Source organism: Microbacterium sp. SYP-A9085, assembly GCF_009649635.1.
Taxonomy (GTDB): domain Bacteria; phylum Actinomycetota; class Actinomycetes; order Actinomycetales; family Microbacteriaceae; genus Microbacterium.
On record NZ_WJII01000001.1, the window covers coordinates 847,435 to 959,356 of the forward strand.

A 111,922-nucleotide genomic window follows, 5' to 3' on the forward strand; every position below is an offset into this window, starting at 1 on the left:
CGTCATCACCGTGGCGGCGTTCGCGGTACGGGGCTGGACGGCGACGCTGGTGCTCGGGATGCTCGCGCTCGCCTCGCTCATCCCGATGGGCACGCAGGGCCACTCCGGGGAGCTCGCCTCGCACGACGTCGCGGTCACCGCGATGATCCTGCACATGATCGGCGCCGCCGTATGGCTGGGCGGGCTCGTGCTGATAGTGCTGATCCGTCCCGCGATGGACCGCGCCGGCATCGCCGACGTGCTCTCGCGGTATTCCTCGATCGCCCTCGTCGCGTTCGTCGTCGTCGGCGTCTCGGGCATCGCCCGCGCGATGGTGGGCCTGGGCGGGTGGGATGCCCTCGCCTCCGGCTACGGCACGCTGGTGGTCGTCAAGGCCGCCGCACTGATAGTGCTCGGCATGTTCGGCGCGCTGTACCGCACGCGCCTCATCGCCGGGATGACGAAGGATGGTGGGGCGCGGCGCTTCTGGTCGTTCGTCGTCGCCGAACTGGTGATCATGGGCGTCGCCAGCGGCGCCGCGGTCGCCCTGGCCCGCACGCCCCCGCCGACCGGCTCCCAAGTGCCGCTGTCGCAGACGCCGGCCGAGATCCTCACCCAGTCGCCGCTGCCGCCCGAGCTGACGATAGTGCGGTGGTTCACCGAGTGGGATATCGACCTGCTGTGGCTGGTGGTCTGCGCGTTCGGCCTCTTCTTCTACCTCGCCGGCGTGCGGCGGCTGCGTCGCCGCGGCGACCGGTGGCCGATCCTGCGCACCGTGTCCTGGACCGCCGGGATGCTGCTGCTGTTCTGGGTCACCTGCGGGCCCATCAACGCCTACCAGGACTACATGTTCAGCGTGCACATGGTCGGCCACATGCTGCTGAACATGGCGATCCCGGTGCTGCTCGTGCCCGGGGCTCCGGTCACGCTCGCGCTGCGGGCGATAGCGAAGCGGCACGACGACACCCGCGGGGCGCGGGAGTGGATCATGTGGGCCGTGCACACACCGTACGCGCGGGTGATCACCAACCCGGTCGTGGCGGCCGTGATCTTCGGCGTCTCGCTGTGGGTGTTCTACTTCACCGACCTGTTCCGCTGGGCGATGACCGACCACCTCGGCCACGAGTGGATGATCGTCCACTTCCTCATCGCCGGATACCTGTTCGTGCAGTCCCTGGTCGGCATCGACCCGGTGCCGTACCGGCTGCCGCACTCAATGCGCCTGGTGATCCTCATCCTCGTGATGGCCACGCACGCATTCTTCGGCATCACGATCATGATGCAGTCCGGTCTCATGCTCGCCGACTGGTTCGGCGCCATGGGCCGCACCTGGGGCGCGACGCCGATGATGGACCAGTACGTCGGCGGCGGCGCGGCCTGGTCGATCGGCGAGCTGCCGACCCTGATCCTGTCGATCGTCGTGGGCGTGCAGTGGAGCCAGAGCGACGCGCGCGCCGAGCGGCGCCGGGATCGCCACGCCGACCGCACCGGCGACGCGGAGCTCGTCGCGTACAACGCGAAGCTCGCCGCCCTTGCCGACCGCGACGCGCGCGACGCGGACCGCGGCGCCCGGATCTGACCCGCGATGCGCCTGGCCTCCGTGCGCCGGACGCGCGACGCGATCAGTCGGTGTCGGGTGCGCTGACCCGGATCGACGCGGTGCCGCTCGGAGAGATCTCGATGGTGCCGACCATAGCGAACGGGACATCCTCGTCGACGTGGCGGAGGGATCCGTCGTAGATCGAGCGGATGCCGACGACGATGTGTGCGAGCCCGTCCGTTGGCGGGATCGCCCACCCCTCGCCGGCCGGCTTCACCGCGATCTTCGGCATCGCACGGATCGACCACTTCGGCAGCCCGTCGATGCGGTTCTGCACGACGAAGCCGAACGGGCATCCGGTCGGCTGCAGCACCTGCTGGGTGGCGCAGCTGTTGAGGAAGTCCTCCACCCGGTCCTGCACGACCTGCACGAACGTGCTCGTGGCCTGCGTCCGCACCTCGACCGGAACGCTCTTCAGCGGCGCGTCGGAGAGCACCGCGATGCCGGGGGAGAACGAGATCGGGGTGTCCACCTTCACGGAGTACAGCCCGGGCGAGAACACCAGGAGCGGCACAGCAGCGGCCGGGTCGACCTCCGCGCCGCCGACCTGCCGCTTGTCGATGCGGAAGCCGTTCACGTCGAACGTCATCGATCCGTGCACGGTGAGATCCACCACGGCGAGCGGGCTGCGGGCGAACCGCCAGGTCGGGACGAATCCGATGGTGCCGGCCTGCTCCACGGCGAACGTCGTCGACCCCGGGTAGCCGCCCGCGCGGTACGAGGCGGTCACCGAGACCACCCCGTCGAGGGTGCGCTCGGAGTCGATCCGGATGTCGGTCAGCTGGGCCAGCGCCGCCTGGCGCAGCAGCGCCTCGGACGCGCCCTTCGGCAGCCCCGCGGCCTGAAGCTCCGTGCGGTCCACGGCCACCCCGGGCACGTGCAGCGCGTCCGCGGCGTGCCCGGCGGCCAGCAGCGACAGGTACTGCTGCACGAACGCGGACGGACTGTACAGCGCCCGGTAAACGAACACGCCTCCGACGGCCAGGCCCGCCAGCAGGATCGCGACCGTCACCACGATCACGGTGAGGTCGCGGCCGAGGCGCGAGCGCCGGGCCGGGATGCCGTCGTTCGGCGGTTGCGCCGCCGTCGCGGGAGCGGTCCCCGGCGTGGGCAGCGGTCGGGCCGGCGCGGCCGCGACGTCCGTCATGCCGGCGGCATGCGGCGCCTGCGGCGCGTGCGCCGTCGCATCCGTCGCTGCGTGCTCCACCTGATCAGTCTAGGAAACGACGTCCGAGAGGGGCCTGTGGACGACATCCCGCGTCGCACGGCCGCCGCCTACCATGGACGGGTGAGCATCCCGACCCTGTCCGCCGAACAGGACGAGCTGTTCCGGCTCATCGAGGACTCCCGGGACCACGTGTTCGTGACCGGCCGGGCCGGCACCGGCAAGTCCACGCTGCTGAACCACCTCGCCTGGAACACCGACAAGCAGATCGCGGTGTGCGCGCCCACGGGCGTGGCGGCGCTGAACGTCGAGGGGCAGACCATCCACTCGCTGTTCAAGCTGCCGATCGGGCTGATCGGCGCGAAGGACGAGCCGCAGTCGGATGCCACGCGCAAACTGCTGAACGCGATCGACACGCTCGTGATCGACGAGATCTCGATGGTGAACGCCGACCTGATGGATGCGGTCGACCGGGCCCTGCGGATGGCCCGCGGGCGCCGCGCGGAGCCGTTCGGCGGCGTGCAGGTGGTCATGTTCGGCGACCCGTACCAGCTGGCGCCGGTGCCGCCGCGCGGCGACGAGCGCCGCTATATCGACGACCACTACCGGTCGTTCTGGTTCTTCGACGCGCACGTGTGGGCGGGCTCCGGCGCCGATGCGGACGGGCTGCTGGATGTCGGCACGTATGGCGCGGGGCTGCACATCCGGGAGCTGCGCGACATCCACCGCCAGTCCGACCCCGTGTTCAAGGCCATGCTGAACGCGGTGCGGCACGGGCGCGTCACCGCCGACATCGCCCAGGTGCTCAACGACACCGGTGCCCGCCGTCCGCCCGAGCCCGTCGACGGGGAGCCGCCGATCATCACGCTGGCCACCCGCAACGACCGCGTGTCGGCGATCAACCAGCGGCACCTGAACGCGCTGCCGGGCCGCGCGCAGAGCGCCGTCGCCGAGATCAACGGCGACTTCGGCCGCGGCGACGCGTACCCCGCCGACGTCGACCTGCAACTCAAGGTGGGCGCCCAGGTGATGTTCCTGCGCAACGACACGCAGTCGTTCGGCGAGCCCCCGCGCTGGGTCAACGGCACTATCGGCACCGTCACCCGGATCGCCGGCGGCACGGTGCGCGTCGACGTGGACGGGGCCGAGCACGACGTCGAGCCGGCGGTGTGGGAGAAGTTCCGCTACGCGTACGACCCGGCCACGAAGGCGCTCAGCCGCGACATCGTGGCGGAGTTCACGCAGTTCCCGCTGCGGCTGGCGTGGGCCGTCACGATCCACAAGTCGCAGGGCAAGACGTACGACCGTGCCGTCATCGACCTGGGATCGGGGGCATTCGCGCCGGGCCAGACCTACGTGGCGCTGTCGCGGCTCACGTCGCTGGAGGGCCTGTACCTGTCGCGCCCGCTGCGCCCCCGCGACATCCAGGTGGACCCCGACGTGCAGCGGTTCATGGCGGGGGTGCGCGCCGCGGCATCCTGACCGGTCGGTGAGCGCATCCTCATCCGGGCGGCCGCAGTCGGCGCCGGAACCGCGCAGGCTGGTGTGTTTGAATGTCTTGCGCACGATCATCGGGGGTGAGGATGCCGGTCCGGAGCGGATTGCGACGCGCCGCCGCCGCGGCGGCCGCTGTGTTCGCGCTGACCCTCGTCGCGGCGGGGTGCTCGGCGGACCCGGTTCCCGGCAGCAGCGCGTCGTCCACGCAGCAGGATCTGCCCAAGGCCACGCGCGACCAACTGCACAGCGCCGTCATCGATGCGATGACCGCGTCGGGCGCCTCCGGCGCCATCGTCGGCGTGTGGGCGCCGTGGAGCGGGGCATGGGTGGCGGGCCTCGGCACCTCGGTGGACGCCGACATGACGTTCCGCGCCGGGGCCATCACCCGGCCGATGATGTGCGACATCCTCTACCAGCTGGACGCCAAGGGGACCGTCGACCTCGGCGACAGCGTCACCAGGTACGTGGGCGGGATGCCGAAGTACAGCGAGGTCACGCTCGGCGACCTCTGCGACAGCACGAGCGGGATCGGCTCGTATCGCGCGCTGCTGGACGCGCAGCTGCTCGGCAATCCCACCCGGCAGTGGGATCCGCGCGAGCTCGTCGCGTATGGCGTGGGCCAGGTCGGTGGGGAGGTGCGCCCCGGGGTGGCGTATCGGGATTCCGATGCCGGCTACCTGCTGCTGGGGCTCGCTCTCGAGCGCGCCACCGGGAAGAGCCCGTCGGAGCTGCTGCGCGAGTACGTGGTCGCGCCGCTCGGACTCGGGCACACCGCGCTGCCCGGGCCCGCCGCCGCGGCGCCCGGGGTCGCCGGATCCGAGCCGCTGCGCGGCTACTACCTCGGCGAGCGCACCAAGAGCGGCGCCTACGCGTGCGACAAGCCCACCGAGATCACCGAGCAGTCCGCCAGCTACGGCGCCACCGATTCGGGGGTCGTGTCCGACATCCACGACCTTGGGACGTACGTGCGCGCCCTCGCCACCGGGCAGCTCGTCAAGGACAAGAAGCGCTTCGCCGACGCGCTGCCGGTCACGGATGGCGCGCCCGCCTGGTTCACCACCGCCGGCGGCGCCGTCACGATGGGACCGCTGATCGGCCAGTACGGGGCGACGGCGGGATATCTGACGGCCGCATTCTCCGACCCGAAGAGCGGGCTGACGGTGGCCGTCGTGCTAAACAACTCGTCGATGGGGCGCGGCGCCATCGTGGACCTCAGCCGCGAGCTGGCCGCTATTGCGTCGAAGGCCCCGGCCGCCGAGGGTGCCGACGCGCCCGCGGTCGGCCTGCCGTGGACGGCGGAGCAGTTCCACGACTCGATCGCCAAGAACGCTATCTGCGCCGCTGCGAAGAAGAAGTGACGCGGTCGGCGCGCTCCGGCGCGATCTGGGCGACGAGCCTCGTCATCGCCGGCGAGATCTGCATGGACATCGGCGCCGCCATCGCGGTGCTCGTGTTCCCGCAGGTCGGGCCGCTCGGCATGGTGATGCTGCGCCTGGTTTTCTCCGCGCTCGTGCTGCTGGTCCTCACGCGGCCGCGAGTCCGCGGGCACGGGCGCTCGGACTGGCTGTCCGTGCTCGGCTACGGCACGGTCCTGGCGACCATGAACGGGCTGTTCTACCTCGCGCTGGACCGACTGCCGCTCGGCGTCACGGTCACGATCGAGGTGCTGGGGCCGCTCGTGCTGTCGATCGTCGCGAGCCGCCGCGCGTCGGCCTGGCTGTGGGCGCTGATAGCGCTCGCCGGCGTGGTGTGCCTGGGCGGAGGCGGATGGGATCGCCTGGACCCGGTGGGTGTGCTGTTCGCCCTCGGCGCCGCCGCGAGCTGGGCGTTCTACATCCTGTCGGCCGCGCGGGTGGGCAGGCGGTTCCCGAAGCTCGACGGCCTCGCGCTCGCGATGACGGTGGGCGCCGTGCTGTCACTGCCGTTCGGGATCGCCGCCGCCGGCGCGAGCCTGCTGCGGCCCGAGGTGCTGGGGCTCGGTGCGGCGGTCGCCCTGCTGTCCAGCACCATCCCGTACGCGCTGGAGCTGATCGCACTGCGCCGGATCCCGGCATCCGCGTTCGCGATCCTGATGAGCATGTCGCCGGCCACCGCGGCCCTGGCCGGTCTGGTGCTGCTGGGCCAGGAGCTGACGCTGCTCGAGCTGGCCGGCATAGCGCTCGTGATCGCCGCCGGGATCGGAGCGGTCCGGACCGGGGTCGCCGAGGCCGAGACATCCGGCCGCGGCTCCGGCCCGCCGACGACCGCGACCGGTGCGCTCACGGTGCCGGGAGTGATCCTGGCCGATCCCACCGGGCCGCTCGCGATCCTGAACCCGCCGCTGACCGGACCGATCCAGACGCAGCCCCCCTCCGGCGGGCCCGAGGAGCCCTTCGCCGAGCCCCTCGCCTGACCTCGTCCCCGAGCCACCCCGCCCCTGCTGCTGACCGCGAGAGTGCATCTGACGGACGAGAGTGTGGTTGTTTCCCGCTCCCTCGTCCGTCAGATGCACTCTCGCCGGAGGGGGACGGTCACTCGGAGAGGCGCTGGTCGGTGTTCGTGTAGGCGATGGCGTCGGCGCTCGTGCCGACAAGGCCGAGGGTCACGCGCAGGATGCCGGGGGCGATGCCGTCCTTCGGCGGCGGCGTCTCCGCCCCGAGCGTGTACGCGGTCCCGTCGGCGGTGGTTCCCGTGAGCGAGTTGACGTAGACGCGCACGTGGCCGCGCAGCGTCATCGTGTCGGCGGTTGTCGCGAGGGTCGGACCGGTCCCGCGGCGCACCGTGAGCGCGAACCCCTGGATCGTGATGCTCTCGGCGCTCAGCCGCAGCACCGTGACGCGTGTGCCGTTCGCGAGCCGCACCCGGACCGGCGCGACGCCCTGCAGGCCGGTGAACGACAGCGACCGCGCGCCGAGCTGCGCCGGCGGCTGGGTGAACACCATGCTGTCATCGTCCGTGACGACCCCCGGCGGCGATGTCGATCCGCTCGGCGAGGGCGATGGCAGCGGACTCCCGCCGCCGGGCAGCCCCGGCAGACTCGGCCCGCCCGGTAGCGCCGGAAACCCCGGCACTCCGGGCAGGCTCGGCGATGGGGACGGCGTGGGGATGGCCGGCGTGAGCGGGCAGGGCAGCAGAATCGGCAGGCAGAACTGAGCGGATGCGGGAGCCGCCGTCGCCACCGTCGCACCCGCCACGAGCGCGGCCACCGCAATCGCCGCGGTCGCGAGCAGGCCCACTCGTCGTCGCCGGTCGGTCCGCGTGGGACCCCTCATGCGGCGCCGTCCGCGGCGTCGGCGTCCGCAAGACCGGCCTCCGCGAGACCGGCGTCCGCGAGACCGGCGTCCGCGAGACCGGCGTCCGCGAGACCGGCGTCCGCGAGACCGGCGTCCGCAACATCGGCGCGGGCAAGGTCGGCGCGGTCAGGGTCGGCGTCGTCGCGCGCGTCCGGCGCGGTCCGCAGCATCCACGCGACGACGAGGACGCCGCCGACGCAGCCGAGGATCATCCCGAGCAGGAACCCGCCGAGGTTCACCCCGATCAGCGAGTACACCGCGACGGCGAGTGCAAGCACGCCGTAGAACACGTGGTGCGCGGGCATCGCGACGGCGAGCGCCCCCAGCAGCACCAGCGCGATCGGGATCACCGTCGCCTGGAAGCCCTCGATGCCGAGTTGCACATGGAGATGTCCGAGGTCGAGCTGGCCGGAGAAGAAGATCTCCACGCCCGCCAGCGCCACCAGCAGCCCGCCGACGAACGGCCGCCGGCGCCGCCAGGCCGCGAACCGGGTCCACGCGGCCGTCAACCCGGTGGGCGCAGCAGTGGACCGCGCCGCGGGTGTGGTGCGGCGCCGCTGCGGCATCCGGGTCAGAAGCATCCCTTCGATCCGTCCGTGAGCTTCAGCGTCATGCCGGTGAGCGTGAACACCGACGCCTGCGTGCTCCACGCCGTCTGCTGCAGATTCGTGATCTTCACGGAATCGGCGTCCTGCGCGAAGTCGCCCGCCGAGCCCTTCGCTCCCGTGTGCACGGTCGACGCGTCGACGCCGATGCGGATGTTCGTGAACGACGAGTCGCCCTTCAGGCCCGTCATCCCGATCTGGAGGTCGGATGCCGTGGCCGGCGCATCACCGCCCCCGGCCGTGATGAGGACTCCGACCTTGCCGAGCGGGGTCTCGGCCACGACGGACTGGCACAGGTCGTGGAGGGTGGCCGAGGCGATGTTCGCTATCGCGACGGCGTGCTCGACGCCGGCGGTGTCCTTCGCGACGCCCGCGTACTGCGAGAATCCGGTGCCGTCCAGCTGTGACGCGCTGATCTGGAACTGGCTTCCGGAGACCGCGAACGACACGGGGACCGCACCCTGTGCGACGCCCGCGGTGAGCAGCGTCACGGCGGCGGCGACCGGGATCGCGGTCAGGGTGAGGCGCCCCGCGTGCGAGCGGGTGAAGCGGCGGAACGTCATCGGGCCTCCCTTTTCGAGGGCGCGGCGGCGTCGTCGCGTCCGGGACTGAGCCTACGTCTTATTGACTCTCCGTCAATAAGAAGGACGATTAGGCTTCTTTCATGTCTGACGACCGCCGCCGGCGGCTGACCCCGGACGAACGGCGCGCCCAGCTCGTCGCGCTCGGCGTGAACTTCCTCACCGACCACACCCTCGACGAGCTCACTATCGACGAGGTCTCGGCACGAGCCGGTGTCTCGCGGGCGCTCGTGTTCCACTATTTCGGGACGCGGCAGGGCCTGCACCGGGCCGTCGTGCTGACCGCCCGCGACAGCCTGCTGCGCGCGAGCGAGCCGCGTCCGGAGCTGCCGCCTCAGGAGCGGTTCCGCGACACGCTCACCCGGATCGTGACGTTCGTGCGCGAGCACCGCGGCACGTTCTACTCGCTCGTGCGCGGAGTGGCCAGCGGGGATGCCGCGGTCCGGACCGTGATCGACGAGTCGCGCGACGAGAATGCCCGACGCCTCCTGGATGTCTTCCTCGAGCTGGGCGCGCCCGACGGCGACCTGCTGCGCGTGGCCCTGCGCTCATGGGTGGGCTTCGCGGAGGAGGTGCTCGTCGAGCTCGCCGTGGACGCCGACCGCCCCGTCGACGAGATCGTCTCGTTCCTCGAACGCACCGCGCGCGGCGTCGTGGCCGCCGTCGGCCCCGCCCGCACCTGACATCCCGGGCCGCCGTCTCGACGGGCGAACCGCGAGGGTACAGCTGGTGGACGAAGGTAGGGGTGGTTCCCGCACCCTCGGCGACCAGTTGTACCCTCGCGGGCAGGATCGTTGGGACAATGGCGGAAGGAGAGGACGACATGGACGCGAACGACGCCCCGCGCGGAGTCATCCTCGTCGGCGTTCAGGCGGGTCTCCCGGACGCCGTGCTGCGCGAGGCCGCACGTCTCGCTCGCGAGCTGCGCCTCGACCTCGTCTGCGCGCACGTCGACCTGGAGCGGTACACCGTCGGCGAGCACCTCGACGGCTCGGTGCTCTCGCGCTCGATCGACCCGGATCTGCCCGACGAACGGGTCGGCGCGTTCGACGCCGCGCTGGCCGCGCACATCGACGAGGTGCTCGCGGGCTCCGGCCTCACCTGGACCGGGCGCGAGCTTGCCGGCGACCCCGGTCGCGCGCTGGCGCGCCTCGCCGAGGCCGTCGACGCCCGGTACATCGTCGTCGGCACCCGTGACGCCAGCGTCCGCGAGACGCTGCGCGAGTTCTTCCAGGGCTCCGTGGCCAGCCACCTCGCGCACCGGCAGCACCGTCCGCTGCTCGTGGTGCCGCTGCGCCCGATCACCGCGGACGAGCCGCTGCCGTGGGAGTGACGGCGTGATGTCGCCGCCTGTGCGGCCGGTGCATCTGCGCTGGTCGGCGATCGGCCTCGTCACGGCGGGCGGCGCGATCGGCACGCTCGCGCGCTACCTGGTGTCGCTGCTCGTCCCGGAATGGGGCGGGATGCCGGTGCCGATCCTGATCATCAACGTGGTCGGGGCGTTCCTGCTGGGCTGGCTGCTGACATCCCTCGCCCGCGGTGGCGCGGACACCGGACGGCGGCGGATGCTGCGGCTGTTCGCCGGCACCGGGATCCTCGGCGGGTTCACCACGTACTCGACGTTCGCGGTCGGCGCCGACGGATTGCTCGCCGCCGACCGGCCCTGGGTCGGCATCGTCTACGCCGTCGCGACCGTAGTGGTCGGGGCCGCGGCATCCGTCGCGGGCATCGCCCTGGGCGCCCGGCGCGGGGTCCGCGCATGATGCCGGTGCTGCTCGCGGTCGCCGTCGCGCTCGCCGGCGGGATCGGCGCCGCCTGCCGGATGATGCTGGACGGCGCGGTCCGGTCGTGGACGCGCCTGCCGTATCCCGTCGGCACCACCGTGATCAACGTGACCGGGTCGTTCCTGCTCGGCGTCGTCACCGGGATCGCGGCGGCCCTCGGCCCGTGGGCGCTCGTCCTGGGCACGGGGCTGCTCGGGGGCTACACGACGTTCTCCACCGCGAGTTTCGAGACCGTCCGGCTCGCGCGGGCCGGCCGGTGGCGCGCGGCGCTGATGAACGGATTCGGGATGCTGCTGCTCGCCCTTCTCGCCGCCTGGCTCGGGCTGTGGGCAGGGTCGGTCATCGGCGCCTGAGCCGACCTCGTGACGGACGGCGAGATCCGGGCCCCTCAGCCGGTCGGTTCGCCGAGCGAGAGCATCAGCCGGTTCGCCCAGTTGAAGAACGCCGCGCTCTGGATGACGTCGACGATCGCCTGGTCGTCCAGGCCGACGGCGCGCAGCGCGTCGACGTGCGCGCGGCCGAAGTGCGCCGGGGTCGCCGTCAGCGCGGCAGCCGCCTCGATGATCGCCGTCCACCGGTCATCCTGCTCGCCGTCGATCCCGTCATCGAGCAGTCGCTGCACATCGCCGTGTCGAGCCGGCGCCTGGATCGATGCGAACCGGGAATGCACGGACGCGCAGTACAGGCACCCGTTCGTCCGTGAGGTCGCGGCGGCCGACAGCTCCCGCTCGGCCCGGGCCAGGCCCGCATCGGTGTTGTAGAAGATGTCGTTGTCGGCGCGGGTGCGGGCGCCGAGCACCACGGGGTCCCGGACGAGCAGCCGGAAGTAGGGGCTGGCCGCGCGGCTGCGCTCCACGAGCGCCGCGTAGTCCTCGTCGGTGAGCTCGTCCAGCGGCTTCGGATCGAGCCAGGGCACCCAGCCGAGCTCGTCCTGCGTGAAGGCGTTCGGGGGCACGAGATCCGGGTACCGGATCACCATGGCGGACATGTCAGATCGCCTCCTTGAGGACCGTCAGCCCCGCGATCACGCGGTGCTGGAAGTGGGTGAACGCGACCAGCTGCGAGACGGTGACCACGCCGTCGGGCGTCCAGCCGGCGTCCAGCAGCGCCTGCAGCGCGTCCGGGCTCGCGTCCCGCGGCCGATACGTGAGCAGGTGCGCATGCTCGAGCGCCGCGGCCAGCCGCTCTCCGACAGCGGCGCGGAGCGCAAGGGAGGCGGTGAACTGCAGACCGTCCTCGTCCTCGACGCTGAGCGGACCGGCAGGGTACGCCCCGTGCGGGCCCGTCGTGGTCGCCGTCGGCAGCGCTGCATCGAGGGCCGTCACGATGGCCGGATCGAGGCCGGCCAGCACGTCACGATAGTGGGCGGTCAGCGCGGTCGCATAGCTGAGGGCGGCGACCCAGTACCCGATCGCGGCGCGCTCGACCGCGCTGGCCCTGTCCAGGTCGGTGGGCGCGGTGATCAGCGCGTCGTACGTGGCCTGCGCGTCGCTGCGGGCCACGGGCCGCCGCGCGCGCAGCGCGTCGAGCGGACTGCCGGCCGGGATGTCCACGAGGGCGTCGATCAGGTCAGACACGACTGGCCTCCAGGACGTCGGCCCGGCTCCAGCCGAGGGCGGGTGCGACCTCTGCGGCGATCAGCTCCAGCGAGCGCAGCAGAAGTTCGTGCGGGGGATCGACCGGATGGGTCTGGAACACGACGTCGGTCGCCGCGCGCAGGACGTGGTCCTCGGCGAGCTCGGCGACCACCTGCTCGGGGGTGCCGACATGCAGGTCGAGCAGGGCGCTCAGCTCGCGCGGGCCGGCACCGGCCGGGATCTCGATCCCCAGGGCCCGCGCGGCCGGCAGGGACCGCTGGATGCCGCGAGCGCGCAGCCGCTCGGCGGTGGCCTCGTCGTCGACGACGACGAGGTTACGCGACGCGAACACGCGGGCGGGCACGCCCGCCGGCAGGTTCTCGCGGTAGGCGTCGACGACCGTGCGCTGCGTGTCCGCGAGCGCCGAGAAGCCGGTGCCGGCCGTGTGCGGCTGCGTCTTGGACAGCATCAGCCCGAATCCGGCCGCGCCGATGCGCGCCGCTCCCCCGGCCGAGAACGTCGCCTGCCAGATCGTGTCGAGCAGTCCCCCCGCGGCCGGGTAGAGCGCCCCGCCGTCGTCGGTGAGGATGTCGCCGCGCAGCGCCGTGACGAGCTGATCGAGATGCCCGGCGAAGATCTCCGGGCGGTGCTTGGGGTCGTGCCCGAACGGTGGGAAGGAACTGGGTGTGCCGCCGCTGCCGACACCGAGCTCGAAGCGGCCGCCGGAGAGCGCGGACAGGACCGCGGCATCCTCCGCCACCCGCAGCGGGGCCTCCAACGGAAGCGTGACGATGCTCGTGCCGAGCACTATGCGCGAGGTCTGCGCCGCGGCGTACGCCAGCAGCACGAACGGCGATGGCAGGCCGCCTTCGTCCTCGTGGAAATGGTGCTGAGCGACCCAGGCGGTGTCGAACCCGGCCGCTTCGGCCGCCGTGATCTGCTCGAGCGCGAGCCGGTAGCGCTCACCGGCAGGGGCCTCGTCGAGGACCCTGGTGAAGAATCCCAATCGTCGTTGTGTCGTCATCGTTCAGCCGCTCTTTCCCAGGTACGCCTCTTGGATCCTCGGGTCGTCGAGGAGCTCTGGCGCAGAGCCTTCGACGACGATCTCACCGGTCGCGAGGACGTACCCTCGGCTCGCGATCGACAGGGCGAGCTCGGCCTGCTGCTCGACCAGGAGCACCGCGACCCCCAGTTCGGCGCCTATCCGGGCGATCTCGTCGAGCACCTTGTCGACGAGCTTCGGCGACAGGCCCATCGTGGGCTCGTCCATGCAGATGAGGCGCGGCCGGCTCATCAGCGCGCGGGCGAACGCGAGCATCTGCTGCTCGCCGCCCGACAGCGTCCCGGCCTCCTGCCGGCGCCGTTCGGCAAGCCGTGGGAAGTGGTCGCGCATGCGCTCGACGTCCTCGGCGATTCCGGCGCGGTCCCGGCGCGTGTGCGCGCCGGCGTAGAGGTTCTCGTCGACGGTCATCTGCGGGAACACCCGGCGGGCCTCGGGCACGCTGGCGATCCCGGCGCGGATGCGCGCGGCCGTCGGACGGTGGGTGAGGTCCGAGCCGGCGAACGTGATGGTGCCCGCCTTCACCCGGTTCAGCCCGAGGATCGTCTTCATCGTCGTCGACTTGCCCGACGCGTTGCCGCCCAGCAGCGAGACGATCTCGCCCTCGCCGACCTGGATCGTCACCCCGCGCAGTGCGTGGAACGGACCGTAGTACACGTCGACGGCATCCACAGACAGCAGTGCGCTCATCGTGCCTTCTCCTGGTCGAGACTGCGTCGCCGTCCCAGATACGCCTCGATCACCGCCGGGTCGTGGCGGACGGTCTGCGGGGTGCCTTCGGCGATGATGCGGCCGCCGTCCATCACGATGACCCGGTCCGACACCGTCATCACGAGGTCGAGCTTGTGCTCGACCAGCAGCATCGCCTGCCCCTGTGCCTTCAGCTCGAGCAGCTGCGCGAGTACCTCTGCCGTCTCCGACTGGTTCATCCCGGCCGTCGGCTCGTCGAGCACGAGCAGCTTCGGTGCGGGGGCGAGGGCGCGGGCGATCTCGGTGCGGCGCCGGTTGGCGTAACTGAGTGAGTAGGCGGGGTCATCGCGCCGGGACCCGAGGCGTGATGCGAAGCGGTCGATCTCGGTCTCGACGACGGCGTCGATCTCGGCGCGCTCACGCCGGGCGGCGGGAGTGCCGACGATGGCGACGAACAGCTCGGCCAGCAGCGGGATCCAGCGCAACAGGAAAAGGCGCGAGAGCCGACGGAACGGCCGGTGCGCGCGCAGCGTCGAGTGGATGCCGACCTCGATGTTGTCGGCGACCGACAGCGTCGCGAACACGCGGCCGTTCTGGAACGTGCGCGCGATGCCGTGCTCGGCGATCTCGACGCTGTGCGCACGGTCGATGCGTGCGCCGTCGAGGGTGATGGTGCCGCCGTCGGGGCGCAGCGTGCCGGTGACGAGGTTCAGCGTCGTGGTCTTGCCCGACCCGTTCGGGCCGATGATGGACACCACTTCACCGGCGGACACGTGGAACGAGATCTCGTCGACGGCTCGAAGCCCCGCGAAGCGGCGTTCGAGGCCGGCCACCTGCAGCAGTGCGTCGCTCATGAGTTCCTCACCAGGATCCCGCCCGGACGGAACCGCACGACGAGAATCAGCACCAGCCCGTACACGATGATCCGCCACTCGGGCGCGAACCGCAGCAGCTCCATCGCCCCGATCAGGATGACCGAGCCGACCACCGCGCCGTACGGCAGGCCGACCCCGCCCAGGATCACGATCGTTACCACGAGCAGCGAGGTCAGCATCGTGAAGATCGTCGTGTCGATGTACGTGTATTGGTGCGCCAGCAGCGACCCGCCGATGCCGGCGAAGAACGCCGAGACCGCGAACGAGAGCGCCTTGTAGTCGCGCACGCGCACGCCCGAGGCGAGGGCGGCGACCTCGTCCGACCCGACCGAGGAAATGACCCGCCCGAGGTGCGATCGCCGCAGGCGCCCCATCACCAGGAGCGTGAGCAGCAGCACGACGAAGTCGATGAGGTAGTACGCGAGGGGCGTGTTCAGCGGGATGCCGGCGATCTGCGGGACCGGGATGTCGTAGACGGCATTCGGGATGAGCAGCTGGATCACCGCGACGATCGCGATGCCCAGGCCCAGGGTGGCGATGGAGATGTAGTGCCCCTTCACGCCCCAGATCGGGGAGGCGAGCACGGAGGCGATGACCGCGGCGACCACGCCGGCCAGGGGCAGCGCGACCCAGAACGGGACGTGCGCGTGCACGCTCAGCAGCGCGGATGCGTACGCGCCGATCGCGATGGGGCCCGCCTGGCCGAGGGCGAGCACGCCCGCCTGCCCCGCGGTGACGGTGAACCCGGCCGCGATGATCGCGTAGATGAGCACTTGCGTGCCGGTCGTGAGGATGTAATTGTCGGCCAGCAGCGGGATGACCGCGCCGCCCACGACGAGCCCGGCGATCCACATCCAGCGCGGGATCCGCAGCGGCCGGCCCTTCCCGAGGAACGTCCCGGTCAGCGGCTCGGTCGAGATCAGCGGCACCTTGCCGAGCAGGCCGCCCGGCCGCACGATCAGGACGACGATGAGGATCACGAACACGATGATCAGGCGGGCCGCGTCGCCGAACGCGTAGATGCCGAACGCCTCGAAGATGCCGAGCACGAATCCGCCGATGACGGCGCCGACCAGCGACCCGAGCCCGCCCAGGGTGGCGGCCACGAACGAGGTCAGGCCGATGTTCAGGCCGGATATCGGGTTGACCACCCCGACGTAGAGCGAGAAGAAGATGCCCGCGAGGCCCCCGAGGGCCGACGCGATCACGAACGACAGGTTCTGCACCGGCCCCACCGGGATGCCCATCTGCAGTGCCGCTTCCTGGTCCTGTGCGGTGGCGCGGATAGCGCGCCCGGTTCTGCCGTATTTCAGGAACAGGGACATCGCGATCATGACGGCGGCTGTCACTGCCAGCATCACGATGTCCGAGGTGCCCACGCGCATGTTCCCGATCTGCAGGTTCGACGTGGGCAGCACTTCGGGGAAGGGGCGGAACTGGGCCGTGAACGCGAGCTGCGAGAAGTTGTCGAGGATCTGCGAGACGGCGTACGTGGAGAGCATCGCCGCCAGCGGCAGGTACTTCGCCAGGGGCCGCACCACCGACACGTTGATGACGAGCCCCAGACCGGCGCACAGGATCAGCACGAGCGGCAACGCCGCCCAGAACGGCAGGGCGAGCTTCGCGACGAAGAACCACGACAGCATGGCGCCCAGGCCGAAGAACGAGAACTGGGCGAAGTTGACGACGTTCATGACGCCGAACACGAGGGAGATGCCGACCGCTCCGAGGGCGTAGACGTTGCCTCGGAGCAGGCCAGCGATCAGGGTGTCGAACATGATGCACAGGTCGGCGACGACGGCTCAGCCGTTGTACGCCACCCACTTCCCGTCCTTCAGGATCGTCGGGGTGAACTGCGGGTTGAGGATGCGCCGGGTCGTGGGGTCGAACGTGACCGAGCCGTAGACGACGCTCGGGACGTCCTTGATCTCGCCGAAGCCCTTGAGGATGCCTTCTCGCGTCGTGCCGCCTGCCTTCGCCGCGGCGACCGCGATCTTCAGGGCGTCGTAGGCGCCGGCCTCGAAGTTCGTGACATCCGCGTCGTCCGGGTACTTCTGGGTGAACGCCTTCACGAACGCCTGCACGGCCGGGTCGGGGTTCGTCTGGACGAACTGCGCGCCGATGATCGAGCCTGCGGCGTCCGGGGTGCCGTCGAACGACTGCTCGTCCTGGCCGCCGTAGAAGGTGCCGTCGAAGCCGATAGCGCGCAGCTGCGTGACGAGCTTGGCCGCGTCGGGCCCGTAGCCGATGTGCACGAACGCTTCGGGGTGGCCCGCGACGGCCTTGGTCAGCGACGGCCGGTAGTCATCGGAGGTGGGGTCGACCGCCTCGGCGGCGGTGATCTTCAGGTCGACCTTGGCGGCTTCGGCCTTGAACGCCTGGTAGGCGGGAATGCCCCAGTCCGAGGTGTTCAGGTAGCTGACGCCGACGGAGTCGACCCCCTGCTTCTTGATGTAGTCGGCGGTCCACGTGTAGGTGTCGCTCGTGGTGGTCGAGCTCGACCACTGGTACTGGGTGCCCTTGTCGGTGAAGTCGGGATTCGAGTTGTTGAAGCCGTACTGCAGGAGCTTGCCGGCGGTGTAGATGGGGGAGGCGGGAATGGACGCGGCCGACGAGTAGTCGCCGAACACGAGGATGACCTCGGGGTCGTTCACGAACTTCTGCGCGACGGTCACCGACTGCTTGGGGTCGGACTGCGAGTCCTCGTACTTCAGGGCCACCGGGTGGCCGTCGATGCCGCCGGCGGCGTTGACCTGCTCGACGGCGAGGTCGAACGCCTGCTTGAACTGCTCGCCGTACTGCGCATACTGGCCGGTCTGGGCGGCGGACACGCCGAAGTACACCGTGCCGTCCGCCGGGTTCCCGCCGCCGGTCGCGTTCGCGTCGGCCAGACTGCACCCGGCCAGCGCCATGGCGGCGGCCGCCGCGACGGTGCTCGCGAGCAGTGTGCGTCGGATGATGCGGGACATGAGTGGCTCCTTCACAGCGCCGGGTGGGGGTGCGCCGCGGCGCAGATCAGCGCCGGGCACTTGACACAGTGGCATCACCGGGCCGACGGCGCGTGTCATATGACGCCGTGCGACGTCACATGACCGAATGCGACGATGCGAACGCCGCCGCCGCTGCTGACGGCGAGAGTGCATCTGACGGACGAGAGGGTGGGAAATACCCACGCCCTCGTCCGTCAGATGCACTCTCGCGGTCCCGGCTCGGCCAAGGGGCGACGGGCGGGATGCCGCGTCCCGGCGTCAGAGCGGGGTGTACAGCACGACCTGCAGATCGGGGCGGTCGGCGAAGCGCAGCTGCTGGTGCTCCAGGGTCACGCTCGACCCGTCGGGCAGGTGGAACACGCGCTCGCGGGACACGAACCCGCCGACGTCGAACGACTCCCACCCGGCGCGGAACTCCGGACTCGCCTCGCTCAGTGCCTGCACCAGCTGCGCCGTGGACGGGTCCGCGAGGCGCCCCGCCTCGGCGCGGAACTCCGCGAGGAACCGGCGGGACGTGACATCCCAGTCGTCCAGCAGGTCCCGCACCGACGGGTCGGTGAACACGAGCCACAGCAGGTTGCGCTCCGCGGGGGCCGCCGCGGCGATGTGCGGGTACATCCGCTCGTACGCGGCGTTCCATCCCGCCATCCCCCAGTCCGGCGCGAGGGCGTACGCCGGATGGGGCAGCGCGTCCAGCAGCCGCTGCACATGCGCGGGTGCCGGCTCCACGTGCGCGGGCCCCGGCGGGGCGTAGCCGGCGAGCGAGAGGACGTACCGGCGCTCCGCGTCGGTCAGCCGCAGCGCGTCGGCAACAGCGGACAGCACCTGCCGGGAGGGGTGGATGTCGCGGCCCTGCTCGAGCCACGTGTACCACGTGATGCTCACCCCCGACGAGACGGCGACCTCCTCGCGGCGCAGCCCCTCGCCGCGGGCGCGCGGCGGCAGCCCGGCGGCGGCGCGGTCCACGCGCTCGCGGCGCGAGCGGAGGAAGCTGCCGAGCTCGTGGCGGTGGGGATCGAACACTCTCCCAGGGTAGTGCTGTCAGTACTAGCACCAGCGCCGTCTGTCGCGGCATCCCACTACCACCCAGAATCGGACCATGCCCTCCCTGCGATCCCGCACCGTCACCCATGGCCGCAATATGGCCGGCGCCCGCGCGCTGATGCGCGCGTCCGGCGTCGACGCCGCCGACTTCGGCAAGCCGATCATCGCCGTCGCGAACAGCTTCACCGAGTTCGTGCCCGGCCACACCCACCTGCAGCCGGTCGGCCGCATCGTGTGCGAGGCGATCCACCGCGCCGGCGGCATTGCCCGCGAGTTCAACACGATCGCCGTCGACGACGGCATCGCGATGGGCCACTCCGGGATGCTGTACTCGCTGCCCAGCCGCGACCTGATCGCCGACTCCGTCGAGTACATGACGAACGCGCACCAGGCGGACGCGCTCGTGTGCATCTCGAACTGCGACAAGATCACGCCGGGGATGCTGCTGGCCGCGCTCCGGCTGAACATTCCCACCGTGTTCGTCTCCGGCGGGCCGATGGAGTCGGGCCGGGCGGTGCTGCAGGACGGCACGGTGCGCACCCTGGATCTCGTGGACGCCATCAGCGAGGCGGTGAACGAGGGGGTGTCGGATGCCGACATGCTCCGCATCGAGGAGTCGGCGTGCCCGACGTGCGGGTCATGTTCGGGCATGTTCACCGCGAACTCGATGAACTGCCTCACCGAGGCGATCGGCCTGGCGCTGCCGGGCAATGGCTCGGTGCTGGCCACGCACACGGCCCGCCGCGCGCTGTACGAGCGCGCCGGCGAGGTCGTCGTCGACATCGCGCACCGCTACTACGACGATGACGACGCGTCGGTGCTGCCGCTGAGTATCGCCACGCCCGCCGCGTTCGGCAACGCCATGGCGCTGGACATCGCGATGGGCGGCTCGACGAACACGATCCTGCACCTGCTCGCCGCCGCACACGAGGCCGGCGTGGAGTTCGGCCTCGACGACATCGACGCGGTGTCGCGTCGCGTCCCGTGCCTGGCGAAGGTCGCCCCCAACATCGCCGAGAACCGCACGTACTACATGGAGGACGTGCACCGGGCCGGCGGGGTCCCCGCGATCCTCGGTGAGCTGCGCCGCGGCGGCCTGCTCGACGAGGACGTGCACAGCATCCACGCGCCGTCATTGGGCGCGTGGCTGGACGCGTGGGACATCCGCGGCGGGTCGGTCTCGGACCAGGCCCGGGATGTCTGGTTCGCCGCCCCCGGCGGGGTGCGGTCGTCGACGGCGTTCTCGCAGTCGGAGCGCTGGCTCGCGCTGGATGAGGATGCCGCGGGCGGATGCATCCGCGACGTCGCGCATGCCTACTCGGTCGACGGGGGACTGGCGGTGCTGCGCGGCAACATCGCGCCGGACGGGGCCGTCGTGAAGACCGCCGGCGTCGACCCGTCGATTTGGACCTTCTCGGGCCCCGCGGTCGTGTGCGAATCGCAGGATGAGGCCGTCGAGAAGATCCTGAACAAGCAGATCGCCGAAGGCGACGTGGTCGTCATCCGCTACGAGGGCCCGAAGGGCGGACCGGGGATGCAGGAGATGCTGTACCCGACGTCGTTCCTGAAGGGCCGCGGGCTCGGAAAGAAGTGCGCGCTGATCACCGACGGCCGCTTCTCCGGAGGCACGTCGGGACTGTCGATCGGGCATATCTCACCGGAGGCGGCCTCCGGCGGCGTGATAGCCCTCGTCGAGGACGGCGACACCATCTCGATCGACATCCCGACCCGGTCGCTGACCCTCGACGTTCCCGCGGATGTGCTCGACGCGCGCCGCCGGGCGCTCCTGGCCGGCGGCGGCTATCGTCCCCGCACGCGCGTGCGTCACGTGTCGGCGGCGCTGCGGGCGTACGCCGTGATGGCGCAGTCCGCTGACAAGGGCGCGGTGCGGGACGTGGATGCCGTGGAGCGCGCGGTCGCGCGGGTCGCGGCCGACGATGCCCTCGCCGCCCAGGATGTCGCCGTCATGGGGCGCTGAGGGGCGGCTGAGCAGCCGGGAACGGAAGAAACCTCAAGATCTGCTGAAGAATGGCTCATGTCCCCCATTTGGGGGACACCCCCCGCTACAGTGATCATCGTTGAGGCGCTGGGGACGCAACGACAAAGGCACCACCCACACCGGTGAGGCGACTGGGGAGTTTCGCCGGTGGGTGCCTGACCTCCACCTTTCGCACAGCGCCGATGGAACGTGGGTGGGTGCCGCGAGTGCTCGAATTTGGGAACGACGCCTCACGACACCCACCGGAAGCTGCGCAGAGTGTGGCGCGACGCCATCTGGGGAATGGGGTGCTCTTCGAGCTGGGGACTCGATGCGCCTCGATGCGACAGCTTCGCTTAAGGATAGCGGTTCACCGCTGGAAGCGCGCTGTGATCTCGATGTATCCAATCAGCGTGCAAGCCGCGACAGCTGTGTCGACAGCGAGCTGGCCGACTGGCGGAGGATGAGCCCCAGTTCACGGGCGCGCTGGTGGTCGATACGGTTCGCCGGTGCGGCAACGGTGAGGGCTGCCATGTGATTGCCGGGGTCGTATCGGAAGGCGACGGCCACCTCGTGCACGTCCGCATAGGCGAGACCGAAGCTGACCGCGTAGCCGGCCTTCCGCGCGAGCGCGATCTGATCTGAGAGCCAGCCCTCGTCGAAGCTGCGCACGCGCCGTGACAGGAAGACGACGCGGTCGATGCGTTCCGGGGTCATCTGAGCAAGCATGGCAAGGCCCGCGGCACTGGCGATCACCGGCAGGCGGGCTCCGCTTTTCAATCCCACCCGGACCGTTCGGGCGCCCTCGATACCGTCGAGGAAGTACACATCCGCCCCCAGACGCGTGACAAGATGCACCGTCTCTTCTGTGGCGCGGCGCAGGGCCGCCAGGGCCGGTCTCGCGGCGGCGATGAGGTCGTCGTGTGCCACGACCGCCGAGGTGAGCCCCGCAAACGTCGGCCCCAGCGTGTACAGCCGGCTGCCCAGTGGCTGGATGACGAAGCCGGCTTCCCGCATGGTGACCATCAGACGGTGCGCGGTGGACCGCGCGACACCGAGTTCGTCTGCGATGTCGGTGAGACGCATCGCGCCCCTCTCGCCCATCAGCGTCAGTGCCGTAAGTGCGTTGCGGACCGATTCCACCGCGTGCTGACTCCCTCGTCGTGGATGTCTCAGTATACGGAATAAGAGCCACGGACTATGTCGCAACCAGTGGAACTTTGTTGACCGATTGTCCCGCCCGGCGCCAGCATTGCGCTCATGCATGCGGCGGCCGCACCCGCAGTCGCTCCACTTCCCGCATGCATACGAACCCCGGCGAAGCCCCTGTCACGACGAAGGTGTCCGGCGGTGACATCCCGGGCGTGGATCACCGCACAGTGCAAGGGGTTCGTGGAAACAGCAGAGAAAGGACTCGCAATGAATCGACGCCGACTGCTCGGCTTCGCCGGTCTGACGGCCGCGGCAATGGTGCTCGCGGCCTGTACCGGAACGACCGCTCCCACGAGTGACGGTGACAGTCTGCCGACAGGGAATGGGATCAGCGAAGAGCTCATCGCCGCGGCCAAGGCCGAAGGCACTCTCACGCTGTACCACGGCACCACGGAGGAACCCACTCGTGAGTGGGTCAAGGGGTTCACCGAGGAATACGGAATCAACGTCGTCCAGCTGCGCGATTCCAGCAACCCGCTCTACTCGCGGTGGACTCAGGAGGAGAACGCCGGGCAGCACATCGCGGATCTCGTGATCCTCAGCGACCTGCCGAACATGCTCGAGGCCAGCGAGAACAAGCTGTGGATGGACTACACCCCCGCCGAGTTCGCCAAGTACCCGGACGTCTCCAAGCGCGAGGGGGCGTTCATGCCGCTCTACTCGCTGTATCAGACGCTCACCTACAACACCGACCAGATGACGAAGGAAGAGGTCGCGTTCATCCAGTCGGCGGGCGTGAAGGGGCTCTCCGATCCGCGGTTCAAGAACCGGATCTCGATCGGCAATCCGCACAACGCGCTGCAGATCCTCGCCTTCTTCGACGTGCTCGCCGAGCAGTACGGGTGGGACTGGCTGGAGGCCGTGGCGGCCAACAAGCCGCGCGTCGTGGACAGCTCCAACCCTCAGGTGCAGAGTCTGGTCCAGGGTGAGGAGGCGCTCGCCCTGGCGATCCCCTCCTCCGTCGCTGCCGGCCAGTGGGCGCAGGGCGCACCCCTCGAGTTCCAGTATCCCGATCGCACGACCGGCGTGACCTGGATGATGGGGATCTCGGCAGGCGCACCGCACCCGGCCGCCGCACGCCTGTTCATGGAATGGGCGACCTCAGCGAAGGCCAACAGTGCGTTCGCTCTGCTCGGCCAGGGAGAGCCCACCTATCAGGGTGCGGAGGACGCGCGCACGTTCCTCAAGGAGTCCTGGTACGAGGCGCCCCGGAAGGTCTGGGATGACTGGGGGGTCGACAAGGAGTTCCTCGACGGCGGCAAGGACTTCCTCGCTCAATGGGACAAGGTGTTCGGCTACTCGGGGTGATCCCGCGACCGCTCATCTGTCCGAAGATTAGGAGGCTGCTCACGTGACCGACGTCACAACACTGGTGGACGCGGAGCACACGCCGGCATCCGGAACGCCCGAAAGGGCGTCCCGGATGCCGGGGGCGCGACGCGCACGGACGTACCCATACCTCGTCTGGCCCGTTCTCGCGGTGCTGATGATCCTCATCGCCGTCCCCGTTGTAGCGATGTTCTACGGGGCTGTCCAGGACGGCAACCTGGGAAGCCCGAAGGGGACCTCGTTCTCGCTGCGGGCGCTCGTCGAGGTCTACCTCGGCTGGCCGTACATCTCGACGCTGCTGGGCACGGTCGGTCTGGCGCTGGCCGTCGCGCTCCTGTCGACGGCGATCGGCTCACTGTTTGCGTGGATCATGTCCCGCACCGACGTGCGGCTGCGCAAGTTCTTCGAGCTCACCGTCATCGCGCCGCTGTTCCTGTCGCCGTTCATCGGTGCGATCGCCTGGATGACCCTCGGCGCTCCGAAATCCGGCATGCTCAATGTGAATCTGCGGCACCTGTTCGGTGCGGACTTCACGCTGATCGACGTCATGAACGTCCCCGGGATGATCTTCGTGATGACCATGTACTACGTCCCGTACGGGTACCTGCTCGTGGGCGCGGCGCTGCGGAACATGGATCCGTCCCTGGAAGACGCCTCGTACATCAACGGGAACGGTCATCTCCGCACAGCCTTCCGGGTCACGCTGCCACTGGTGCGGCCGGCCATGGCGGCGGCGTTCTTCTTCATCGCGGTGCTCTCCACCGGCGTGTTCTCGGTTCCGGGGGTGCTCGGCGGTCGGGACGGGTTCGTTCCGCTCGCGGTGCGGATCTACCGCGCGACCGAGGTGTTCCCGTCGGATTACGCCGTCGCCGCGTCGATCGGCACGATGCTGTTCCTCGTCACGATCATCGGCGTGTTCTTCTACCGCCGGGCGGTCGCCAACGCGGCGCGGTTCGTCACCGTCAGCGGACGCGGATTCCGCCCGCGGATCATCAAGCTCGGTCGCTGGCGGTGGGTGGTGACGGCCGTCCTCGTGATCAACTTCATCGTGGCGATCGTGCTGCCCTACATCGCCTTGACGATCGTGTCGCTGACGCCGTACGCGCAGACGGATTTCACGAAACTGGATCTGTCGCTGGACAACTTCACGGCCGTTCTCACCGCACCCAAGGTGGTGGAGGCGTCCTGGAACACGCTCCTGCTCGGCGTCGGGTCGCCGACGGCGTGTGTGGTGCTGGGGGTCCTGGTCGCGTTCATCACCGTGCGCTCGGGCAGCCCGATCCGGGGAGTCATCGACTATCTCGCGACCATCCCGCTTGCGATCCCCGGTCTCGTGCTGGCAACCGGCATGATCTGGCTCTACATCCGGACGCCGATCTACGGCACGCTGTGGATTCTGCTGGTCGCGCACGTCGCGGCGTACTTGACGCATGCGTCACGGCTCGCCGCGAACGGTCTCATCCAGATCGACAAGTCGCTCGAGGAAGCCTCGATCGTGAACGGCGCCTCGCTGCCCCGCACGCTGTGGAGGATCACGACTCCGCTGATCCGACCGTCGCTGCTGTCGGCGTGGATCCTGATCTTCATCTTCTCCGTGCGTGAGATCAACGAGGCGATCATGCTGTATTCGGCGCGTTCGAACGTCTTGTCCGTCGTGACGTGGGACTACATGCAGAACGGGCAGATCCGCCAAGCCGCCGTCGTCGGCATCCTCCAGACGGTCGGCCTCATCCTCGGCGTCCTGGTCGCCCGGTACGCCTTCCGGGTCAAGCTCACCAGCGCCTCTCTTTAGAACAACCCAGGGAATACCATGACATCGACATTCTCGGCAGCAGCCTCGGCGGAGGCCGGCGCACGCCCCGTCCCCGCATTGGAAGTGAAGGACCTCCGCATCAGCTATGGCGCCGTCGAGGCGGTGAAGGGCATCAGCTTCACCGTCGAGCAGGGCGAATTCGTGACGCTCCTCGGCCCGTCCGGCTGCGGCAAGACCACGACGCTGCGCTGCATCGCCGGCCTGGAGTCGCCATCGGGCGGGGTGATCAAGATCAACGGCGCGGAGGTCGCCAGCGTCGCCCGTCAGCTGTCGCCGGACCGCCGGGGCATCAATATGGTGTTCCAGTCGTACGCGGTCTGGCCCCACTTGACGGTCGAGCAGAACGTCGCCTACGGGCTGCACGGCAAGAAGCTGGAACGCTCCGAGATCCGCCGGCGTGCCCTCGCGGCGCTGGAGCTGGTGGGCCTGGAGAAATTCGCCGACCGATACGGAACGGAACTCAGCGGTGGTCAGCAGCAGCGGGTCGCCGTCGCGCGGGCAACGGTCACCGACCCCGCCATCATCCTCTTCGACGAGCCGCTGTCGAACCTCGATGCGGGTCTGCGGGAGCGGATGCGGGCGGAGCTGCTCACGCTGCAGCGCCAGATCGGACGCACGGCGATCTACGTCACGCACGACCAGAGCGAGGCGATGGCCATGTCGGACAAGATCATCCTGATGAACAACGGCTTGATCGACCAGCAGGCGACGCCGCGCGAGCTGTACAACCGTCCCCGCACGCGGTTCGCGGCCGATTTCGTCGGGACCACGAATGTCCTCGAAGGCACGCTAGAGACGACCGGCAGCCGCCGCGTCTTCCGGGAGGGCGCACAGGGGATCGAGCTGGCCGTGAGCGATCGCGAGGTGCCCGACGGTTCCGTCGTCGCGGTGACCCGTCCGGAGCACATCCGCCTGACGACGGACACGAGCAGCCTGAACGCCCTTCCCGGAACCGTGCTGTCGGTCGAGTTCCTCGGCAACAGGTGCGACGTGTCGGTCGAGGTGCGCGGGATCCGCTTCCGGATCGAGGCGCCGGCCAGCTTCGACGCCGGAGTGGGCAGCCCGATCACGGTCGTGTTCGATCCCGACGCGATCCTGATCCTTCCGGCGACGGCGCAGGCCTGAGCGCGATGCCCGTGGGGGAGGATCACGACGTCGTCCGGTACCGCGTCGAGAACGGGATCGCCCGTCTTCGGATCGACCGGCCCGAACGCGCCAACGCCATCTCGTACGACGTGATGCTCGGGATCATCCGGGGGATCGAGCTCGCAGCGGAGGACCCCGCCGTCGCCCTGGTGCAGCTCACCGGCGCCGGTGCGGTGTTCTCGTCCGGCCGTGACATGAAGGAGGGCAGCGCAGGCGCCCGTGCACCGGAGTTCAGCCGGACCCTGATGAAGGGGATGTACCGCAATCTGTTCGAAGTCCTCCTCGAGTCTCCGAAGCCGACGATGGCGATCGTCAACGGGCCGGCCGTGGCGGCGGGGACGGAGCTCGTCCTCGCGTGCGACATCCGGATCCTCGTCGACGACGCCTATCTGCAGCTGCCCGAGGCCCGCCGCGGCGTCGCCGCCAACTTCGGCACGATCGTGCTGAGTCAGATCGCTCCCCGCGCACTGGCGGCCGAGTGGACCTTCACCGGACGCAGGATCCCGGCGGAGGAGGCGTTGCGCTGGGGACTGGTCAACCGCGTGGTGACACGGGACCAGCTCGAGGTGGTGGCCGCCGAGCTGGCGGAGTCGATCGCGGCGAACGCCCCTCTCTCGCTGCGGCGGATGAAGGAATCGATGACGAAATCGTGGGGCATCCCCCTCTCGGTGGCGTTGCGGATCGGCACCCTCGGGCCGAACCCGTATCTCTCCGAGGATCGCGAGGAAGGCGCCCGAGCCTTCTTCGAACGACGAGAACCGAACTGGAGTGGCCGATGAGATTCGTGACCTTCGAGCAGTCGGGAGCCGTGGCGCCGGGAGTGGTGCAGGGCGACCGGGTGACACCGCTGCGCGCACTGGCCGAGGCCCTACCGTCGCACCTGCGCGATGCGGTCGCATCCGCACGCGATGTCGCCGACGTCGCCGGGCTCGACGGCGTCGTCGCCGCGCTGCACGCGGCGCTGAAGGACGCTCCGGGCTCACCGGCCGTACCGCTTCGGTCGGTGCGGCTGCTCTCGCCCGTCGTCTCGCCCGGTCGCGTCATCGGCGTGGGACTGAATTATCGCTCCCATGCCGAGGAGCAGGGCGCACGGATCCCCCGCCAGCCGATCCTGTTCGCGAAGTGGAGCGACTCGGTGGTCGGGCCCGGCGCCACCGTGGCGATCCCCTATGCCGAGGCCGAGGTCGACTACGAGTGCGAGGTGGCCGTCGTGATCGGTCGCGCAGGCCGTGACATTCCGATCGAATCGGCGCTGGAACATGTGTTCGGGATCACGGCGCTGAACGATCTCAGCGACCGGAAGGCACAACTGGCCGAACGGCAGTGGACGCGGGCGAAGTCTTTCGACGGGTTCTGCCCGATGGGTCCCGCCGTCGTCACGCTGGACGAGATCCCCGCGGTGGGAGACCTCGCCGTGAGCACGACACTCAATGGCGTCATGGTCCAGCAGGGGTCCACGTCGGACCTGATCTTCGACATTCCGACGCTCGTCGCCTTCGCCTCGCAGGGGACCACTCTGCGGCCGGGGGACGTCATTGCGACCGGAACGCCGAGCGGTGTCGGATTCGTCAAGGATCCCCCCGTCTACCTCCGACCCGGTGACGTCGTGACGGTGGCCGTCGAACATGTCGGTGAGCTGCCCACCGTGATCGGGGCCATCGCCGAACGGACCTCGTCATGAGTGCGGCGCGGCTCGCCGACGCCGTGCTGAACCCGGCCTCGGTCGCCCTGGTCGGCGTCAGCCGCGATGCCACCCGCCTGTCCGGGCTCGCATTGCCCTATCTGCGTCGTGCGGGATTCGAGGGTGACGTCTATCTCGTCAATCCGTCCGCCGACACCGCCATACCCGGTGTCCACGTCGTACCGGACGTGGACGCCCTGCCCGAAGCCGTGGACCTTGCGTTCGCGTCGGTCTCGGCCCAGCGCACCCCCGAGGTCGTCCGTGGTCTCGCGCGGCGGGACGTCGGCGCGGTCGTCGTCGGCGCCAGCGGGTTCTCGGAGCTGGATGCGGCGGGCGCACAGCTCGAGGCCGAGCTGCTCACCGCGATCTCCGGGGGCGGTACGCGCTTGATCGGCCCGAATTGCAACGGCCTGTACTCCGTGCAGTCCGGGGTCGCGCTGGGATTCAACCGGGCCCACGGTCGACGTTACCGCCCCGGCGGAGTCGCGATCATCTCCCAGAGCGGCGCGCTCATCGGCGCCGTCGCCGACCTGTGCACGAGCAGCGGAGCCGGTCTGCGCGGCTTCTTCTCGACCGGAAACGAGCTCGACGTCCGCCTCGTCGATCTGCTCGAGATCCTCGCCGTGGACCCGGAGACCACCGTCATCGCCCTCGTCCTGGACCGCATCGGCGACGCCGCGCGGTTCCGCGCCGCCTGCGCACTCGCCGTACGCAACGGGAAGCGGGTCCTCGCCCTCAAATTCGGGAACACCGCCGCCGGCCGGAAGGCATCGCAGTCGCATTCGGCCCGGATGGCAGGAGACAGCGCCACATACGACGCCCTCTTCAGCGCCGTCGGTGTGACACGGTGCTCCTCGCTCAGCGAGCTCGCGATCACGGCGGCCCTGCTCGAATCGCGTCCCGCCCCGCTGCGTGCCGGCGCGCTGGTGATCAGCACCTCCGGCGCCGGCGCCGCGATTGCGGCCGATGCCCTCGAACAGCGCGGGGTCGGTCTGGTCGCCCTCGACGAGGGCACCAAGCGGGCGCTGGCACCCACGCTCCGGTTCGTCCAGCCCACCAACCCGGTGGACGTGGGTGCGGGGGGATCCGCGAATGCGCTGGAGAATTTCGCGGCTCTCCACTCCACCGCTGACGGGACCTGCACGGTGTTCGCGTACCTGCCGCCGCCGACGCCGGAGTTCGCGGAACTGTACTCGCGAGGCTTCATCGACCTCGTCGGCGGACACCGGCGCACGCGCACGGTGGGTATCGCGGTGATGATCGACAGGACGGATCCCGACCTTGTCGGCGCCTGGCTCGCCGCGGGCATCCCCGTGGTTGCCTCCGTCGACGAGGCTGCGGCGATCGTCGCCCACCTTCAGCCCGCCCCGGCAGAGGTCGCCGACACGTCGGAGTCGGCAGACGTCGACCCCGACGTGAGGAGCGAGGTCGAATCCGCCCGGATCGCCGGTGCAGCGGGCATACCGTTCCCCGCATCGGCCATCGCGTCCAACAGCGCCGAGGCGGTCGCCGCCGCCGAGCGCATCGGCTACCCGGTGGTCGTCAAGGGCGTTCCGGACGGAGTCGCCCACAAGAGCGCCCTGGGACTGGTGGAGCTCGGGCTCGACGATTCGGCCGCGGTCGAGTCTGCGGCTGACGCGCTCCTCGTCAGGATGGCCGATCTGGGGATCGCGGCCGATGCTGCGAGGCTCCTGATCGCCGAGCAGCTGCCCGAGGTGGGCACCGACCTGTTGATCTCCGTGAAGCGGGATCCGGAGTTCGGATCCGTCGGCCTTGTGGGCCTCGGCGGGACGAACGCCGAAGCGCTCGGCGCCTACAGCGTGCTCCTGCCCCCGTTCGCCCCCGACGAGATCGGCGACGCGCTCGCCGGCCTCGGCGTGGCCGCGGGCGGTCCGTCCGCCGAGCGCGGGCGGCTCCCCGGTGTCCTCACCGATGCGCTGCACGCGCTCGACGCGGCACTGCAGACGGAGCGGCTGGCGAGCATCGAGATCAACCCGTTGCGGGTCGCCCCCGGTACGGGGGCGGTCGTGGCGCTGGATGCGCTCGCGATCGCGGCACCAGAGCGATGATGGGTGCGCCGGGGCAGATCGCGGAGCTGTTCTCGCCGCGTGCCACGATCCAACGCTGGCTGCGCTTCGAGATCGCGCTGGCACGCGTCGAGGCCGACCACGGCATCATCCCGCGCGCCGCAGCCGATGCCATCGCTGCCGTCAGCATCGAGGATCTCGACCTCGCCGAGATCGCGCAGGGGGCCCAGCGGACGCGGCACGCGGTCGTGCCGTTCGTGCGCGCGCTGTCACGGGCGGCCGGGCCCCACGGTGAGTTCGTGCATTGGGGGTCCACGTCGCAGGACGTCATGGATGTGGGGAAGACGCTCGCCATCCGCGACGCGGACGCACTCGTGGATGCCGCGCTGGTGCGTCTCCTCACCGCCCTGGCGGAGCTTGCGGATCGGCACCGCCGGACGCTCATGCCCGGTCGCACCGCCGGGCAATTCGCCACCCCGATCACGTTCGGCGGGAAGGTCGCTGGCTGGGCGGATGAGGTGCTCCGCGAGATGCGGGCGTTCGACGGTGTGCGCAGCGTCGTGCTCACCGGCCAGCTGGGTGGCACGACGGGCCAGCACGCGGTGTTCGGCGCCCAGGGCGCGGTCGTCCGGGACGAGGTCTGCGCCGCGCTGGGGCTGACGGCCCCCCTGGTCACCTGGCACACCTCGCGCGACCGCTTCGTGCGCTGGGCGTTCCATTGCGCCATGATCGCCGGGGCGTTGGGACGGATCGCCGCGGAGATCATGAATCTGCAGCGCAGCGAGATCGCCGAGCTCGCCGAGCCGTTCGACAGCCTGCAGGTGGGCTCCAGCGCGATGCCCCACAAGCGCAATCCGACGATCACGGCGACCCTGATGGCGTCCGTGACGATGGTCGAAGCGGAATTCACAGCCGCGCTGAGCACGTGGCGCGGTCTTCACGAGCGCGACAAATCGCAATTCGGCGTCGAGGACGAGTACCTTCCCAGTATCACCACCAGGACCCTCGACCAGATCCCGCAGCTGACCCATGTCGTGGAGCACCTCGGTGTGGACGTCGACGCGATGAGCCGAGACCTCGACCGGGACGGGCGGACCGTCTGGTCGGAGATGCTGCTGTACCACGTCGCGCAGACGCACGGCCGTGCGACCGCACATGAGTTGATCCGCAACGCATCGGACGCGTGGCGTCCCGGGCGGGACCTTCCGCAGATCCTCGCGGCGGACCCGGCGATCGCGCCCGCCGTCATCCCGGAGACCCTTCCCGACAAGGAGACCGTGGACCTGATCCTCGCGGCCGGCGGCACGATCGTCGATCGCGTCGTAGCCGAGATCCGAGACTATGTGAAAGGCAAGCAATGAAGGTAGCGGGCATCAGCGTCGAGGCGGTCGTCGTGCCGTTCGAGAAGCCGTTCCGCGGCAGCAGCTATGCGGTCGTCTCCCGTCGGGTGCTCATCGCGCGCGTCACCCTCGACGACGGCACCGTTGCGGTCTGCCACTCGGGAAACGGCCATGAGGACGCGCCCCTCGTCGCGAGGCTCGCGACCGAGATCGGGCAGCTGATGGTCGGGAAGTCGCTGCACAGCGTGGAGCAGAACTGGGCGCAGCTTTTCGACATCGCGGGCCCCGTGCAATCACCCTGGCGACAGCGGAACCTCACCCATGCGATCGCGACGGTCGACACCGCCCTCTGGCACGCGCTCGGCGTCACCACGGAACAGCCGTTGTGCCGACTGCTCGGAAGCGACCCCAACCCGATCCCCGCGATGTACATCGGCGGGTACTACGGCGAGGGCACTGCCCAGGAAGACGTCGAAGACGCGATCGCATTCGTCAAGACCTCCGGGGTCGCCGCCGTCAAGCTCAAGGTCGGAAACCCCGACGTCGACCTGGACATCGAGAAGCTCCGACTCACGCGCGAACTCGGAGGCGACGACCTGCAGATCGTCTGCGACGCGAACGGCGGCTGGGACCTGCGCACCGCGCGTCGCTTCGCCGATGCTGCGGCCGATTACCGCATCGAATGGCTCGAGGAGCCCGTGCACTGGCACTCAGACGTCGACGGGATGCGCCTCATGCGGGCCAACGGCAAAGTGGAGATCGGCGCCGGGCAGAGCGAGACCTCCCCGCAGCGCGCGGCCAAGCTCATCATGGACGGTGCCGTCGACGTCGTGAATTTCGACGCCTCCTGGGGTGGGGGCGTCACCGGATGGCGGAAGGTCGCCGGCATCGCCGAGCTCAGCGGGGTCCGCGTCGCCCACCACTCCGAACCCCAACTCGGAATGCACCTGCTCGCCGGCATCCGGCACCGCGGTTACGTCGAGATCTATGAACCGGAACGGGATCCGGTGTGGTACCAGATGGTCGACGCGCCCCCGGTCGTCGGCGGCGCGATCACCGCGCCGTACGGACCCGGCGTGGGGCTGACCATCGACGAGTCGTTCGTCAAGCGCTACCGCGTCGACGCGTAACGGTCGTCATGCCGCCCAACCCCGCCCAGCGCCTCGCCAACGGCGCCAGCCACGCCGTGGGCTTCTTCGTGCTGCTGGGATTCGGCCTCGCCTCCCCGGTGCTGCCGCTGCTGGCCGGTGACCTCGGGCTGACCGTCGCCAGCATCGGCGCCGCCGTGGCGGCCTTCGCCGTCGGGCGACTGATCTTCGGGCTCGGATCCCTGTTCGGACTGACCCAGATGCGGCACATGCTGCACCTCGGCTGGCTGGTCGGGGGATGCCTGCTGACCGCGGCTGCGGCGGCGTGGTGTGCACTGGCTCCCGACGCCATCCAGCTGATCGCCGCGCGTGCGCTGCAGGGAATCGGCTCGGCGATGGCGATGCTCGCCGCATCCATCCGACCCTTCGTCCTCGACGACGATGCCGCTCTCGGACGCCGAGTCGGCAACCAGCAGTCGGTATTCATGCTCGGGACGGCCATCGGCCCCATCATCGGCGGGGTCCTCGGCCAGTTCGCCGGCCTGCACGCGCCGTTCTGGGTCACCGCCGCGCTCGCACTGTTCGGCATCCCGTGCGGGCTCGTCGCGCACCGACTCGGTGCGGGCGCCGGAGCCGTCGCGGCGGAACCCGTCACCGGCCCCCGCGTCGGGACGTCCCGTCGGCTCCGCGTGGGGATGCCGGCGGCCGCGGCCGCTCTGGTCATCGTCGCGGTCGCCAACGCAGACCGCAGCGGCTTCCGGACGACGTTCTTCCCGCTCTGGAGCAACGATGTCCTCGGGATGTCTGAGACGATGATCGGCGTCGCGCTGAGCGTCGGAGCACTCGGCTTCCTGTCCTTCGCCGTCGTCGGCCGACTCGTCGACGTGCTGGGGGCCGCACGCGTCCTCGCCGCCGGCGGAGTCCTCCTCGCGGTGGCCAGCGGGCTCGTGCTGGTGTTCCCCACGGTGTGGGCGGGTTTCGTGGCGATGGTCCTCTCGACGATGGGGGCGAGCAGCACCATTGTGGCCGCCAGCACGATCATCCTCGCGGCCGGGAGCGGTTCGCGGCGCTTGATCGCCATCCGCAACCAACGTGTCGCCACGGACGTCGGGATGTTCCTCGGCCCCCTCCTCGTGGGCGTCGCCATCGGGGCGTGGGGGTATTCCGGAGCCCTCGTGGCTCTGACCGTCGTCGGGTTCGCGGTCGTGTTCGCCGCTCTCGCGGTGCGGCCCGACACGCACTCCGCCGTGCACCCGCCTACCGTCCAGGAGGACCCGACATGAAGATCGCGAAGATCGCCGCGACCTGGTATCAGGCGCCATTCGCGCGCCCCATCGCGAACAGCACGTTCACCTACGGCGCCAGCAACAAGGTCGTCGTGCGCATCCACACCGACGGGGGTCTCGTCGGCACCGGATGGACCAACGGCACGGGACTGGCCATGGCGATCGCCCGGGACATGGGACAGCGCATCGTCGGCCGAGACGCCCTCGACCGCACCGCCGCCCTGGCGGTGCTTGCCGATGACAAGGTGTACGGCCGTGGCGGGCTGTCGGCGAAGTCCCGCAGTGCGATCGACATCGCGCTGTGGGACCTCGCCGGCCAGGTGAGCGGGCTGTCGATCCATCGGATGCTCGGCGCGCACCGCGACCGCGTGCCCGCCTACGTCGCCGGCGGCTACTACGCCGAAGGCAAGGACCTGTCTTCCCTCGCCGAGGAAGCGCTCGGTGCGTTGTCTCTCGGCGCGAGAGCCTTCAAGATGAAGATCGGTCTCGCGGACCCGAAGCGGGACCTCGAACGGGTGGCCGCCGTGCGCTCGGCGGTCGGGCCGGACGTGGCCCTCCTCGTCGACGCGAACGGCGGCTATGACCGTGCCACCGCGCGGCTCATGGCCGACGGGCTGCGGGAGTTCGACGTGGCGTGGTTCGAGGAGCCGATCGACTCCCGCGACGTCGAGGGCCAAGCCGCGCTGCGGGCCGCGGCCGGCATCCCGATCGCATCCGGTGAGAGCGAGCACTCGCTGCACGAGATGGGGTACGCGATCCGTTCCCGCGCGATGGACGTCCTCAACGCGGACGCGCAGTGCGTGGACGGGATCACCGGATGGGCGGTCGCAGCGCAGATGGCCGCAGAGGAAGGCATCCCCGTCGCGCCGCACGGCGACCAGGAGCTGCATGTGCACCTCGCTGCCGCCGTGCCGCACGGGACGTTCGTCGAGTACTACCACGGGGTGAACGCCCTCCGTGAGGAGATGTTCGTGGAACGGCTCGAGCTCAATGACGACGGCACCGTGAGTCCGCCCGATCGTCCCGGGCTGGGGTTCGTGTTCGACGAGGAACGACTGGCGAGGTTCCGTCGGGACGGGCTCGAAGCGGGGGCAGCGTGAGGATCGAGTCCATCCGGCCGGTCGCCGTCGACCGGTATCTCTTCGTCCAAGTGCGCACGGACGATGGCATCGTCGGTCTCGGAGAGGCGAGCGCCTGGGCGCACCACCCCGAGACGGCAGAGGCGATCCGGTCGATCGCGGAGGCGCTCGAGGGGGAGGACCCCCGCCTGATCGAGCGGCACTGGCAGTTCCTGCACCGTGCCGCGCACTTCCGGGGGGCGGTCCTCGGCGCCGCGATCGGGGCGATCGACATCGCCCTGTGGGATATCGCCGGTCAGCAGCTCGGGGTGCCCATCCATGCTCTCCTCGGCGGTGCGATCCGCGATCGCGCGCGGGTCTATGCGCACGTGTGGGGCTCCGCGCGGGACGAACTCGTCTCCGGCATCGAGGACGCCGTCGCCCGAGGGTATACGGCCGTCGGTCACCTCAGCCCGTTCTCCGACGGCGACGTCGTCACCCCTACGTCGGCGAGCCCGACCAGACGCGTGGCCGAGGCGATCGACGCGGTCCGCGCGTTCCGCACAGCGGCGGGCGAGTCCGTCGACCTCTGCGTCGAGGTGCACCGGAGGATGACGTTCGCGGAGGCCCTCCAGTTCCTCCACGGCATCCAGGACCTGCGCCCGATGTTCGTGGAGGATCCGCTCACCCACGACAACATCGACGAGATGGCCGATCTCGCCGCACGCACCACGGTCCCGATGGCGACCGGCGAACGTTTCACGAGCATCTGGGATTTCCAGATGCTGCTTCGGCGCCGTGGTGCCGAGTACCTGCGACCGGATCCCGGTCTGCTCGGGGGGATCACGGGGCTGCACAAGGTGGCCGTGCTGGCCGAGGCCAATCACGCGGGGCTCGTTCCGCACAATCCGATGGGTCCGGTCATCACGGCGGCATCACTGCACGTTGCGGCGTCGAGCGCGGCATTCTCGATCCAGGAGTACCCCGAGCATCAGACGGGCGCGGACTACTTCGCGAGCCCACCCGCGTCCGAGATCGTCGAGGGGGCGACACCGCCTGTGGCCGGATTCCTGGAGGTCCCGCGCACCCCCGGACTCGGGGTCCGGCTGCGACCGGACGCGGCCGACCGCTTCCCCGCCCGCCGTCGGCCGCTCCGATCCCGGCGGTTCGACGACGGGGGCATCGCCGAGCTGTAGCGGGGCGGTGCTCACGGACGACCTGCGTCGGGGTGAGCGTGCTTGATTGTCAAGGGCCTGCACGGGGACTGCATCGCGTCCGTAGCGTGGCTCTTGCACGCCGACCGGGTGCTCGCCGACGCGTTTCTTGGCGGAGGAGGGCTCGGCCGACGGGCGTCATTCCGGAGGGGGAAACGATGACCGCTGCGAACAGCGCCGACGACCCGCGTGACAAGCACCACAATGCGGGCTTCCCACCGCAGCAGCAGGATCAGCCCGGGCATCTGGGCGAGGTCCGACCTGAGCCCGACCACGGCGAGCACAGTTACCAGGGTCACGGACGACTGCGGGGGCGCAAGGCCCTCATCACGGGCGGCGACTCCGGTATCGGACGTGCGGTGGCGATCGCCTACGCACGGGAGGGCGCCGACGTCGCCATCGCGCACCTGCCCGAGGAACAGGAGGATGCGAACGAGACCGTCCGCTACATTCACGACGCCGGGCGCGATGGGCTGAGCCTCCCCGGTGACGTCCGCGACGAGGCGTTCGCATCGCGCATCGTCGACCGCACGCGCAGCGAGCTGGGCGGCCTCGACATCCTGGTCTTGAACGCGGCATACCAGAAGGACCGCGACAGCTTCGCGTCGCTGCCCACCGACGAGTTCGACCGCGTGCTGCACACCAATCTGTACGGGCTCATGTACACGGCCCGCGCCGCAGCTGGGCACCTTCAGGCCGGCGCCGCGATCATCGTCACCGCCTCGATTCAGGCGTTCCAGCCGTCCCCAACGCTCATCGACTACGCGATGACGAAGGCCGCGCAGGTGGCGTTCGTGAAGGCGCTCGCCGAGGAGCTCGGGCCGCACGGGGTGCGCGTGAACGCCGTCGCTCCCGGCCCGATCTGGACACCGCTGATCCCGGCGACGGGCTGGGACGAGAAGAGGCTTGCCTCGTTCGGGCAGGACACGCCCCTCGGCCGGGCGGGGCAGCCGGCCGAACTCGCCGGCGCCTACGTCTATCTCGCGTCGGACGAGGCGTCCTACGTGTCCGGCGCGGTCCTGCCGGTGACCGGCGGAAAACCCCTCTGACGCGACGGACGCTACATCGGCGGCGGACCCGACGGCAGTGGCGTCGGCTCGACGGGATGCGGCACCACCGGCTCCTCCGGATTCGGAGCCAGCGGTTCCGTCGGGTGGGGCGGGGCCGGCTCCGGCGTGGTCCCCGGGGGCACGGTGGGCTCCGTGGGTACCGGCGGCGCGGGCGGACCCGACGGCTCGGTGGGCACCGGCGGATCGCCGGGGCCGGACGGATCGACGATGTTGTCCATGTGTCCTCCGTTCACGGCTCGTCCATCACGCGGAGGTCGTCGGGGCCGCCGGCGTCACGAACCGGCTCGTCCTCCGCGAGCAGGTCGCCCTGTCCGCGCGCGCCGAGTTCGGCATCCAGCGGGTCCACGCCCTGCGTCTCGGGCTGCACCGCGTCAGCGCTCGCGGCGATGTCCTCGGCGGGGATCTCCTCGTTCTCGTGCGGTCGGCGCATGAGGTCGTCATCCGACAATGGGGCATCGCTCATGGGATCGATCCTTTCTCGATACGGCACAGCATCCGTCCTGAGCTGCCCGCGGGCCACGGGGTTGACGCCGGATGCCGCCGGACGTAGAGACGACGGCCGCTGTCAAGGGGTGTGCGCTTCCCGCCGCGACATGGTCGAGTGCCGTCATGACCGACGACACCGATACCGGCCGCAGCGACTCGCGGGCCGCGCACGCCGAACATCCATCGATGCACGACCGTGCACGATTCATCCTGTTCTGGGCATGGATGGTCCTGATCTTCGGCGGTCTGGCGGTCATGATCACGTTGCCACTTGCAGGGCGGTGACGATGCGACGCTTCCTCGGCGACAACGGCCTCAGCCTGAGCTTCCTCGCCATCTTCCTGCTGTCCCTGATCGGGCAGTCCGTCGCCGGCTGGTTCGACGAAAACGAGCACCTGGTCGAGCACGGGCAGGACGCCGTGTCCTACGGCCACTTCGTGACATCCTCGTCGTTCCTGGTGGATGTCGCCGAGAACTGGCAATCGGAATTCCTGCAGTTCTTCCTTTTCATCTTCGGGACCGTCTGGCTCATCCAGCGTGGATCGCCGGAGTCGAAGAAGCCCGGACACGCCGGTCCCGGCACCCGGAAGGAGCAGCGGATGGGGCGGTTCGCCCGTGCGGGCTCGCCGCGCTGGTCGGCCGCGGGCGGCGTGCGGGAGTGGGCGTATGCGAACTCGTTGCTGATCGTGATGGGCGCGGTCTTCCTGCTGTCGTGGTTCGCGCAGTCGCTGGGTGGGATGGCGGCGCTGAACGAGCAGAACGCGCAGCACGGGCAGGCGGCCCTGACCTGGCTCGAGTACATCGTCGCCCCCGATTTCTGGAACCGCACGCTGCAGAACTGGCAGTCCGAGTTCCTCGCCGTCGGGGCGATGGTCACGCTGTCGATCTATCTGCGCCAGCAGGGGTCGAGCCAGTCCAAGCCCGTGGGCGCGCCCCACGCCGCCACCGCCGAGGAGTCGACCTGATAACGCTGTCAAGGCCCTCGGCGGGCGCGGGCGCCCTACTCAGACTTGTCGGCGACACCGAACAGGAAAGGGACATCATGACATTGGCACGTGACATCATGACGTCGGCACCGCGGTGCGTCGGCGAGAACGACACGCTCGCCGACGCGGCCCGGCTGATGAAGGAACTGGATGTCGGGGCCCTGCCCATCTGCGGCGAGGACAAGCTGCTCAAGGGCATGGTCACCGACCGAGACATCGTCGTGAAGTGCCTCGCCGCGGGCGGTGACCCGCGCACCGCGACGGCCGGGTCCCTCGGAGAAGGCAAGCCCATCACCGTCCACGCGGATGACGACATCCGCGACGTCCTCACGGTGATGAGCGAGCACCAGATCCGACGGGTGCCGGTCATCGAGGACCACGATCTGGTCGGGATCATCGGCCAGGCCGATGTGGCCCTCGCACTCGCGCCGGAAGCCACGGGGGAGACGGTCGCAGAGATCTCGAGGTGACGCCTCAGTCTGATTCGGCGCCGGAGGCGAACGTCTCGTTCGTCTCCGGCTCGGGCACCAGGCGGAGCCCGGTCAGCGAGTTCGCCTCTTTGGCGAGGGCCTCCAGCCATTGCCGGTTCAGTTCGGGCAGCCGGCTGCCGTAATACTTGAACACCAGGTTGGAGCGCGAGTTCAGCCAGACGGCCGTGCGGCCCTGCCCGAGCGAGGCGTCGTCCTGCCATGTGAACGGGAACGCCTCGTCGCGACGCAGCTTGTCCGCGATGATGAACTGGACGTGCGCGAGCGCGCGATCCTCGATCTCGATCTTGACGGTGCCCTCGTAGATGAAACGGCCCATTCGGTGGCTCCTCGAGGGCGTCACGGTCAGGTTTCCCGACGGCGCCTCTTCTCGGCATCCGCGTGGTCTTTCTTTGCCCCTCGCACCACGATATCGGGCGCCGTGTCGTCCGGGGCGTACTCCGCGCCGTGCTCGCGCGCTTCGGCGTCGGTGGGAACACCCTCGGGTGCTGTGTCACCGGCATCGGAGAGTCGGTCGGGGTCGGCATCCTTGTCCATGGCGTGGCCTCTCGGTCGAAGCGATGCCGCGACGGTACCCGGAGACGACGGTGCCGGCACCCGGGTTGACACGTGCCAGAACCACAGTTTTGCGTCAAGCCCCTTCCCCCAGTGCGTCGTGTCGGGGATGCTTGCGGACGGAGGTGTGATCATGACGAAAGCCGAGGATCTGACCACGCACGCCGGGTGGGGTGCGGGCTACCCGCGCCTGATGATCACGGGCGACGGAGGGCACCGGGAGGTGCCGCTGCGGGAGAGTGTGACGCGCATCGGCTCGGGGCCGGAGGCCGACATCCGGCTCGAGGGCGTCGCGGCGGTCGCGGGCGAGATCTTCCACGACGAGAATGACGAATACGTGTTCATCCCGCACCAGGAGGGCGAGACGAACGCGCGGCTGCAGCCGATGGAAACCGCGACCGGCCAGGACGGCGAGGTGCTGCGCACCGGCGCCCGGTTCACCCTGGGGGAGTGGACATTCGTCTATATGCGGGACGAGTACGCCGATCACGGGCGCCCGTTCGGCGGACGCGAAGGCGGGGAAGGCGAGTTGCAGCCGGACCAGCCCGCACGGCCGGACTACTCGGCCGACGCGGAGGCCGCGAAAAACGAGGAATGACCTGCGCCCGCGGATGAGGTCGTCTCACCGCTGGTGGGCTGGGGTCCGATGGGGGAGAGTGGGCGGTATGGGAACCATGTATTACGGCGGCCCGGGGACGGCGATCCACATCGAGGATCGTGCTCTCGCGCATCTGAAGATCGTGATAGCGACCAAGCTCCGTCGCGGGGAGAGCTTCACGCTGTCGTGGCGTCACCCCGAGGACGAGCCGCGCGGCCGCTCGACTATCTGGCTGCACCCCTCGATTCCGCTGCGATTTGTCTTCGACGAGCCCGAGCCTCCGGAATTGAGCCGCGAGTGGATCCACGACCTCGCGAACTCGGCGAACACGTCCGGCGGGATCATGCTGGTCGCTGAGCACATGGATATAGCGCCCGTCGAGGTGGTCGTGCCGACCGCTCCACTCGAGGAGTGACGGCAGCTCAGTTCAGGGCGCGGGGGATGTCGTCTCCCACGTGCTCGGCCGGCTCGGGCACCAGGTGAAGTCCGGTCTCCGAGTTCGCCGTATACGAGAGCGCGTCGAGCCAGGCGGCGTTCAGCAGGGGTGCCCGGCTGGTGTCGTACTTGTAGATGAGGGACGACCGCGCCGTGACCCACACGCTGGTGCGGCCGCCGACACTGGCATCCTCTCGCCAGCTGAAGTGGAACGACTCCCCGCGGCGCAGCTTGTTGCTGATGACCAGCTGCAGGTGCGCGAGCGCCCGATCGTCGATTGTGACGCGCAGGGATCCCCCGTAGATGAACTCGCCCATGGCAGGTGCTCCCCCGTCACACCGTGGACGTCAGGTCCGCGGTTCCCGGTTCTCGGCACTGACCATCCAGGACAGCTGTTCGATGCGCTCCAGGATCGTGTGCAGGATGTCGGCCGATGTCGGATCCTCCTCGTCGACCTCGTCGTGCACCCGCCGGCACGTCCCCGCCACGGCATCCAGCCGCTGCGTCATCTGATCGATGACGTCCTTCGTGGCGATCTCCCCGGGCGGAAGCGGTGGCAGGCTCGTCGCCTGCGCGACAACGTCCGTGCGGCCGTCGGGCGACGCGTGGAGGGCCCGCATCCGCTCCGCTACGGTGTCCGCGAAGACGCGTGCAGCCGCGATGATCTCGTCCAGCTGCAGATGCGTGTCGCGGAAGTTGCGGCCGACAACGTTCCAGTGCGCCTGCTTGCCCTGCAGGGACAGCTCGATGAGGTCCACGAGCACGGCCTGCAGGTGCTGACCCAGCTGCTCCGAGGCCGCGAAGCCCGACTCGGCGTTCTCCTCGACGGTCAGCCGTGCTCCGTCGCCCGTCGCCTCGCGCGCGCCGCCGACGTCGCCCTTGTGCTTCGCGCCGGTCTTCGCCTTGGATCCCGTCTTCTGCTTGGACCCGGACTTCTGCTTCGTCGTGATACTCATGCGGGAACGGTAACCACACAGCATCCCCTGACGCATGGGGATTGCCCGGATTGCCGACCGCGTGCTAGAGCGCGGGCGAGCTGACCGGTTCGGCGGTGAGCGCCGCCGGTTCCGGGACCACCCGCAGGCCGCCGATCGAGCTCGCGGTGGTGGCCAGGACCTCGAGCCAGTCCCGATTGATGCTCGGCTGCCGGCTGCCGTGGAACTTGAACACCAGCGCCGAGCTCTGGTTGATCCACACCGAGGTGCGGCCCTCACCGGTGCCGGGCTCGTCACGCCAGGTGAACGTGAACGGCTCGCCGCGGCGCAGCTTGTCCGCTATCACCACCTGAAGATGCGCGAGGGTGCGGTCCTCGATCTCGATCTTGACCCGATTGTCGTAGCTGAGGTATCCCATCAGGAGCCGGTCCCATTCTCACGCGCGCCCGACGACAGTCGGAACCCGTGGTCGATTCCCCACAACACCGCGTTCGCGCGGTTCGTCACGCCGATTCGGCGGTAGCAGGTGCGGATGTGTGTCTTGACCGAGTTGACCGACAGGTGCAGGCGTTCGGCGATCTCGTCGTTGGACCGTCCCTGGGTGATCAGGGCGAGCACTTCGCTTTCGCGCAGCGTCAGCCCCTCCTCGCGGCCGGGCCAGTCGTTGCCGACCGGTACGACGAAACGGCGCGGGCGCGCATCATCCGGCTGCCGTCCGGTGTGCACCGCGATCAGCGCTTCCACAAGCTTCGCTGCGGGCAGCTCTTTGGACAGGTACGCGTCCGCGCCGTTGTCAAGGGAGGCCTCCACGAGTTCGCGGTCGAGATTCCAGCTATAGACCGCGACGCGATTGACGCGGGCGTCGTCGACGAGACGGCGCACGCCCTCGCGATCGCCGGGAAGCGCGGCGAATGTGTCGTACAGGGCGACGTCGACGTTCTGGCCGACTCCGTGCCGCACATCCAGTTCGACGACGTTCACCAGGTTGGTGTAACTGCGCAGCATCGCGGCGACACCCTCGACGACGACTTCATAGTCGTTGACGATGGCAACCCGGATTTGCTCCATGTTGTCACTGTAGCGAGACGGGTATCACCCATAGGGGTGATATTTGGGCCACGCAGACCGGCCGGTTGCCGCCCCGAGGGTGAAGGAGTTAGTCCGCAGCGCGCTCGCGCGCGAGTGTGGTGGCGTCCGGGTCGACGTCGACGCAGAGGATGTCGGGCCTCGGCCCGAGCTCGCCGAGGACAGTTCCCATCGGGTCGATCACGAGGCTCGTCCCGATCGAGACGGGCGGCGCCTGGCACACTCCCGCCACGACGATGACGTTCTCGATAGCGCGCGCAGCGGCGAGGACCCGCCACTGGTCCACCTTCTGTGGACCGGGGACCCAGGAAGCGCAGACGGCGAGAATGTCGGCCCCGGCCGCCGAGAGCTCAGATGCGACCGTGGGATGTCGCAGGTCGTTGCACGCCATCACGCCGACGTGCATGCCCGCGATCGGCATCACGACATGCCGCGGGGGCTCCGGGCGGGAGATCCACTGCGACTCCCGGAAACCATACGCGTCGTAGAGGTGGATCTTCCGGTACGCGCCGACGAGCGTCCCGTCCGCGTCGATGCCGATGAGCGTGTTGTAGGGCTGCGCGCCGTCCGGATGGGCCTCGACCATCCCGGCGATCACGGCGATGCCGTGCTCGCGGGCCAGCGCGCGCAGGGCGGATGCGAACGGGCCGTCGACGGGTTCGGCGACGGCGGCGAAGCTGCCGTCCACGACCTTCTTCTCGTACATCGCGTACTCGGGGAACAGGAGGAGGTCGGCGCCTCGCGCGGCCGCATCGTCGAACCCGGTGCGGATCAGCGCGAGGTTGTGCGCGGTGTCCGTGCCGGAGTCGATCTGGGCGAGCGCGAGGCGCACGGTCACTCCGCCGCCGCGACCGGGGTGGGCGTGGCGGCCAGGGTCGGCTCCTCGTCCTTCTCGTACGTCAGCTCGGGCGGGAGCTTGCGGAACCCGCGGGTGACGACGGCGAGCACGACGATCCCCACCGCGAGCCAGCTCAGGCCCAGGACGACGGCGTTGGAGTCGAGCTCGGTCAGCAGATACCCGGTGATGATGGCTCCGATGGCGGGGATGACGACATAGACGAGGCCGTTCAGGCGTCGCCCGTTCCGGCGTTCCTTCACGTAGTACACGATGACGGAGACATTGACCATTGTGAAGGCCGTGAACGCGCCGAAGTTGATGAACGACGTGGAGGTCGCGACATCCAGGAAGACCGCCGCGAGGCCGATCACCCCGATCACGACGATGTTGACCATCGGCGAGCGGAACCGACGGCTGACCGCGCCGAAGATGCGGCGGGGCAGGGCCCCGTCGCGTCCCATCGCGTACAGCAGACGTGCGGCCGACGCCTGCGCTGCCAGACCCGAGGCGAACTGCGCGATCACGAGGCCGGCGAGGAAGACGGCGCCGAACACGTTGCCGCCGATCGTCATCGCTATCTCGAACGCGGCGGACGAGGCATCCTGGAACTGCCCGCCGGGGTGGACGAGCTGGGTCGTGTACGACACGAGGATGAAGATGCCGCCGCCGATCAGGGCGATCAGCATGATCGCGCGAGGAACCGTGCGGGTGGGGTTCTTCGTCTCCTCCGTGAAGGTGGTGACGGCGTCGAAGCCGAGGAACGAGTACGCGGCGATAGCGGCGCCGGCCGACACCATCGTGAAGTTCGAGGCAGGGTTGGCGAACGGGCCGCCGTCGATCAGGCCGCCCAGGCCCTGGTGGCTGACGACGGAGCCGATCGAGAGGGCCACGAACACGACGATGACGAGGATCTGGAACGCCATCATGATGTAGTTCGTGCGGTCGGCCACCTTGATGCCGAGGATGTTGAGGATCGTCGTGATCAGTACGAAGCCGACGATCCACACCCAGCCCGGGACGGCGGGGTACTCGGCCTGCAGGTACGCGCCGCCGATGAGCCAGATGACCATCGGCAGGAACATGTAGTCCAGCAGCACCGCCCAGCCCACGAGGAAGCCGACACGCGAGTCGATGGTGCGCCGCACATACGTGTAGGCGGAACCGGCGACCGGGTAGGCGGTGGCCATCCGGCCGTAGCTGGATGCCGTGAACAGCATCGCGACGAGCGCGACCAGGTACGCGGATGCGCTCGCGCCGCCGGTGGTCTCGGCGACGACGCCGAAGATGCCCAGGACGATGAGCGGGGTCATGTAGGCCAGTCCGAACAGGACCAGCGAGGTGAGCCCGAGTGATCGGGTGAGGTGGGCTTGGGTGGACATCGTCGTCTCCTGTCGGGTGGTGCTGCTATCGGATCTGTCGGGTGGAGTGCTGGGGCTCCCAGCGGTGCGGGTCGATGCGTCCCTCGTACAGGGGGAGTGCGAGCGAGGCGTCCGTGGGCAGGAACTGCGACCACATGCGGTTGGTGCCGGCGGTGCCGCTCTCGCGGACGCGGTCGACACTGCCGAGGTCGAGGGTCACGTACAGGACGTCCGGGTCGACGCCGGCGGCCGCGAGGACGGCGCCCTCGGGGTCCACGACGATGCTCTGGCCTTCACCGTCGGGTCCGGCGCAGTTCACGCTCACGGTGAAGGTCTGGTTGACGATCGAGTTCGCGCGGGCGAGCACGAGCTCCTGGGCGCGGTCGGGGGTCGTGGTCCGCACGATGTTGACGACGACCTCGGCGCCCATCCAGGCGAGGTGGCGGGTCACCTCGGGGAACCAGGAGTCGTAGCAGATCGAGAGCCCGATCGTCCCGGCGGGCAGGTCGCACGTCACGAACCGGTCGCCGGGGTCGTACGGCTCGAACGGCCGCCAGGGGAAGATCTTGCGGTACGACGCGGCCAGTGCGCCGTCGGGCGCGATCGTGAGAGCCGTGTTGAAGAGCTCGCCGTGCTCGCCGTGCTCGCAGATGCTGCCGGGGACAAGCCAGACCCCGGCATCCCGGGCTATGTCGCCCAGACGCTCGACGAACGCGCCGTCCAGCGGGACGGATGCCGCGCGCCGGCGCTGCGCGTCCTCAGCGGCGGGCCAGGGTCCGGAGCCGAACAAGTGCAGTTCCGGGTAGACGACCAGGTCGGCCCCGGCATCCGCGTGCCGCCGGACGTCGGCGGCGAAGTCGTCCAGGGGCGTGCCGATCGGGAGGGCGGCGGCCTGGACGGCGGCGATGCTGAGTGTGCGGGACACGATGACCTCCTTGTCGTGCGTCCGCGGTCACGGATGCGGCTGAGACTTAAAATAGATCACAATGAACGATTATGTCCAGTCCGTGGATAGGGTGGTGTCATGTCGAGCGCAGGCGATGCGGCGGGCGGCGCTCTGGATGACCCGGGATTGACGGGGATCACGCGACTGTCCGCGTCGGACACCGTCCGTGCGCGCATCGCGCTAGCCGTCGAGCTGGACCTCATCGCTCCGGGGGAGCGGCTGCCGCGCGATGCCGAGATAGCGTCGGCGCTGGATGTCAGCGAGATGACGGTGCGCCGCGCGCTGGAGGCGATGGCCGAGGACGGGCTCGTCGAGCGGCGGCGCGGGCGGAGGGGCGGCACGTTCACGACCGGGCGCCGCGACAGCGTGCCGGACCGCGCCGCGGAGGTGTTCCGGGAGGATGCCGCGGAGGTGCACCGCCTGATCGATGTGCGCACGCTGTTCGAGTGCACGCTCGTGCACCACGCAGCGGTCGCGGCGACCGATGAGGAGATCGCGGAGATGGCGGCGTGCGTCGCGGCGGCGGCGTCCGCGCAGGACTGGAGCGCCTATCACCGCGCAGACGAGCGGTTCCACCTGGCGGTTGCCCAGGCGAGCGGCCTCGCATGGGCGATCCCGCCGTACCGCGAGGTGCTGGCCGAGCTGTACACGTATTTCATCCCGTACCCGATCGACCGGCTGCACCGCGCCAACGAGGACCACGCCCGGATCGTGGATGCCATCCGCGGCCGTGATGCGGTCGCCGCCGTCGCGCACATGCGCGAGCATGTGCAGGTCCTGCACCGGACGATGTATGTCGGGGGCGCCGCGGACGGGTGAGGGGTCCTGCGCTCATGGACGTGGACGCGTCACGTTAGCGAGGAGCTTACGCGGCGCCGGCGACGCTCTTGGGCGCGGCATCCTCCGGCAGTAGCCTGACCTGGATCGGTGAGGTTCCCCCGCCTCGATTCCCGACCGATCGTGCTGGCACCAGCAACACCACCCCGCGCAGCTCGGCGCCGACGCGACGCGCGCGGGGTGGCGTCCTGGTGGATCGGCAGCCGCCGGACGGTGCAGCCGCCCAGTGCTGCGACGGGCAGCAAGCGCAGGATTCCGCGGGTCGATGGGTTGGGGGGCTGACGGGAATCGAACCCGCGCTGTCTGCTTGGGAATGCCTCAGTCGTTGGTTTTGCCATCAAGGGCCTAGTTTGGCTGGCGATCATCGGCATTGTTCTGTTCCTTGGGACCTTGATTTTCGGGTTTCTCCGGAATCGCAGCCGCAAGGGCTGATCCCTACCGTTCCCGGCCCCGGGGTACCCTGTGAGCGCGTACATGTGCCGCGCGTACAGTCCGAGAATGACGAGAAATGTGACAGGCACGCCCCCGGGCGTCGAGAGACCTGAAGACCCGACTCGCGCGGCACGCTGGGCAGACGCGTTGAGCGAGCACTGGCACGGTTACGAGCCGACCGCGGAGACGCAGGCGCGGGCCGAAAGCGTCCAGCGGGCGCGGAATCTGAAGCCGACGCACATCGCCTCGCGGCCTCCGGAACCGCACTGATCATCGCCCCTCCCCGGTATTCACCTGGCGGGCGGCGGTGAGAGCGGCGCGGGCGAGGAACGTAAACCAGTCCCCCGGCTCCATGTCTCCGCCGCCAGCATCGGCCCGCTGTTCACGCGCCGAGTAGTCCACGTCAGCGTCGTTGAGCGCCTGCCGCATCGCCCCCACCTCCGCCTTGGTCGGCTCGCGGGTCGCCTGCCAGACCGCGCCCTCCACGAACGTCGTCAGCCGCGACTTCAGCAAGTCATAGAGTTCACCCGCCGCGTGCCGCCGCTCCGCTTCGGCTCGGGCTTCCTGCTCGATGGTTCCCGCCGGCGGTCGGCACGCTCCGGTGGCCGGAGAACGTGCGTACCGAATGGGCGAAGGCGATGAAGGGTACGAGCGTGGAATGGATGACGGCGAAGTCCTGCCGGAAGGCGGTCGCGACGGTCCTCGGCGTCGAGGACGCGCAGCTGCAGCTCGGTCATGCGGATCCGGCCGTTACCTCACGGCACTACGTCGAACGGCCGCTGGAGCGTCCCGACATGGCCGCACGGCGGCTGGACGTGTTCGCCAGCGAAAACGGCGAGTAGACGGAGAATCGCCCTCCCGATCCGATGATCAGGAGGGCGATTCAGTCCAGGAAACCCCTGGCCGGAGGGGCTGACGGGAATCGAACCCGCGCTGTCTGCTTGGGAAGCAGAAGTTCTGCCATTGAACTACAGCCCCGCACACGCCGAAACGTGCCCGGCCAGCATAACAGGATCCGCCGGGAGCCCCCCCGTGCCGCGCGTGACGCGCAATGCTCCTCCATCGGGAGTTTTTCCGGGCTGCAACATACGTTGCAGCCCGGGCGTGTCGCTTGCACTGGGGCGCGGCAGGCATCACAATGTGAGCAGTCGTCCAGGTCCCGCGTCAGCGGGGCGCACGCTCTGGGGAGTAGGCGCGGGCGGCGACGTGATCGGACTGGGGGACGACATGGCTCTTCAACATGCGCCGGCGAGCATGCCGGCGGGATGGTACCGCGACAGCGACCCGACGAAGTTGCGCTGGTGGGACGGCGAGCAGTGGACCGACCGCGTCAAGGGCGCGGCAGAACCGCCGCCACTGTACGCGCTGAGCACGCCGGCTGCGATCGGCGAGCCGCTGCGCGAACGTAACGTGCTCTCGGCTGTGGCGCTGGTCGCCGCCGTCGTTGCGATCATCGCGTGCCTCGCGGTCGCGGGCATCACGCTGACGGGTATGACACTGCCGCCCTGGATGCTGCCGCTGGTGGCATTGGGTGGGAGCATCCTCGCCCTCGTGCTCGGCGTGATCGCAGGACGTCGTGTGGAGTACACAGGCGAAGGGCGCCGCGCGACGGTCATCGCGCTCGTGCTCAGCGGCGTGCTCGTGCTCGCGGGCCTCGCCGTCGCCGTGATGCAGTTCACGCTGTCGACCGTCTGACGGTCGGCGCAGTGGGAAGCCGCGGCGGGAAGCGCCGGTAGGCTGGCCTCGTGCTGCTCTCGGACCGCGACATCCGCCGACAGATCACCGACGCGCGCATCGCGCTGGACCCGTGGGATGCCGCGATGGTGCAGCCCTCGAGCGTCGATGTGCGCCTGGACCGCTACTTCCGGCTGTTCGACAACCACAAGTACCCGTTCATCGACCCCGCCGAGGACCAGCCCGACCTCACCCACCTGATCGAGGTGGCCCCCGACGAGCCGTTCGTGCTGCACCCCGGCGAGTTCGCCCTCGGGTCCACGTTCGAACAGGTGACGCTCCCCGACGACATCGCCGCGCGCCTGGAAGGCAAGTCGTCGCTGGGCCGGCTCGGGCTGCTCACCCACTCCACCGCCGGCTTCATCGACCCCGGCTTCTCGGGCCACGTCACGCTCGAGCTCTCCAACGTCGCCACACTGCCGATCAAGCTGTGGCCGGGTATGAAGATCGGCCAGCTCTGCTTCTTCCAGCTCTCCTCCGCCGCGGAAACGCCCTACGGCGCCGGGCGCTACGGCAACCGCTACCAGGGGCAGCGCGGCCCGACGGCATCCCGGTCGTTCCTGAACTTCCACCTCACCGACGTCGGTACCAGCGACGCCGGTGCGCCCGGCCGCTGACCACCCGCGTATTACGGCACGACGACGTGCGCGCCGTCGGGCGTGAACCGCAGCGGAGCCACGTTCATGCCGCGGTAGATGTGGTTCTCATCCCACGAGTGGAACACGAGGACGTCGCCGTGCGGCGTCACGACGACATCCTGGCCTCCCGGGCCGTCCCACCGCCTACCGCTCTGCGCGGTCGAGACGACCGGTGTCTTCTGCTTGGTGTACGGGCCGAGCAGGGAGGCGGATGTCGCCGCCCCGACCGCATAGGACGCACTGGCGTAGTCGTTCGCCGAGTACAGCAGCGTGTACGTGCCGCCCCGCAGCAGGAGGGTGGGCGCCTCGACGAGGTTCCCCTCCCACGCTTCGGTCTGCCTGATCAGCCGATGCGGCCCACCGGCCAGGGCGAGCCCGTCACGGCTCAGCGGGGCGATCTCGATCCAGGTGTCCATCCCGCAGCAGTTGCCGTCGGTCTTGTACAGCAGGTACCGCGTGCCGTCTCTGTCGACGAACGTGCTCGGATCGATGGCTCCGCCCGCTTCGAGCGGGCAGACGAGGGGATCGCCGGATGCCGCGGCGAACGTCCCGTCGAGGGTCGACGCCGTGGCCACCCCGATGCACTGCCGACCAGAGTCGGTGTGCTCGGCCGCGAAGTACATCACTGCGCGACCGTCGATCGTGGAGACGTCTGGCGCCCACGTGCGACCCGGCGAGGCCCACGCCGGAAGCTTCGGGAGGGCATCCCGCCGCTCGACCGTCCAGGTGTGCAGGTCCCGGGACGACGCCACCTGGACGTTCACGCCGAACGAGTTCGTCGCGAAAGCGAGGTAGCCGTGGCCAGCCGCCACCACATCGGGATCCGGGAAGTCCGCGTCGATCGCGAATGCGCGGGCCGCGGCATCCGTCGCCGAGGGCGAGCTGCCCGGCTGCTGTGCCGCGCACCCGCCGAGCCCGGCGGCCGCGGCTGCGAGCACCGCTGCCGCCGACGCGCCGGCGATGGCGCGCAGCATCCTCACCCTTTCACCGCGGCGCCGGCCACGGAGTCGACGATCTGCCGCTGCGCGATCCCGAACAGCACGAGGACTGGCACCGACGCGATCACGGCGCCGGCCATCACGATCCCGAAATGCGTGCGGTACGCGCCCTGCAGCATCGCGAGCCCGGGCTGCAGCGTCATGTTCTCGGGGGAGAGCAGGACGTACACCGGCCACAGGAAGTCGTTCCAATTGTTCAGGAACGACAGCACGGCCAGCGTCGCCAGAGCGGGGCGCGCCAGTGGCAGCACGACCTGCACGAAGATGCGGAAGTCCCCGGCCCCGTCGATCCGGGCCGCCTCCTCGATCTCGATCGGCAGTCCCACGAAGAACTGCCGCAGGAAGAAGATGCCGAACGCGCCGGCCGCCCCCGGCACGGTGATCGCGAGGATGGTGTCCAGCCAGCCGAGGTTCTGCACGATCAGGTAGTTCGGGATGAGGAAGACCACCGGCGGCACCAGCAGTGTCGAGATGATGACGCCGAAGATGACCTTCTTGCCGGCGAAGTCCAGGCGGGCGAGCGCGTAGGCGCCCATCGACGCAGTGACCAGGATCAGCACGGTCTGCACGGACGCCGCCGCGAAGCTGTTCCACAACCACAGCAGGATCGGCTGCTGGCCGCTCGCGAGGGTGTGGTAGGCGTCGAGTGAGACCGGGTTCGGGAACGAGTACGGGTTGCGCACGGCGTCGGCATCCGTCTTGAACGACGTGATGAGCGTCCACACCAGCGGCAGCACGATGATCAGGCCGAGCACTATCAGCACGGCGTACAGCGTGCTGGTCGCGGTGATCCGCCGCCCGGTGGGGCGGCGCCGCGGGATGCTCGTGACAGTGCTCATGCGTCGAGCTTCTCTGCGCGCTCCCGCTGTACGCGGAAGTTGATGATGCTGATAATGGCGAGGAACGCGAACAGGATGTAGCTCATGGCGGAGGCCGGGGCCATGTTGTTCTGCGACAGCCCCTGGTCGGCGATGTACATGATCGCGGTGCGGGTGGCGTTGCCCGGGCCGCCGGCGGTGAGCAGATAGGACTGGCCGAACATGTTGGCCGACGCCAGCACCGTCGTCGTCGTGATGAACAGCATGACCGGGCGCAGCCCCGGCAGCGTCACGCTGGAGAAGGACCGGACGGCGCCGGCCCCGTCCAGGGCCGCCGCCTCATAGAGATCACCGTTGATGCCCTTCAGCCCGGCCAGGAAGATGACGGTGTTCAGCCCCATCGTCCACCACACCGTCACACCGACGAGCGATACCCACACCCACGGCACATCCACGAGCCACGGGATGTCACCGGGAAGCCCGACTACGGAGAGGACGTGGTTGAGGATGCCGGATTGGGTGTCGAGGATGTATCCCCAGATGAGGCCGACCACGGCGACGCCCAGGACATACGGTGCGAAGAAGATCGTGCGGAACGCGGTGGCCGCATGGATGCGGTTGTTCAGCAGCACGGCGACAAGAAGCGGAATCACCACCAGGAAGGGCACGCTGGCCACGGTGAAGATGCCGGTCGCGGCCATCGAGTGCCAGAAGTCGGCCGACGTCGCGGAGCCGGGCGTGAACAGATCGATGTAGTTCTGCAGCCCGATGAAGTGCTGGATGTCGCGGAACGGGCTCCAGTCGGTCACGCTGATCCAGAGGCCGAAGACCGCCGGGGCGACCACGAAGGTCAGGAACAGCACCAGGAACGGCGCGAGGAAGAGATAGGCCGTGACCGTCCGACGCCGGGTCGGCAGCACGCGGCGGCCGCGTCGTCCCCGCGCCTGAGCGGGCGCGGGGACGACGACGGCGGATACGACGGTGTCAGTCGCCATACTTCGATTGGTTCTGCTTCAGGATCTGGTCGGCCTTCGCCTTCGCGTCGTCGAGAGCCTGCTGCGGAGACTTCTTACCCGTCAGCGCCTCGCTGAGGGCCGTCGTGATCAGCGCGTTTGCCTCGTTGATGCCCGGCGACACGGTCTCATAGTGCGCGTAGTCCAACTCCCCGATGAACGCCTGCAGGCTGGGGTACTTCTGGACGAGCCCAGGATCGTTGCGCACCGTGTTCGCGGCCGGCAACTCACCGGTCGAGGCCCAGTCAGCCGAGTTGTCGTTCATCCATTTGACGAACACGGCGGCCGCCTGCGTCTTGTTCGTGTCCTGTCCCTTGTTGGCGGGGAACACCCAGTGCGTCGAGCTGGACCAGACCGCCTTCTGCGTGCCGATCTGCGGCACCGGCGCGGCCGCCCAGTTCAGGCCCTTGAACGCGTCATTGGTCGTCTGCCACACGCCGTTCCAGTTGAACGCGGTCTTGCCGGCCAGCAGCGCCTTGATGTTCCCGTCCTGGGCGACGTTCGCGGGGCTGTATCCCTGCTTCACGAGATCCGTCATCCAGGTGAGCGCCTTCACTCCGGCATCCGAATTGAATGTCGCCTCGGTGACGTCCTTGTTGTAGAGGTCGCCGCCGAACTGCCACACGAGGCTCTCGAATTCGAACGTGCCGGTGAACACGTATCCGTCGACCCAATCGCCTTGCACGCCGGCGGACTTGAGCTTGGCAAGTGCCGCCATATACGACGCCTCGTCGGTGGGGATGTCGGAGACCCCGCCCTTGGTCATCACGTCCTTGTTGACGTACAGACCGAGCGGCGTCACGCTCCAGGGCACGGCATACTGGGCACCCTTGTAGTTGCCCTTGTCGAAGACGCCGGGCGGGAAGTCGTCGGCGGTGTAGCCGAGGTTCTTCACGATGGCGTCGGACTTCAGCAGCAGGTTCTGGGCGGCGTAGGTCGCCAGATCGTCGCCGTGCAGGACGGCGACATCCGGCCCCTTGCCGGCCTTGATCGCCAGGGGCATCTTCGCGGCGATGTCACCCCACTCCTGCGGCACGTCCTTGACGACGATGTTCTTGTGCTCGGAGTTGAACTTGTCGATCATCTTCGGGACCAGGACGGGAGCGGCACCGCCGGTCCAGCCGTTCCAGAAGGTGATGTCGACCTTCGGCCCGTCGTAGGAGCCTCCGCCCGAGACGGCGTCGCCACCGCCCTTCGCTCCGGACCCTGCACAGCCGGCGAGGCCGATGCCGACGGCGAGGGCGAGCCCGAGGGCCAGTCCCCGACTCACTGCCTTCTTCATGTGATTGCTCTCCTTCGAGGTGGATCGACGCGATGGCGCCAACGTCGGACACGGGGTTGTCCGTGAATTTACAGCGCTAGAATTTTGCTGTCAAGCGATTTACGCGACCGTCCCCCGTACTAGTGTCGAGCCCAACGCGGATCGCACCGGGAGGTGAAATGGCGGGAGTTCGGCTGCAGGATGTCGCCGATGTGGCCGGTGTCTCGATGAAGACGGTGTCGAACGTCGTGCGCAACTACCCGCACGTCTCGGCCAAGACGCGTGAGCGGGTCCAGCGCGCGATCGACGAGCTCGGGTATCGGCCCAACGCGATGGGACGGCGTTTGGCCACCGGGAAGACCGGCTTGCTCGCCCTCGCGTTCGCCAACGTCGCCATCCCGTACTTCGCCGAGCTCGCCCGCGTCGTCTCCCGTGTCGCCGAGGAGTTCGGCTACCGCGTGCTGCTGGAGGAGACGGATGCCACCCTCGAGGGCGAACGGGCTCTGATGGCGGGGTCTGAGGCGGGCCTGGTCGACGGCGTGATCTTCCAGCCGAGTGTCATGCGCTCCACCGAGATAGCGCGTCACCGCACGGACCTGCCGCTCGTGCTGATCGGTGAGACCGCCGCGCCGCTGACCGTCGACCGCGTCATGATCGACAACGTCGCGGCCGCGCGCGACGTGACCGACCTCCTGATCCGCGCAGGCAGGCGCCGCATCGGCTTCGTCGGTCACGAGCGACCGCGGCTGTCCGAGACATCCCGTCAGCGCATCCTCGGGTATCAGGAGGCGCTGGAGGCGGCGCGGATCACCCCCGACCCGGCGCTGCTGTTCTCCTCGGCGGAGATCTCGGCGGGCGGCTCGGTCGACGCCGTCGGCGCGGCGATCGATGCCGGGGTGCGCTTCGACGCTCTCGTGTGCCGCGACGACCTCGCCGCGATCGGCGCGCTGCGTGCCCTGCACGAGCGGGGCGTCGCCGTCCCGGACGAGGTCGCCGTCACCGGATGGGATGACATCAGCTTCAGCGCGGTGACATTTCCGAGCCTTACCACTGTGGCGCCGGATCTGGAGGCACTGGCGCGGCGGGCGCTCGAGCTCCTGGTCGAGAGAGTCGACGGATACGGTGGCGCCGGGCGTCATGAGATTGTCCCGTACACGGTGGTGGTCCGGGAGAGTACGCCGTAGGTCGGATTTACAGCGCTGGAACTTTGCGGCATGCTGGAGGCATGACGCCTGACCAGCCCCGCCTGCCGAATGCTGCCGAGCAGGACGGCGACTATCCGCGCCCCCAGCTGGTCCGGACGCACTGGGCAGACCTCGGCGGGCCGTGGATGTTCCGTTTCGACGACGACGATGCCGGCATGGCGTCGGGATGGTACCGGGACGGCGTCTTCGACGGGACGATCATCGTGCCGTTTCCGCCGGAGTCCGAACTGTCCGGTGTCGGCGATACCGCGCACCACCGGGTCGCCTGGTACGCGCGCTCGTTCGGCGCCGCGGAGCTGGACGCGGCGGGCTTCCGGCGCGGACGTCGGCTGATCCTGCACTTCGGCGCCGTGGACTACCGGTGCCGGGTCTGGGTGGACGGCCAGTTCATCGGCGACCACGAAGGCGGCCACACGCCGTTCTGGCTGGACATCACCGACGCCATCCAGGGCGGAGCGGACCATCTCCTGGTGGTGCGCACCGAGGACGATCCGCATGACGTCTCACAGCCGCGGGGCAAGCAGGACTGGGAGGAGCATCCTCACGTCATCTGGTACCACCGCACGAGCGGCATCTGGCAGCCGGTGTGGCTCGAGGCCCGCCCCGCGCTGGCGGTGGAGCGCCTGCACTGGGTGGCGCGTCCGCATGACGCACAGGTGTCCTTGCGGGTCGAGCTGACCGGCCCGGCGGCGCCCGGCACGACGGTGCGCGTGGAACTCGAGCATGACGCCAGTGTCGTCGCGACGGCGCAGGCCTCGGTCGCCGGGCAACGCGCGGAGCTGGTCCTGCAGGTGCCGACGCTGCGCAACGGGCAGGCGAGCGGGCCGCTGCTGTGGTCCCCCGAGAATCCCGTTCTGCTGAATGCGCGTGTCGTGGTCGGCGAGGACGCCGTGGCTTCGTATGTCGGACTGCGCACCGTCGAGGTCGCGCGCGGCCGGTTCCTGCTGAACGACCGCCCGTACTTCGTTCGGTCAGTGCTCAGCCAGGGGTACTGGCAGACGTCGCATCTCGCCGCCCCGTCCGCTGGCGCGCTGCGCGCCGAGGTCGAGCTCGTGAAGTCGCTCGGGTTCAACGCGGCCCGCATGCACCAGAAGTTCGAAGATCCGCGCTTCCTGTACTGGGCTGATCGGCTCGGCCTGCTGGTGTGGGCCGAGGCGCCGGCAAGCTTCGCGTTCGACGCGAACGCGGTCGAGCGGACCGTGCGCGAGTGGCTGGAGATCGTGCGCCGGGACGCGTCGCACCCGTCGATCGTCACGTGGGTGCCGTTGAACGAGAGCTGGGGTGTCCAGCACATTGCGCACGATCCGCGGATGCAGCAATTCGCCCGTTCCCTCGTCGCGCTCACCAAGGCGCTCGATCCGACCCGGCCGGTGGTGTCAAACGACGGATGGGAGCAGGTCGACACCGACATCCTCGCCATCCACGATTACGAGAGCGATCCCGACGTGATCGCCGAGCGCTATGGCAGCGCGGAGGGTGTCCGCGCGCTGATCGACGGGTACGGCCCGGCCGGACGGCGGCTCGTGCTCGGCGGCTCGGTGGAGGGCGCGCCGATCATGCTCACCGAGTTCGGCGGCATCTCGTTCGACGTCGATGCCGTGGACGGCGCGTGGGGGTACAGCGCCGTCTCGTCGGCCGCCGAGTTCGAACAGCGGCTGAGCGCGCTGGTCGCGGCCGTGCAGGGCAGCGACGTGCTCGCCGGGTTCTGCTACACGCAGTTGACGGACACCCTGCAGGAGACGAACGGGCTGACGGACGCGGATCGCGTCCCGAAGCTGCCCGTCGAGCGCATCCGCGCGATATTCCTCGGCACCCGCACCTGATCCCCAAGCCGTCCCGCGAGGCAGCCCCGAAACTCGCGAGGCAGCCCCGAAACTCGCGAGGCAGCCCCGAAACTCCGCAAGGCAGCCCCGAAATGCGCGAGGGAGCCCCGAAACGCGCGAGGGAGCCTCGAAACGCGCGAGGAAGCCCCGAAACGCGTGGGGGATGTCTCGCGGAGTTGAGGGATGTCTCGCGGAGTTGGGGGATGTCTCGCGGAGTTGGGGGATGCCTCGCGGTGGGAGCGCGACGCGACGACGGGGGCAGGTCAGGCGACGCGGACGTGCTTGGGGAGCCGGACCAGGATCAGCAGGATGAGGCCGACCAGGAGGACGACCAGGATGCCGAGGATCCCCCAGTACGTCGCGCCGAACCAGGCGATGAACAGCGCCCACAGGCCCGGCGCGAGGAAGCTCACGACGCGGCCTGTCGTCGCGTAGAGGCCGAAGATCTCGCCCTGCATCCCATCTGGTGTGACCCGGGCCAGCAGCGACCGCGTCGCCGCCTGCGCCGGGCCCACGCACGCTGACAGGATCAGCCCGCCGATCCAGAACGGCAGCTTGCCCGCGTCGTGCAGGAAGAACACCGCCCCGGCCATGACGATGAGCACCGCCAGCGACGTCACGATCACCGCCCGCGGCCCGTAGCGGTCGTCGAGCCGGCCGGCGACGATCGTCGCGATGCCGGCCACGACGTTCGCGGCTATTCCGAACAGGATCACTTCATTGGTCGAGAATCCGTAGACGACCGCGGCGAGCACGCCGCCGAAGGCGAAGACCCCCGCCAGCCCGTCGCGGTACACGGCGCTGGCGAGCAGGAACCAGAAGGTGGGCCGATGGGTGCGGAACAGACCGACGACATCCCGTACGAGCTCGACATAGCTCGCGAAGAAGCCGACCCGCCGCAGCCCGAGGGCCGGTGGCGTCTCAGGCACGTTCAGGAACAGCGGGATCGAGAAGGCCACCGTCCACACGGCGCTGCCGACCGCAATCAGCCGGTATGCGAGGCCGTCCGACGTGTCCAGGCCGAACCAGTTCGCGAAGTTGAGGGCGACGACGATGGCCAGCGCCACGATGCCGCCGATGTATCCCATGCCCCAGCCGAGGCCGCTCACCCGGCCGATCGTGCGGGGAGTGGAGACCCCCACCAGCAGCGCGTTGTAGTTGACCCCGGCGATCTCGGAGAACACCGAGCCGACGGCGACGGTGATCGCGCCGAACCAGAAGTAGGCGGGGTCGGCGTGCACGAAGAACAGGGTGAATTGCGCGAGCGCGAGCAGCGCGGTGGTCAGCAGCAGCCAGCGCTTCTTTCGCCCGGCGCGGTCGGCGTTCTGCCCGAGCGCCGGCGCCAGCAGCAGAATCGCGATGCCCGCCCAGAACGTGACGAAGCCGTATCCGCTGGTGAGGTCGGCCAGCGCGCGCTGCTTGACCGGGTCCGCGGCATCCAGCACCGCGACATCCGCCGGCAGGAACTGGTCGGACACCAGATACAGCGAGACGAACACGAACGTCAGGATGACGGAGTTGAACGGCTGCGTGGCCCAGTCCCACAGTGCCCACGAGTACACCTGGCGGCGCGGTACCGCCGTCTCGTCGGGATTCGTGCTCATCGCGGCGGTCGAGAAGCGCGGGTCAGGGGCGTCGTTGCCGGTCACGATCTCACCGTAGGGGAGAAGGGGCGCGGATGCCACGATTCAGCGAACCGCGGAGCCGCGCGCCGCCCGACATCCCCAGGCCAAACTTGAGCCAGTACCTATCAACTTTATTGACAGCGTCGCATCCGCGTTCTACACTTGAGTCATCGCGGCTCAACCTCATCCGAGTCGCCCCTTGAACTTGTCGGACACCCGGGCCGAGACATCCGCCTCGACCCCCGGAAAAGGAAGAGAACACACATATGGCACGTGCAGTGGGTATCGACCTCGGTACCACGAACTCGGTCGTCTCCGTCCTCGAGGGCGGCGAGCCGAAGGTCATCGCCAACGCCGAGGGCTTCCGCACCACCCCCTCCGTCGTGGCGTTCACGAAGGACGGCGAGGTGCTGGTCGGCGAGACCGCCAAGCGCCAGGCCGTCACGAACGTCGACCGCACCATCACCTCCGTCAAGCGCCACATGGGCACCGACTGGAAGACCCAGTCGATCGACGGCAAGACGTACACCCCGCAGGAGATCTCGGCGCGCATCCTGCAGAAGCTCAAGCGCGACGCCGAGCAGTACCTCGGCGACACGGTGACGGATGCCGTCATCACGGTGCCCGCGTACTTCAACGACGCCGAGCGCCAGGCCACGAAGGAGGCCGGTGAGATCGCCGGCCTGAACGTGCTGCGCATCATCAACGAGCCGACCGCCGCGGCGCTCGCGTATGGCCTGGACAAGGGCAAGGAGGACGAACTCATCCTGGTGTTCGACCTCGGTGGCGGCACGTTCGACGTGTCCCTGCTCGAGGTGGGCAAGGACGACGACTTCTCGACGATCCAGGTGCGCTCCACCGCCGGTGACAACCGGCTCGGCGGCGACGACTGGGACCAGCGCGTGGTCGAGTGGCTGATCAAGCAGTTCAAGGACACCACCGGTGTGGATGTCTCGGGCGACAAGATCGCGCTGCAGCGTCTGAAGGAGGCCGCCGAGCAGGCGAAGAAGGAGCTGTCGAGCTCGACCTCGACCAGCATCTCGCTGCCGTACCTCTCGCTGACCGAGCAGGGCCCCGCGAACCTGCAGGAGACGCTGACCCGTGCGAAGTTCGAGGACCTCACCAAGGACCTGCTGGATCGCACGAAGAAGCCGTTCGCCGACGTCATCCGCGAAGCCGGCATCAAGGTCGAGGACATCGACCACGTCGTGCTCGTGGGCGGATCCACCCGCATGCCGTCCGTGTCGGAGCTCGTGAAGAAGGAGACCGGCAAGGAGCCCAACAAGGGCGTGAACCCGGACGAGGTCGTCGCCGTCGGCGCCGCCCTGCAGGCCGGCGTCCTCAAGGGCGAGCGCAAGGACGTGCTGCTGATCGACGTCACCCCCCTGAGCCTCGGCATCGAGACGAAGGGCGGGATCATGACCAAGCTCATCGATCGCAACACCGCCATCCCCACCAAGCGCAGCGAGACGTTCACCACGGCCGACGACAACCAGCCGTCCGTGGCGATCCAGGTCTTCCAGGGCGAGCGCGAGTTCACCCGCGACAACAAGCCGCTGGGCACGTTCGAACTGACCGGCATCGCGCCGGCCCCGCGCGGCATCCCGCAGGTCGAGGTCACCTTCGACATCGACGCGAACGGCATCGTGCACGTGTCCGCCAAGGACAAGGGCACCGGCAAGGAGCAGTCGATGACCATCACCGGCGGGTCCAGCCTGCCGAAGGAGGACATCGAGCGGATGGTGCGTGAGGCCGAGGAGCACGCGGCCGAGGACAAGAAGCGCCGCGAGGCCGCGGACACCCGCAACCAGGCCGAGACGCTCGCGTACTCGATCGACAAGCTGATCAAGGACAACGAGGACAAGCTGCCCGCGGATGTCAAGGACAGCGTGCAGGCGGACGTCGACGCGCTGAAGACCGCGCTGGCGGGCGAGGACGATGACGCGGTGAAGACCGCGTACGACACGCTCAACTCCAGCCAGCAGAAGCTCGGCGAGGCCATCTACCAGGCCGCGCAGGCCGAGGGCGCACAGGGCGGGGCGAACGCATCCGAGCCGGGTGACGGCGGCACGTCGGACTCCGATGAGGACGTGGTGGATGCCGAGGTCGTCGACGACGAGGACGAGAAGAAGTAGGGACATGACCGAGAAGGACTTCGATGACGACGAGGTCCGTCCGGGCGACGAGGGGTCGGAGGCTTCGGCTTCCGGCCCCGACGCGCAGGACGGGACTCAGGACCAGCAGAACCCGACCGGTGCCGAGGGCGCCGAGGCCGGCGACGACGAGCTGACCGTGGACGACATCCTCGGCACGGCGCAGAACCCGGACGCGGCGGCGGAGGACGCGAAGCTCGCCGACCTCGAGTCGACGCTGCTGAACGACCTCAAGCGCCTGCAGGCCGAGTACGCCAACTACCGGCGGCGCACCGAGGACCAGCGCCAGATCGAGATCGACCGCGCCAAGGGCGAGGTCGCCAAGGGCATCCTGCCCGTGATCGACGACCTCGACCGGGCCGACAAGCACGGTGACCTCGAGGAGGGCAGCGCTTTCGCGGTCATCGCGGACAAGATCCGCGGCATCGTGGAGCGTCTCGGCGTCGTCGCGTACGGCGCGGCCGGCGAGCCGTTCGACCCGCAGCACCACGAGGCCGTCTTCCAACAGCCCACGCCCGGCGTCACCGAGGCCACGATCCTCGAGGTCGTCGAGACCGGCTACCGTTTGGGTGACGTGGAGCTTCGCCCCGCGAAGGTCGTCGTGGCCGTACCGGCAGAGTAGGAGCATCCATGGCCAGTCAGGACTGGTTCGACAAGGACTTCTACAAGACGCTCGGGGTGTCCAAGGACGTCGGCGACGCGGACCTCAAGAAGACCTACCGCAAGCTCGCGCGCAAGTACCATCCCGACTCGAATCCCGGCGACACCGCCGCGGAGTCGAAGTTCAAGGAGATCAGCGAGGCGTACTCGGTGCTCTCCGACAAGGAGCAGCGCGCCGAGTACGACCAGATCCGGGCCATGGGGTCGGGTGCGCGGTTCACCGCCGGCGGGCAGGGCGCGGGCGGCTTCGAGGACGTGTTCAGCATGTTCGGCCAGGGCCGCGGCGGCGGCGCCCGCTTCCAGAACGCGGGCGACTTCGACGACATCTTCTCGATGTTCGGCCAGCAGGGCGGCGGCTTCGGCTCGGGCCGGTTCGGCGATTCCACCGGCGGATACCGCGGCTACGGCGGTCCGCAGCGGGGGGCGGATGTCACGGCCCACACCACCCTGGACTTCGTCACGGCAGTACGGGGAGAGACGATCACCCTGGCCGGTGAGGACGGTCGGCCGTTCAAGGTGAAGATCCCCGCCGGCGTGGCCGACGGGCAGAAGATCCGCCTGCGCGGCCGCGGTCGCCCCTCGCCGGACGGCGGGGAGAGCGGCGACATCGTCGTGACCGTGACGGTCCGCCCGCACCCGGTGTTCGTGCGGGACGGCCTGCACCTCCGTGTCACGGTGCCGGTGACGTTCACCGAGGCGACGCTCGGCGCGACGATCGAGGTGCCGACGCTCGGCGGCGACCCGGTGCGGCTGCGCGTGGCGGCGGGGACCCCGTCCGGCCGAGTGCTGCGCGTGAAAGGACGTGGCGTGCAGAGCAAGAAGGGCACCGGGGATCTGCTGGCCGAGGTGCAGGTCGCGGTCCCCTCGCACCTGGATGATGCGGCCCGCGAAGCGCTGGAGCACTTCGCCTCGCTGGAGCCGAAGGAGAACCCGCGCGCCGAGCTGATGGCGAAGGCCGGCGCCTGACATGCTCGTCGCAGGATCGGGTTCTGGGCCGCACAGGGAGTGGTGAGCAATGGGTGAGCAGCAGCAGCCCGACGAGGACGCGCCGATCTTCGCTATCGCCGCGGCCGCCGAGCTGTCCGGCATGCATCCCCAGACGCTGCGCCAGTACGACCGGATCGGGCTCGTCGTCCCGGCGCGAACCCAGGGCGGATCGCGCCGGTACTCGCTGCGGCACATCCACCAGCTGCGCGAGGTCGCGCGGATGTCAGCGGACGGCATGAGCCTGCCCGCGATAGTGCGCATCCTCGAACTCGAGGACCATGTGCGGGAGCTGCACGTGCGCGTCCAGCTGCTTGAGCAGCGCGTGCGCACCGAGATGGAGAACCGGCCGGGCGCGCGCGTGTTCGCCGCCGGCTCCACCGGAGCCGTCGTCACCCTGCGGCACGGCCGCCGCGTGCGCCGCTCCACCGACATCGTCGTGTGGCGGCCGCATCCGCCGACGGAGTGACCGCGCGGCATCCCGGCTCTCGCCCGACCGGGCGTCGCGCCAGCGCGCTACGCGGGTTAGCGGCGGGGGTCTGCGGGGCCGCGAGTCAGCGGACGCCGCGGGCGGCGAGGGCGTCGCCCAGCTCGTCCGCATGCTTGAGCGTCATCACGAGGTACGGCACCGCGAAGCGCCGGATGCCGGGACGGGCGCCGCGCGCGCGCTGCGCCTCGCGCACCTGGTGCGCTATCCGTGCCATCACCGGGAGCGTCGTCAGCGCCACCGTCAGCATCAGCGCTATCCGGCCCGGATCGAGCCGGATAGCGTGCAGTGGCGCGAGTCCGCGCTCGAGCGCATCCAGCAGATCGGTAACCCGCGTCGTGAGGGCCAGCAGCGCCGCGAGCAGGATCGCCGCCGTCACTCGGCCGGTGTTGACGACGGCGGGCACCGGGCCAAGGAACACCAGCTGCGCGACCAGCATCAGCGCAATCACCCAGCGAAGCCCCCAGGCCTGCCGGGCGAGGACGCCCATTCCCAGCATCCCGTCGGCGAACCCCGCGACGGCGTACGCGACCACGACCAGCCCGCCGATGGCGCCCGTCACCCAGAGCTCCGGCGGCGCCAGGGACACCGCCAGCACGAGCAGCGCGATGCCGGCGAGCTTCGGCCCCGCGGGCAGGCGGTACAGGATGCCGGTACCCGGCCGGAACAGCATCAGCATCGGATATCGGCCTCGTACTGCGCGGTCACGGAGTCGGCGTCGCCGGTCGCGCGCACGCTGCCGTCCGAAAACAGGACCGCCGCGTCGCATCGTCGGGCCAGGGTGAGGTCGTGCGTGGCGAGGACCAGACGATGCGAGCCCGCGAACAGGTGATCGGCGATCCGGCGCGCATTGCGTGCGTCGAGGTATGCCGTGGGCTCGTCCGCGATCACGAGGTCCGGCCGGCGCACGAATGCGCCGGCGAGGGCGAGCAGCTGCTTCTGCCCGCCGGACAGGTCGTGCGAGGGGCGGTCGGCCAGCGGCGCCAGTCCGAAGTGTGCGAGTGCTGCGGCCACGCGTGCCGCGGCATCCGTGTCGCCCGTCCGCTTGCGGGGCCGGCGCTGCGGGCGCAGCGAGAAGGCGACATCCTCGGCGACGGTGGGCATCACTATCTGCGCATCGGGGTTGCTGAACACGACGGCGACGCGGCGCCGCAGCTCGTCGGCATCCCGCGTCGGATCGAGACCGAGCACGCGCAGGGTTCCGGATGTCGCGGGCACGAGGCCTGCCAGCAGGCGTGCGAACGTGGACTTGCCGGATCCGTTGTCGCCGATCACCGCGATAGTCCGCGCGCCCAGTTCGAGCGAGACATCCCGCAGCGCCTCGACCTCGCCGAGACGGACCGAGACATCCCGGAGCGAGATCATCGCGCGGCGACGGTCCAGGTGCGGCGGAACGCGCGCGGGTAGGCGCGCAGGAGCGTCATCGTGATCGCGGTGGCGAGCGCCGCCTTGACGAGGTCGCCGGGGACGAACGCGAGGCTCGTGAGAAGCGTCTCCGGCAGCGGCAGCCGCGTGATGAGCGCCTGCAGCGGGATGCCGAACGCGTACACGACGAGGATGCCGCCGACGACGATGCCGGCGATCGTGCGCCACAGCGTCGGCCGGCGGCTGCCCGCGTGCACGATGAGGCCGATGACCAGTGCCCCCACGACGAACCCGATGAGATAGCCGACGGAGGGGCCGACGAACACACCGATGCCGCCGCGGCCGCCGGACAGCAGCGGCAGGCCGATGGCGACCAGGGTGAGGAAGACCGTCATCGACAGCGCGCCGAGCCACGGGCCGAGGATCGCCCCGGCCAGCATGACGCCCAGCGTCTGCGCGGTGATCGGTACGGCGCCGAAGATCGTGAACCCGCCCGGCAGGCCGAGGACCGCGATGATCCCGGCGAAGACGGCGACGCGGGCGACATCCGTCGTGTCGAGTCGGCGGGCGGAGACGGCGGGCGCGTCGGTCATACGGAGTCCTTACCTGAACGATGTTCACCTGAACAGCGTTCACTATAGTGGGATCGTGGCGGACATCGAAAACGCGCGGCGGCACTCGCGGCAGGATGTCGTGCGCACGGCGCTGATTCTCCTGGACGGCGTCGGGCTGCCCGACCTGACGATGCGGCGCCTTGCGGCGGCGCTCGACGTGCAGCCGAGCGCGCTGTACCACCACTTCCCGAACAAGCAGGCGCTGCTGGCCGCGGTGTCAGATCGCATCGTCGCCGCGCGGCCGCCGGGTGCGGCATCCGGCGACTGGACCGTCGACGTGCGCGCGGCCGCCGCCGCGCTGCGTGACGCGCTGCTGGCGTACCGCGACGGCGCGGAGGTCGTCACGAGCACGCTCAGCATGGGGTTGGGGGCGGATGCCGCGCCCCGGCGACTCGCCGACGCCGTCGCGCGTGGCGGATTCGACGCGGAGACGACGCGGCGCGCAGCGACGGCGCTGCTGCACTTCGTGCTCGGCCACGTCTCCCACGAGCAGCAGCGGATGCAGTTCGACAGCCTCGGCGTCGTGGCGGACGGCGTCACCGACGATGGTGCGCAGGAGTTCGCGTTCGGCGTGGAGCTGCTGGTGGCGGGGCTGCGGGCCCGCGTGCCCGCGCGGTAGGCGCCGTCGGCGCTTCCTCGGACGGGTTCGGGCTGCTGTGTGGCGCATCCTCGGCTCGGGTTCGGGCTGTTGTGCGGCGCCTCCTCGGCTCAGCCGAGGGGATTGGCCCGGGAGAGGGCCGAAGCTGCGGCATCCATCCTCGCTTCGGTCATTCTCCTCGGCTGGGCCGAGGGAGGTACCGGCGGAGAGTCCTCGGCCGGGCAGAGGGGCAGGGGGCGTGTCGCTGCGGATGTCGATGGATGTCACGCTCCGCCGCGCGACGCCGTGGGACGCATCCTCGGCTCAGCCGAGGGGATTGGCCCAAGAGAGGGTCCACGCCGCGGCATCCATCCTCGCGTCGGCCATTCTCCTCGGCTCGGCCGAGGGTCGGGTGTGCGCTGACGAGCGCGTCACGCAGGGCCGAGGGCCGGGCCAGGGCTGAGCTGACGCGGCCGGGGGCCGAGGCCCGGGTCAGGGCTGAGCTGACGCGGCTGCGCGGGCTGCAGCCGGCAGCGCCTCGAGCACGCGGGACACCGCCGCGTCGTCGTGCGCGGCGCTGACGAACCACGCCTCGTACGCGCTCGGCGGCAGCGAGACGCCGGCGTCGAGCATCGCGTGGAAGAACGGCCCGTACCGGAACGCGTCCTGCCGCTGCGCGCCGGCATAGTCGGTCGCGAGCGTCGACTGGAACTGGATGCTGAACAGGTTCCCTGCGCGGGAAACGGCGTGCTCGACGCCCGCGGCATCCAAAGCCTCGGACACCGCCGACGAGATCACGCCGGCCACCTCGTCGACCCGCGCGTACACTGCAGCGTCGGCGGCGCGCAGCGTCGCCAGACCTGCTGCCACCGCGACCGGGTTCCCGGACAGAGTCCCGGCCTGGTAGACCGGGCCGATCGGCGCCAGGTGCTCCATGATCTCCCGCCGTGCGCCCAGGCCGGCCAGCGGCATCCCGCCCCCGATCACCTTGCCGAACGTGACGATGTCGGCGGCGACCGGCTCGAGTCCGAGCCATCCCGCAGGTGATACGCGGAAGCCGGTGAGCACCTCGTCCACGATCAGGAGCGCGCCGGCCGCGTGGGCGGTGTCGGCCAGGAACGCGTTGAAGCCCGGCGACGGCGCGACGACACCCATATTCGCAGCGGCCGCCTCGACGATGATCGCGGCGATCCGCGGGCCGAACTCGGCGAACGCCGCCCGGACGGCTTCCCGGTCGTTGTACGGCAGCACCAGGGTTTGCCCGGCGATCTCGGCCGGCACCCCCGCCGAGGCCGGGAGTGCGAGCGTCGCCAGGCCGCTTCCGGCGTCGGCGAGGAGCCCGTCGGAGTGTCCGTGGTAGTGCCCGGAGAACTTCACGACCAGCGGCCGCCCGGTCACGCCGCGCGCGAGCCGGATGGCCGTCATCGTCGCCTCGGTGCCGGTGGAGACCAGGCGCAGCTGCTCGACGACCGGCGCTGCGCTCGGGGACCGCGCGGGATCCGGCACATCGTCGGGCGCCGTCGGCGCCGCGGCTCGCTCAGGGAGCGGCCTCGTCACCGGCGCGAGGCGCGCTATCACGGCCTCGGCAAGCTCCGTCTCGGCCGGCGTCGACGCACCGAACGACAGGCCGCGCGACACGGCCTCGTGCACGGCATCCAGCACCGCAGGATGTGCATGGCCGAGCAGCAGCGGCCCCCACGAGCACACCAGGTCGACGTACTCGCGACCCTCGACGTCGGTGATGTACGGCCCGCGGCCGGACACCATGAATCGCGGCGCACCGCCCACCGAACGGAACGCGCGCACCGGCGAGTTCACCCCGCCGGGGATCACCGCACGCGCCTGGTCGAAGGATGACTCGTTGCTCATGCTGTTCCTTCGTGCGGCCCCCGCCGCGGTGTGTCGCAGAAATAGCGGCTTCGCTGCCCGCGATCCGACATCTTGTGTGACCTGCCCGATTGCGCGTCCCAGAAGGTGCGGGATGCGGCGCCCCGCACCCGCACGTTGTTGGACACACCCACCTGCGCGTCCCAGAAGGTGCGGGATGCGGCGTCCCGCACCCGCACCTTGTGGGACACAGCCATCTGCGTGTCACAGAAGGCGCGGGATGCTGCCCCCGACATGTTGTGTGCCACGCCCATCTGCGCGTCCCAGAACGTGTGGGATGCGGCATCCCGCACCCGCACGTTGTGCGACCGGATCATGCCGCCGAGTCCGGATCCGACGCCAGCTCCAGCGCCCAGTACGTCAGGACCGCGCCGGCGCCCGCGCGCAGGATCCCGGTCACGCTTTCCCGGATCGCGCGTCCCCGGTCGATCCAGCCGTTGGCGGCGGCGGCCTCGATCATCGCGTACTCGCCCGACACCTGGTACGCCCACACCGGTACCTGCGCCACCGCGGCGACATCCGCCAGCACATCCAGATAGCTCATCGCCGGCTTGACCATCAGCACGTCGGCACCCTCCGCCTCGTCGAGCGCGGCTTCGCGCAGCCCCTCGATGCGGTTCGCCGGATCCTGCTGATACGTGCGCCGGTCGCCCGTGAGCTGCGAGTCGACGGCCTCACGGAACGGCCCGTAGAACGCGGACGCGTACTTGGCCGCGTAAGCGAGGATCGCGGTGTCCGTGCGGCCCGCGGCATCCAGCGCCTCGCGCACCGCGGCGACCTGGCCGTCCATCATCCCGGACAGGCCCAGCAGCTGCGACCCCGCCTCGGCCTGCGCGAGCGCCATGCCGCGGTACCGCTCGAGCGTCGCGTCGTTGTCGACGGTGCCGTGCGCGTCCAGCACGCCGCAATGCCCGTGGTCGGTGAACTCGTCCAGACACAGATCCGTCTGCACCACGAGCGCGTCGCCGGCTTCGGCCGCGACGACGCGGGTCGCCCGGTTCAGGATGCCGGCGGGGTCCGTCGCGCCGGAGCCGATCGCGTCGCGACCCGCCGGGATGCCGAACAGCATCACCCCGCCGATGCCGGCGGCCGCGGCATCCTGCACCGCCTGCTTCACCGAGTCGAGGGTGTGCTGCACGACGCCCGGCATCGAGCCGATCGGCGCCGGCTCGGCGATGTCCTCGCGCACGAACAGCGGCAGGATCAGCTGCGCCGGGTGGATACGGGTCTCCGCGACGAGGCGTCGCATCGCCGGCGTCGCGCGCAGGCGGCGCGGCCGGATCACGGGGTTCATGCGTCCCCCCGGGCGCCGACCGGCGCGAGATCGGCGGCGCCGTCGCCCAGCAGCTGTGCGGTCACGATGCGCGCGGCCTCGGCCGCCGCCTCGGGGAGGGCCTCGTCCTCGAGGTGCGGGATGGTGTGGGATGCCGAGATCCGGCGGGTCCCGTCCAGGCTGTACACGGCGGCGGTCAGGTGCAGGGCGCCGTCCTGAACCGTCGCCGTCGCGCCCACGGGAGCGGAGCATCCAGCCTGCAGCCCGGCCAGCACACCGCGCTCGGCGGCCGCCGTCGCGGCGCTGCGCGGGTCGGCGATGCGCGCCAGCGCCGCGGCCAGCGGCGTGCCGGCGGCGTTATCCCGCACCTCGACGGCGAGGGCGCCCTGCGCAGGCGCCGACGGCCAGGTCTCCAGCGGCATCGGCTCGGTGGGCACGTCGGTGCGTCCCAGCCGGTTCAGTCCCGCGGCGGACAGGATGACGGCATCCAGCCGCTCGTCCCCGTCGGCGTGCAGCCGCGCCAGCCGCGAGTCCACGTTGCCGCGGATGTCGACGAGGTCCAGATCCGGCCGTGCCGCGCGCACCTGCGCGATGCGGCGCGGGGAGCCGGTGCCGATGCGCGCGCCGGCCGGCAGGTCCGCCAGGGGAGTGCCGTCGCGGGTGACCACGACATCGCGGGGATCCTCGCGCGGCGGGACCGCGCCGACGATGAGCCCGGGGGATGCCGCGGTGGGCAGGTCCTTGAACGAGTGCACGACGACGTCGCAGCGGCCTTCGCGCAGCGCGTCGCGCAGCGCGGTGGCGAACACGCCGGTGCCGCCGAGGCTCGACAGCGACGCGCGGGATGTGTCGCCGTGCGTCGTGACGCGGACGATCTCGACATCCGTGCCCCCGAGAGCCGCGGCCAGGGCGTCCGCCACCAGCTGGGTCTGCGCGACGGCCAGGGCGCTGCCGCGCGTTCCGATCCGCAGTGTCATCGCACCACCGCGGGGGCCGCACCGACGGTCGCGTGGTCGGGCCACGGGCCGAGCGCGGTCAGGTGCGGGCGCTCGGCGTCGGGCGTGTCCTGTACGCGCTCGGCGATCAGGTCGACGAGGCCCGCGACGAACGCCGGGTGCACGCCGGGCGTGGCCACGCGGGCGAAGCCGATGCCGGCGTCCGCGGCGGTCTGGGCCGCCTCGGTGTCGAGGTCCCACAGCACTTCCATGTGGTCGCTGACGAATCCGATCGGCACCACGACGACGCGCTGCACGCCGGCCGCGGCCAGCCGCCGGATCTCGTCGTTCACGTCCGGCTCGAGCCACGGCGTGCGGGGGTCGCCGCTGCGCGACTGGTACGCGAGCGAGTGCGGCACGCCGGGCGCCGCCTGCGCGGCGATGACCTCGGCCACGGCGATGTGCTGCGCGACGTACGCGCCGCCCGGACCGTGCTCGGGGCCGGATGCCGCGGCCGCCGCCGTGGGGATCGAATGCGTCACGAAGAGGACGTGGGTCGCGGCATCCCGGGCCTCGGGCTCGGCGAGCGTGGCTCGCAGACCCTCGACGAACGGCGTGACGAAGCCGGGGTGGTCGAAGAACTCGCGGAGCCGGTCGATGGTGACCGTGCCCGCAAGGCCGGTGTCGGCGAGCGCCTGCTCGAAGTTCTCCCGGTACTGCCCGACGCCGGAGTATGACGTGTAGGCGCTCGTCACGACCGCGAGCAGCCGGTCGTGACCGGCCGCGTGCGCGGTGCGCAGCGTGTCGGCGAAGTACGGGTTCCAGTTGCGGTTGCCCCAGTGCACGGGCAGGTCGAAGCCGCGCGCGGCCAGCTCCGCCTCGAGGGCCGCCTTCAGGGCGCGGTTCTGCGCGTTGATCGGGCTCGCCCCGCCGAAGTGACGGTAGTGGACGGCCACCTCCTCGAGCCGGTCGTCGGGCACACCCCGGCCGCGGGTGACGTTGCGCAGGAACGGGATGACGTCGTCCTGGCCCTCCGGTCCGCCGAAGCTCGCCAGGAGGACGGCGTCGAAGGCGCCCGCGCTCATGACAGGACCTCGGCGACATCCGCCGGTGGAATGCGCCGGCCCGTGAAGAACGGGATCTCCTCGATCACGTGCAGCCGCGCGTCGACGTAGCGAAGCGCCCGCATCATGTCGACGAGTTCGGTGAGCTCGTCGCTCTCCACGGGGACGACCCACTCGTAGTCTCCGAGCGAGAACGCCGCGACGGTGTTGCTGAGCACCCCGCGGTACGCGGCGCCGGCGCGGCCATGCTCGGCGAGCATGCGGCTGCGCTGGTCGCCCGGCAGCAGGTACCAGTCCTTGCTGCGCACGAACGGGTAGACGGCGAGCCAGTCCTTGGCCTGCACGCCGCGGACGAACGCGGGGATGTGCTGGCGGTTGAACTCGGCCTCGCGATGCACGGCGACGAAGTTCGTGTGCGGCGTGAGCGCGGCGACCGCGGGCACGCGGCGCAGCACGCGCAGCGCGGCCTGCAGGGCTTCGGGGGTGTCGCCGTGTAGCCAGAACATCAGATCCGTGTCGGCCTTGAAGCCGGACACGTCGTAGATCCCGCGTGCGGTGACGCCGGTGGCGGCCAGCTGTGCGAGCGCCGCGTCGAGGTCGGCGGCAGCGGAGGCGAGCGCGTCGGCCGGGACCGGGTCGGCGGGCCGGCTGAACACGGCCCAGAGCGTGTAGACGGCGGGGGCGGCGTCGGCGGAGGTTTCGGTGGAGGAGGGGGATTCGGTGGAGGGGGTCACGCTATCTGGCACGGCCTCCATCTTCGTCGCGTTGTGTGTGAGTTCCCAGTAAACCTTCAGCTTTGCTGGGGGTCTGGCGTTCGTCTCTCGTTCGGTCGTCACGAAGTGCGGCCTGAGGGCCGGGATGTCGCGATTTGTGACGGCCGAAGTTCATGGGCGGGATCTGGCGGGATGTCCCCCTCGTTCAGTCGTCACGAAATGCGACGTGGACGGCGACGAAGTCGCAGTTCGTGACGACTGAACGCGCGCGGACGGGTCAGACGAGACGGGATGCCGCGGCCTGGGCGTCCGGCACGACGGAGGCGAGGCCTGTGCCGGCGATCCAGGCACCGGTCGCCTCCAGGTCCGGTGTCGCGGCGACGGCGGTGCGCACGGCGTCGACGCGCGCAGCCTGCCCGCGGGCGGCGAGCGAGACGGCGTTCGTCCACACGGCGCGAGCGAACCCGGTGACCTGCGCGGAGTCCAGCGGAACACCGAGGAGGGTCGCGGCATCCCGCAGCGCGAGAGCGCGTAGCGCGTCGTCGTTGAGGCCCTGCGCGGGGTTGACGTGACCGGTCTGCCCGTACGACAGCCGGACGACGTGCCGGGCGGGGCCGGCTGCTTCGGCGAGCCACGCCCATTTGGCGGTCGCGTGCGTGAGCGCCTTCGCCGCGACGCGGGCGTGGGCGTCCTCGGCGACGAGCAGGCCCGTGCCGCGGGGTGCGGCATCCAGGTCCGGCGCATCAAGCACGAGTGTCGCGAGGTCGACACGGGTCGGCGCGGGCCACGCGTCCGGCGCCGGCAGCAAGCCGGCATCCGATGCGACTGCCCCGCTCAGCAGACGCACGGCGTCGGGCTGTGCGGTGGCGATGATCACGGCATCCGCGTGCAGCACGCCATCATGCGGTCCGGCTGGTGCATCGGCCAGATCGGCGTTCCTGCCACGCGGCCTCGCGGCGCCGATCTCGTTCCCGGCGCTGACGAGCACGTCCCAGCCACCGCCCGCTGCGCGCGTCAGCGCCGGGACCTGCGACCGGGTCACGAGCCGGCCGCCGCGCGCGATGATGTCCGCCACGAGCGCCTCGACGAGCGCCGCCATGCCGCCGCGCAGCCCACCCGCTGCCGATCCCGGCCGCGCGACCGCGCGCAGCTCGGCGACGGCACGCGCCAGCGAACCCGTCCGCTCCAATGCGGAGCGCAGCCCCGGCGCTATGGCGTCGACGGCGAGATCGTCCGCGGCCGTCGAGTACACGCCGGTCGCGACCGGCGACACCAGGCGGTCGAGCACCGCCTGCCCCATGCGCTCTCGCACAAGCGCGCCGAGCGTCGCGGGCGCGAAGCCCGCGGATAGCGGCTCGGTGAGGTCACGCCGGGCGCGCCGCGCGGCGTCCTCGCCGATCGCCGCGACCACGTCGGGTGCCGTGGGGTCGACGGGGATGCCGAGCAGCCCGCCGCGCGGCATCGGCACCGTGCGGTCGGCCAGGTGCAGCCATGCGCCCGCGGCATTCGGCCATTCGACGCTGTCTGCCAGACCCAGTTCATCGATCAGGCCCGCGACTGCACCGCCACGAGTCGCGAAGCTTTCCGCGCCGGCATCCAGCACCAGTCCCGCGACATTGTGCCGCGCGACGCTCCCCCCGAACGTCGCGCCCGCCTCGAGTACCGTGACCGTCCTACCGCGCAGGAGGCACGTGCGCGCCGCGACGAGGCCGGCGATGCCGCCGCCGATCACGACGACCGGGGTCGCCGAGCGGAGGGCATCCCGTCCAGGGGAGGGTATTTCGCCGCCGGATGCCCTCGTCTCGCGTGAAGGCCCTCCGCTGAGCGCGGGGTCGCCGCCGCCGCGCGAGGATGACCCGCCAGGCGAGGGCTCTCCACTGCGGCCCACGACGGGGGTCGCCGAGCGGAGGACATCCCGCCCAGGGGAGGGCATTTCGCCGCCGGATGCCCTCGTCGCGCGCGAAGGCCCTCCGCTGAGCGCGGGGTCGCCGCCGCCGCGCGAGGAGGACTCTGCGGTCATTCCGCTCCGGCCTCGTGCACGAGTCCCACCAGGCGCGTCAGCACGTCGGGGTCGGTGTCCGGCGGCACGCCGTGCCCGAGGTTCACGACATGCGCGGGCGCCGACCGCCCGCGGCGCAGCACGTCGCGCGCGTGCTCCGCGAGCACCGGCCACGGCGCGCCCAGCAGCGCGGGATCGATGTTGCCCTGCAGCGGCACCGCGTCGTGCAGGCGGCGGGATGCCTCGTCCAGCGGGATCCGGTAGTCGACGCCGATGACGTCGGCACCGGCATCCCGCATCTCCGGCAGGAACGCGCCCGTCCCGAGTCCGAAGTGCACGAGCGGCACCCGCGACCCGTCGGGCGCGGTGAGCCCGCGCGCCCACGACAGCGCCCGCGCGGACGCGGGAGCGACGTGCCGGATGTAGTCGGCGCGGGACAGCGAGCCCGCCCAGGAGTCGAACAGCTGCCCTGCGCTGGCACCGGCGAGCAGCTGCGCGCGCAGGAACGCGCCGGTGACGTCCGCGCACCACGCCATCAGCCGCGCCCAGGCTTCCGGATCGGCATGCATGAGGCGTCGCGCGGCGAGATGATCGCGCGACGGCCGCCCCTCGACGAGGTACGCGGCCAGCGTGAACGGCGCGCCCGCGAAACCGATCAGCGGCGTCGCCCCGAGCTCGGCGACCGTCCGGCGCACACCCTCGCGGATCGGATCGAACCCGCTGTCCTCGGCGTGGGGCACACCCGCGGCCACGAGCGCGTCGACATCCGCGGCCGTGCGCACCGCCCGGTCGAACACCGGGCCGGTGCCCGCCTGGATCTCGACGCCGATCCCCGACAGCCGCAGCGGGATCACTATGTCGCTGAAGAAGATCGCCGCGTCCACGCCGTGGCGCCGGACCGGCTGCAGCGTGATCTCGCTCGCGAGCGCCGGGTCCAGGCACACCTCGAGCATGCCGAGCCCTGTGCGCAACTCCCGATACTCCGGCAGCGACCGCCCCGCCTGCCGCATGAACCACACCGGCGTGATGGCCGGGGGGACGCCGCGGTACGCCTGCACGAGGGGGGCGGATGCCGTCGTCCCGGTCGCGAGCGGGTGGTCGGCGGGAAGGGAGCGGGGATCGGCGGGTGCTTCGGTCACCCGGCGATTCTCGCAGACCGGCGTGAGAGCTCTCTCCGGGCACTGATCATCGCACTCAGGGGGGGCGCGTATCCTTACCGTCCGTGTTGCTCTGTTACTCCTCCAGCCATCGCACGACCGCCTTCGACATCCTCGAGCGGCTCGAGCGCGGTGCCGGCGACGTGATCGAGCGACTGGCCGACCGCGCCGGCGGCAGCGTCGTGCTGTCCACCTGCAACCGGTTCGAGGTGTACCTCGATGTGCCCGCCGACGCGCCCGCCGCCGAAGACGCGCTCGTGGGCACCGTCGCATCCGCGACCGGGATGAGCGCCGCGGAGGTCCGGGATGCCGGGATGCTGGTGCGCGGCCATGCGGTCGCCGAGCACGCGTTCGCCGTGGCCAGCGGCCTGGAGTCCGTCGTCGTGGGCGAAGGCGAGATCGCCGGACAGGTGCGGCGTGCGCTCGAGGGCGCCCGCGAGCGCGGCACGGCGACCCGCGAACTGGAGCGCGTGTTCCAGCTGGCCTCGCGCACGTCGCGCGGAGTGAAGAACCGCACCGGCCTGTCGAGTGCCGGGCGCTCCGTCGTCCGCCTCGCGCTGGACATGGCCGAGACCCGGATCACCGACTGGGCCGCCACCCGCGTGCTCCTGGTGGGCACCGGCCGCTACGCCGGCGCGAGCCTTGCGGCCCTCCGTGACCGCGGCGTCACCCGCGTGCAGGTCCATTCGCGCAGCGGCCGGGCCGCCGCGTTCGCTGCGAGCCACGGCATCACGGCGACCGAATCCCTCGCGCAGGCCGTCGCCGACAGCGACCTCGTCGTCGCGTGCAGCGTCGCCCCCACCGTGATCCTCGACGAGGCGACCGTGGCCGCGGCCGCCGTGCGCGAGGGCGCCCTGCCGCGCCGACTCATCATCGACCTCGGCCTGCCCCGCAACGTCGACCCGGCCGCGGCATCCGTCCCCGGCGTGGAGCTGCTCGACCTGGAGACGCTGCGCGCGCACGCCCCGCTGCCCGAGCTCGGCGCCACCGACGAGGCCCGCGCGCTCGTCGACGACGCGGTCGCCGACTACCGTCGGGCGACGGCAGAGGATGCCGTGACCCCGGCGCTCGTCGCGCTCCGCCGGCACGTGTTCGACGTGCTCGACGGTGAGATCGCCTGGGCGCGCGGCCGCGGCGACGTCAGCCCGCAGACCGAGGCAGCGCTCCGGCACCTGGCCGGCGTACTGCTGCACGGGCCGTCCGTGCGCGGGCGGGCCCTGGCCGCGGAGGGGCGCGCGGACGAGTTCGCGCAGGCGGTGTCGGCCCTGTTCGGCGTCGAGGTCGCACGTTCGTGCCCCGTCGCCGAACTGCACCCCGCCGACCAGCGCCCCGCCGACCTGCACCCCGCCGACCCGGCGGTATCGCGCGGCTCCGCCGGCTAACTCGGGTCGAGCCGCAGCACCGTCGTCTCGTCGAGGGTGAGATCGTCGACGACCCGCAGCGACCGTGCCAGGTCGTCGAGCGCGGCCGTGATGGTTCCGAACCGGGACCGGTCCGAGCACACCGCCGTGAGCGTCACGAAGTGCGTGCCGACATCCCACGTGTACGTCGCGAACGGGGGAGTCTTCGGCTGCCGCGGCAGCGGGATCAGCAGCCGCTCGCCCACGCCCAGGTGCGGGTTGCGGAACTGCTCGGTGTCGTCGTACTCCATCGGCATCATGGCGCGCGCGGTGCGCAGTTGCGGCGTCGCCTCCTGCAGCTGCGCCATGGCGACCAGCAGCGCGGGGTCCTCGCGCCAGACCCAGACCAGAACCCGCCCGTCGGCCTTGCGCATCAGGAACGGGGCGGCCTGGCTCAGCATCCACGCGATCATCCCGCCCCCGGAGGGCTGCTGCGCGCCGAGCAGTCCGCCGGTCTGCGTGAGCAGCATGCGGATCGCCGCCTTGCGGTGCCGTCGCCCCTTCAGCCCGAGCGAGCCGGTCACCGGGACCCAGCGGTCGGCGCGGGCGTCGGCCTGGAGTCGGGACATGACACCACGCTAGGCGGCTCGGCTGTGTGCGCGCCGCGCGTTCCGGTCCCCGGCGCGGCCGAGGTGCTCGGGTACAGTGGACACGCGTCGCCCCCGGCGCCGCCGCAGAGGAAGGCACTCGTCTCACCGTGACTCCCGCCCCACCAGCGGACTCGCCGCGTCCGGCCGCGTCCACGCCGCCGGACTCCGAGACGAAGGTGCCGCTGACCGTCCTGATCGGGGCGGACACGTTCCTCCCGCACGTCAACGGGGCCGCCCGTTTCGCCGAGCGCCTCGCCGCCGGGCTCGTGGCCCGCGGCCACCGCGTGCACGTGTCGGCGCCCAGCGTCGGCCACCGCAACCACGGCACTTTCGTCGAGGACATCGAGGGGCAGCGGATGACCGTGCACCGCCTGCCCGCATGGCGCTGGTACCCGCACGACTGGCTCACGTTCGTGCTGCCGTGGATGAGCAAGCACTACGCCCGCAAGGTCCTCGACGAGGTCAAGCCGGATGTCGTGCATATCCAGTCGCACATAGTGATCGGGCGGGGTCTGGCCCGCGAGGCCCGCAAGCGCGGCATCCCGATCGTCGCGACGAATCACGTGATGGCCGAGAACATCCTCGACTTCACGACGCTTCCCCCGCTTCTGGACAAGCTGTTCGTCAAGCTCGCCTGGGACGACGCGGAACGGACCCTGACGATGGCACGGGCGGTCACGACGCCGACCCGGAAGGCCGCGGACTTCCTCGAGCGCACGATCGACATCTCCGGCGTGATCCCCGTCTCCTGCGGGATCGACAGGTCCCACTACCGCCCGGATCTCACGCCCCGGGACGCGAACCGGATCCTTTTCGTCGGCCGGCTCACCACAGAGAAGCACATCGACGTCGTGCTGCAGGCCATCGCACGGCTCGACCCGGCGCTCGACGTTCACTTCGATGTCGTCGGCAGCGGCGACCAGCGCCGCAGCCTCGAGCAGCTCGCCCACGAACTGGGGCTGGACGCGCGTGTCACGTTCCATGGCCACACCGGGGACGAGCAGCTCCGTGACCTGTATTCCCGGGCCGGCGTCTTCGCGATAGCCTCGATCGCCGAGCTGCAGTCGATCGCCACGATGGAGGCGATGGCGTCCGGGCTGCCGATCGTCGCCGCGGACGCCGTCGCGCTCCCGCACCTCGTACACGACGGGATGAACGGCTACCTTTTCCCGCCGGGGGATGTCGAGGCCCTCGCGGACCGCCTCACCCGCGTGCTCACCGCCGACCCGCAGGAGCGCCTGCGGATGCAGCAGGCCTCGCTGGACGGCGTCGCCATCCACGACATCACCCGCACCCTCGACACGTTCGAGGCCCTCTACCGCGGCGCGCCCCTGCCCGACTGACGAGGTCGTCCGTGCACATCGCCTTCTTCTCCGATCAGCACCTGTCGTCGCTCGGCGGCGCCCAGGTCTCGATGCGCCTGCAGAAGCGGTACCTGGAGCGGGCCGGGCACACCGTCTCGGTGATAGCCCCGCGCATGCACGGCCCGCGTGCGGCCGCGCTCGCCCAGCGTATGCCTGATCCGGCATACATCGATACGCCGTCGATCGCCATCACGCCCGACCGGGAGTACTCGCTGACCCTGCCCGGGCGCCGCACGGACCGTTTCGTCGACGACGCGCTGCGTGGACGCCCGCCCGTGGATCTGGTGCACGTGCAGGCCGACTTCTGGGGTGCGCTGACCGGACACCGGTTCGCCGCCCGGCACGGAGCGCCGCTCGTGCACACCATGCACAATCGCGTGGGCGTCGGCATCGCGGCGACGATGCCGTTCCCGTCGCTAGCGCTGCGGCTGCTCGGAACGTGGCAGCGAGCGATGCTGGGCGCCCGCCCCCGCGGACGTGACGGCTGGGCGTACCTGCGCAACCTTGCGCACCGCGCGGACGCCGTCACCGCGCCGTCGGCGCACTTCGCGCGCCGGCTCGAGGAGCACGGCGCCGTCCCCGCGTCGCATCCGCACGTGGACGTCATCTGGAACGGCATCGACGACGAGATCCTCGACGATGCCCTCGCGCTGCAGTCGCCCCGCCGACCCGGACCGCCGCGCTTCATCTGGCTCGGCCGGATGAGTCCGGAGAAGCGACTGCTTCCGTTCCTGGAGGCGCTGTGTGACGCGGGACTGCGCGCCGACGTGCAGGTGCTCGGCGGCGGCGGCGGACGCCGGGCCGCAGAGCGGTACATCGAACGGCGGGCGCCCGAGGCATCCGTCGTGTTCGGCGGCCGGATGACGTACGTCGAGACGCTGCGGCGCATCGAAGAGGCCGACGCCGTCGTGCAGACCTCGATCGGCTTCGAAACGCAGGGGATGACGGTGTTCGAGGGAGCGTCGCTGGGCACGCCGTCGATCATCAGCGACCCCGACATCGCCGCCGAGCTCGAGTCCGGCTTCTGGGAGGTGTCGGACGCGTCGACTGCGGCGCTCGCGGCCGCCCTCACCACCGCCGCCGCCGACATCGCCGCCGGCACCGCGCCGGTGCCGAGCCCGTCGGTCGCCGAGCGGTTCCGGCAGTCCTCGCGCACGGCGGCCATGCTGGCGGTCTACGAGCGCGTCCTGCGCTGAGCGCACGGCCCGGGCCGCTCGTACCACGCGGCGCGGACGCCCGCACCCGATGGTATTGCCGACGCCGCCCCGAGCGCGTAAACTTGAGCCAGAACGACTCAACTTTGACGGATGAGTTCCATGGATGCCAAGGAGACACATGAACGCGCAGCCGCAGCCCGGGCAGGAGGAGCAGCAGAGCCCTCTGGAGCAGTTCGGCATCAACCTCACCGACCGCGCCCGGCAGGGCAAGCTCGACCCGGTCATCGGGCGCGACAACGAGATCCGCCGCGTCAGCCAGGTGCTGACCCGGCGCACCAAGAACAACCCGGTCCTGATCGGCGAGCCGGGCGTCGGCAAGACCGCCGTCGTGGAGGGTCTCGCCCAGCGCATCGTCGCGGGCGACGTCGCCGAGTCGCTTAAAGACAAGGAACTGATAGCCCTCGACATCTCCGCGCTGGTGGCCGGTGCCATGTATCGCGGGCAGTTCGAGGAGCGCCTGAAGAGCGTACTCAAGGAGATCACCGAGTCCGAAGGCCGCGTCATCACGTTCATCGACGAGCTGCACGTGCTGATGGGCGCCGGCGGCGGCGAGGGGTCGGTCGCGGCATCCAACATGCTCAAGCCGATGCTCGCCCGCGGCGAGCTGCGCCTTATCGGGGCGACGACGCTCGACGAGTACCGCGAGTTCATCGAGAAGGATGCCGCGCTGGAGCGCCGCTTCCAGCAGGTGTACGTCGGCGAGCCCAGCGTGGAGGACACGGTGGCGATCCTGCGCGGGCTGAAGGGCCGGTACGAGGCCCACCACGGCGTCACGATCAGCGACAGCGCCCTCGTCGCGGCCGCGTCGATGTCGAACCGGTACATCCCGAGCCGGCAGCTGCCGGACAAGGCGATCGACCTGATCGACGAGGCGATGAGCCGGCTGAAGATGGAGATCGACTCCAGCCCGCTGGAGATCGACCAGCTCAAGCGCCAGGTCGACCGGATGCGCCTGGAGGAGCTGGCCCTCAAGAAGGAGAAGGACGACGCGTCCAAGGAGCGCCTCGCGAAGCTGCGCGAGCAGATGGCCGACGCGGAGACCGAGCTGGACGGGCTCGAGGCGCGATGGGCGCGCGAGCGCGCCGGGCTGACCCGGGTCGGCGAACTGAAGAAGCAGCTCGATCAGGCCGTCACCGACCGAGACCGGGCCCTGCGGGAGGCCGACTACGCGACCGCGTCGCGCCTGGAGTACGAGACGATCAAGACGCTCCAGCTCCAGCTCGCCGACGCCGAGCGCGATGAATCCGAGACCACCGAGCCGCGCATGGTCAACGAGCAGGTCACCGAGGACGACATCGCCGCGGTGATAGCGTCCTGGACCGGCATCCCGGTCGGCCGCCTGCTGCTGGGTGAGACCGAGAAGCTGCTGCACCTGGAGGCCGAGCTGGGCAAGCGCCTGATCGGGCAGAAGGAGGCTGTCACCGCTGTCTCCGACGCCGTGCGCCGCTCCCGGGCGGGCATCAGCGACCCGAACCGGCCGACCGGATCGTTCCTGTTCCTCGGCCCCACCGGCGTCGGCAAGACCGAGCTCGCGAAGGCACTGGCCGAGTTCCTGTTCGACGACGAGCACGCCATGGTGCGCATCGACATGTCGGAGTACGGCGAGAAGCACTCCGTGTCGCGGCTCGTGGGCGCCCCTCCCGGCTACATCGGATACGAGCAGGGCGGCCAGCTGACCGAGGCCGTGCGCCGCCGCCCGTACAGCGTCGTGCTGTTCGACGAGGTGGAGAAGGCACACCCCGAGGTGTTCGACGTGCTGCTGCAGGTGCTCGACGACGGGCGGCTCACCGACGGGCAGGGCCGGACGGTCGACTTCAAGAACGTCATCCTGATCCTCACGTCGAACCTGGGCTCGCCGATCCTGATCGACCCCACCCTGTCGACCGAGGACAAGCGCGAGCAGGTGATGGCGTTGGTGCGTCAGGCGTTCAAGCCGGAGTTCATCAACCGGCTCGACGACATCGTGATGTTCCAGTCGCTGAGCGAGGACGACCTTGCGCAGATCGTCGAACTGGCCGTCGACCAGCTGCAGCGCCGGCTGCAGGAGCGCCGGCTCACGCTTGCGGTCACCCCGGATGCCCGGGCGTGGCTGTCCTCCCGCGGGTACGACCCGGTGTTCGGCGCGCGGCCGCTGCGGCGGCTCATCCAGAGCGAGATCCAGGACCGGCTGGCCATGGCGATCCTCGGCGGGCACGTCCGCGACGGCGATGTGGTCCGGGTGGATGTCGCAGCCGACGGGTCGCAGCTGGTGCTCACCAGCGACGGCCCGGCCTCCCCGTCCGACGGCGACGTGATCGAGGCGGAGCTCATCGACTGATCACACGGTGGATGTCGCCCACTCCGCGGGGCCGTCGGAGCCGGCGGCGTACTCCTCCAAGGGCACGTCGCCGCGTTTCCACGCATCAAGGACCGGTTCGATGATCCGCCAGCATTCCTCCGCGGCATCCGCCCGCACCGACAGGGCGACGTCGCCGTCGAGCACCTGCGACAGCACCTCGGTGTAGGCCAGCAGCGTGCTGCTGCCGAGCTTGGTGGACAGTACCTCGCGTCGCAGCGCAAACGGGTCGTCGCCGCCGTTGACGTTCAGTTCGAGCTCGATGCGGTCCGGGCTCAGGCCGATCCGCAGCACCCCTCCGTCGGCGGGTTTTCCGGACAGGCCCTCCGGGATGTGCCGCACGGGGCGCAGCGTCACGACGATCTGCGCCTTCTTCTCGCCGAGCGCCTTCCCGCTGCGCAGCGTGAACGGCACCCCGGTCCAGCGGGACGTGCGCACCTCGCACACGATCTCCGCGAGCGTCTCGGTGTCCAGGGACGGGTCCACGCCCTCCTCATCCACGTACGACGGCAGCGGGCGGCCGTCGATGGTGCCGGCCGTGTACCGGGCGCGGCGGGACGCGCGCACGGGGTTGTCTTCCCAGATGTGTGTGGCGCGCAGGGCGGCGCTCTTCGCGTCGCGCAGATCGACCTCATCGAGATCCACCGGCTCCTCCATCGCGAGCACCGCGAGCACCTGCAGCAGGTGGCTCTGGATCATGTCCACGAGCGCCCCCGCCTTGTCGTAGTAGCGGGCGCGGCCCTCCAGCGCCAGCGACTCGTCGTACCGGACGAGCACCGACTGGACGTGATCGGCCGACCAGATCGGCTCGACGAGCCGGTTCGCGAAGCGCACGCCGAGAATGTTCAGCAGGGTCGGGCGGCCGAGGAAGTGGTCGACGCGGAAGATCTTGTTCTCGGGCACGAGCGCTCGCAGTGTCGCGTTCAGCGTCTTCGCGCTGTCCTCATTGCCGCCGAACGGCTTCTCCAGCGCGAACACCGTGTCCTGCGGCAGCGGCACGTCCTGCAGGGCGGTGCACGCGGCCATCGTGACGGCGGGGGGCACCGCGAAGTACATCACCAGGGGACCGTGGATGTCGGCCAGCAGCTTCTTCAGCTCCGCGACGTCCGTGATGTCAGCCTGCGTGTACGTGGTCTCGCCCAGCCGGTCGACCATGTCCGCGGCGTCCGCCGAGGCGAATGACGCGCGGACGGCATCCCCCCATCGTCGGGCGCTCCAGGGGTCCGTCCCCGCCCCGCGCAGGGTCACCTGCCGATCCGGGTCGCGCTTCAGCAGCTGGCCGAGGGCAGGCAGGAGCAGGCGCGAGGTCAGGTCGCCGGAAGCCCCGAAGATGAGCAGTGTTGTGGTCTTCGCCATGGTTTTCACGATAACCATGGCCCACTGGCGCGCAATGGGCTTGCGGTGCAAGACTCGAAGGCGATGTCCGTCCCCATCGAGCAATACGCGCTTCTGAGCAATTGCCGCACGGCCGCACTGGTCTCGCTCGAGGGCAGCATCGACTGGCTCTGTCTGCCGCGGCTGGACTCGGCATCCGTGTTCGGCGCGCTCCTGGGCGATCACGACCAGGGATGCTGGAGCGTGCGGCCGGTCGATGAGACGGCCACCGCGACCCGGTGGTACGACGACGACACGTTCCTGCTCGTCACCCGCTGGGAATCCGCCAGCGGGGTCGCCGAGGTGCACGACTTCATGCCGATCGATCCCGAGGAGCACCTGAACCTCAACCGGATCGATGTCGTGCGGCGCATCGTCGGCGTGAAGGGGCTCGTCGAGTTCGAGCACACGCTGCGGATGCGCTTCGACTACGCCCGCGCCATCCCGTGGGTGCGGCAGACCGGGACCACGGAGCGGCCGGAGCTGGTGGCGATGGCGGGGCCCGACGCTCTCGTCGTCCGCGGGGGCCGACTGCACGCGGCCGATCACGCGCACGTCGGTCGGCTCGCGGTGGCCGAAGGACAGAGCGTCGACCTCACGCTGACGTGGTTCCCGTCGCACCGCGACGTCCCGGAGCCGATCGACGTCGAACAGGCCGTCGTCGACACCCGCGACTGGTGGCAGACGTGGGCGGACCGGATCGAGCACAAGGGGTCGCACCGGGCGCAGGTCGTCCGTTCGTTGCTGATCCTGCGCGCGCTGACCAACCGTGTCACCGGGGGCATCGCGGCGGCGGCCACGACATCCCTGCCCGAGGACTTCGGCGGTGTCCGCAACTGGGACTACCGGTTCGTCTGGCTGCGGGATGCCGCGCTGACGCTGGAGGCCCTCCTCGACCACGGGTTCACGGCGCTCGCTGAGCACTGGCGGGAGTGGCTCGTGCGCGCCGTCGCCGGGGACCCCGCCGACCTGCAGATCATGTACGGGCTCGCCGGGGAGCGCGACCTGCTCGAGCGCCAAATGCACAGCCTCCCCGGCTACGCAAAGTCGTCGCCGGTGCGGATCGGCAACACCGCGGCGCTGCAGTATCAGGCCGACGTCGTCGGCGAGGTGCTGGTGACCCTGTCGGCGGCGCGCGAGGGCGGCCTGGCGGACACGGCGTTCTCGTGGCCGCTGGCGAAGAAGCTCGTCTCCTACGCCGCCCATCAGCTGGACCGTCCGGACAACGGGATGTGGGAGATCCGCGGCGACCCGCACATGTTCACGCACTCGCGCGTCATGGTGTGGGCGACATTCGACCGCGCCGTGCGCGCGGTCGACGAGCACGGGCTGAAGGGACCCTCCGACACGTGGCGCGATCTGCGCAATCGGGTGAAGGACGAGATCGACCGCAGTGGCGTCACCGACGGCCACTTCACGCAGTACTACGGCACCACGGAGGTCGACGCATCGCTCCTGCTGCTGCCGCAGGTGGGCTTCTGCCCGCCCGACGACGAACGCATGCTCGCGACCGTCGAGAAGATCGAGCAGGACCTGATGGAGGACGGGATGCTGCGCCGCTACCGGACCGCGACCGGCGTGGACGGGCTGCCCGGCTCCGAGTACCCGTTCCTCGCCTGCTCGTTCTGGCTCGTGGAGCAGTATGCGGCGACCCGGCGTCTGAAGGAGGCGCGGGCGCTCATGGACCGGCTCTGCGCGCTCGCCAACGACGTCGGGATGCTGTCGGAGGAATACGACGTGAAGAACCGGCGCCAGGCCGGCAACACCCCGCAGGCGTTCTCGCACCTGGCGCTCGTGCGCGCGGCCGACGCGCTCGCGCGGGCCCGGCACAAGCCCCGCTGAGCTACGCCTTCAGCGCCTCGCCGAGCTTCACACGCGCCCCCATCCGCAGCAGCGAGTTGCGGTAGATCTTCGACCCCACCAGCACCGCCGCCACGCACGTGGCCACGAGGATCGCGAGCGAGACCAGCGGCTCCCACCACTGTGCGGAGCCCAGGTACAGGCGCAGCGGCATCCCGACCGGCGCCGAGAACGGCACGTACGACATCACCGCGAGCACGACCGGGTTGTCGTTGAACAGGATGACGAGGATGTACGGGGCCAGGATCAGCATCGTCAGCGGCATCGTCGTCGAGCCGATGTCCTCCTGTCGCGACACCATCGCGGCCGCGCCGGCGAACAGCGCGGCCAGCAGGATGAACCCGAACAGGAAGAACACGGCGAACCACGCCATCGGCCCACCGAGGCCCGACAGCACCGCGCTCTGTCCGCTGACACTGAGCCCGATGCTCGCTATCGCCACGAGGGCCACGATCTGCGCCATCGCCAGGATCGTGTTGCCGATCACCTTTCCCGCCATCAAGGCCCGCACCGGGATCGCGGAGATCAGGATCTCCACGACGCGGGTCTGCTTCTCCTCCACGACCGACTGGGCGATCGTGGAGCCGAACATCGACGCGGACATCAGGAACACAACGCCGAAGCCGATCGCCACGAAGTAGCGCAGCAGGGCGTCCTGGGTGCTGGTGTCCAGCAGTTCCACCGCGGGCGACACGCTCAGCTGCGCCACCAGCATCTGCGGCACCGCGTCCCGCGCGACGACCTTCACATGCGTGGGACTGGCGGGATCCGGCACTATCGCGGCATCCGCCTTCTCCGCCTTCACGAGTGCTATCGCCGCTTCCGGCGAGGCCGCCTCGGTGACGGCGAGATCCGCCATCCCAGACACCACGGAAGCCGTCTCGCTCGTCACGGCCACCGGGGTCTTCGACGGGTGCGCGGCGGACAGGCCGCCCCAGATGACACCGCCGAGGGCGAGCGCGAGCAGGATCAGGGTCGAGATCACGAACGCCTTGCTGCGCAGCTTGGAGGCGACTTCGCGCTGGGCGACGAGCCAGACGCTCTGGACGAGCGCCGGGGCGGGGGTTCCTGTCGTGCTCACTGGATGACCTCCTTGAAGATCTGGGCGAGGGAGGGACGCCGCGGCGTGAAGCTGTGCACACCGGCGACATCCACGGCCGTGCGCAGTACCCGCTGCGCAGTCTGGTCGCCGTCCACGTCGAACACGGCCGACCCGCCGGCGGCGTCGATGACACGGACGCCCGGCTCGCTGCGCAGCCAGGCGGTGTCACCCGCCGTCTGCAGCTCGTAGCGGTTGCCGGAGTGCTGCGCGCGCAGGTCGGCGGCGCTGCCGGCGGCGCGGATGGTGCCGGAGGCGATGATGACGAGGTCGTCGCACAGCCGCTCGACGACGTCCAGCTGATGCGAGGAGAACAGCACCGACACGCCCTGGGCGGCGCGTTCGGCGAGGACCCCGGCGACCACGTCGACGGCGAGCGGATCCAGCCCCGAGAACGGCTCGTCGAGGATCAGCACCTCGGGCTCGTGCACGAGCGCGGCGGCGATCTGCGCGCGCTGCTGATTGCCCAGCGACAGCGTCTCCACCTTGTCGTGCAGGCGCTCGCCGAGCCCGAGCCGTTCCAGGAGGCGCACCCCGCTCGCCGTGGCATCCGCCTTCGAATACCCGTGCAGGCGGGCCAGATACGCAATCTGCTCGGCCACCTTCATCTTCGGGTACAGGCCGCGCTCCTCGGGCATGTAGCCGAAGCGGCGCCGGTCGCCGACCGTGATCGGGGCGTCATCCAGCGACACCGTGCCGGCGTCCGCCTCGAGCACGCCGAGCGCTATCCGCATCGTCGTGGTCTTCCCGGCGCCGTTGCCGCCGACGAACCCGGTGAGCCGGCCCGGAGCGACGTCGAACCCGACCTCGTCGAGCACCCTGCGTCCGCCGTAGCTCTTCGTGATGCCGCGCAGCTCGAGCATCGGTCCTCCTTCTTCTTCGGTGCCCACCACGTTACGGGGGATGTTCCGCGGATGCCTCCTTCCCGGGCTGCGTTCCCCGTGGCGTGGAGCCGGCGCACAGGTCCATGCGCTGGAATAGATTTCGGACCGCGGCGCGTTGAGCCCCTCGGGGCCGCCTCCGCGCGCCGCAATGACCGCAACGACACGTTCAAGAACAGGAATCCTCCACCGTGACCCAGTACACGATCGGCTACATCGTCGGCAGCATCTCCAGCACCTCCCTGAACCGGCGGCTCGCGACCGCCCTGGCCCGGCTCGCACCGCAGGGCGTGCGCTTGGTGGAGATCCCGATCGCGGACCTGCCCTTCTACTCGCCCGATCACGACGCGGACTACCCGCAGGCCGCGCGTGCCTACAAGCAGGCCATCGCCGACGTGGACGGCGTCATCATCGTGACCCCCGAGTACAGCCGGTCGATCCCGGGCGTGCTCAAGAACGCGCTGGACTGGGCGGCGCGTCCCTGGGGGCAGGGCTCGTTCGACGGCAAGCCCACCGCGGTGATCGGCACCTCCGGCGGCCCGATCTCGACCGCCGCCGCGCAGCAGCACCTGAAGGCGATCCTCAGCCACTACAACGCACCGACGCTGGGCCAGCCCGAGGGCTACATCCAGTCCACGCCGGATCTGTTCGGCGAGGACGGCTCGGTGGCCAACGACGGCACCGCGGACTTCCTGCGCTCCTACCTGGACGCGTTCACCGCGCTGATCGCCCGCTACGCGGACGGCGACGCGAAGGATTCCGCCGCCGCCGCGTGAGCGATGAACGCGAAGGGTCGGAGGCGCGCCTCCGGCCCTTCGCCGTGTCGCAAGAAGGCCTTGACGATGCAGGCGTTCTTTGCGAGTCTGCGTGCGGAGCGCACCGGGGGCAAGCAGCCGACATGACCACGCGCACCTTCGTCACCCTGTCCCCCGGGCGCGCGGCTCGCCGGGCACCGGACGACGAGAGGAGGATCGCATGACCGGTCGTATCGTCATCGACCTGTTCACCACGCTCGACGGCGTCGCACAGGCCCCGGGCGGGCCCGAGGAGGACGTCACCGGCGGATTCCGTTTCGGCGGCTGGCAGGCCCCGCTGGTCGATGTGACCGTCGGTCGCCAAGTGGAGGCGGGGATGGCAGAACTGGACGCGCTGCTGCTCGGCCGCCGCACGTACGACATCTTCGCGGCGTACTGGCCGCATCACACCGAAGGGCCGGAGGGGCCGATCGGGCGCCTGTTCGACGCGGTGCCGAAGTACGTCGCCAGCCGCGGAACGCCGCGCCTGGACTGGCAGGGCAGCAGCCTGCTCGGCCCGGACATCGCGGCCGAGGTCGACGCGTTGCGCGCGCGGCACCGCAGCGTGCACGTGATCGGCAGCATCGACTTCGCGCACACGCTGCTGGACCGCCAGCTGTACGACGAGCTCGTGCTGTGGGTGTATCCCGTCGTGCTCGGCGAGGGGAAGAAGGTGTTCCCCGAGGGGACGGCGCCCGCCAAGCTCCGGCTCGTCGGCGCATCCGCCCCGTCCGAGTCCGGCACCGTGCAGCTGCGCTACGCGCCCGCCGGTGAGCCGACCACCGGCGATATGACCGCCTGACGCGCGTCAGCCGAAGATCATCGGGACGTCCTCGTCGTCCTCGCCGGCGAGGTCGAGGTCGACGACCACCGGAACGTGATCGCTGGGGATCTCGCCCTTGCGCTCGTTGCGGTGGATGGATGCCCCGGTGACGGCATCCGCGAGCGCGGACGATCCGAGGATGAAGTCGATGCGCATGCCCTCGTTGCGGGGGAAGCGCAGCCGCTTGTAGTCCCAGTACGTGAACCCGGTGGGCACCAGCGGACGCACGACGTCGGACAGCCCCGCCTCCTCGAGGGCGCGGAACGCATCGCGCTCAGGCCCGGAGACGTGCGTAGAGAATCCCTCCACCACGGCGGGGTCGCCGTTGTCGGCGGCGGTCGGCGCGATGTTGAAATCGCCCACGAGGGCCATCGGCAGGCCGGGGCGGCGGGTCAGCTCGTCCTCGACGTGGGTGCGCAGGGCGGCCAGCCAGTCGAGCTTGTAGGCGTAGTGCGGGTCGCCGAGCGCGCGTCCGTTGGGCACGTACAGGCTCCACACGCGGACGCCGTCGATGAGGGCGCTCATCGCGCGGGCCTCCTGCGGCTGGTCGGGGCCCTCGACGCCCTTCGCGAAGCCCGGCATGCCGGGGAAGGCGAGTTGCACGTCGGTCACCGGCATCCGGCTCACTATCGCGACGCCGTTCCACTGGTCCAGGCCGTGCGCGTGTACCTCGTACCCGGCGTCCTCGAACGGCCCGTACGGGAACTGGTCGGGACGGCACTTGATCTCCTGCATCGCGAGCACGTCGATGTGCTCGCGGACGGCGAACTCCACGGTGCGGGCGACGCGGGTGCGGATCGAGTTCACGTTCCAGGTGGCCAGGCGCATGGCATCCAGCCTATTGGCCGCCGCGGACACCGTTCTCGCCGCCGGGCGGCCTCGCGGGCGCTCTCAGTCGACCGACGCGGTGGCGACGAGGATGCCGCGGGCGAGGCTGTGGAAGTGCCGGTTGAACCCGAGAACGGCCGGCGTGGACCCCGGCGCGATGTCCAGGTGCGACACGTCCAGGGCGTCGACGACGAAGAAGTACCGGTGCACGCCGGTGGTGGCCGGTGGTGCGGCGCCGATGTACCGCTCACTGCGCGCCTCGTTGGGGAGCGTGACGGCGCCGGGGGGAAGGGAACCGGCGGCGCCGTTTCCGGCATCCGCCGCGAGCTCGGTGGTCGCGGGGTCGATGTCGTACACCGCCCAGTGCCAGAATCCGGACCCGGTGGGCGCGTCGGGGTCGAAGCACGACACGGCGAAGCTGCGGGTGCCTGCGGGCGCACCGGTCCAGCGCAGCTGCGGCGATCGGTCGGCTCCGCCCGCGCCGGATCCCCAGCACTGTTTCGGCAGCGGCTGCCCGTCCTCGACATCCGCGCTGGTCAGCGTCATGAGGGGGAAGTCCTTCAACCGTGCCAGCTCCGCATACGGGTCGTACTCGAACATCCCGTCCTCCTTCATCGCAGTACTGCCGCCCACGCTACCCCGCTCCGCTTCGCCTTCCCGAGGGATGCCTCGCGAAGTTGAGGGATGCTTCGCGAAGTTGGGGGATGTCTCGCGGAGTTGGGGGATGCTTCGCGGAGTTGGGGGATGTCTCGCGGAGCGGGATGCCGGCGGGAAGCTCATCCCACCGGCATCCCGCGCAGCTCACAGAGCGGCGAGGATGTCTTGCACCCGCTCCTTCGCGTCGCCGAACAGCATCTGCGTGTTGTCGCGATAGAACAGGGGGTTCGCGACGCCCGCGTAACCCGATGCCATCGACCGCTTGAAGACGACGACGTTGCGCGCCTCCCACGCGCGCAGCACCGGCATCCCGGCGATCGGACTGCCGGGGTCCTCGGCGGCCGCCGGGTTCACGGTGTCGTTCGCGCCGATCACGAGCACCACGTCGGTGTCGGCGAGGTCATCGTTGATCTCGTCCATCTCCAGGACGATGTCGTACGGCACCTTGGCCTCGGCCAGCAGCACGTTCATGTGCCCGGGCAGGCGCCCGGCGACCGGGTGGATGCCGAACCGCACCCGGATGCCGCGTTCGCGCAGGCGTCGGGCGAGGTCGGCGACGGGGTACTGGGCCTGCGCGACGGCCATGCCGTAGCCGGGGGTGATCACGACGCTGGACGCCGATTCGAGCAGCTCGGCCACGGCCGCGGCATCCGTCTCCCGGTGCTGGCCGTGCTCCTCCTCGCCCTTCTTCGCCGGCGCCTCGATGCCGAACCCGCCGGCGATCACGGAGATGAAAGAGCGGTTCATGGCCTTGCACATGATGTACGACAGGTACGCACCGGAGGAGCCGACGAGGGCTCCGGTGACGATCAGGAGATCGTTGTTCAGCAGGAAGCCGGCGGCCGCCGCCGCCCAGCCCGAGTAGCTGTTCAGCATCGAGATCACGACCGGCATGTCGCCGCCGCCGATCGAGGCGACCAGATGCCAGCCGAGCGCGAGGGCGAGCGCGGTGACCACGACGAGCAGCCACAGCTGCGGGGTGATCACGTACCAGACCGTCAGCGCCACGAACACGACGAGGGCCCCGACGTTGAGCAGGTTCTTGCCGGGCAGCATCAGCGGACGCGACGACATCTTCGCCGACAGCTTCAGGTACGCGACAATGGAGCCGGTGAACGTCACCGCGCCGATGAACACGCCGATGAACACCTCGGCGTGGTGCACACCCTGCAGGTTCGCGGGGATGCCTTCGGCGTGCAGCGCGCCGTTCCAGCCAACGAGGACCGCGGCGAGTCCGACGAAGCTGTGGAACAGGGCGATCAGCTCCGGCATCCCGGTCATCTTGATGGTGCGTGCCCGCCACAGTCCGATCGCCGCGCCGATCACGACGGCGACGATAAGCAACGTGAGGCCGAGGGGCGCGGATGCCGTGCCCCATGCGTTCTCAAGCATGAGCCACAGCGTCGTGATCAGGGCGATGGCCATGCCGGCCATGCCGTAGACGACGCCGCCGCGGGCGCGCTCGTGGCGGCTGAGGCCGGCGAGGCTGAGGATGAACAGGAGCGCGGCGACGATGTACGCCCCGCCGGCGACGGCGCCGGCGATGCCGACCGCGGTCATCGGGACAGCCCCTTGCCCTCGACGGCCGGTTCTTTCACGAACATCGACAGCATCCTCCGGGTCACGGAGAAGCCGCCGAACACGTTGATGCTGGCGACGAGCACGGCGATCGCGGCGAGGATCTGCACCGTCAGGTTGGGGACGACCAGCTGCCCCATCGCGCCGACCACGATGATGCCGCTGATGGCGTTCGTCACGCTCATCAGCGGTGTGTGCAGCGCGTGTGCGACGTTGCCGATGACGTAGAAGCCGACCACTATTGCGAGGGTCAGCACGAGGAAGTGCTGCGGGAGCGGCGGCGGTGAGACCGCGCAGACGGCGAACAGCGCCGCCAAGCCGACGATGATGAGCCCGAGCCGTCCGCGGCGGGACAGGGTGCGCTTGGGCTTCGGGGCCGGTGGCGCGGATGCCGGAGCCGGCGCCTGCGGCGGGGCGGCCGAGACCTGCACCGGCGGGGGAGGCCAGGTCACCGCGCCGTCCCGGGTGACGGTGACAGCGCGCTGGACGATGTCGTCGTCGTCGATCGTCAGCTGCCCGTCCTTGCCGGGAGTGAGCAGGGTCAGCAGGTTGACGAGGTTCGTGCCGTACAGCTGCGACGCCTGCGCGGGAAGGCGTCCCGCGAGGTCGGAGTACCCGAGGATGATCACGCCGTTTGCCGTCACGGTGCGCTCGCCGGCGACGGATCCGGCGACGTTGCCGCCGCCGGAGGCCGCCATGTCGACGATGACGCTGCCGGGCTTCATGCTCGCCACATCCGCGGCGGTGATCAGGCGTGGCGCCTGCCGGCCGGGGATCTGCGCGGTGGTGATGATGATGTCGACCTCGCGCGCCTGCTCCGAGTAGATCTCGGCCGCGCGGGCATCGTAGGCCTCGCTCGTGGCCTTCGCGTAGCCGTCCGTGGACTGCTCGACCGCGACATCCACGGGCAGATACTCGCCGCCGATCGAGCGCACCTGGTCCGCCACCTCGGGGCGGGGGTCGGTCGCGCGCACGACCGCGCCCAGGCTCGACGCGGCGCCGATCGCGGCGAGCCCGGCGACGCCGGCGCCGGCGACGAGGACCTGCGCGGGCGGCACCTTGCCGGCGGCGGTCACCTGGCCCGTGAAGAAGCGGCCGAACTCGTGTGCGGCCTCCACGACCGCGCGGTACCCGGCGATGTTCGCCATCGAGCTGAGCACGTCCATCGACTGCGCCCGCGAGATCCGTGGCACAGCGTCCAGCGCGAGCGCCGTGACGCCGCGGGCCGCCAGCGTGGCCAGGAGCTCGGGGCGCAGCGCCGGGCTCAGCACGGCCACGAGCGTCGAGCCTGGGCGCAGGCGCGCAATCTCGTCGTCGACGGGTGCGGTCACCTTCAGCACTATGTCGCTGGCCCAGGCATCCGGCCCGTCCACCACCTGGGCCCCCGCCTCGGCGTACCCGGCGTCGGGGAAGGAGGATGCCGCACCGGCGCCGGATTCGACGACGACGTCGTAGCCCAGCTTGCGGATCCTCGCGACGGTGGCCGGGGTGGCGGCGACGCGATTCTCGCCGGTCGGTTCAGCGACTATGCCGATGCGCATCAATGAGCTCCGTGTTCTCGTGTCTTGCCGCGGGGCCCGCGGGACGTCGGTGCGACCGACTATAGGGGCGCGGCGGGGAGGTATCCGGCCGCTTTACGGCGATCCGGTCGGAAAGAATCGCGAGATCTTCGCGGCGGAGAAGGCCCCGCGGTGCAGCCTGTCCGTTCGGAGCTCATCCGGATCCTGACTGCTCGGGGTCCTGCTGCTCGGGACCCGCCCCCGCCCGCCCCTCGGTCGAGCCGAGGAGATTCGCCCGGGCGAGGATGTTTTCGGGGCATCCGGTCCTCGCCTCGTCCCATCTCCTCGCCCGAGCCGGCCCGGATCCGAGATTCGCGGCCTGCGGCGTCGAGATCGACGCGGTTCTCAGCGCCGCCTGCCGCGCTCGGGCGCCGGATGCCGCCCCCGTAGACTCGACGCCATGACCGCCGCATCCACGCCCGCGCTCGAAGCCGACCGGCAGGCCCTCATTCGGCTGATCACCGCGGAGGCCGTCTTCCACGGCGATTTCACGCTGTCCAGCGGCAAGAAGGCGACGTACTACGTCGATATGCGCAAGCTCACGCTCGACCACCGCGCGGCCCCCGCGATCGGCCGGATCATCCTCGACCTGATCGGGGATATCGACGGCATCGTCGCCGTCGGTGGGCTGACCCTCGGCGCCGACCCGATTGCGAACGCCGTGATGCACGAGTCGGCGCGCACCGACCAGCCGCTGGACGCATTCGTCGTGCGCAAGGAGCCCAAGGACCACGGCCGCGGTCGTCAGGTCGAGGGGGCGGATGTCGCGGGCAAACGCGTCGTCGTCGTGGAGGACACCTCGACCACCGGCCAGTCCGCGCTGAAGGCCGTCGAGGCGTTGCGCCGGGAGGGCGCCGAGCCGGTCGCCGTGGCGGTGATCGTCGACCGTCGCACAGGTGCGCAGGCCGCCGTGGAGGCTGCCGGGCTGCAGTGGCTGGCAGCGATCGACCTCGACGATCTCGGCTTGGGTCCGCAATAGACCCGCGGCACGATCCAGATCCGGTAACGTTGCCAAAAAGCCAGGATCGGACCGCCATGGATGACGCACCGACGAACGAGCCCGCATCGCGCCGCGCGACGATGAAGGACGTCGCCGCCCGCGCGGGCGTCGGCCTGTCCACGGTGTCGCGCGTCGTGTCCGGAAAGCCCGGTGTGGCCCCCGCCAAAGTGCGCGCCGTCGAGCGCGCGGTGAGGGAGCTGAACTTCAGCCGCAACGACTTCGCGCACACCCTGCGCACCGGGACGTCGGCGACGATTGGCATGGTCGTGACGAACATCTCGGACCCGTTCTTCTCGGCGCTTGTCGGTGGTGTGGAGGAGCGGGCGCGAGCTCGCGATCAGCTCGTGCTCGTGGCATCCGTGACCGACGATCCGGAGGAGGCGGAGCGCATCATCCGGCGACTGCTGCAGCGGCGGCTGGACGGCCTCATCCTCGTCGCGCCCGAGGATGCCGACCTCACGTTCCTGGAAGAGGAGCGGCGCGCGGGCACCCCGATAGTGTTCGTCGACCAACCGCCGACGGGCATGGATGTCGACCTCGTCGTGGTCGACAACGAGGGCGGAGCCGCCGGCGCCGTGCGTCATCTCCACCGCGCCGGGCACCGCCGCATCGCGTGCTTCGCGCACATCTCCGGCCGGTACACATCCGCCCGGCGCGAAGCCGGGTACTACCGGGGCCTCGCGGAGGTGGGACTGCCCGCCGACCGCGCGCTCGTGGTCTCGGTCGACGACGAAGTGGATGTCTGCACGGAAGCGCTGCTGGAGCTGTCGCGACTGCCGGATCCGCCCACGGCGATCTTCTCGACGAACGGGCGGACGACGAAGGCGGTCCTCGGGGCGCAGCGGCTTCTGGGGACTCACCTGGCCCTTGTCGGCTTCGACGACTTCGACCTCGCGGTGCTGATGACGCCGCCGACGACAACGATCGTGCAGGATCCGGAGGCCATCGGACGCGCCGCCGCCGACCTGCTGTTCAGCCGGATCGCGGGCCGCACGGGCCCGACGCAGCGCATCATCCTCGGGACCCGGCTCGCGGAGCGCGGGTCGGGCGAGATGTCGCCGCCCGTCGCGGCGGTGCCGGTCTCCTGACATCCGCCCGCGCGTGGTACCCAGGTCACGTTCGCGGATGGTGCGTGTCACAGAAGATGCGGCTTACGGAGCCGGGATGCCGCCGATTGTGTGACGCGGTCTTGTGCGTGTCGCAGAACATGCGGCCCAGGAGCCGGGATGCCGCCGCCTGTGTGACACGCTCCGGCGCGTGTCACACAACGTGCGCCACGTCCAGGACCGACGTCGCGAGAAGTGCGACACGCTCCGGGCCGCGTCGCAGAAGATGCGGTCGCTCCAGGAGTCGCCGCCACCGAGCGTTGCTGCCACGGTCCCGACGTCCACCTCTCCGTGGCGCAGAAGTGGCGGCCTACGAGACCGGGATGTCGCCAGTTCTGAGACACGCTCCAGCGCGCGTCGCAGAAGGCGCGGCATGCAGAGCCGGGATGTCTCCAGTTGTGTGACGCGGTCTTGTGCGTGTCGCAGAACGTGCGGCCTCGGGAGGCCGGATGCCGCGGATTGTGCGACGCGGTCCGGATGGTGTCACAGAAGATGCGACCTACGAGACCGGAATGTCGCCATTTGTGCGACACGACTCGGCTGCGCGTGTCGCAGGCCTCGCACCCACCCCGCTCGCGGTCACGATTCGGTCACAGGTCGGTATGCCGCGACCGGCACATCTTGCGCTTGGCAACGTTTTCATATTGGCTGTCATTCATCGATGACACCGAGGGCCTGCTAAGAGCGGGCTCCATCATCCAATGGAGGATCACATGCGCAAAGCACTCGCAGCGGTCGCCGGTCTGGCAGTCGCCGGGCTCGCGCTCGCCGGTTGCGCCGGCGGCTCGGCCGGGGGCGACAAGGGCGGCGACCCGAACCAGGTCGAGGTGTTCACCTGGTGGGCATCCGGCTCGGAGAAGACCGGCCTGGACGCGCTCGTCAAGGTTTTCGACCAGCAGTACCCCGATGTGACGTTCGTCAACGCGGCCGTCGCCGGCGGCGCGGGCTCGAACGCGAAGAACGCCCTGGCCTCGCGCCTGAAGGCGAACAACCCGCCGGACTCGTTCCAGGCGCACGCCGGTGCTGAGCTCACCGACTACATCGAGGCGAACAAGCTCGAGGACCTCAGCTCTTTCTACAAGGAGAACAAGCTGACCGACGTGTTCCCGTCCACGCTGCTGGACCGCCTCACCGTCGACGGCAAGATCTACTCGGTCCCCAGCAACATCCACCGCGCGAACGTCGTCTGGGTGAACAACAACCTGCTCAAGAAGGCCGGCATCGACCCCACGAAGGCGCCGGCGAACCTGGACGCGTGGCTGTCCGACATGAAGAAGCTGAAGGACTCGGGCGTCGCTACGCCGCTGTCGGTGGCCACCGACTGGACCCAGGTGCAGCTGTTCGAGAACGTGCTCCTGTCCACCCTCGGCGCGGACGGCTACCAGGGTCTGTGGAAGGGTGACACGAAGTTCGACTCGGCCGAGGTCACGAAGGCGATCGCCAACTACGGCAAGCTGCTCGCCTACGCCAACACCGACGGCACTGGTCAGGACTGGCCGGTCGCGACCGACATGGTCATCGACGGCACGGCCGCGTACAACGTGATGGGCGACTGGGCGCTGGCCGAGTTCGACGCGAAGGCCAAGACGTACGGCAAGGAGTACACGACGTGGCCGACGCCGGGCACCGACGGCACGTTCGACTTCCTCGCCGACTCGTTCACCCTGCCCGTCGGGGCGCCGCACGCCAACGCCGCGAAGGACTGGCTGCGCACGATCAGCTCGGCTGACGGGCAGAAGGCGTTCAACCTCGCCAAGGGCTCGATCCCCGCGCGCACCGACGCCAACGCGTCGGACTACCCGGCCTACCAGCAGGGCGCGATGGCCTCGTTCGCCAAGGACACCGTGGTCAGCTCGCTGGCCCACGGCGCCGCGGTGAAGGTCTCCTGGCTCAACGACATCACGTCCGCGATCGGCCAGTACGTCTCGACGAAGGACGCTGGCGCCCTGCAGAGCGCGCTCGTCCAGGCTCAGACAAAGGGCCTCGGCAAGTAATAACATCATCCGCACGGGATGACGCGGATCCTGCGTCATCCCGTGCGGATCCTCACGTCAAGGAGGACATCGATGCGCAAGGGCATTCGCAACTGGGGACCGCCGTTGCTGCTCATCTCCCCGACCATCGTGCTGCTGGGCATCTTCGTGTACGTCCTGATCGGCGTGAACGTCGGCACCGCCATGACGAAGGACTCGGCACTGTCGGCATCCCAATTCGTCGGGCTGCAGAACTTCACCGACCTGCTCACCGAGCAGCGCTTCCTGCACTCGCTGGCCAACCTCGGCATCTTCACCGTGTTCTTCATGGTCGGCACCATGCTGTTCGGCTTCCTGTGGGCGTGGATGTTGGACAAGGGCGTCACCGCCGAGGGTGGATTCCGCTCCATCTACCTCTTCCCGATGGCGGTGTCCTTCGTCGCGTCCGGTGTCGTCTGGCGCTGGCTGCTGAGCTCCGCGAAGGACGACCGGGCCTCGGGACTGAACCGGCTCCTGCAGTCCGTCGGACTGGGCGGCCTGCAGAACGACTGGTACAATGCCCCGCTGTGGGGCATGGCCGCGATGGCGATGCCCGCGATCTGGCAGCTCGCCGGATACGTGATGGCGCTGTTTCTGTCGGGATTCCGCGGCATCCCGGAGGAGCTGCGGGAGGCCGCCCGCGTGGACGGCGCGAGCGAGTGGAAGCTGTACCGGCACGTGATCTTCCCGCAGCTGAGCCCGGTGGCACTGTCCGCGCTCGTGATCGTCGCGCACATGTCTCTGAAGGTGTTCGACCTGATCATGGCGATCACCGGCCCGGTGTACATCACCGAGGTCCCCGCCACCTACATGTGGGTGGCGCTCACCGGCGGTGAGTACGGCAAGGCGTCCGCGATAGCGACGGTCCTGCTGCTGCTGGTGTGCATCTTCATCGTGCCGTATCTGATCTCGACGGCCCGCGCGGAGAGGAAGGGCGGGCGATGACCGTCACCACCGGCATCGAGCGCCGCGTCGATGTGAGCACCGGCGCCCCCACCAGCCACCGGACGCGGCGCCGCGTCAGTCGCACCGCTAAGTACGTCATCCTCGTGCTGTTCGTGGTCATCGTGCTGATGCCCGTGTACGTGCTCATCGTGACGAGTCTGAAGCCGCCGTCCGATGTCAGCGCGACGACCTCGTGGGCGTGGCCGTCCCGCTGGCCGTGGCAAGCGGGGCCGGACGGGACGACCGGCCTCGACAACTGGGCGATGGCCTGGGACACCCTCGCGGTGCCCCTGGGCCGCACGTTCCTGCTGGCGATCCCCGCGGCGATCATCTCCGCGACGCTCGGCTCGATGAACGGCTTCGTGCTGTCGCGTTGGAAGTTCCCGTACGCGAACATCGTGTTCACGATGATCCTGTTCGGCATGTTCATCCCGTATCAGGCGATCATGGTGCCGCTCGTGCAGATGAAGACGGCGCTGGGGATGCCCAGCAACATCCTCACCCTGCTGATCGTGCACATCATCTACGGTCTGCCGATCTGCACCCTGATCTTCCGCAACTACTACGAGGGCGTGCCGACCGAGCTGATGGAGGCCTCCCGCGTCGACGGCGCCGGCATGCTCGGCTCGTACTGGCGGATCATCCTGCCGCTGTCGCTGCCGGGGTTCGTGGTCACGATCATCTGGCAGTTCACGTCGGCCTGGAACGACTACCTGTTCGCGCTGTTCCTGTCCGATGCGAACCAGGGGCCGGTGTCGCTGTCGCTGGTGAACCTGTCGCAGGGCGCGCAACTGTCGAACTACGGCGCATCCATGGCCGGCGCGCTGATAGCCTCGCTGCCCACGCTGCTGGTGTACATCATCCTCGGCAAGTACTTCATCGGCGGGCTGATGAGCGGATCGGTGAAGTCGTAGCCGTCATGACCGAGCTCGCACTCGCCGTCGACCTGGGCGGAACGAAGGTCGAGGCCGCCCTCGTCGACGCGTCCGGCGCCGTGGTGCCCGGCACCCGGCACCGGCAGCCGACCGGATCCGATGCGACCCGGGAGGCGCTGTGCGATGCGCTGGTGCGGGTCGTCGCCGCGGTGGCGCACGGCGCGGAGGGCGTGCACGGCGTGCGGGGCGTCGGCATCGGCAGTGCGGGCCCGATCGACCACGCCGCAGGGACGATAGCCCCCGTCAACATGCCGAGCCTGCACGGGATGCCGCTGAAGGACGCTGTCGCCGACGCGGCCGCGGCCGCGGGATGGCGCGACATCCCGGTCTCCCTGGGGCACGACGGTGGATGCCTCGCCCTGGCCGAATCGTGGGTGGGGGCCACCCGCGGATCTCGCGCATCGCTCGCGTTCGTCGTGTCGACAGGAATCGGCGGCGGGTTCATCGTCGACGGCACCCTGCTCTCCGGCAGCACCGGGAACGCCGGGCACCTCGGGCAGATGCACGCCGAGGGCGACCTCACACTGGAGGAGGTCGCGTCCGGACCCGCCAGCGTCGTGTGGGCGCGGGAGCAGGGCTGGGACGGCCGCACCGGAGAGGAGCTCGCGCGGGCCGCGGCATCCGGGGTCCGCGTCGCCCGGGCGGCGATCGAGCGGTCGGCCGGGGCGGTGGGTCGTGCGCTCGCCGATGTGGCCGTGCTCCTGGACCTCGAGGTGATCGCCGTCGGCGGCGGGTTCTCCCGGGTCGCGGACGACTACATCGACCTCGTCGCGCAGGCGCTGCGGTCCGCCGCCGTCCTTCCGTACGCGGGTTCGGCGCGGGTGGTGCGCACCGGCCTGCACGGGGAGGGCCCTCTGGTGGGCGCCGCCGCGCTCATCCTGCGCCCCTGACCCCGGCCGCGTGAGGTGGCGCGAATGGTCGCTATCGCCACCGGAATTCCCGCCATTCGCGCCACCTCACGGGGTCAGTCGCGGTGGCGGAGGTACTGGATGACGAAGATCACCAGGGTGCCGGCCAGGACCAGGGCGGTGACGGCGTAGAGCAGGGCCTGCTCGAACGCGTTCATGTGGCCACGAGGTCCGCGACCGAGTCGACGATCTCGTCGGGCCGGAACGGGTACCGCTCGACCTCGGCGCGATCGCTGATGCCGGTGAGCACGAGCACGGTGTGCAGGCCCGCCTCGATGCCGGCGATGACATCGGTGTCCATCCGGTCGCCGATCATGCCGGTGTTCTCGGAGTGCGCGCCGATCTGGTTCATCGCGGAGCGGAACATCATCGGGTTCGGCTTGCCGACCACGTACGGCTCGCGGCCGGTCGCCTTCGTGATCAGCGCGGCGAACGATCCGGTGGCCGGCACTATGCCGGATGGGGTGGGGCCGGTGACGTCCGGGTTCGTGATGATGAACCGGGCGCCGGCCTCGATGAACCGGATCGCCTGCGTGATCGCCTCGAACGAGTACTGGCGCGTCTCGCCCACCACGACATAGTCCGGCTGGGTCTCGGTCATGATGAACCCGGCCTCGTGCAGCGCCGTCGTCAGTCCGGCCTCGCCGATCACGAACGCCGACCCGCCGGGCATCTGCGTCTTCAGGAACTGTGCCGTCGCCAGCGCCGACGTCCAGATCCGGCCCTCCGGGACATCCAACCCCGAGCGCGCAAGCCGCGCCGACAGATCCCGGCGGGTGAAGATCGGGTTGTTCGTGAGCACCAGGAATGGGATGTCGCGTTCGCGCCACTGGGTGAGAAGCTCCGCCGCCCCGGGGATGGGGTGGTTGTCGTGGACGAGCACGCCGTCCATATCGGTGAGCCAGCAGGCTATATCGGCGCGGGTCCGCATGCCGCCAGCCTACCCAGGGGTGGTGTGCGTGCAGAGTGGTCCGGGGCCGTGGGGCCTAGGCTCGTGTTGTGGCGCGAACCCGGTGGGACACCGAGCACCTGCCGAACCTCGAGGGCAGGCGGTACCTCGTGACCGGTTCCACGCGTGGCCTGGGATATTTCTCCACCGAGCAGCTCGTTCGCGCGGGCGCGCACGTGATCATGACCGGCCGGCACCCGAACCGGCTCGCCGCCGCGCACGCCGCCGTCGAGCGGCGGGTGGGGGATGCCGGACTGGGCACCGTCGAGACGCTGCTGCTGGACACGAGCAACTTCGGCTCGATCCGCGCCGCGGCCGCCACCGCCCGCACCCGCGGGCCCCTGCACGGCCTGCTCCTGAACGCCGGCATCGTGCATCCCCCGCGCCAGCGGCGCACCGCCGGCGGGCACGAGCTCGTGTTCACGACGAACGTGCTGGGGCATTTCGCGCTCGCCGGTGAGCTGCTGCAGAACCTCGCCGTCGTGAACGGCCGGATGGTGTGGCTCGGCAGCATGTCGACGTCGCTGGGCGCGAGGGAACCGGCCGATCCCGAGCTCGCGGAGGGATACACCCCGTGGCGCGCCTATGTGCAGTCGAAAGTGGCAACGACGGTGCTCGGGCTCGAGGCCGACCGCCGACTGCGCGCCGCAGGGGTCCCGGCATCCAGCGTCGTCGCCCATCCCGGATACGCGATCAGCGGCCGCACCGCGGGCGTGCGCGGCGTGAACGAGCCGACCCGCCTGACGCGCTTCGTGGACAACCTGCAGGCGCCGTTCTCACAGTCGAAGGAGCGCGGCGCGCACAGCCTCGTGCGGGCCCTGGTGGACCCGGCGATCTCGGGCGGCGAGTTCGTCGGGCCGCGCTACGTGCTGCACGGTGGGCCGCGGCCGGGGCGGCCGGCGCAGCTCACGCGCGGTCTCGAGCTCGGCACCCGGCTGTGGGAGTACTGCGAGGACGCGACCCGGATCCGGTGGCCGTTCGAGAAGGCGGCGCGCGCGCGGCGCCGGCTGCGCTGAGCGGGTCCTGCGACTCGGAACCGTTCAGGCGGTGAGCCAGACCGCGGCGACGGCGCCGTCGGGGATCGCGACGGGCGCGGCATCCTCGACGCGCACCGTGTGCGGGTCGACCACTTCGATGCGGCAGCCGATGTGCAGCCCGGCATCCTCCACCGCGCGCAGCAGTTGGGGGTCGCGGTCGCTCACCCGCAGCACGCGGCCGCGGTGCCCGGGAGCCGCGTCGGCGAGCAGGACGAAATCCTCGCGGTGCACGCGGCCGTCGGGGTCGGGGATGGCATCCCCGTGCGGGTCGACGCGTGGATGTCCGAGCCGGTCGTCGATTCGGGCGAGCAGCCGATCGCTGATCGCGTGCTCGAGGATCTCGGCCTCGTCGTGCACCTCGTCCCACGCGTATCCGAACTCGCTGACCAGCCACGTCTCGACCAGGCGGTGCCGACGGATGATCGCCGCCGCACGATATGTGCCCTCCGTGGTCAGCGCGATCGGCCCGTACGGGCGATGCGTGACCAGGCCCTGCGCCGCCAGCTTCTGCACCATCTCGGTCACGCTGGACGGCGCCAGCCCGAGCACCGCGGCCAGTTGCGACGGCGTGATGCGCTCGTCCTGCCACTCGGTGTGGTGGTAGATCGTCTTGAGGTAGTCGTCGACGGCGGGGGAAGCCACCACTCCAGGCTACCTGCGCGCGTTCACGCGCCCGTGAGGACGAGCACCAGCAGCACGCCGTTCAGGGCGATGAGGAAGATGGATGCCAGCACGCCGAGCACCGTCGTCAGCGGCCGGTTGCGGTGCCGGCCGAGCACGTCGGCGCGGGCAGTGAGGCGGACCAGCGGGATGAGCGCGAACGGGATGCCGAACGACAGCACCACCTGGCTGAGCACGAGGGACAGCGTCGGATCCGCGCCCGCACCCAGCAGCGCGAGCGCCGGCAGGAGCGACACGAGCCGGCGCAGCACAAGAGGAACGCGGATATGCAGCAGGCCGTGCATGATCTCGGCGCCGGCATACGCGCCGACCGACGTGCTGGCCAGGCCGCTGGCGAGCAGGCCCACCGCGAACAGTGTGGCGATGACCGGGCCGAGGCCCTCGCTGAGGGCCGCATGCGCGCCCTCGAGCGAACTCGTCCCGGCGACGCCGGCGAGGTTCGCCGCCGCCAGCAGCAGGATGCACAGGTTCACCGCGCCGGCGACCAGCATCGCGACGGAGACGTCCCAGCGGGTGGCGCGCAGCAGCCGCGGCACCGGCGTGGCATCCGCCGCGAAGCGGTCCCGGGCCAGGGCGGAGTGGGCGTAGATGGCGTGCGGCATGATCGTCGCGCCGAGGATGGATGCCGCCAGCAGCACGGATCCCGCGTCCGCGAACCGCGGCAGCATCCCGCCGAAGACACCGTCGGCGCTCGGCGGCGCCACGAACACACCGGCGACGAAGCCGATGGTGATCACGGCGACCAGGCCGATCACGACGAATTCGAACGTGCGCGGGCCGCGCCGCGAGTGCAGCACGAGCAGCAGCAGCGACACGGTCCCCGTGATGATCCCGCCCCACACCAGCGGCAACCCGAACAGCAGCTGCAGCGCGACCGCTCCGCCGATGACCTCCGCGACATCCGTGGCCACCGCGACGAGCTCCGCCTGAACCCAGTACAGCCGTCGCGCCCACGGCCGCCGGATGCGCTGGCCCAGCAGCTCCGGCAGACTCTGCCCGGTGACCACGCCGAGCTTCGCCGACAGGTACTGCACGAGCCACGCGATGAGGTTCGCGAGCACGACGACCCAGACGAGCAGGTAGCCGTACTGCGCGCCGGCGGTCATATTGCTCGCGACGTTGCCCGGATCGAGGTAGGCGACACCCGCGACCAGCGCCGGGCCCAGCAGCCATGACACACGGGGAACGGACGCCCCGCCACCGGAGGGATGCCGGCCGTGCGCGACCGGCCGGCTCTCGCGCGTCAGCGCGCGGGGCACACTCTCCGTTGCTTTCGGCATACCGAAATCCTAGCCTTGTTTTCGGTATGCCGAAAGACCCGCCCTCGGCTGGGCCGAGGGGAATGGACGAGGCGAGGACCGGATGCCGCGACAGCATCCTCGCCTCGGCCGATCTCCTCGCCCCGGCCGAGGGTCAGGCCGCGGACGAGTCCTCGCCTCGGCCGAGGGCCGGGTCGGGGGAGGGCCGGCTGCGCCGCGGCTACCCTGGAATCGTGACCACCGACCAGGCCGAGCCCGCGCACGGCGTCGGTCCGTGGCCGGGTGGTGCGCAGGCATGGCCCGCCGACGAGCGGTACGACACCGACCTGCTGGCGCACGGCGATCACCGCAACGTCATCGACCGGTACCGGTACTGGCGGATGGCGGCCATCGTCGCCGACCTCGACGAGCACCGGCATCCGTTCCATGTCGCGATCGAGAACTGGCAGCACGACATGAACATCGGCTCGATAGTGCGCAGCGCCAACGCGTTCGGGGCCAACACCGTGCACATCATCGGCAAGCGCCGGTGGAACCGCCGCGGCGCGATGGTCACCGACCGCTACCAGCACGTCGTCCATCACCCGGATGTCGCCACCTTCGCGCAGTGGGCGGCGGCGGCATCCATCCCCGTCATCGCCGTCGACAACCTCCCCGGCGCCGTCCCCGTGCAGGATGCCGGGCTTCCCGAACAGTGCGTGCTCCTGTTCGGGCAGGAGGGCCCGGGCCTTTCCTCGGAGGCGCTGGATGCCGCCGCCTCGCTCGTCGAGATCACGCAGTACGGCTCGACCCGCTCGATCAATGCGAGCGCCGCCGCGGCGGTGATCATGTACGAATGGTGCCGCCGCTGGGCCCAGCCGCGGTCCATGCCGAACGTGTGACGCATCAACGCCGGCACATCGCGGTCGAGTCGGGCCGCCGATCGATCTGTCGATCTCGCTGCGGTCAGCCCTCGAGTCGCTGGCCGATGCGCGTGAGCCGAATGCGCCTCACGCGGGCTGGGCCATCCACGCGGGGCGTCGGATGCGCCAGCCCAGCGTGAGGAGGCGGGCGAGCATGTACACGCCGAAGAACGCGACGGCCAGCCACGTGAGTCCGTCGGCTCCGCCCGGATGCCACAGTCCCAGCGCCGCGAGCACCGGGAGGTATACCACGAGGTTCAGCCCGCCGGCCACCGCGAGATAGCGGGCGTCGTTCGCGCCGATCAGCACGCCGTCCAGGACGAACACGACGCCGCACACCGGCTGCGCGATCGCCAGGACCACGAGGGCCGGCTGCACGAGGGCGGCGAGCGCGGCGTCGCCGGTGAACAGCATCCCGATCCATCCCGAGCCGAGCCCGATGGCGACGCCGACGACGACCCCGAACCCCGCCCCCCAGGCCAGCGTGCGCCGCAGCACCCGTCGCACGTGGCTGATCGATCCGGCGCCGAGGCTCTTACCGATCAGCGCCTGCGCGGCGATAGCGAGCGCGTCCAGGGCGAACGCCGCCGTCGAGAATATCGTGAACGCGACCTGCCATCCCGCCAGTTCGTGGGTGCCGAACGCCGTCGCCACGGCCACCGTCGACAGCAGCGCGAGTCGCAGTGACACGGTGCGCAGGAACATCCACATTCCCGAGCGTGCCGAGCCCCGCACGCCGTCGCGCTGCGGCCGGAGCCTGGCGCGGTGCCGTCGCGCGAGGCGCCCGACCACCGCCACGTACGCGGCCACCATGCTCCACTGCGCGACGACGGTCCCCGCCGCGGAGCCGGCGATGCCCCAGCCGAGGCCGTAGATGAACAGCGCGTTCAGCGCCGCGTTCAGCGCGAAGCCGGTCCCGGCGACCCACAGCGGTGTGACGGTGTCCTGCAGCCCCCGCAGCAGCCCGGTCGCGGCGAACACGATGAGCATCGCCGGCAAGCCCCACATCGAGATCCCGAGGTACGTGCGGGCGTCGGCGGCGACCTCGGGTCCCGCGCCGAACAGCGCCACAAGCGCCGGCGTGGACAGGTAGCCGACCAACGCGAGCAGGGCCCCGAGCCCCAGCGCCAGCCACATCCCGTCGATGCCGACCGATACCGCCCTCGGCGTGTCGCCCGCGCCGAAGCGCCGGGCCACCGCGGGCGTCGTCGAATAGGCGAGGAACACCATGAGACCGACGATCGTCTGCAGCACCGCCGACGCGATGCCCAGCGCGGCCAGCGGCACCACCCCGAGGTGGCCGACCAGGGCGGAGTCGACGATGAGGAACAGCGGCTCGGCGATGAGGGCGCCCAGCGCCGGCACGGCGAGCCGCAGGATGTCGCGGTTCAGCGTGTCGGTGGTGCGCACGATCCGAGCCTACGGGGACGGTCGACTTCCCCGCCGATGCGCACACCGCGGAGCAGGACTCGGCTCAGGGAGGGACCCCGACCCGCCGAGCCTCAGCCCTCGGTGAAGGCGACGTCGGATGCCGCGACCACCGCGGCCGTCCGCCCCGGCGCCCCCTGACCCGACCAGTACATGTTCGTGTGGGCGATCACCTGCGGGACCGGCGGCGCGCCCCATGCGGACTTGTCGCCGGCCGTGTGCGCGTCGCCCACCAGGGTGGTGTCATACCCCCGGGTGAACGCGCCGTGGATCGTGGAGCGGATGCAGGCGTCGGTCTCGGCGCCGCTCACGATGAGGCGGCCCACCCCGAGCCGGGTGAGCACGTCTTCCAGGTCGGTCCCCTCAAACGCGTCGCCGTACTCCTTGTGGACCACGGACTCGGCGGCATCCGGCACCAGCTCGGGGACGATCCGCCACCCCGCCGTGCCGGGCACCAGCTCCTCATCCTGATGCTGCACCCACACCACCGGCGTGTCCGCCGTGCGAGCCCGCTCGACGAGGTCGCGGATGTGAGCGACGACGTCGTCTCGCGCGTACGCCCCCTCCACCACGTCGTTCTGGACGTCCACCACGAGCAGCGCGGTGTGCGGTCGGTCGGTCAGTGTCTTCATGTCGGCCTCCTCGTCTTCGCTCCAGCGTAAGACTCGCCGTGGACATCGGCGGGGACCGGATTCGCCGGAGCGCACCCCACCGGCGTCGCCGGGGCGGCCTATTCTGGAAGGATGACCGACACCCCCCGTTCGGGCCTGGAGATCGACGCGTTCAGCACAGACATCCGCCCGCAGGACGACCTGTTCCGCCACGTCAACGGCACCTGGATCTCGACGACCGAGATCCCCGACGACAAGGCGCGATGGGGCTCGTTCCACTTCCTCGCCGAGCAGGCGGAGAAGGATGTCCGCGGCATCATCGAGGAGTCGCAGGATGCTGCGCCCGGTACCGAGGCCCGCAAGGTCGGCGACCTGTACACCAGCTTCATGGACACCGAACGGACGGCAGCGTTGGGCACCGAGCCGATCGCCGCGCAGCTGGCCGACGTGGACGGGATCGACTCGATCCCCGCGTTCCTCGCGGCCGTGGGCCGCCTGGAGCGCGACGGCGTCGGCGGCCTCATCGACCTGTATGTCGAGCCCGACCCCGGCAACCCCGAGCGGTATGTGCCGTTCCTGATCCAGGCCGGCATCACGCTGCCCGACGAAAGCTATTTCCGTCTCGACAGCTTCGCCACCACACGGGACGCCTACCGCGGCCACATCGCCCGGATCCTCGAAATCGCGGGCGTCGCGGACGCGACATCCGCCGCCGAGCGCATCTTCGCGCTGGAAGCCGACATCGCAGGCCACCACTGGGACAACGTGCGCAGCCGCGACGCTGTCGCGACGTACAACCTGAAGACCTGGGACGAGCTGACGGCTCTCGCCGGCATCGACCTCGCACCGTGGCGCGCCACTGTCGCGCCCGGTCGCGAGGACGCGTTCGCCGAGGTCGTCGTGTACCAGCCCAGCTTCCTCGAGGGGCTCGGGTCGCTGCTGGTGGACGAGCGCCTCGAGGACTGGAAGGCGTGGCTGCGCTTCAAGATCGTGCACGCCGCGGCGCCGTTCCTCACCGACGAGCTCGTCGACGAGAACTTCGCGTTCTACGGCACACAGCTCACCGGCGTGCCGGTCAACCGGGAGCGCTGGAAGCGCGGCGTCGGCATCGTCGAGGCCGCGATGGGCGAGGGCGTGGGCCGCGTGTATGTGGAGCGCCACTTCCCGCCCGCCGCGAAGGAGGCGATGGACGAGCTGGTCGGCAATCTCATCGAGGCGTACCGGAGCAGCATCGCCGACCTGGAGTGGATGAGCCCGGAAACGCGCCAGCGGGCGCTCGGCAAGCTCGACGCCTTCACCCCGAAGATCGGGTATCCGGTGAAGTGGCGCGACTATTCGGCGCTGCACATCGACGCGGCCGATCTCGTCGGCAACGTCCGCCGCGCGCACGTGTTCGAGCACGATCGTCAGCTGGCCAAGGTCGGCGCGCCGATCGACCGCGACGAGTGGTTCATGACCCCGCAGACGGTCAACGCCTACTACAACCCGCTGATGAACGAGATAGTGTTCCCGGCGGCGATCCTGCAGTACCCGTTCTTCGACGCGCAGCGGGATGCCGCCGCGAACTACGGCGGCATCGGATCGGTCATCGGGCACGAGATCGGGCACGGCTTCGACGACCAGGGCAGCCGCTACGACGGCGACGGCAAGCTCGAGGACTGGTGGACCGATGAGGACCGCGCCGCGTTCGAGGAGCGGACCAAGAGCCTCATCGCCCAGTACGACGCGCTCGTGCCGGCAGGGCTGCCCGACGACAACCACGTCAACGGGGCGCTCACGATCGGCGAGAACATCGGCGACCTCGGTGGCCTCGGCATCGCGATCAAGGCGTATGCACTCGCCCTGGCCGACGCCGAGGCGCCCGAGATCGACGGCTACACCGGCATCCAGCGGCTGCTGCTGAGCTGGGGCCAGGTGTGGCGGCAGAAAGGCCGGGATGCCGAGACCATCCGCCTGCTGACGATCGACCCGCATTCGCCCAACGAGTTCCGGTGCAACCAGATAGTGCGCAACGTGGATGCGTTCTACGATGCGTTCGGGGTGACCGAATCCGACAGGCTCTGGCTGCCGGCCGCCGAGCGGGTCACCATCTGGTGACCGGATGCCACGGCATCCCCGGCTCTGACGCAGACAACTGAACAGAACACGTGCGCGTGACCGCGCGCACGAAGGACCCACAATGATCGGGAAGGAACAGCGTGGGTACGCCCGCAGAACCCCCCAGGGACACGGCGTCGCTTCGGGGGTCACGACGCAGCAGCAGACGACTGCCCCGGAGAACGGCAGCCGGACGACGCACCTTCACCTCGACGCTGAAGGCGCTGGACGAGCTCGCCGCGACGGGGGCGAAGGTCTCGGTCCGCGTCGACGATCTGGACCGCGGCACCGCGGTCATCAGCGGAGACGATTTCGTCACGCTGCCGGTGGCGGGCCTGGGCATCGTGCCGCTGCTGATCGAGGTGGCGGCGGAGATCGACGCGGGCACGCTGGACGCGCTGGAGATCATCGACCGCGGCACCATCGACCGGGTCGAGGTGGGCGGCCTGTGGCAGCATCTGAAGGCGCCCGCGCTGCCCATCGTGGACCTCGCGGTGCTGGCCGCCGGCGGCGGTGACGCGTCCGCCGCGAACGCCCTCATGGCCAAGGTCGGTCTGCCGGCCGTTCGCGACCGGATCGAGCAGCTGGGACTGGAGCGGTCCGCGCTGATCGACCGGTTCCGCGACGTGCGCGGCCCGGATGACGCGCCGCAGGTCGCTCTCGGCACCACGCGCGAACTCGCGCACCTGTTCGCGGCGCTCGTGAACTCCGAAGTGGTCACCCCCGCCGTCAGCGCCCAGGTCGCCGAGTGGCTGAGCCTGAACCACGACTTGTCCCTGGTGGCATCCGCGACCGGCCTCGACCCGTTCGCGCACTTCAACGACGAGCACGGGCTGCTGTTCATCAACAAGACCGGCCGGGATGCCGGCATCCGTGCCGAAGCGGGCGTCATCGCGGGCCCGCGCGCGGGCCTGTCCTACGCGCTGACGGTGTGCTTCGACGACCTGTCGATCATGCACCGGCTGCGAGCGCACGAGGCGTTCCGCACGCTCGGCGTCGAGCTCATGGAGTACGTGTTCTAGGGGCGACGACACGGAATCGGATCGCCGCGCGCTGATCCGGTGCCACGGGGTGCGCGGTGGTAAGTTTCCAACCGCTCGGCAGCTTCGATGCGCGCCGGCGATGTCCGACCCGATGCGATCCCACACCGTCGTGCGTCACCGATCCTGACGGAACTCATCACAATGCGGTGAAAGGGGTACGGTCATGCGGTGTACGGGGAAGGCATCATGAGCGGGACGGCCGGCACGGTGGGTGCCGCCGACAGCGGGAGCCTCGGGGAGGCGATCCCGCACGAATCGCGCCAGGTGATGGCGCGGCTGGACCGGATCAGGACGTGGTCCCTCTCACCCGCGTTCCTGACGATCATCGGACTCGGGTTCCTGTTCACGTTCTATGACATCTTCGACATCAACGTGTCGTTCGTGCAGACGTGTACGCAGCTGGTTCCGGGCTGCACGCCCGAGACCGCGCTGAACTACCTGGCGCTGCCGACGATCCTGAATCTGCTGGGATACGTCGTGGGCACCCTGGTGCTCAGCCCGCTGTCCGACCGCATCGGGCGCCGGAACATGCTGTTGATCACGATGCTGATCACCGGGCTCGGCTCGCTGTACACGGCCCTGTCGCCGGACTACGCCAACTTCGTGGTGTCCCGCGCCATCACCGGCATCGGCATCGGTGCGGACCTCGCGATAGTGAACACGTACGTCGGCGAGGTCGCACCGAAGCAGTCCCGCGCGAAGTTCACGACGGTCGTGTTCATCATGTCGGCGGTCGGCGCGTTCGTCGGCATCTGGCTGGGACTGATCCTCACCACGCCGAGCACGCCGTGGCCGATGGGGTTGCCGTTCGCTGTGGGCCTGGAGACCGGCTGGCGCTGGATGTACGTGGTCGGCGCCGCGCTGGCGATCATCGCGATCGTCCTCCGGTTCCAGCTGCCCGAGTCGGTGCGGTGGCTGCTGCAGCAGGGGCGGACCGCGGATGCCGCCACCCTGGCGGACCAGATGGAACAGCGCGCGCTGCGCAAGGGGCCGCTGGCGGAGCCCGCCCTGCAGGGCACGCCCACGCACTGGCCGCCGGCCAAGCGCGTCCCCTACGCCGACATCTTCGGCAACCCGGTGTACCTTCGCCGCGTCATCCTGCTGTTCTTCATGTGGCTCGTCGGGTACATCACGGTGTACGCCTACGCGGCAGGGTTCACGTCGGTGCTCACCTCGCTGAAGTTCAGCCCGCCCGAGGCCGGCATCATCGCGGCGGTCGGATCGCTCGGCTTCATCATCGAGGCGGTCGTGATGTCCTTCATCGTGGAGAAGCTCGAGCGTCGCTACTGGCTGCCGATCGGGACTGTCGTCACGTTCATCGGCGCTATCGTCGTCGCGGTGGGCAGCAGCTCCCTGGTCGTCGTCTTCATCGGCGCGATGATCATCTTCGCCGGCTTCAACCTGTGGGTCTCGCCGAGCTACGCGATGACGATCGAGAGCTTCCCCACCCGGGCGCGGTCGACCGGCTTCGCCATCGTCGACGGCGTCGGCCACATCGGCGGTGGGATCGGTATCCTCATCCTCGCGCCGCTGATCCCGCACCTGTCGGTGTTCTGGGCGCTCATGCTGATCTCGTCGTTCCTGATCGTCGCGTCGATCCTGGCCCAGTTCGCCCCGCACACCCGGAACCGGGTGTTCGAGGAGGTGTCCCCGTAGCGGTTCAGCGGTGAGGGATGCCGCGTCGCGGCATCCCTCCGATGCTCAGCCGGCGGCTTCCAGACGGTCGACGAGCTTGAGCCCGCGCCGGGCCCACGCGATCTCGCCGCGGGCGCGCTCGGCCAGTCCTTCGTACGCGAAGCGCTTGTACGCGAGCGTGCGCTCGTGCTCGGCGGGCGGCGTGATCTCGAGGCGGCGGACGAGCATCGGGTTGCTCAGGTGCTCGATGTGGTTGAGCTCGCCCTCGAACTGCTCGAGCTCGCTCTCCCAGTAGGCGACGTGCCGGTTCAGGAAGTCACGCGCGGCATCCGGGGTCGTGTTCTCGAGGTATGCCGCCCGCAGATGCGCGGGGTCCCGCACGCGCTGGTAGTCCAGCGGCGACGCCATCCACGTGCGGTAGGCGGCATCCCCCTCCGCCGTGACGTGGTAGACACGCCGCGTGCCGCGGGCGCCGCGCACCTGCTCCTCGCCCTCGATGAGACCGTCGGCCTCCATCTTGCGCAGCTCGGGGTAGATCTGGGAGTCGGGGGCATGCCAGACGTGTCCGACGGATTGCGAGAACTGCTTCTGCAGGTCGTAGCCGGACAGCGGGCCCACGCGCAGGATCGCCAGCAGGGCGTAACGCAGACTCATGCGTCTCCTTCCTCGGCGTGCCAACATCGACGGGAACCGCACGTTCACACCACAGGAAATTCTGTAGCGGCCGCGGAGAACACGCCGATGACGCGGCCGGAATGCCAGAACTTCCTGAAATGTGAACGCGGCGGGGGCGGAGGCCGCACCCCGCCGCGTTCAGCGGTCGGCAGGTCAGTCGTGCTTGTACCCGGTGCGCCATCCACCCTGGTAGGTCTGGCGGGCGACCGTGGAGTACGGCACGGGGCTGACGACGGCACGCACGGCGAGCTGCTTGTGCGGCTCCACCGTCGCCTTGGAGGTGTTCGGGTCCTCGCCCCACAGCACCTTGACTTCGGCGCCCTCGGGAACGTCGGGGTCGACCGTGGCCAGCGACAGCGCGCGGCGCTCGTTCGAGCTGTAGCCGGTGAACATCGAGAAGCCCACGACGTTGCCGT

General features: G+C 70.1%; 110 protein-coding genes and 1 tRNA gene (2 of these 111 running past the window's edge). 55 read left to right on the forward strand and 56 right to left on the reverse strand.

All coding sequences use genetic code 11. From position 1 onward, the window contains the following. On the forward strand, positions 1-1,558 hold the 3' portion of the coding sequence (locus GH740_RS04055) for a cytochrome c oxidase assembly protein (RefSeq protein WP_367640579.1). 494 nt of this gene lie to the left of the window's left edge; 1,558 of the gene's 2,052 nt are visible here — the last part of the coding sequence; the start codon falls outside the window, past its left edge; its stop codon occupies positions 1,556-1,558. Between the two features lie 43 nt (positions 1,559-1,601). Here GH740_RS04055 and GH740_RS04060 read toward each other — a convergent pair whose 3' ends face one another. Continuing rightward, on the reverse strand, positions 1,602-2,786 hold the full coding sequence (locus GH740_RS04060) for a hypothetical protein (RefSeq protein WP_367640581.1): 1,185 nt from the start codon (positions 2,784-2,786) through the stop codon (positions 1,602-1,604). Positions 2,787-2,867: 81 nt separating this feature from the next. Here GH740_RS04060 and GH740_RS04065 point away from each other — a divergent pair, with 81 nt between their 5' ends. The 3 genes from GH740_RS04065 to GH740_RS04075 all read left to right on the forward strand — a co-directional run bounded on the left by GH740_RS04065 (position 2,868) and on the right by GH740_RS04075 (position 6,633). After that, positions 2,868-4,226 (forward strand): ATP-dependent RecD-like DNA helicase, encoded by a 1,359-nt coding sequence (locus tag GH740_RS04065; protein ID WP_367640583.1) that lies wholly within the window; start codon positions 2,868-2,870, stop codon positions 4,224-4,226. Positions 4,227-4,327: 101 nt separating this feature from the next. Next, positions 4,328-5,599 carry a serine hydrolase gene (locus GH740_RS04070; protein ID WP_153744731.1) on the forward strand — a complete coding sequence of 424 codons (1,272 nt, stop codon included), beginning with the start codon at positions 4,328-4,330 and terminating at the stop codon, positions 5,597-5,599. Beyond that, positions 5,596-6,633, forward strand: a complete 1,038-nt coding sequence (locus GH740_RS04075; protein WP_367640585.1) for a DMT family transporter — start codon at positions 5,596-5,598, stop codon at positions 6,631-6,633. The genes GH740_RS04070 and GH740_RS04075 overlap by 4 nt, the downstream gene beginning before the upstream one ends. A 118-nt stretch (positions 6,634-6,751) precedes the next feature. Here GH740_RS04075 and GH740_RS04080 read toward each other — a convergent pair whose 3' ends face one another. Genes GH740_RS04080 through GH740_RS04090 form a run of 3 tightly spaced genes read right to left on the reverse strand, consistent with a single transcriptional unit; the run spans position 6,752 to position 8,681 of the window. Then, complete coding sequence (locus tag GH740_RS04080) at positions 6,752-7,492, reverse strand: hypothetical protein (RefSeq protein WP_153744732.1); 741 nt, start codon at positions 7,490-7,492, stop codon at positions 6,752-6,754. Next, entirely contained in the window at positions 7,489-8,094 is a 606-nt protein-coding gene (locus GH740_RS14025) for a DUF6114 domain-containing protein (protein ID WP_253941168.1), read from the reverse strand. The genes GH740_RS04080 and GH740_RS14025 overlap by 4 nt, the downstream gene beginning before the upstream one ends. Then, complete coding sequence (locus GH740_RS04090) at positions 8,085-8,681, reverse strand: DUF6230 family protein (protein WP_153744733.1); 597 nt, start codon at positions 8,679-8,681, stop codon at positions 8,085-8,087. The genes GH740_RS14025 and GH740_RS04090 overlap by 10 nt, the downstream gene beginning before the upstream one ends. Before the next feature lie 101 nt (positions 8,682-8,782). Between GH740_RS04090 and GH740_RS04095 the strand changes: the two genes are divergently transcribed. From GH740_RS04095 to GH740_RS04110, 4 genes are all read left to right on the forward strand, one after another. Further along, the gene (locus tag GH740_RS04095; RefSeq protein WP_153744734.1) at positions 8,783-9,382 is read left to right on the forward strand and encodes a TetR/AcrR family transcriptional regulator; all 600 of its coding nucleotides are present in this window, start codon (positions 8,783-8,785) and stop codon (positions 9,380-9,382) included. 140 nt (positions 9,383-9,522) lie between these two features. Further along, a complete protein-coding gene (locus GH740_RS04100; protein WP_153744735.1) occupies positions 9,523-10,032 on the forward strand; it encodes a universal stress protein in 510 nt (169 codons plus the stop codon). 7 nt (positions 10,033-10,039) lie between these two features. Further along, a complete protein-coding gene (locus tag GH740_RS04105) occupies positions 10,040-10,462 on the forward strand; it encodes a CrcB family protein (protein ID WP_153744988.1) in 423 nt (140 codons plus the stop codon). Next, positions 10,462-10,836 (forward strand): CrcB family protein, encoded by a 375-nt coding sequence (locus GH740_RS04110; RefSeq protein ID WP_153744989.1) that lies wholly within the window; start codon positions 10,462-10,464, stop codon positions 10,834-10,836. The genes GH740_RS04105 and GH740_RS04110 overlap by 1 nt, the downstream gene beginning before the upstream one ends. Before the next feature lie 35 nt (positions 10,837-10,871). Here GH740_RS04110 and GH740_RS04115 read toward each other — a convergent pair whose 3' ends face one another. The 8 genes from GH740_RS04115 to GH740_RS04150 all read right to left on the reverse strand — a co-directional run bounded on the left by GH740_RS04115 (position 10,872) and on the right by GH740_RS04150 (position 18,698). Continuing rightward, entirely contained in the window at positions 10,872-11,471 is a 600-nt protein-coding gene (locus GH740_RS04115; protein WP_153744736.1) for an alkylhydroperoxidase domain protein, read from the reverse strand. 1 nt (position 11,472) lies between these two features. Beyond that, a complete protein-coding gene (locus GH740_RS04120) occupies positions 11,473-12,060 on the reverse strand; it encodes a CMD domain protein (protein WP_216644895.1) in 588 nt (195 codons plus the stop codon). Further along, entirely contained in the window at positions 12,053-13,084 is a 1,032-nt protein-coding gene (locus tag GH740_RS04125; RefSeq protein WP_153744737.1) for a putative FMN-dependent luciferase-like monooxygenase, read from the reverse strand. Before GH740_RS04125 ends, GH740_RS04120 begins: the two co-directional genes overlap by 8 nt. 3 nt (positions 13,085-13,087) lie before the next feature. Continuing rightward, complete coding sequence (locus GH740_RS04130) at positions 13,088-13,810, reverse strand: ABC transporter ATP-binding protein (protein WP_153744738.1); 723 nt, start codon at positions 13,808-13,810, stop codon at positions 13,088-13,090. Beyond that, positions 13,807-14,664 carry an ABC transporter ATP-binding protein gene (locus GH740_RS04135; protein WP_153744739.1) on the reverse strand — a complete coding sequence of 286 codons (858 nt, stop codon included), beginning with the start codon at positions 14,662-14,664 and terminating at the stop codon, positions 13,807-13,809. Before GH740_RS04135 ends, GH740_RS04130 begins: the two co-directional genes overlap by 4 nt. Further along, on the reverse strand, positions 14,661-16,463 hold the full coding sequence (locus tag GH740_RS04140) for an ABC transporter permease (protein WP_153744740.1): 1,803 nt from the start codon (positions 16,461-16,463) through the stop codon (positions 14,661-14,663). The genes GH740_RS04135 and GH740_RS04140 overlap by 4 nt, the downstream gene beginning before the upstream one ends. A 24-nt stretch (positions 16,464-16,487) precedes the next feature. Beyond that, a complete protein-coding gene (locus GH740_RS04145; protein ID WP_172978278.1) occupies positions 16,488-17,654 on the reverse strand; it encodes an ABC transporter substrate-binding protein in 1,167 nt (388 codons plus the stop codon). A 279-nt stretch (positions 17,655-17,933) separates the two neighbouring features. Continuing rightward, entirely contained in the window at positions 17,934-18,698 is a 765-nt protein-coding gene (locus GH740_RS04150) for a helix-turn-helix transcriptional regulator (RefSeq protein ID WP_367640590.1), read from the reverse strand. A 76-nt stretch (positions 18,699-18,774) separates the two neighbouring features. Here GH740_RS04150 and ilvD point away from each other — a divergent pair, with 76 nt between their 5' ends. After that, positions 18,775-20,697: a dihydroxy-acid dehydratase gene (ilvD, locus tag GH740_RS04155; RefSeq protein WP_153744742.1), complete on the forward strand. Its 1,923-nt coding sequence runs from the start codon at positions 18,775-18,777 to the stop codon at positions 20,695-20,697. Positions 20,698-21,105: 408 nt separating this feature from the next. Here the strand turns inward: ilvD and GH740_RS04160 are convergent, their stop codons facing one another. Further along, entirely contained in the window at positions 21,106-21,963 is an 858-nt protein-coding gene (locus GH740_RS04160) for an IclR family transcriptional regulator (protein ID WP_153744743.1), read from the reverse strand. 153 nt (positions 21,964-22,116) lie between these two features. On the opposite strand from GH740_RS04160, the gene GH740_RS04165 reads away from it, so the two are divergent. The 12 genes from GH740_RS04165 (at position 22,117) to GH740_RS04220 (ending at position 36,940) form a co-directional block, all read left to right on the forward strand. Then, positions 22,117-23,217 (forward strand): ABC transporter substrate-binding protein, encoded by a 1,101-nt coding sequence (locus tag GH740_RS04165; RefSeq protein WP_172978280.1) that lies wholly within the window; start codon positions 22,117-22,119, stop codon positions 23,215-23,217. Between the two features lie 43 nt (positions 23,218-23,260). Then, complete coding sequence (locus GH740_RS04170; protein WP_153744745.1) at positions 23,261-25,030, forward strand: iron ABC transporter permease; 1,770 nt, start codon at positions 23,261-23,263, stop codon at positions 25,028-25,030. Between the two features lie 18 nt (positions 25,031-25,048). Further along, positions 25,049-26,176: an ABC transporter ATP-binding protein gene (locus tag GH740_RS04175; protein ID WP_153744746.1), complete on the forward strand. Its 1,128-nt coding sequence runs from the start codon at positions 25,049-25,051 to the stop codon at positions 26,174-26,176. A gap of 5 nt (positions 26,177-26,181) precedes the next feature. Further along, positions 26,182-26,976, forward strand: coding sequence for an enoyl-CoA hydratase/isomerase family protein (locus GH740_RS04180; RefSeq protein WP_153744747.1), 795 nt, complete (start codon positions 26,182-26,184; stop codon positions 26,974-26,976). Further along, on the forward strand, positions 26,973-27,878 hold the full coding sequence (locus tag GH740_RS04185) for a fumarylacetoacetate hydrolase family protein (protein ID WP_153744748.1): 906 nt from the start codon (positions 26,973-26,975) through the stop codon (positions 27,876-27,878). The genes GH740_RS04180 and GH740_RS04185 overlap by 4 nt, the downstream gene beginning before the upstream one ends. Further along, on the forward strand, positions 27,875-29,947 hold the full coding sequence (locus tag GH740_RS04190) for an acetate--CoA ligase family protein (RefSeq protein ID WP_153744749.1): 2,073 nt from the start codon (positions 27,875-27,877) through the stop codon (positions 29,945-29,947). Before GH740_RS04185 ends, GH740_RS04190 begins: the two co-directional genes overlap by 4 nt. Continuing rightward, the gene (locus GH740_RS04195; RefSeq protein WP_153744750.1) at positions 29,944-31,266 is read left to right on the forward strand and encodes a lyase family protein; all 1,323 of its coding nucleotides are present in this window, start codon (positions 29,944-29,946) and stop codon (positions 31,264-31,266) included. The genes GH740_RS04190 and GH740_RS04195 overlap by 4 nt, the downstream gene beginning before the upstream one ends. Next, on the forward strand, positions 31,263-32,375 hold the full coding sequence (locus tag GH740_RS04200) for a mandelate racemase/muconate lactonizing enzyme family protein (protein ID WP_153744751.1): 1,113 nt from the start codon (positions 31,263-31,265) through the stop codon (positions 32,373-32,375). Before GH740_RS04195 ends, GH740_RS04200 begins: the two co-directional genes overlap by 4 nt. A gap of 8 nt (positions 32,376-32,383) precedes the next feature. Then, positions 32,384-33,616: an MFS transporter gene (locus tag GH740_RS04205; protein ID WP_153744752.1), complete on the forward strand. Its 1,233-nt coding sequence runs from the start codon at positions 32,384-32,386 to the stop codon at positions 33,614-33,616. Beyond that, a complete protein-coding gene (locus tag GH740_RS04210; protein WP_153744753.1) occupies positions 33,613-34,719 on the forward strand; it encodes a mandelate racemase/muconate lactonizing enzyme family protein in 1,107 nt (368 codons plus the stop codon). Before GH740_RS04205 ends, GH740_RS04210 begins: the two co-directional genes overlap by 4 nt. After that, complete coding sequence (locus GH740_RS04215; RefSeq protein ID WP_153744754.1) at positions 34,716-35,873, forward strand: mandelate racemase/muconate lactonizing enzyme family protein; 1,158 nt, start codon at positions 34,716-34,718, stop codon at positions 35,871-35,873. The genes GH740_RS04210 and GH740_RS04215 overlap by 4 nt, the downstream gene beginning before the upstream one ends. A 176-nt stretch (positions 35,874-36,049) precedes the next feature. Next, positions 36,050-36,940, forward strand: a complete 891-nt coding sequence (locus GH740_RS04220) for an SDR family oxidoreductase (protein ID WP_153744755.1) — start codon at positions 36,050-36,052, stop codon at positions 36,938-36,940. Between the two features lie 250 nt (positions 36,941-37,190). Here GH740_RS04220 and GH740_RS04225 read toward each other — a convergent pair whose 3' ends face one another. After that, the gene (locus GH740_RS04225) at positions 37,191-37,424 is read right to left on the reverse strand and encodes a hypothetical protein (RefSeq protein ID WP_153744756.1); all 234 of its coding nucleotides are present in this window, start codon (positions 37,422-37,424) and stop codon (positions 37,191-37,193) included. Between the two features lie 146 nt (positions 37,425-37,570). Here GH740_RS04225 and GH740_RS04230 point away from each other — a divergent pair, with 146 nt between their 5' ends. The 3 genes from GH740_RS04230 to GH740_RS04240 all read left to right on the forward strand — a co-directional run bounded on the left by GH740_RS04230 (position 37,571) and on the right by GH740_RS04240 (position 38,903). Continuing rightward, complete coding sequence (locus tag GH740_RS04230) at positions 37,571-37,732, forward strand: hypothetical protein (protein ID WP_153744757.1); 162 nt, start codon at positions 37,571-37,573, stop codon at positions 37,730-37,732. Positions 37,733-37,734: 2 nt separating this feature from the next. Next, positions 37,735-38,412: a DUF6766 family protein gene (locus GH740_RS04235; protein WP_153744758.1), complete on the forward strand. Its 678-nt coding sequence runs from the start codon at positions 37,735-37,737 to the stop codon at positions 38,410-38,412. Between the two features lie 77 nt (positions 38,413-38,489). Further along, a complete protein-coding gene (locus GH740_RS04240; protein ID WP_153744759.1) occupies positions 38,490-38,903 on the forward strand; it encodes a CBS domain-containing protein in 414 nt (137 codons plus the stop codon). Positions 38,904-38,907: 4 nt separating this feature from the next. Here the strand turns inward: GH740_RS04240 and GH740_RS04245 are convergent, their stop codons facing one another. Together GH740_RS04245 and GH740_RS04250 are read right to left on the reverse strand one after the other, a co-directional pair. Then, on the reverse strand, positions 38,908-39,240 hold the full coding sequence (locus GH740_RS04245) for an ATP-dependent DNA ligase (RefSeq protein ID WP_153744760.1): 333 nt from the start codon (positions 39,238-39,240) through the stop codon (positions 38,908-38,910). A gap of 26 nt (positions 39,241-39,266) precedes the next feature. Next, positions 39,267-39,458 carry a hypothetical protein gene (locus GH740_RS04250; protein ID WP_153744761.1) on the reverse strand — a complete coding sequence of 64 codons (192 nt, stop codon included), beginning with the start codon at positions 39,456-39,458 and terminating at the stop codon, positions 39,267-39,269. 151 nt (positions 39,459-39,609) lie between these two features. Between GH740_RS04250 and GH740_RS04255 the strand changes: the two genes are divergently transcribed. Beyond that, positions 39,610-40,074: an FHA domain-containing protein gene (locus GH740_RS04255; RefSeq protein ID WP_253941170.1), complete on the forward strand. Its 465-nt coding sequence runs from the start codon at positions 39,610-39,612 to the stop codon at positions 40,072-40,074. Positions 40,075-40,141: 67 nt separating this feature from the next. Beyond that, on the forward strand, positions 40,142-40,489 hold the full coding sequence (locus GH740_RS04260) for a hypothetical protein (RefSeq protein ID WP_153744763.1): 348 nt from the start codon (positions 40,142-40,144) through the stop codon (positions 40,487-40,489). Positions 40,490-40,496: 7 nt separating this feature from the next. On the opposite strand, the gene GH740_RS04265 is transcribed toward GH740_RS04260, so the two are convergent. The 7 genes from GH740_RS04265 to GH740_RS04295 form a co-directional block, all read right to left on the reverse strand. Then, entirely contained in the window at positions 40,497-40,826 is a 330-nt protein-coding gene (locus GH740_RS04265) for an ATP-dependent DNA ligase (RefSeq protein WP_153744764.1), read from the reverse strand. 30 nt (positions 40,827-40,856) lie between these two features. Further along, positions 40,857-41,465 (reverse strand): Dps family protein, encoded by a 609-nt coding sequence (locus GH740_RS04270; RefSeq protein ID WP_153744765.1) that lies wholly within the window; start codon positions 41,463-41,465, stop codon positions 40,857-40,859. Between the two features lie 64 nt (positions 41,466-41,529). Further along, positions 41,530-41,862, reverse strand: coding sequence for an ATP-dependent DNA ligase (locus tag GH740_RS04275; protein ID WP_153744766.1), 333 nt, complete (start codon positions 41,860-41,862; stop codon positions 41,530-41,532). Next, entirely contained in the window at positions 41,862-42,512 is a 651-nt protein-coding gene (locus tag GH740_RS04280; protein WP_153744767.1) for a response regulator transcription factor, read from the reverse strand. The genes GH740_RS04275 and GH740_RS04280 overlap by 1 nt, the downstream gene beginning before the upstream one ends. A gap of 88 nt (positions 42,513-42,600) precedes the next feature. Next, complete coding sequence (locus GH740_RS04285) at positions 42,601-43,368, reverse strand: carbon-nitrogen hydrolase family protein (protein ID WP_153744768.1); 768 nt, start codon at positions 43,366-43,368, stop codon at positions 42,601-42,603. Then, positions 43,365-44,747: an APC family permease gene (locus GH740_RS04290; protein WP_153744769.1), complete on the reverse strand. Its 1,383-nt coding sequence runs from the start codon at positions 44,745-44,747 to the stop codon at positions 43,365-43,367. The genes GH740_RS04285 and GH740_RS04290 overlap by 4 nt, the downstream gene beginning before the upstream one ends. Before the next feature lie 25 nt (positions 44,748-44,772). Further along, entirely contained in the window at positions 44,773-45,651 is an 879-nt protein-coding gene (locus tag GH740_RS04295; protein WP_367640599.1) for a carbon-nitrogen hydrolase family protein, read from the reverse strand. 99 nt (positions 45,652-45,750) lie between these two features. Here GH740_RS04295 and GH740_RS04300 point away from each other — a divergent pair, with 99 nt between their 5' ends. After that, positions 45,751-46,491 (forward strand): FadR/GntR family transcriptional regulator, encoded by a 741-nt coding sequence (locus GH740_RS04300; protein WP_153744770.1) that lies wholly within the window; start codon positions 45,751-45,753, stop codon positions 46,489-46,491. A gap of 720 nt (positions 46,492-47,211) precedes the next feature. On the opposite strand, the gene GH740_RS04305 is transcribed toward GH740_RS04300, so the two are convergent. Then, positions 47,212-47,454 carry a hypothetical protein gene (locus GH740_RS04305; RefSeq protein ID WP_153744771.1) on the reverse strand — a complete coding sequence of 81 codons (243 nt, stop codon included), beginning with the start codon at positions 47,452-47,454 and terminating at the stop codon, positions 47,212-47,214. A gap of 140 nt (positions 47,455-47,594) precedes the next feature. Here GH740_RS04305 and GH740_RS04310 point away from each other — a divergent pair, with 140 nt between their 5' ends. After that, positions 47,595-47,783: a hypothetical protein gene (locus GH740_RS04310; protein WP_153744772.1), complete on the forward strand. Its 189-nt coding sequence runs from the start codon at positions 47,595-47,597 to the stop codon at positions 47,781-47,783. A gap of 65 nt (positions 47,784-47,848) precedes the next feature. On the opposite strand, the gene GH740_RS04315 is transcribed toward GH740_RS04310, so the two are convergent. Then, positions 47,849-47,919, reverse strand: a tRNA-Gly gene (locus GH740_RS04315). A 249-nt stretch (positions 47,920-48,168) separates the two neighbouring features. Between GH740_RS04315 and GH740_RS04320 the strand changes: the two genes are divergently transcribed. Both GH740_RS04320 and dcd read left to right on the forward strand, forming a co-directional pair. After that, the gene (locus GH740_RS04320) at positions 48,169-48,636 is read left to right on the forward strand and encodes a DUF2510 domain-containing protein (protein WP_153744773.1); all 468 of its coding nucleotides are present in this window, start codon (positions 48,169-48,171) and stop codon (positions 48,634-48,636) included. Between the two features lie 50 nt (positions 48,637-48,686). Further along, positions 48,687-49,292, forward strand: coding sequence for a dCTP deaminase (dcd, locus tag GH740_RS04325; RefSeq protein WP_367640602.1), 606 nt, complete (start codon positions 48,687-48,689; stop codon positions 49,290-49,292). An 11-nt stretch (positions 49,293-49,303) separates the two neighbouring features. On the opposite strand, the gene GH740_RS04330 is transcribed toward dcd, so the two are convergent. Genes GH740_RS04330 through GH740_RS04345 form a run of 4 tightly spaced genes read right to left on the reverse strand, consistent with a single transcriptional unit; the run spans position 49,304 to position 53,424 of the window. Further along, a complete protein-coding gene (locus tag GH740_RS04330) occupies positions 49,304-50,287 on the reverse strand; it encodes a glycoside hydrolase family 43 protein (protein WP_153744774.1) in 984 nt (327 codons plus the stop codon). A gap of 2 nt (positions 50,288-50,289) precedes the next feature. Then, on the reverse strand, positions 50,290-51,150 hold the full coding sequence (locus GH740_RS04335) for a carbohydrate ABC transporter permease (protein ID WP_153744775.1): 861 nt from the start codon (positions 51,148-51,150) through the stop codon (positions 50,290-50,292). Continuing rightward, positions 51,147-52,124, reverse strand: coding sequence for a carbohydrate ABC transporter permease (locus GH740_RS04340; RefSeq protein WP_153744776.1), 978 nt, complete (start codon positions 52,122-52,124; stop codon positions 51,147-51,149). Before GH740_RS04340 ends, GH740_RS04335 begins: the two co-directional genes overlap by 4 nt. Then, a complete protein-coding gene (locus tag GH740_RS04345) occupies positions 52,114-53,424 on the reverse strand; it encodes an ABC transporter substrate-binding protein (RefSeq protein WP_153744777.1) in 1,311 nt (436 codons plus the stop codon). Before GH740_RS04345 ends, GH740_RS04340 begins: the two co-directional genes overlap by 11 nt. A 158-nt stretch (positions 53,425-53,582) precedes the next feature. On the opposite strand from GH740_RS04345, the gene GH740_RS04350 reads away from it, so the two are divergent. Together GH740_RS04350 and GH740_RS04355 are read left to right on the forward strand one after the other, a co-directional pair. Next, positions 53,583-54,587 (forward strand): LacI family DNA-binding transcriptional regulator, encoded by a 1,005-nt coding sequence (locus tag GH740_RS04350; RefSeq protein WP_153744778.1) that lies wholly within the window; start codon positions 53,583-53,585, stop codon positions 54,585-54,587. A 41-nt stretch (positions 54,588-54,628) separates the two neighbouring features. Beyond that, a complete protein-coding gene (locus GH740_RS04355; RefSeq protein WP_153744779.1) occupies positions 54,629-56,431 on the forward strand; it encodes a glycoside hydrolase family 2 protein in 1,803 nt (600 codons plus the stop codon). Between the two features lie 263 nt (positions 56,432-56,694). Here GH740_RS04355 and GH740_RS04360 read toward each other — a convergent pair whose 3' ends face one another. Beyond that, on the reverse strand, positions 56,695-58,080 hold the full coding sequence (locus tag GH740_RS04360) for an MFS transporter (RefSeq protein ID WP_367640605.1): 1,386 nt from the start codon (positions 58,078-58,080) through the stop codon (positions 56,695-56,697). Positions 58,081-58,322: 242 nt separating this feature from the next. Here GH740_RS04360 and dnaK point away from each other — a divergent pair, with 242 nt between their 5' ends. Genes dnaK through GH740_RS04380 form a run of 4 tightly spaced genes read left to right on the forward strand, consistent with a single transcriptional unit; the run spans position 58,323 to position 62,322 of the window. Further along, complete coding sequence (gene dnaK / locus GH740_RS04365) at positions 58,323-60,191, forward strand: molecular chaperone DnaK (protein ID WP_153744780.1); 1,869 nt, start codon at positions 58,323-58,325, stop codon at positions 60,189-60,191. A 4-nt stretch (positions 60,192-60,195) separates the two neighbouring features. Beyond that, on the forward strand, positions 60,196-60,831 hold the full coding sequence (locus GH740_RS04370) for a nucleotide exchange factor GrpE (RefSeq protein ID WP_153744781.1): 636 nt from the start codon (positions 60,196-60,198) through the stop codon (positions 60,829-60,831). 8 nt (positions 60,832-60,839) lie between these two features. Further along, on the forward strand, positions 60,840-61,835 hold the full coding sequence (locus GH740_RS04375; protein ID WP_153744782.1) for a DnaJ C-terminal domain-containing protein: 996 nt from the start codon (positions 60,840-60,842) through the stop codon (positions 61,833-61,835). Between the two features lie 49 nt (positions 61,836-61,884). After that, positions 61,885-62,322 (forward strand): MerR family transcriptional regulator, encoded by a 438-nt coding sequence (locus tag GH740_RS04380; protein WP_153744783.1) that lies wholly within the window; start codon positions 61,885-61,887, stop codon positions 62,320-62,322. Positions 62,323-62,407: 85 nt separating this feature from the next. Here GH740_RS04380 and GH740_RS04385 read toward each other — a convergent pair whose 3' ends face one another. The 3 genes from GH740_RS04385 to GH740_RS04395 are packed head-to-tail and all read right to left on the reverse strand — an operon-like array spanning position 62,408 to position 64,298. Continuing rightward, complete coding sequence (locus GH740_RS04385) at positions 62,408-63,019, reverse strand: CbiQ family ECF transporter T component (protein ID WP_153744784.1); 612 nt, start codon at positions 63,017-63,019, stop codon at positions 62,408-62,410. After that, positions 63,013-63,705: an energy-coupling factor ABC transporter ATP-binding protein gene (locus GH740_RS04390; protein ID WP_153744785.1), complete on the reverse strand. Its 693-nt coding sequence runs from the start codon at positions 63,703-63,705 to the stop codon at positions 63,013-63,015. The genes GH740_RS04385 and GH740_RS04390 overlap by 7 nt, the downstream gene beginning before the upstream one ends. Continuing rightward, entirely contained in the window at positions 63,702-64,298 is a 597-nt protein-coding gene (locus tag GH740_RS04395; protein ID WP_153744786.1) for a biotin transporter BioY, read from the reverse strand. Before GH740_RS04395 ends, GH740_RS04390 begins: the two co-directional genes overlap by 4 nt. A 55-nt stretch (positions 64,299-64,353) precedes the next feature. Between GH740_RS04395 and GH740_RS04400 the strand changes: the two genes are divergently transcribed. After that, positions 64,354-64,938 (forward strand): TetR/AcrR family transcriptional regulator C-terminal domain-containing protein, encoded by a 585-nt coding sequence (locus tag GH740_RS04400; protein ID WP_367640609.1) that lies wholly within the window; start codon positions 64,354-64,356, stop codon positions 64,936-64,938. Positions 64,939-65,388: 450 nt separating this feature from the next. Here the strand turns inward: GH740_RS04400 and GH740_RS04405 are convergent, their stop codons facing one another. The 8 genes from GH740_RS04405 to hemE form a co-directional block, all read right to left on the reverse strand. After that, on the reverse strand, positions 65,389-66,765 hold the full coding sequence (locus GH740_RS04405) for a glutamate-1-semialdehyde 2,1-aminomutase (RefSeq protein WP_153744788.1): 1,377 nt from the start codon (positions 66,763-66,765) through the stop codon (positions 65,389-65,391). Continuing rightward, on the reverse strand, positions 66,762-67,100 hold the full coding sequence (locus GH740_RS04410; RefSeq protein WP_153744789.1) for a hypothetical protein: 339 nt from the start codon (positions 67,098-67,100) through the stop codon (positions 66,762-66,764). The genes GH740_RS04405 and GH740_RS04410 overlap by 4 nt, the downstream gene beginning before the upstream one ends. Then, entirely contained in the window at positions 67,097-68,077 is a 981-nt protein-coding gene (gene hemB, locus GH740_RS04415) for a porphobilinogen synthase (protein WP_153744790.1), read from the reverse strand. The genes GH740_RS04410 and hemB overlap by 4 nt, the downstream gene beginning before the upstream one ends. After that, entirely contained in the window at positions 68,074-69,033 is a 960-nt protein-coding gene (gene hemC / locus GH740_RS04420; protein WP_153744791.1) for a hydroxymethylbilane synthase, read from the reverse strand. Before hemC ends, hemB begins: the two co-directional genes overlap by 4 nt. Further along, positions 69,030-70,076: a ferrochelatase gene (locus GH740_RS04425; RefSeq protein ID WP_153744792.1), complete on the reverse strand. Its 1,047-nt coding sequence runs from the start codon at positions 70,074-70,076 to the stop codon at positions 69,030-69,032. Before GH740_RS04425 ends, hemC begins: the two co-directional genes overlap by 4 nt. After that, positions 70,073-70,810: a hydrogen peroxide-dependent heme synthase gene (gene hemQ / locus GH740_RS04430; protein WP_153744793.1), complete on the reverse strand. Its 738-nt coding sequence runs from the start codon at positions 70,808-70,810 to the stop codon at positions 70,073-70,075. The genes GH740_RS04425 and hemQ overlap by 4 nt, the downstream gene beginning before the upstream one ends. A 235-nt stretch (positions 70,811-71,045) precedes the next feature. Then, the gene (locus GH740_RS04435; protein ID WP_367640613.1) at positions 71,046-72,500 is read right to left on the reverse strand and encodes an NAD(P)/FAD-dependent oxidoreductase; all 1,455 of its coding nucleotides are present in this window, start codon (positions 72,498-72,500) and stop codon (positions 71,046-71,048) included. A gap of 284 nt (positions 72,501-72,784) precedes the next feature. Further along, the gene (gene hemE, locus GH740_RS04440) at positions 72,785-73,906 is read right to left on the reverse strand and encodes a uroporphyrinogen decarboxylase (RefSeq protein ID WP_367640615.1); all 1,122 of its coding nucleotides are present in this window, start codon (positions 73,904-73,906) and stop codon (positions 72,785-72,787) included. Positions 73,907-73,989: 83 nt separating this feature from the next. Here hemE and GH740_RS04445 point away from each other — a divergent pair, with 83 nt between their 5' ends. Further along, positions 73,990-75,306, forward strand: a complete 1,317-nt coding sequence (locus tag GH740_RS04445) for a glutamyl-tRNA reductase (protein WP_367640617.1) — start codon at positions 73,990-73,992, stop codon at positions 75,304-75,306. Here the strand turns inward: GH740_RS04445 and GH740_RS04450 are convergent. Then, positions 75,303-75,893 carry a hypothetical protein gene (locus tag GH740_RS04450; protein ID WP_153744794.1) on the reverse strand — a complete coding sequence of 197 codons (591 nt, stop codon included), beginning with the start codon at positions 75,891-75,893 and terminating at the stop codon, positions 75,303-75,305. The two genes, GH740_RS04445 and GH740_RS04450, sit on opposite strands and share 4 nt — an antisense overlap. A gap of 197 nt (positions 75,894-76,090) precedes the next feature. On the opposite strand from GH740_RS04450, the gene GH740_RS04455 reads away from it, so the two are divergent. From GH740_RS04455 to GH740_RS04465, 3 genes are all read left to right on the forward strand, one after another. Next, complete coding sequence (locus GH740_RS04455; RefSeq protein WP_367640619.1) at positions 76,091-77,257, forward strand: glycosyltransferase; 1,167 nt, start codon at positions 76,091-76,093, stop codon at positions 77,255-77,257. Between the two features lie 11 nt (positions 77,258-77,268). Beyond that, positions 77,269-78,474 (forward strand): glycosyltransferase family 4 protein, encoded by a 1,206-nt coding sequence (locus GH740_RS04460; protein ID WP_367640621.1) that lies wholly within the window; start codon positions 77,269-77,271, stop codon positions 78,472-78,474. Between the two features lie 139 nt (positions 78,475-78,613). Next, complete coding sequence (locus GH740_RS04465; RefSeq protein WP_153744795.1) at positions 78,614-80,812, forward strand: ATP-dependent Clp protease ATP-binding subunit; 2,199 nt, start codon at positions 78,614-78,616, stop codon at positions 80,810-80,812. Here GH740_RS04465 and GH740_RS04470 read toward each other — a convergent pair whose 3' ends face one another. Continuing rightward, entirely contained in the window at positions 80,813-82,186 is a 1,374-nt protein-coding gene (locus GH740_RS04470) for a glucose-6-phosphate dehydrogenase (RefSeq protein WP_153744796.1), read from the reverse strand. Between the two features lie 63 nt (positions 82,187-82,249). Here GH740_RS04470 and GH740_RS04475 point away from each other — a divergent pair, with 63 nt between their 5' ends. Continuing rightward, positions 82,250-84,046 carry a glycoside hydrolase family 15 protein gene (locus GH740_RS04475; protein WP_153744797.1) on the forward strand — a complete coding sequence of 599 codons (1,797 nt, stop codon included), beginning with the start codon at positions 82,250-82,252 and terminating at the stop codon, positions 84,044-84,046. Between the two features lies 1 nt (position 84,047). Here the strand turns inward: GH740_RS04475 and GH740_RS04480 are convergent, their stop codons facing one another. Together GH740_RS04480 and GH740_RS04485 are read right to left on the reverse strand one after the other, a co-directional pair. Beyond that, on the reverse strand, positions 84,048-85,145 hold the full coding sequence (locus GH740_RS04480) for an ABC transporter permease (protein WP_367640624.1): 1,098 nt from the start codon (positions 85,143-85,145) through the stop codon (positions 84,048-84,050). Then, complete coding sequence (locus tag GH740_RS04485; RefSeq protein ID WP_153744798.1) at positions 85,142-86,026, reverse strand: ABC transporter ATP-binding protein; 885 nt, start codon at positions 86,024-86,026, stop codon at positions 85,142-85,144. Before GH740_RS04485 ends, GH740_RS04480 begins: the two co-directional genes overlap by 4 nt. 209 nt (positions 86,027-86,235) lie before the next feature. On the opposite strand from GH740_RS04485, the gene GH740_RS04490 reads away from it, so the two are divergent. Both GH740_RS04490 and GH740_RS04495 read left to right on the forward strand, forming a co-directional pair. Further along, positions 86,236-86,820, forward strand: a complete 585-nt coding sequence (locus GH740_RS04490) for an NADPH-dependent FMN reductase (RefSeq protein WP_367640626.1) — start codon at positions 86,236-86,238, stop codon at positions 86,818-86,820. A gap of 199 nt (positions 86,821-87,019) precedes the next feature. Beyond that, a complete protein-coding gene (locus GH740_RS04495; RefSeq protein WP_153744799.1) occupies positions 87,020-87,640 on the forward strand; it encodes a dihydrofolate reductase family protein in 621 nt (206 codons plus the stop codon). A 6-nt stretch (positions 87,641-87,646) separates the two neighbouring features. On the opposite strand, the gene GH740_RS04500 is transcribed toward GH740_RS04495, so the two are convergent. The 4 genes from GH740_RS04500 to GH740_RS04515 all read right to left on the reverse strand — a co-directional run bounded on the left by GH740_RS04500 (position 87,647) and on the right by GH740_RS04515 (position 92,268). Continuing rightward, on the reverse strand, positions 87,647-88,489 hold the full coding sequence (locus GH740_RS04500) for an exodeoxyribonuclease III (protein WP_153744800.1): 843 nt from the start codon (positions 88,487-88,489) through the stop codon (positions 87,647-87,649). Positions 88,490-88,552: 63 nt separating this feature from the next. After that, positions 88,553-89,089 carry a YbhB/YbcL family Raf kinase inhibitor-like protein gene (locus GH740_RS04505; RefSeq protein ID WP_153744801.1) on the reverse strand — a complete coding sequence of 179 codons (537 nt, stop codon included), beginning with the start codon at positions 89,087-89,089 and terminating at the stop codon, positions 88,553-88,555. A 201-nt stretch (positions 89,090-89,290) separates the two neighbouring features. Further along, positions 89,291-90,706 (reverse strand): Re/Si-specific NAD(P)(+) transhydrogenase subunit beta, encoded by a 1,416-nt coding sequence (gene pntB, locus GH740_RS04510; protein ID WP_153744802.1) that lies wholly within the window; start codon positions 90,704-90,706, stop codon positions 89,291-89,293. Further along, complete coding sequence (locus tag GH740_RS04515; RefSeq protein WP_153744803.1) at positions 90,703-92,268, reverse strand: Re/Si-specific NAD(P)(+) transhydrogenase subunit alpha; 1,566 nt, start codon at positions 92,266-92,268, stop codon at positions 90,703-90,705. The genes pntB and GH740_RS04515 overlap by 4 nt, the downstream gene beginning before the upstream one ends. Positions 92,269-92,683: 415 nt before the next feature. Here GH740_RS04515 and pyrE point away from each other — a divergent pair, with 415 nt between their 5' ends. The 6 genes from pyrE (at position 92,684) to GH740_RS04545 (ending at position 99,171) form a co-directional block, all read left to right on the forward strand. After that, positions 92,684-93,262, forward strand: a complete 579-nt coding sequence (pyrE, locus tag GH740_RS04520; RefSeq protein WP_153744804.1) for an orotate phosphoribosyltransferase — start codon at positions 92,684-92,686, stop codon at positions 93,260-93,262. A gap of 56 nt (positions 93,263-93,318) precedes the next feature. Continuing rightward, on the forward strand, positions 93,319-94,371 hold the full coding sequence (locus tag GH740_RS04525; protein ID WP_153744805.1) for a LacI family DNA-binding transcriptional regulator: 1,053 nt from the start codon (positions 93,319-93,321) through the stop codon (positions 94,369-94,371). Positions 94,372-95,102: 731 nt separating this feature from the next. Beyond that, on the forward strand, positions 95,103-96,383 hold the full coding sequence (locus GH740_RS04530; RefSeq protein WP_153744806.1) for an ABC transporter substrate-binding protein: 1,281 nt from the start codon (positions 95,103-95,105) through the stop codon (positions 96,381-96,383). A 72-nt stretch (positions 96,384-96,455) separates the two neighbouring features. Then, a complete protein-coding gene (locus GH740_RS04535) occupies positions 96,456-97,346 on the forward strand; it encodes a carbohydrate ABC transporter permease (protein ID WP_153744807.1) in 891 nt (296 codons plus the stop codon). After that, positions 97,343-98,260, forward strand: a complete 918-nt coding sequence (locus GH740_RS04540; protein ID WP_153744808.1) for a carbohydrate ABC transporter permease — start codon at positions 97,343-97,345, stop codon at positions 98,258-98,260. The genes GH740_RS04535 and GH740_RS04540 overlap by 4 nt, the downstream gene beginning before the upstream one ends. A 5-nt stretch (positions 98,261-98,265) precedes the next feature. Further along, the gene (locus tag GH740_RS04545; RefSeq protein ID WP_153744809.1) at positions 98,266-99,171 is read left to right on the forward strand and encodes an ROK family protein; all 906 of its coding nucleotides are present in this window, start codon (positions 98,266-98,268) and stop codon (positions 99,169-99,171) included. Positions 99,172-99,343: 172 nt separating this feature from the next. Here GH740_RS04545 and GH740_RS04550 read toward each other — a convergent pair whose 3' ends face one another. After that, the gene (locus tag GH740_RS04550) at positions 99,344-100,120 is read right to left on the reverse strand and encodes an HAD-IIA family hydrolase (protein WP_153744810.1); all 777 of its coding nucleotides are present in this window, start codon (positions 100,118-100,120) and stop codon (positions 99,344-99,346) included. A gap of 68 nt (positions 100,121-100,188) precedes the next feature. Here GH740_RS04550 and GH740_RS04555 point away from each other — a divergent pair, with 68 nt between their 5' ends. Continuing rightward, on the forward strand, positions 100,189-101,154 hold the full coding sequence (locus GH740_RS04555) for an SDR family NAD(P)-dependent oxidoreductase (RefSeq protein ID WP_367640632.1): 966 nt from the start codon (positions 100,189-100,191) through the stop codon (positions 101,152-101,154). Between the two features lie 24 nt (positions 101,155-101,178). On the opposite strand, the gene GH740_RS04560 is transcribed toward GH740_RS04555, so the two are convergent. Together GH740_RS04560 and GH740_RS04565 are read right to left on the reverse strand one after the other, a co-directional pair. Further along, the gene (locus GH740_RS04560) at positions 101,179-101,817 is read right to left on the reverse strand and encodes a metal-dependent transcriptional regulator (RefSeq protein ID WP_367640634.1); all 639 of its coding nucleotides are present in this window, start codon (positions 101,815-101,817) and stop codon (positions 101,179-101,181) included. A gap of 23 nt (positions 101,818-101,840) precedes the next feature. Next, a complete protein-coding gene (locus GH740_RS04565) occupies positions 101,841-103,136 on the reverse strand; it encodes an Nramp family divalent metal transporter (RefSeq protein ID WP_153744811.1) in 1,296 nt (431 codons plus the stop codon). Positions 103,137-103,348: 212 nt separating this feature from the next. Between GH740_RS04565 and GH740_RS04570 the strand changes: the two genes are divergently transcribed. Beyond that, positions 103,349-103,996: a TrmH family RNA methyltransferase gene (locus GH740_RS04570; protein ID WP_367640636.1), complete on the forward strand. Its 648-nt coding sequence runs from the start codon at positions 103,349-103,351 to the stop codon at positions 103,994-103,996. Between the two features lie 108 nt (positions 103,997-104,104). Here the strand turns inward: GH740_RS04570 and GH740_RS04575 are convergent, their stop codons facing one another. Beyond that, positions 104,105-105,427, reverse strand: coding sequence for an MATE family efflux transporter (locus GH740_RS04575; protein ID WP_367640638.1), 1,323 nt, complete (start codon positions 105,425-105,427; stop codon positions 104,105-104,107). A 92-nt stretch (positions 105,428-105,519) separates the two neighbouring features. Continuing rightward, positions 105,520-106,077 carry an isochorismatase family protein gene (locus tag GH740_RS04580; RefSeq protein WP_153744813.1) on the reverse strand — a complete coding sequence of 186 codons (558 nt, stop codon included), beginning with the start codon at positions 106,075-106,077 and terminating at the stop codon, positions 105,520-105,522. 111 nt (positions 106,078-106,188) lie between these two features. Between GH740_RS04580 and GH740_RS04585 the strand changes: the two genes are divergently transcribed. From GH740_RS04585 to GH740_RS04595, 3 genes are all read left to right on the forward strand, one after another. After that, positions 106,189-108,153, forward strand: a complete 1,965-nt coding sequence (locus tag GH740_RS04585) for a M13 family metallopeptidase (RefSeq protein WP_153744814.1) — start codon at positions 106,189-106,191, stop codon at positions 108,151-108,153. Positions 108,154-108,254: 101 nt separating this feature from the next. After that, positions 108,255-109,175: a serine hydrolase gene (locus GH740_RS04590; RefSeq protein ID WP_367640641.1), complete on the forward strand. Its 921-nt coding sequence runs from the start codon at positions 108,255-108,257 to the stop codon at positions 109,173-109,175. A gap of 207 nt (positions 109,176-109,382) precedes the next feature. Then, positions 109,383-110,852, forward strand: a complete 1,470-nt coding sequence (locus tag GH740_RS04595) for an MFS transporter (RefSeq protein WP_153744815.1) — start codon at positions 109,383-109,385, stop codon at positions 110,850-110,852. A gap of 45 nt (positions 110,853-110,897) precedes the next feature. Here the strand turns inward: GH740_RS04595 and GH740_RS04600 are convergent, their stop codons facing one another. Together GH740_RS04600 and GH740_RS04605 are read right to left on the reverse strand one after the other, a co-directional pair. Continuing rightward, positions 110,898-111,485 (reverse strand): PadR family transcriptional regulator, encoded by a 588-nt coding sequence (locus tag GH740_RS04600; RefSeq protein ID WP_153744816.1) that lies wholly within the window; start codon positions 111,483-111,485, stop codon positions 110,898-110,900. Positions 111,486-111,659: 174 nt separating this feature from the next. After that, positions 111,660-111,922, reverse strand: the end of a protein-coding gene (locus GH740_RS04605) for an aminomethyltransferase family protein (RefSeq protein ID WP_153744817.1). Its footprint extends 1,141 nt past the window's final position; 263 of the gene's 1,404 nt are visible here — the last part of the coding sequence; its start codon lies off the right edge, out of view; its stop codon occupies positions 111,660-111,662.

What these genes read in the sequence shown, in the direction of transcription:
- GH740_RS04070 (WP_153744731.1), top strand. Translation starts at nt 4,328, where the DNA reads ATGCCGGTCCGGAGCGGATTGCGACGCGCCGCCGCCGCGGCGGCCGCT.
- GH740_RS04080 (WP_153744732.1), bottom strand. Translation starts at nt 7,492, where the DNA reads ATGAGGGGTCCCACGCGGACCGACCGGCGACGACGAGTGGGCCTGCTC.
- GH740_RS14025 (WP_253941168.1), bottom strand. Translation starts at nt 8,094, where the DNA reads ATGCTTCTGACCCGGATGCCGCAGCGGCGCCGCACCACACCCGCGGCG.
- GH740_RS04090 (WP_153744733.1), bottom strand. Translation starts at nt 8,681, where the DNA reads ATGACGTTCCGCCGCTTCACCCGCTCGCACGCGGGGCGCCTCACCCTG.
- GH740_RS04095 (WP_153744734.1), top strand. Translation starts at nt 8,783, where the DNA reads ATGTCTGACGACCGCCGCCGGCGGCTGACCCCGGACGAACGGCGCGCC.
- GH740_RS04100 (WP_153744735.1), top strand. Translation starts at nt 9,523, where the DNA reads ATGGACGCGAACGACGCCCCGCGCGGAGTCATCCTCGTCGGCGTTCAG.
- GH740_RS04105 (WP_153744988.1), top strand. Translation starts at nt 10,040, where the DNA reads ATGTCGCCGCCTGTGCGGCCGGTGCATCTGCGCTGGTCGGCGATCGGC.
- GH740_RS04110 (WP_153744989.1), top strand. Translation starts at nt 10,462, where the DNA reads ATGCCGGTGCTGCTCGCGGTCGCCGTCGCGCTCGCCGGCGGGATCGGC.
- GH740_RS04115 (WP_153744736.1), bottom strand. Translation starts at nt 11,471, where the DNA reads ATGTCCGCCATGGTGATCCGGTACCCGGATCTCGTGCCCCCGAACGCC.
- GH740_RS04125 (WP_153744737.1), bottom strand. Translation starts at nt 13,084, where the DNA reads ATGACGACACAACGACGATTGGGATTCTTCACCAGGGTCCTCGACGAG.
- GH740_RS04130 (WP_153744738.1), bottom strand. Translation starts at nt 13,810, where the DNA reads ATGAGCGCACTGCTGTCTGTGGATGCCGTCGACGTGTACTACGGTCCG.
- GH740_RS04135 (WP_153744739.1), bottom strand. Translation starts at nt 14,664, where the DNA reads ATGAGCGACGCACTGCTGCAGGTGGCCGGCCTCGAACGCCGCTTCGCG.
- GH740_RS04140 (WP_153744740.1), bottom strand. Translation starts at nt 16,463, where the DNA reads ATGTTCGACACCCTGATCGCTGGCCTGCTCCGAGGCAACGTCTACGCC.
- GH740_RS04145 (WP_172978278.1), bottom strand. Translation starts at nt 17,654, where the DNA reads ATGTCCCGCATCATCCGACGCACACTGCTCGCGAGCACCGTCGCGGCG.
- ilvD (WP_153744742.1), top strand. Translation starts at nt 18,775, where the DNA reads ATGCCCTCCCTGCGATCCCGCACCGTCACCCATGGCCGCAATATGGCC.
- GH740_RS04160 (WP_153744743.1), bottom strand. Translation starts at nt 21,963, where the DNA reads ATGCATGAGCGCAATGCTGGCGCCGGGCGGGACAATCGGTCAACAAAG.
- GH740_RS04165 (WP_172978280.1), top strand. Translation starts at nt 22,117, where the DNA reads ATGAATCGACGCCGACTGCTCGGCTTCGCCGGTCTGACGGCCGCGGCA.
- GH740_RS04175 (WP_153744746.1), top strand. Translation starts at nt 25,049, where the DNA reads ATGACATCGACATTCTCGGCAGCAGCCTCGGCGGAGGCCGGCGCACGC.
- GH740_RS04180 (WP_153744747.1), top strand. Translation starts at nt 26,182, where the DNA reads ATGCCCGTGGGGGAGGATCACGACGTCGTCCGGTACCGCGTCGAGAAC.
- GH740_RS04185 (WP_153744748.1), top strand. Translation starts at nt 26,973, where the DNA reads ATGAGATTCGTGACCTTCGAGCAGTCGGGAGCCGTGGCGCCGGGAGTG.
- GH740_RS04190 (WP_153744749.1), top strand. Translation starts at nt 27,875, where the DNA reads ATGAGTGCGGCGCGGCTCGCCGACGCCGTGCTGAACCCGGCCTCGGTC.
- GH740_RS04195 (WP_153744750.1), top strand. Translation starts at nt 29,944, where the DNA reads ATGATGGGTGCGCCGGGGCAGATCGCGGAGCTGTTCTCGCCGCGTGCC.
- GH740_RS04200 (WP_153744751.1), top strand. Translation starts at nt 31,263, where the DNA reads ATGAAGGTAGCGGGCATCAGCGTCGAGGCGGTCGTCGTGCCGTTCGAG.
- GH740_RS04205 (WP_153744752.1), top strand. Translation starts at nt 32,384, where the DNA reads ATGCCGCCCAACCCCGCCCAGCGCCTCGCCAACGGCGCCAGCCACGCC.
- GH740_RS04210 (WP_153744753.1), top strand. Translation starts at nt 33,613, where the DNA reads ATGAAGATCGCGAAGATCGCCGCGACCTGGTATCAGGCGCCATTCGCG.
- GH740_RS04220 (WP_153744755.1), top strand. Translation starts at nt 36,050, where the DNA reads ATGACCGCTGCGAACAGCGCCGACGACCCGCGTGACAAGCACCACAAT.
- GH740_RS04225 (WP_153744756.1), bottom strand. Translation starts at nt 37,424, where the DNA reads ATGAGCGATGCCCCATTGTCGGATGACGACCTCATGCGCCGACCGCAC.
- GH740_RS04230 (WP_153744757.1), top strand. Translation starts at nt 37,571, where the DNA reads ATGACCGACGACACCGATACCGGCCGCAGCGACTCGCGGGCCGCGCAC.
- GH740_RS04235 (WP_153744758.1), top strand. Translation starts at nt 37,735, where the DNA reads ATGCGACGCTTCCTCGGCGACAACGGCCTCAGCCTGAGCTTCCTCGCC.
- GH740_RS04240 (WP_153744759.1), top strand. Translation starts at nt 38,490, where the DNA reads ATGACATTGGCACGTGACATCATGACGTCGGCACCGCGGTGCGTCGGC.
- GH740_RS04245 (WP_153744760.1), bottom strand. Translation starts at nt 39,240, where the DNA reads ATGGGCCGTTTCATCTACGAGGGCACCGTCAAGATCGAGATCGAGGAT.
- GH740_RS04250 (WP_153744761.1), bottom strand. Translation starts at nt 39,458, where the DNA reads ATGGACAAGGATGCCGACCCCGACCGACTCTCCGATGCCGGTGACACA.
- GH740_RS04255 (WP_253941170.1), top strand. Translation starts at nt 39,610, where the DNA reads ATGACGAAAGCCGAGGATCTGACCACGCACGCCGGGTGGGGTGCGGGC.
- GH740_RS04260 (WP_153744763.1), top strand. Translation starts at nt 40,142, where the DNA reads ATGGGAACCATGTATTACGGCGGCCCGGGGACGGCGATCCACATCGAG.
- GH740_RS04265 (WP_153744764.1), bottom strand. Translation starts at nt 40,826, where the DNA reads ATGGGCGAGTTCATCTACGGGGGATCCCTGCGCGTCACAATCGACGAT.
- GH740_RS04270 (WP_153744765.1), bottom strand. Translation starts at nt 41,465, where the DNA reads ATGAGTATCACGACGAAGCAGAAGTCCGGGTCCAAGCAGAAGACGGGA.
- GH740_RS04275 (WP_153744766.1), bottom strand. Translation starts at nt 41,862, where the DNA reads ATGGGATACCTCAGCTACGACAATCGGGTCAAGATCGAGATCGAGGAC.
- GH740_RS04280 (WP_153744767.1), bottom strand. Translation starts at nt 42,512, where the DNA reads ATGGAGCAAATCCGGGTTGCCATCGTCAACGACTATGAAGTCGTCGTC.
- GH740_RS04290 (WP_153744769.1), bottom strand. Translation starts at nt 44,747, where the DNA reads ATGTCCACCCAAGCCCACCTCACCCGATCACTCGGGCTCACCTCGCTG.
- GH740_RS04300 (WP_153744770.1), top strand. Translation starts at nt 45,751, where the DNA reads ATGTCGAGCGCAGGCGATGCGGCGGGCGGCGCTCTGGATGACCCGGGA.
- GH740_RS04320 (WP_153744773.1), top strand. Translation starts at nt 48,169, where the DNA reads ATGGCTCTTCAACATGCGCCGGCGAGCATGCCGGCGGGATGGTACCGC.
- GH740_RS04330 (WP_153744774.1), bottom strand. Translation starts at nt 50,287, where the DNA reads ATGCTGCGCGCCATCGCCGGCGCGTCGGCGGCAGCGGTGCTCGCAGCC.
- GH740_RS04335 (WP_153744775.1), bottom strand. Translation starts at nt 51,150, where the DNA reads ATGAGCACTGTCACGAGCATCCCGCGGCGCCGCCCCACCGGGCGGCGG.
- GH740_RS04340 (WP_153744776.1), bottom strand. Translation starts at nt 52,124, where the DNA reads ATGGCGACTGACACCGTCGTATCCGCCGTCGTCGTCCCCGCGCCCGCT.
- GH740_RS04345 (WP_153744777.1), bottom strand. Translation starts at nt 53,424, where the DNA reads ATGAAGAAGGCAGTGAGTCGGGGACTGGCCCTCGGGCTCGCCCTCGCC.
- GH740_RS04350 (WP_153744778.1), top strand. Translation starts at nt 53,583, where the DNA reads ATGGCGGGAGTTCGGCTGCAGGATGTCGCCGATGTGGCCGGTGTCTCG.
- GH740_RS04355 (WP_153744779.1), top strand. Translation starts at nt 54,629, where the DNA reads ATGACGCCTGACCAGCCCCGCCTGCCGAATGCTGCCGAGCAGGACGGC.
- dnaK (WP_153744780.1), top strand. Translation starts at nt 58,323, where the DNA reads ATGGCACGTGCAGTGGGTATCGACCTCGGTACCACGAACTCGGTCGTC.
- GH740_RS04370 (WP_153744781.1), top strand. Translation starts at nt 60,196, where the DNA reads ATGACCGAGAAGGACTTCGATGACGACGAGGTCCGTCCGGGCGACGAG.
- GH740_RS04375 (WP_153744782.1), top strand. Translation starts at nt 60,840, where the DNA reads ATGGCCAGTCAGGACTGGTTCGACAAGGACTTCTACAAGACGCTCGGG.
- GH740_RS04380 (WP_153744783.1), top strand. Translation starts at nt 61,885, where the DNA reads ATGGGTGAGCAGCAGCAGCCCGACGAGGACGCGCCGATCTTCGCTATC.
- GH740_RS04385 (WP_153744784.1), bottom strand. Translation starts at nt 63,019, where the DNA reads ATGCTGATGCTGTTCCGGCCGGGTACCGGCATCCTGTACCGCCTGCCC.
- GH740_RS04390 (WP_153744785.1), bottom strand. Translation starts at nt 63,705, where the DNA reads ATGATCTCGCTCCGGGATGTCTCGGTCCGTCTCGGCGAGGTCGAGGCG.
- GH740_RS04395 (WP_153744786.1), bottom strand. Translation starts at nt 64,298, where the DNA reads ATGACCGACGCGCCCGCCGTCTCCGCCCGCCGACTCGACACGACGGAT.
- GH740_RS04405 (WP_153744788.1), bottom strand. Translation starts at nt 66,765, where the DNA reads ATGAGCAACGAGTCATCCTTCGACCAGGCGCGTGCGGTGATCCCCGGC.
- GH740_RS04410 (WP_153744789.1), bottom strand. Translation starts at nt 67,100, where the DNA reads ATGATCCGGTCGCACAACGTGCGGGTGCGGGATGCCGCATCCCACACG.
- hemB (WP_153744790.1), bottom strand. Translation starts at nt 68,077, where the DNA reads ATGAACCCCGTGATCCGGCCGCGCCGCCTGCGCGCGACGCCGGCGATG.
- hemC (WP_153744791.1), bottom strand. Translation starts at nt 69,033, where the DNA reads ATGACACTGCGGATCGGAACGCGCGGCAGCGCCCTGGCCGTCGCGCAG.
- GH740_RS04425 (WP_153744792.1), bottom strand. Translation starts at nt 70,076, where the DNA reads ATGAGCGCGGGCGCCTTCGACGCCGTCCTCCTGGCGAGCTTCGGCGGA.
- hemQ (WP_153744793.1), bottom strand. Translation starts at nt 70,810, where the DNA reads ATGGAGGCCGTGCCAGATAGCGTGACCCCCTCCACCGAATCCCCCTCC.
- GH740_RS04450 (WP_153744794.1), bottom strand. Translation starts at nt 75,893, where the DNA reads ATGTCCCGACTCCAGGCCGACGCCCGCGCCGACCGCTGGGTCCCGGTG.
- GH740_RS04465 (WP_153744795.1), top strand. Translation starts at nt 78,614, where the DNA reads ATGAACGCGCAGCCGCAGCCCGGGCAGGAGGAGCAGCAGAGCCCTCTG.
- GH740_RS04470 (WP_153744796.1), bottom strand. Translation starts at nt 82,186, where the DNA reads ATGGCGAAGACCACAACACTGCTCATCTTCGGGGCTTCCGGCGACCTG.
- GH740_RS04475 (WP_153744797.1), top strand. Translation starts at nt 82,250, where the DNA reads ATGTCCGTCCCCATCGAGCAATACGCGCTTCTGAGCAATTGCCGCACG.
- GH740_RS04485 (WP_153744798.1), bottom strand. Translation starts at nt 86,026, where the DNA reads ATGCTCGAGCTGCGCGGCATCACGAAGAGCTACGGCGGACGCAGGGTG.
- GH740_RS04495 (WP_153744799.1), top strand. Translation starts at nt 87,020, where the DNA reads ATGACCGGTCGTATCGTCATCGACCTGTTCACCACGCTCGACGGCGTC.
- GH740_RS04500 (WP_153744800.1), bottom strand. Translation starts at nt 88,489, where the DNA reads ATGCGCCTGGCCACCTGGAACGTGAACTCGATCCGCACCCGCGTCGCC.
- GH740_RS04505 (WP_153744801.1), bottom strand. Translation starts at nt 89,089, where the DNA reads ATGTTCGAGTACGACCCGTATGCGGAGCTGGCACGGTTGAAGGACTTC.
- pntB (WP_153744802.1), bottom strand. Translation starts at nt 90,706, where the DNA reads ATGACCGCGGTCGGCATCGCCGGCGCCGTCGCCGGCGGGGCGTACATC.
- pyrE (WP_153744804.1), top strand. Translation starts at nt 92,684, where the DNA reads ATGACCGCCGCATCCACGCCCGCGCTCGAAGCCGACCGGCAGGCCCTC.
- GH740_RS04525 (WP_153744805.1), top strand. Translation starts at nt 93,319, where the DNA reads ATGGATGACGCACCGACGAACGAGCCCGCATCGCGCCGCGCGACGATG.
- GH740_RS04530 (WP_153744806.1), top strand. Translation starts at nt 95,103, where the DNA reads ATGCGCAAAGCACTCGCAGCGGTCGCCGGTCTGGCAGTCGCCGGGCTC.
- GH740_RS04535 (WP_153744807.1), top strand. Translation starts at nt 96,456, where the DNA reads ATGCGCAAGGGCATTCGCAACTGGGGACCGCCGTTGCTGCTCATCTCC.
- GH740_RS04540 (WP_153744808.1), top strand. Translation starts at nt 97,343, where the DNA reads ATGACCGTCACCACCGGCATCGAGCGCCGCGTCGATGTGAGCACCGGC.
- GH740_RS04545 (WP_153744809.1), top strand. Translation starts at nt 98,266, where the DNA reads ATGACCGAGCTCGCACTCGCCGTCGACCTGGGCGGAACGAAGGTCGAG.
- GH740_RS04550 (WP_153744810.1), bottom strand. Translation starts at nt 100,120, where the DNA reads ATGCGGACCCGCGCCGATATAGCCTGCTGGCTCACCGATATGGACGGC.
- GH740_RS04565 (WP_153744811.1), bottom strand. Translation starts at nt 103,136, where the DNA reads ATGCCGAAAGCAACGGAGAGTGTGCCCCGCGCGCTGACGCGCGAGAGC.
- GH740_RS04580 (WP_153744813.1), bottom strand. Translation starts at nt 106,077, where the DNA reads ATGAAGACACTGACCGACCGACCGCACACCGCGCTGCTCGTGGTGGAC.
- GH740_RS04585 (WP_153744814.1), top strand. Translation starts at nt 106,189, where the DNA reads ATGACCGACACCCCCCGTTCGGGCCTGGAGATCGACGCGTTCAGCACA.
- GH740_RS04595 (WP_153744815.1), top strand. Translation starts at nt 109,383, where the DNA reads ATGAGCGGGACGGCCGGCACGGTGGGTGCCGCCGACAGCGGGAGCCTC.
- GH740_RS04600 (WP_153744816.1), bottom strand. Translation starts at nt 111,485, where the DNA reads ATGAGTCTGCGTTACGCCCTGCTGGCGATCCTGCGCGTGGGCCCGCTG.